Raw genomic sequence first — 113,500 nt, 5'->3', positions numbered from 1 at the left:
GCTTGCTGGCGTCAAACAGATGTCCCTGTTCGGGTGCCCAAGGGCCGTCGGCGCGAAAGCCGTAGCGCGCGCCTGCGCCGATGCCGGGGATAAAGCCGGTGAAATAATCGTCCGGGCCGTCAGTGAGATCCGCACGCTCGGTTTCCTGGTCGTCATCGTCAAACAGGCAGACACACACCGATGTCGCCCCTGGAGCACGCACGGCAAACCGCACGCCGTTTGCCGTCGGTTCCGCGCCAGGCCTTTTGGGCAGGTCCATTCCGTTGATGTCGTTCATCAGGTGATGACAGTCGGCGCTTCGCGTCCGGTCCGTTTGCGGATTTCGGCCAGCGTCTCGGCGGCTTCGATCACCGGGGCGAGGGCTGCCTGGGTTTCCTGGTCATGGCGGGACGGGTCGGGTTCATGACGTTCCATGTAGACCCGCAATGTTGCCCCTGAGGTCCCGGTGCCAGACAACCGGAACACCAGCCGCGAGCCGCCTTCGAAGAAGATCCGCAGGCCCTGATTGTGGCTGACCGAACCATCGACCGGATCGTGATAGGTGAAGCTGTCGGCGCGTTCGATGGTTAGCGATGCAACCTGCCTGCCGGCGAGGTCTGAAAGCCCGCTTTCGAGTGCCTGTATCAACTGGTTGGCGCGATCGATCTCGATCGCCTCGTAGTCATGGCGCGAATAATAGGTGCGTCCATAGCTGGCCCAGTGATCATGGACGATGTCGATCATGCTCTGCTTGCGGACGGCGAGAATGTTGAGCCACAGCAATACCGCCCAGAGCCCGTCCTTTTCGCGCACGTGATCGGAACCGGTGCCGGCGCTTTCCTCGCCGCAGATGGTGCATCGCCCGGCATCAAGCAGATTCCCGAAAAACTTCCAGCCGGTGGGCGTTTCGTGCATTTCGACGCCCAGCTTTTCGGCGACCCGGTCCGCGGCGCCGCTGGTCGGCATTGAACGGGCGATGCCCTTGAGGCCATCCTTGTAGCCCGGCGCCAGATGGGCGTTGGCGGCGAGCATTGCCAGCGAATCCGACGGGGTGACAAATACGCCTTTGCCGATGATCAGGTTGCGATCTCCATCGCCATCGGAAGCGGCGCCGAAATCGGGCGCATCGTCAGCCATCATCCAGTCGAACAGGGCCTTGGCGTGAACGAGGTTGGGGTCCGGGTGATGGCCGCCGAAATCTTCGAGCGGCGTTGCGTTGTAGATGAGTTCCGGATTGACGCCGAGGCGACGCACCAGAATCTCCTTCGCATAGGGGCCGGTGACCGCATGCATGGCGTCGAAGGTGACCTTGAAGCCACCGGCGATCATTGCCCGCATGGCGTCGAAATCAAACAAGGTCTCCATCAGGTCGGCGTAATCGGCGACCGGATCGATAACCTCGATGACCATGCCGCCGGCCTCGAATGTTCCTGTCTGATCGAGGTCGACATCATCGATTTCGGCGATCAGATAGCGGTCGATCTCCCCGGTCCGCGCGAAAATCGCGTCGGTGATCTTTTCCGGTGCAGGGCCGCCACTGGATGTGTTGTACTTGATGCCGAAATCCTCGGTCGGACCGCCGGGATTGTGACTGGCTGAGAGGATCAGGCCGCCGAAGGCACCTGATTTGCGGATCAGATGAGAGGCCGCAGGTGTCGACAGGATGCCGCCCTGCCCAACCAGCACCCGGCCAAAGCCGTTGGCCGCCGCCATCCGGATTGCGGTCTGGATGACGTGCCGGTTGTAATAGCGGCCATCGCCACCGATCACCAGTGTCTCGCCCTTGAAGCCATCAAGGCTGTCGAAAATCGACTGGATAAAGGCTTCGGTATAGCCCGGAGTCTGGAACACCGGAACCTTCTTGCGCAGCCCCGAGGTGCCGGGTTTCTGGTCGGGGAAGGGGCTGATTTTTACGGTCCGGATCATCAATTTCATCTCTGTATGGCAAGAAGTTCGCGGTAAAGCGTGGCGTAGCGGGTGGCGCTTCGGCCCCAGGAAACATCCGCCTTCATGCCCTGGTTTTGCAATCGTGCCCATACCTTGGGCTGGCCGAATGCGCGGATCGCCCGGCGGATGGCCTCGCGCAACGCATCCGGTGTTACCGGTGAAAACTGGAAACCGGTGGCGACACGGGCGGCGCTGGCTGCCTCGTTGGCGTCAATCACGGTGTCGGCGAGGCCGCCGGTGCGCGCCACAAGCGGAACGTTGCCGTAACGCAAGCCATAGAGCTGGGTCAGCCCGCATGGTTCGAACCGCGATGGCACCAGAATCACGTCACCACCAGCCTGCATCAGGTGCGACAGCGGCTCATCATAACCAATCTCCAGGCCGACATGGCCCGGATGACGGGCGGCGGCTGCAGTCAGCATTTCCTCGAGCGCCGCATCTCCGGACCCGAGCATCGCCAGCTTGCCGCCCATGGCGACAATGTCGTCGGTGATCTCGGCCAGCACATCGATGCCCTTCTGCCAGGTCAGGCGGCTGACGGCGGTGAAGACCGGGCCATCGGTATCGGCCAGTCCAAACCGCTCGGCAACGGCCTTGCGATTGGCCTGCCGCTTCTTCAGTTTCAAGGCAGCGTAATTGGCTTCGATCATTGGATCGGTTGCGGGATTCCAGATATCGGTGTCGATGCCGTTGACGATCCCGTGCAAATCCGCGGCGCGGGCGTTGATCAGGCCATCAAGCCCCATGCCGAATTCGGCCGTACGGATTTCCTGCGCATAGGTCGGGCTCACCGTGGTGATCGCCGAGGCCAGTTGCAGGCCACCCTTGAGGAAGCTGACGTCGCCGTAGTATTCGAGCCCCTCGACCGAGAAAGCCGATGCCGGCAAGCCAAGCTCGGAAAAGATTTCAGGGCCGAACTGGCCCTGAAAGGCGAGATTGTGAACCGTCATCACCGTGGGTGTGGCTGCGGCCCTGCTATGCTTGAGGTAGACCGGAACGAGCCCCGCCTGCCAGTCATGGGCATGGACCAGATCCGGTACCCAGCCGCCCACGCCGTTTTCGGCAATATCGGCGGCGGCCCGGCAAAGAGCGGCAAAGCGCCGCCAGTTATCCGGATGGTCAAGTCCCGTCGCATCCGCATAGGGCCCGCCGTCGCGATCGTAAAATGCCGGGGCGTCAAGCACCAGGCAATGCATCTCGTCGACCGTGCAGGCGAGCACCGAGGCAGTGGTGCCGAACAGGTCAGCGAACTCCATTACCGGGATCGGCTTGCGGATTTTCGCCATCACCGGTCTGTAGCCCGGCAACAGTACCCGCATGTCGATGCCATGGCCGGCAAGGGCCGCCGGAAGGGCGCCGACGACATCGGCTAGCCCTCCGGTCTTGATCAACGGGTAGACTTCGGATGCGACGGAAAGAATCTTCATTCGTAAATCAGCCCCGCGCGGTTGAGCATTTCCTGAGTGATCAGGCAGATACCCGATTCGGTGCGTGTAAAGCGGCTGGCGTCGAGCTCCTTATCTTCGCCAACGATCAGGCCTGCCGGAATCTTGACGCCGCGATCAAGCACCACTCGCGCCAGATGCGCGTCCCGACCGATCACGCATTCCGGCAATACCACCGCTTCATTGAGGGATGAATAGGACCGGCACAAAACGCCAGAGAAAAGCAGCGAGCGGTTCAGCTCGGCACCGGAGATGATGCAATCGCCCGAGACCAGCGATGACAACGCCATGCCGCGGCGGCCGTCTTCGTTATGCACAAATTTTGCCGGCGGGCGGATCTCTGCATAGGTCCAGATCGGCCAGGAGCGGTCGTAAAGATCGAGTTCCGGCAGGATGTCGGTGAGATCGATGTTGGCCTGCCAATAGGCATCAATGGTTCCAACATCACGCCAGTAGGCCTCGTGGCTGGGGGTTTCGCGGACACAGGAATCGGTAAACCGGTGCGCCACGGCTTTGCCGTTCTTGACGATATAGGGAATGATGTCCTTGCCGAAATCACGACTCGAACCGGGGGTTTCGGCATCGCGGCGTAATTCATCCATCAGGAAATCGGTGTTGAAGACATAGATGCCCATCGAGGCAAGCGCCATATCGGGCTTGTCGGGCATGGCCGGGGGGTCGGCGGGCTTTTCGACAAAGTCGATGATAGTGTCGCTGGCGTCGACATGCATGACGCCGAAGCCGGTGGCTTCCATGCGTGGCACTTCGAGGCAGCCAACGGTCACGTCGGCGCCGGAATTGACGTGCTGTTGCAGCATCAATTCATAGTCCATCTTGTAGATGTGGTCGCCCGCCAGAATGACCATGTATTTGGGCGCATAGCTTTCGATGATGTCGATATTCTGGAACACCGCGTCGGCGGTGCCGTCATACCATTGCGTTTCCGAAACGCGTTGGCTGGCGGGCAGAATGTCGAAGCTTTCATTGCGCTCTGGCCGCAGGAAGTTCCAGCCACGCTGCAGGTGGCGGATCAGCGAGTGGGCCTTGTATTGCGTGGCCACGCCGATACGCCGAATACCGGAATTGAGCGCGTTCGACAGGGCGAAATCGATGATCCGCGTCTTGCCGCCGAAATAGACCGCGGGTTTGGCGCGAACGTCGGTGAGTTCCTTGAGCCGACTGCCGCGGCCGCCCGCCAGTACATAGGCCATGGCGTCACGCGCCAGTGGCTGGACCCTTTTCTGCTCCATGTCTTCCTCCCGTTCGGTTTTCGCCGCGTCCGGTTCAGCCGGGCGTCAGCATCAATGTTGCCAATGGCGGCAGTGTCAGCTCGGCAACCGTGCGCCCATCCTCCAGACGCGTGGTCACTTCGCCCATGTTTCCCTTGCCGGAGCCGCCATAGATGGTGGCGTCGGAATTGAAGATCTCGCGCCAGGTTCCGCCTGCGGGCATCGGCACCAGGTAGCTTGTGTGAACGTTAGGTGTGAAATTCGAGATGACCACCACCGGCATTTCGCCGGGCGCGTGGCGGGCCCAGGCAAACACCGAATTGGCGCTGTCATCGGCGATCAGCCATTCAAAGCCTTCCGGCTCGCAATCGCGGGCGTGAAGCGCGGGTAGCCGGGCGTAAAGCTTGTTGAGATCGCGCACCAGGTTCTGCATGCCGTGATGGCGAGGGTCGTCGAGATGATCCCAGTCGAGTTGCCGGGCCTCGCTCCATTCGCCGCGCTGGGCAAATTCCTGGCCCATGAACAGCAGCTTCTTGCCAGGGTAGCCCCACATGAAGCCGTAATAGGCACGCAAATTGGCGAACTTCTGCCACTCGTCGCCGGGCATCTTGGTTAGCAGCGAGCCTTTGCCATGCACCACTTCGTCGTGGGAGAGCGGCAACACGAAATTCTCCGAAAAGGCATAGAGCAGGCCAAAGGTGAGGTCGTCATGATGGTGTTTGCGATGGATCGGATCGCGGCTCATGTAGGACAGGGTATCGTGCATGAAGCCCATGTTCCATTTGAACCCGAAGCCCAGCCCGCCCTCATGCACCGGCGCCGATACCTTGGGCCACGAAGTGGATTCCTCGGCAATGGTGACGATGCCGGGATGGGTGGCGTAGACCGCCTTGTTCATCTCGCGCAGGAAATTGACGGCTTCGAGATTTTCCCGGCCGCCATCCTTGTTGGGTATCCACTCGCCTTCCTTGCGGGAATAATCGAGATAGAGCATCGAGGCGACTGCATCGACCCGCAGGCCGTCGACATGATAGGCCTCGGCCCAGAACAGCGCGTTGTTGACCAGGAACGACACCACTTCCCGCCGGCCAAAATTGTAGATCGCCGTGTTCCAGTCCGGGTGAAAACCCTGACGTGGATCGGCGTGCTCGTAAAGCGCGGTGCCGTCGAAATTCGACAGGCCGTGGGCGTCAGTCGGAAAATGCGCAGGCACCCAGTCGAGAATGACGCCGACACCGACCTGATGGGCGCCATCGACAAGCCGGGCAAACCCCGCAGGCTCGCCAAAACGCGCTGATGGCGCATATAGCCCTGTGGTCTGATAGCCCCAAGACGGATCATAGGGGTGCTCGGAAACCGGCAGAAATTCGATATGGGTAAAGCCCATCTCCACACAATAGGGGATCAATTCGGCAGCCATCTGGTCCCAGGAGAAGAACGAGCCGTCATCGTGGCGGCGCCAGGAGCCGGGATGCACCTCGTATACCGACATCGGCTGACGGCGGGGATCAACCTTGCTCCAATGATCGCGGTGGGCCTGATCGCCCCATTCATGATCGAGGCCGGCAGCGACGATGGAAGCGGTAGCCGGACGAAACTCGGCGCGACGTGCATAGGGGTCGGCCTTGAGCGGCAGTTTCTGCCCGTCCGGCCCGATGATCTCGAACTTGTAGGCGGTGCCGGGTTTAACGTCGGGGGCAAAAATCTCCCAGATGCCAACATCGCTGCGCTTGCGCATGACATGGCGGCGCCCGTCCCAGTCGTTGAAATCGCCGACGACGGAGACGCGGCGGGCATTGGGCGCCCAGACGGCAAAATGCACGCCCTCCACGCCTTCATGCGTGATCGGATGCGCGCCGAGCTTGTCGAACAGCCGCAGATGCGAGCCCTCGGCGATGAAATAATCGTCCATCGGCCCCAGTACCGGCCCGAAGCTGTAGGGATCGCCGATCTGCCAGGCACCGGTCGCATTGGTGGCGGAATAGCGTAGCGGCTGGCGCTGCTTGAGGTTGACCCGGCCTTCGAACAGGCCTGCCACCGCACCTTGTTCAAGCTGACCGACGGGCTCGCCAACCAAGGTCAATACCTGGACCGCATCGGCACCGGGGATGAAGGCACGGGCAATCATGCCTTTCTGGTGATCTTGTAGTCCGAGAACAGAAAAAGGGTCCGCATGCGCTCCCGAAGCGATTGCTTCTGCCTCATCCACAGGCAGGCTGAAGCCCGTCTTGTCGGCGTCGCGCACGGTTCCCTTTTGTTTCATGGGCCGGCTTTCCAGATTTCTTTCGCATACTGGCGGATTGTGCGGTCTGATGAGAACCAGCCAACCCGCGCGGTATTGATGATAGTACGGCTATACCACGCCTCTTCGTCAACCCACAAAGCGTCAACCTGGCGCTGGGTCTTGGCGTAAGCGTCAAAATCGGCCGTGACCATGAACCAGTCATGGTCGTAAAGCCCGGCGACAAGATCGGTGAAACGGTCACGGTCGTCCTGGCTGAAAACGCCCGACGAAATAGCCGTCAGCGCTTGCGACAGTTCGCTTGACGCCTCGATGATGGCGCGGGGCTCATGGCCTTCGGCGCGGCGCGCGGCGACCTCGTCGGCGGTGAGCCCGAAGATGAAGATATTGTCCTCGCCCACACATTCGCGGATTTCGACGTTGGCGCCGTCAAGCGTACCGATGGTCAGCGCACCATTGAGGGCGAACTTCATGTTGCCGGTGCCCGAGGCTTCCATGCCTGCGGTCGAAATCTGCTCGGACAGATCCGCGGCCGGCACCATCACCTCGGCCAGCGAGACGTTGTAATTGGGGATGAAGGCGACCTTGAGCAGGCCGCGCACGGCGGGATCATTGTTGATCACCCGCGCCACGTCGTTGGCGAGTTTGATGATGAGCTTGGCATTGTGATAGCTCGGCGCCGCCTTGCCGGCGAAGAATTTCACACGCGGGACCCAGTCGAGTTCGGGGTGCGAGCGGATCTGGTCGTACAGCGCCACGGTCTCGATGATGTTGAGCAATTGCCGCTTGTATTCGTGAATTCGCTTGATCTGGATGTCGAACATCGCCGACGGATCGAGTTTGATACCCATCCGGCGAGCGACAAGATTTGACAGTTGCGCCTTGTTTTCGCGCTTGATGGCGGCAAAGCGGGCGCGGAATTCGGAATCGCCGGCAAAGGCATCGAGCGCGGAGAGCGCTTCGGCATCGTCCATGAACTCGTCGCCGATGGCCTCGCGGATGAGCGAGAACAGGCCGGGATTGCACTGCATCAGCCAGCGCCGCGGGGTGATGCCGTTGGTTTTGTTGTTGATGCGCTCCGGGTAGAGCCCGTGCAGATCGGAAAATACGGTCTGTTTCATCAGATCTGTGTGTAGCGCCGATACGCCGTTGATCGAATGCGAACCGACAAAGGCCAGATTGCCCATACGGACACGACGTTCGCCGCCTTCATCGATCAGCGAGACCGAGCGGGCCTGTTCATCGCCATAGCCGCGCACCTTGCGGGCGTGACGTAAAACGGTGGCGTTGATGGCGTAAACCAGTTGCATGTGACGGGGCAGCAGCCGTTCAAACAAGGGCACCGGCCAGCTTTCCAGCGCTTCGGGAAGCAGCGTGTGGTTGGTGTAGCTGAAGGTTTTGCGGGTGATGTCCCAGGCGGGGTCGAATTCCATACCGTGAACATCGATCAACAACCGCATCAATTCGGCTACCGAAACCGCTGGATGGGTGTCGTTGAGCTGGATCGCGACCTTGTCGGGCAGCGAACTCAGATCGTCATATTGCTGCAGGTGACGGCGCAGAATGTCCTGAAGCGAGGCGGAAGAGAAGAAATATTCCTGCCTGAGCCGCAATTCCTGGCCCGCCGGGGTCTGGTCAGCGGGGTAAAGCACGCGGGTGAGCGCCTCGGCCTTGTTACTGTCACGCAGGGCGCCGATGTGATCACCGGCGTTGAAGGCGTCGAGCAGTATCGGATCGATTGGCTGTGCGGTCCACAGCCTGAGCGTGTTGACACGCTTGGCCCGCCATCCGACCACAGGTGTGTCATAGGCAGCCGCGATCACGCGCTCCAGTGGTTTCCAGACGCAGCGCTGGGTCCCGGTGGTGCCGTCATCAACGCTGTCCACGGTGCCGCCGAAACCGATTTCGTAAGCGCACTCGTGACGTTGAAACTCCCACGGATTGCCGTGGGCCAGCCAGTTTTCCGGCAGTTCGACCTGCCAGCCATCGCTCATTTGCTGACGGAACAGGCCATGGACATACCGGATGCCGTAGCCATAGGCGGGAACATCGACCGTGGCCATGGATTCCATGAAGCAGGCCGCAAGTCTCCCCAGTCCGCCATTGCCGAGGGCCGCGTCGGGTTCCAGGGCGGCGACTGCGTCAAAATCCACGCCAAGCGCTTGCAGCGCTTCGCTGACCTCGTCGAGCATTTCGAGATTGGACACTGCGTCGCGGGTCAGCCTGCCGATCAGGAATTCCAGCGAAAGATAATAGACCCGCTTGCCGCCGCTCTCATAGGTTTGCCTTGTCGACGCCATCCACCGGTCGATCACCCTGTCGCGGATCACCAGGATGGTAGCAGTCATCCAGTCATGCGGTTTGGCGACCTTGGCGTCCTTGCCGATCGAATAGGTGAGCCGTTCGATGATCTCGGCTGCCAGCGCTGCCGGGTCGGCGCTGCGTGGGCTGGGCGAGGGAAGATCGGCGAGGGCAGATTTGGTGATCATCAATGGTTTCCAGATCATCGGTTGTCGGCTCCAAACGTGCGCAATGCGCGCCATCGCGCCAAGCGAGGAAACCAGCAATGAACGATTTCATCATCAATATCCAGCATTTAAATCCATTAGATTGGCCATTTTATGCGATTCCGTCACAAACGTTGTGAATTCAGACAGTGTTAGACAGGTGCGAAATTGTGCACCTGTGCTTGAAAATTCACATGAATTTCCCGGCGTTACTCGACCACAAGATACCCCGAGGCGATGCGTCGATTCAGATGCTGATCGACCGCAGTTCGGTCGGGGCAATAGAACAGTCGACCCTCACAGCGGTCCCTGAGCGCACCAAGATTGGCGTACATGGGTGATTCTTCCAGGCCTGCGGCTTCCAGCAGTGAGACGCCAAGATAACCGATATCCAGATTGGCGAACTGGAAGGGGCGCATGTCGACATCCACACCGTAGCCATGGACCGTGAAAAACGACTGGTAGGCCGAAGAGGTCAGGTTATCGATGGCAAAATCCGGGAACTGCTGGGTGATGACGTCGCGCGTTGCGAATGACTGGTGGTCACCGAATTCGAGAACGATGGAGGGGTGCCGCTTGCTGTCGGCCTCGGTCTGGCCGAGAAACCAGCGGAAATCCTGTTGTGCCTGGTCAACCCGCCGGATGTACTCGTCCAGTTCGGCGTTGCCGGTTTCGATATCGTCGGCTGGGGAGGAGGCGGCCAGCTGGGCAGAGTAGGGCGAATGCGCAAACATGGTCTGGACCTGGAGAAACAGCGGCCTGCCGTCGGTCTTGCGATGCTCCTCGATAAATGCCCGGGCGGCCTCGTAATAGAACCTGTCATGGTGGGCATATTCGCTGGCGCCAATGCGATCAAAGTCGAGGACTTCGTCAACGCCGATCGATTTCAGAAACGGGCCTTCATTGACGAAGGTGAACTTCATCGGCATCAGCACGGCCGTCCGGTAACCGCAGCGCTTGAGTTCTGTGGCGAGCGAATAATTGATCCGGCCCTCCATCGCCGTTGTCAGATACGGCGCCTGCCAGCCGAAATCGAGGCTGGACAGCCCGGTCAGAAACGAGAAATTGGAGATCCAGGTTCCACCACCAAAGGTTTCGACCCGTAGTCCGTGGGAGTTGCCGTCGGCGGATTTGAACTGCTTTGAAAAATGCTGGTCAATTCCGAACTCGTTCAGCCGGCTGAGGTCGCTCTGGCTTTCGCTGAGAACCACAAAAAGATCCGGCTTTGGCCCCGTTGCTCCGCAGGCCTCAGGTGCAGCAAAGGGTTCGGCAGCCGGCATTTTGGCAAATTTTTCGCCGATGCCGCGACCGAGAGCGGCGTCCTTGATGTCGAGGAACGAGACAAAAAAGGCAGAGGCGTTGAAACCGCCGAGATAATGGAAATATCGCGGTTCGTCGGCCTTGAGCGGATAACTCACCGGGATCAGCGCGAAGGTGGCCGCCATCAACCCGGCTCGCCATGGCGCCGTTATCCGGCTCTTGCGATCCCAGATGAAGACCAGCGCGAGCGCCAGTACTGCGCACAGCATCAACCCGGCAAACGGGACGATGTAAATGGTGAATTCATCGAGCAGAAAGGCAAACGCCTTGGGGTCGGTTCCGGTGAAGATCACATCGTAGGCATGAAGATCAAAACCCTTGGTGCGATATTTGAGCACCGAGGCGACGGAAATCAGTGTCGTGAGCGTAAGCGCTGTGTAGATTGAGAAATAGGCCTTGCGGCTGAGCAGGAAGATCACGGTCGCCATGCCCAGGACAGAAAGTATGACGAACGGCATGTGGTTGATTGCCCGTTCGAGCAAATAGAGAAACGCCGTGCATATTACCAGGGCAGCAACCGCGGCCACGGGATTGAGGATCAGTCTTTTGGTTATTGCTATCAGCTTCATGCCGGGCGCTCCTATGGAGGACGCTTAGAAAATGCACTGTTCCTGCTGGTAAGCAAACGCAATGAAAAGTTAACCCTAACGGCCGCGCAGGAGCTCAAATCAGGAGCCTGAGCCCTATATTGTGCACGGAGCCACCCGCCTCCTGGTGCGCAAGGTAGCGCCATTTCGAAGTTCATTGCGATGGATCAAACTGGGGTCTGCCAAGCCTGCTAGTCTAGCATTGCAGCGTTTTGGGAACCTTGATGGGCAAGCAGGAGATAACAATCGATATGTCGATGGATGTGGTGATGAGCCACTATCCGCAGACAATTGCCGTGTTGCTGGCACTGAAGATGCATTGCGTCGGGTGCGTGCTGAGTTCGTTTCACAGCGTTGGTGATGCGGCGCACGAACATTCGCGCGATGCCGAACCATTGCTCGATATGCTCAACTCCGCAATCGCGCCCGACGACAAGGGCTGAGCCGCCTTAACTGCGCGCGGTGGCCAGCATCATCAACTCGTGTCCCTCAATGATGGTGATCCGCTGGCGCCCACTCTTGATCCATCCCTTGGTTTCCCAGCTGCTGAGCAGGCGGGAAACGGTATGAAGCGTCGTCCCGGTCATCTCGGAAATGTCCTGGCGGGAAATCAGGAAGTCGATCAGGATCCCATCCTCGGTCTTGCGTCCGGTTTGCCTGGCGAGATTGAGAACCGCGTTGGCAACCCTTTGTTCGACCCGTTCGGTGGCAAGCTCGACAACACGGTCCTGGGTGCCGACAAGCCGTTCCCCGACCAGCGAATAGGTGTTGGTCGCAAACCCCGGATGGGTCGAAACGATGGCATCCCAGATGGAGGAACGCCATGAAAGCAGAACGCAATCAGCTGCGGCCACGGCGTTCGCCGGATAGGTTTCGCGGCCAAGTGCCTTGGCAATTCCCAATAATTCGCCGGCGGCAATATAGCGGATGATGACCTGTTCGCCATCCGGAGTCACCTTGACCACGCGGACAAATCCATCAAGAAGCAAAAAGAACGAATTTGCCTTTTCGGCTTCCCGGAAAATATGCGAATCTTTCGGATGACGGACGGAGACCGCCTTGGCGAGCATGCCCTCCAGAGATTGGCGATCCATTCCCGCGAAAGGCGGCAGATCGGCAATGAGGGAAGGATCAAGACGGCTCAAAGGTTTTCTCCAATTTGCGACAGTGCAAAGACCCTGTGAGCAAAACTGTTAGGGACATAGCCGCGCCAACGCAACCCAAAGGCGGCGGCGCGCGAAATTAATGAATGTGGATCTGATCATGGCAATTCCTCGAACCCGCGACTACGCCGGCCCGGCACTTCTGAGCTACGGTTTTCGCCCGTTTTTTCTGTTCGGCGCGCTCTATTCGGGGCTGTCGATTCTGCTCTGGCTACCGCAGTTCTATGGCGAGTTGAGCCTGTCGACACTGTTTGCGCCAACTGATTGGCACGTTCATGAACTCTATTTCGGTTTTCTGCCGGCGATTATCACCGGGTTCCTGTTCACCGCGGTTCCGAACTGGACCGGACGGATGCCGCTGCAGGGCAACGGCTTGCTGGTGCTGGTGATGATCTGGCTGGCCGGACGGCTGGCGGTGACATTTTCATCGTACATAGGCTGGCAGTCGGCACTGGCCATCGACGTGTCGTTTCTGATTGCCGTGGCGATGGTAATTGCCCGCGAAATCATTGCCGGCGCAAACTGGCGAAATCTGAAAGTGCTGTTGCCGCTGTTGGTGCTGACATTGGCCAACATCGCCTTTCACCTGGAAGCGCATTTTGAGGGCGTTTCCGATTACAGCCGTCGGCTGGCGGCACTGGCCGCAATCAGCCTGATCATGCTGATTGGCGGGCGGGTGATCCCAAGCTTTACCCGGAACTGGCTGGTGCGGGAAAACCCGGGGCGTTTACCGGCAGCGTTCACGCGTTTTGACGTTGTCTCGATTGCCGTCGGGGTCCTGGCCCTTGGGTTCTGGACGGCGTTGCCGGAATCGATGGTGACTGCGGTAACTATGGCGGTTGCGGCCCTGTTGCAATTGCTCCGGGTGGGGCGTTGGGCGGGCGAGCGCGCACTGCGTGATCCGCTGGTCTGGATCCTACATGTGGGCTACTTTTTCGTGCCGGTCGGCTTTGCCCTGATCGCAGCGGCCATTCTCTGGCCAGACCATGTTTCGCAAGTGGCTGGCGTGCACGCGCTCAGTGTCGGCGCGGTTGGCGTGATGACTTTGGCGATGATGGTGCGGTCTTCGCTGGGGCATACCGGACAGGCGCTGAAGGCGGGCCGCTCCGGTGTCTTCATCTTCGCATCGGTGCTGGTCGCAGCTGTTGCCCGCATCCTGGCGGCCACGACTGACAGCCAGACGCTGGCGCTGCATGTCGCGGCTTTTGCCTGGATGGCGGCGTTTGTCGGTTTCGGGGTGATCTTCGCTCCGGCGCTGCTGAGGCGGCGAAGATCAAAAGCCGAACGCTAATGCATGCGTTGGCTCAATCTACTGTAGCGCGTCAGAAAACCGCCAATGGTGAAACGCCGATCACCGCCGGGTGCAAGACAAGAAGCACGGCAAACAGAGCGACGCCGGCCAGGGTTCTGACAACGAACCGGTCGCGGGCGAAGCTTTGTAAAAGCGGCGCCTGACGCACGGCGATCGCCAGTGCGTTATACTCCGCCGCGCCGAGTAGCCGTTTGTTGCGGCGGTCCAGCAAGCGCATTCCGAGCAGCGAGAAGGAGGCAAACACTCCGAACAGGATAATGTGAGCGAGATCTCCGTTGGGCAGCATGTGTGAACCGGCCCACAACAGAAAACCCACCAGCAGCGGGTGCCGGTATACGCGGACGATACCGGCATGCGCAGGGTCGAAGCGGGACCCGGTCGTGCCGCCGAATGAAAACGGATTGGGCCGCCCGAGCGTGAAGGCGATGATGAGGCAGACTGCCAGCATGACGATCAATGTGACGCCGAACTGCCAGGGGGCCGGGCTCCAGAGCTCAACATAAGGTGCCCGTGCGGCGGCGTAAATCAACCAGCCCAGCGCAAATATCGACACACAGGAATACAGCACGGTAAAGGCGCGCCCGCCGATGCGTTTGACGATCTGTGCCTTAACCGGTGGCCGTACCGGCACGCTGTGCAGCACGAAGAATGCCAGGAAGGCGATTGCGAATTCATACCAGCTAGTCATCTGTTCCTCTATTCGGTAGGGTGACGCACCTGTTTCAACAGCTCGCCTGGCCGTTGCCTGCGCCCGAAAGCGATACGCCATAATATCCGGCGAGTTCCAGTACCCTTAGCCTTTCAAGTCCGTCGGTGACCGCCCGTTACCGTTGAAATGATTGATCCTGATGCCGTTTCGGCATTCGGGTGAGCGGTGATTCCACAATGTTCGTCTGCTGCTCCAGGGGATCATCCCAAAAATACAGATATATGCAATGCAACATTTTTTCGCAGGGGTTGAGCTAGATCAAAGAGCCACTGAGTGCGTCCCCCTAAGTTCCCTTTGTGAATAATCGGATGAACTGAAACATGATGAGCAAACCGGGCCGCGGCCATAGTTGGATTATTTCATTGTTCGCGTTGATCACCAGCCTGGTGCTTGGCGTGGGCGGCGCGCAGGCCGAGCCGCTGGTCATGAAATTCCTGGACGAAGTCAGTGTCGGGGAGATCGTCCCTGACGCTACCGAGTATGGCCCGCTTCGCAGCGATATTCCCGTGGTTGAGGCGCTGAAGGACGGTCAGGTTCTGGGCTATGTGTTCCTGACTTCGGACTTTGTGACGACCACCGGCTATTCGGGAAAGCCGATCCACACGCTGATGGGGGTTGATCCGAAAGCGCAGGTCACGGGTGTCCGCCTGGTCAAGCATTCCGAACCGATCGTGCTCGTCGGTATTCCCGAAGCGAAAATCAAAGCGGTCACGGAAAAATATGCCGGGCTCGACCTTATCGCAGAGGCGGAAGCCGGCGGTTCGGCGCATGATCTCGACATTGTCTCGGGCGCGACTGTGACCATCATCGTCATTGACGATTCGATTGTCCGCGCCGGCCTGAAAGTGGCGCGCGCGCTGGGGCTCGGTTCGCTCGAGCCGGAACTGGCAAGCAGCGGCCCGACCAAGGCACTGCTCATGCCGGCGGGTGACGATATACCGGTTTCCGATTGGCAGACACTCGCTGGCGACGGCTCCATCCGCAGCCTTCGGCTCGACGTCGGACAGGTCAATGCGGCGTTTGAAGAAACCGGCGATCCGCGCGCCATCAAGCGTGCCGAAAAGGGTGACCCGGACGCCACCTTCATCGACATGCAGATGGCGCTGGTCAGCGCGCCTGAAATCGGTCGCACGCTGCTTGGTGACAGCGAATACGCAAATCTGCTCGAGTGGCTCGACGAGGGCGACCAGGCCATTCTGGTGGTTGGCCGCGGCAAATACTCCTTCAAGGGCTCGGGCTATGTTCGCGGCGGAATCTTTGATCGCATGCATCTGATCCAGGGCGATACGGCCGTTCGGTTTCATGACAAGCAGCACAGACGGCTTGGCAAGCTGGCGCCCGAAGATGCGCCATCCTTCACCGAACTTGATATCTTCAAGGTCAAGGCCGAAAGTGGATTTGACCCGGCCGAGCCGTTCCGCCTGCAATTGCTGGTGCAGCGTGCTGTCGGCGCCATCGACAAGGCGTTCATCACCTTCGATCTGGGTTACCGGATTCCCGATCGCTACACCGAAAAGCTGGCTGCCGCCGCTCCGGAGGTCAACAACGCGCGGATCCAGAGCGATGTGGCCGTCTCCGACACCAGCGAACTGAGCCATTTGTGGAAGCGGATCTGGATTCAGAAACGCGTCGAAGTGGTTGTGCTGGTGGCCGCTCTCATCCTTCTGACCGGAGTGTTCTTCTTTCAGATGCAGGTGACAAAGTATGAGCGCTTTACCTACTGGTTTCGCATCGGCTTCCTGACTTTCACGCTTGTTGGCCTTGGCTGGTACGCCAATGGGCAATTGTCGGTGGTCAATGTGCTGGCGTTCTTCTCGGCGGTGACGACCGGCTTTTCGTGGAACGCCTTTCTGATGGACCCGCTGGTCTTCATCCTCTGGTTCTCGGTGGCGGCGTCGCTGCTGTTCTGGGGGCGCGGTGTGTACTGCGGCTGGCTCTGCCCGTTTGGTGCGTTGCAGGAACTGACCAACAAGATCGCCCGCTTTTTCAAAATCCCGCAATACACCCTTCCCTGGGGCCTGCATGAGCGGCTGTGGCCGATCAAGTACATGATCTTCCTCGGTCTGTTCGGCCTCTCTCTCTATTCGCTGGAAATGGCCGAGCGCTATGCGGAGATTGAACCCTTCAAGACGGCGATCATCCTGAAATTCCAGCGCGGCTGGCCCTACATCCTGTTCGTGGTGGTGCTGCTTGGCGCCGGCCTGTTCATCGAGCGGTTCTATTGCCGTTACCTGTGCCCGCTCGGTGCGGCACTGGCGATCCCGGCGCGGCTGAGGATGTTCGATTGGCTCAAGCGCTACAAGGAATGCGGTGATCCGTGCCAGCGCTGTGCCAAGGAGTGCATGGTCCAGGCGATCCATCCTGAAGGCAATATCAACCCCAACGAATGCCTGCAGTGCCTGCACTGCCAGGTGCTCTACCAGAGCGATACCAAGTGCCCGGTGTGCATCAAGAAAGCCACCAAACGCGAAAAATTCCTCAAGCAAAACAATATGAGTCCGACGTCGCCGAAATCCGGCGGATCAGGGCAGCCGCTTGTGGGGACGACCACGACGTCTCAGTCAACAACCTGAAAGGAACTAGCAAATGTCAGGTGAAGAAACAAAACGGAAAGGCCTTTCCCGGCGCAATCTCATGGCCGCCACGGCCGGCGGAGCTTTTGTCGCAGGATCGGGCATGGGCTCAAACCTGCTGAGCGGTGCGCTTGTCAGCAAGGCGCATGCAGCGACACCGAAATTGCACTTCGAACCCGGTGAGCTCGACCCCTATTACGGCTTCTGGTCTTCGGGCCAGACCGGCGAGATGCGCATTCTCGGTTTCCCTTCAATGCGCGAGTTGATGCGGGTTCCGGTGTTCAACCGTTGCTCGGCCACCGGCTGGGGTCAGACCAATGAGAGCCTGAAAGTGCTCACCGAAGGCCTGACTGAAGAAACCAAGGAGTTTCTCGCCGCCAAGGGCATGAAGACCTATGACAATGGTGACCTTCACCATCCGCATATGTCTTTCACCGACGGCACCTATGACGGTCGGTATCTGTTCATGCAGGACAAGGCCAACACCCGCGTCGCCCGCGTCCGCTGCGACGTGATGAAATGCGACAAGATCATCGAGATCCCGAATGCCCAGGACATCCACGGCATGCGGCCGCAGAAGTTCCCGCGGACCGGCTACGTCTTCGCCAATGGCGAGCATGAAGCACCGCTGGTCAATGACGGCACCATTCTGGACGACCCGTCGCAGTACGTGAATATCTTCACCGCCATTGACGGCGACGAGATGAAGGTATCCTGGCAGGTCATCGTGTCGGGCAACCTCGACAACACCGACTGCGACTATCAGGGCAAGTACGCCTTCTCGACCAGCTACAACTCGGAAATGGGCATGAACCTTGCCGAAATGACCGAGAGCGAACTCGACCATGTGGTGGTGTTCAACATCAAGGCCATTGAAGAAGGCGTTGCTGCCGGCGATGTGCAGGTGCTTAACGGCGTGCCGGTCATCGACGGCCGCAAGGGACAGAACAAGAAGTACACCCGCTACATTCCTATCCCCAACAGCCCGCATGGCGTCAACACCGCGCCTGATGGCGTTCACATCATGATCAACGGCAAATTGTCGCCGACGGTTTCGGTGATTGATGTGACCAAGGTCGATGCACTGTTCGAAGAAGACGCTGATCCGCGGTCTTGCATCGTTGCCGAACCGGAACTCGGACTTGGGCCGCTTCACACCGCGTTCGATGGCAAGGGCTTTGCCTACACGACGCTGTTCCTCGACAGCCAGATGGTGAAGTGGGATATCGCCAAGGCTATCCGCGCCTTCGCCGGTGAGGATGTCGATCCGATCGTCTCCAAGGTCGATGTGCATTATCAGCCGGGCCACAACCACACCACCATGGGTGAAACCAAGGAGGCGGACGGTGCGTGGCTGATCTCGCTCAACAAGTTCTCCAAGGACCGGTTCCTCAATGTTGGTCCGCTGAAGCCGGAAAACGAACAGATCATCGATATCTCGACCGATGAGATGAAGGTGGTACACGATGGACCGACCTTTGCCGAACCACATGACGTCTGTTTGGTGCGTGCGGACATCGTCAACCCGGTCAATGTCTGGTCGCGCGACGATACGATGTTTGCCGATGCCGTTGCCCAGGCGAAAGCCGATGGAGTCGACCTCGAATATGATGACGTTGTCATCGAGGACGGCGACAAGGTGCGCGTCTACATGACCTCGGTTGCCCCGCAGTTCGGCCTTGAGAAATTCACGGTCAAGCAGGGACAGGAAGTCACGGTATATGTGACCAACCTTGATGATGTGGATGACGTGACCCACGGGTTCTCCATATCCAACTACGGCGTTGCGATGGAAGTGGCGCCACAGGCGACCGCGTCGGTCACATTCACGGCGAACCGTCCAGGCGTTCACTGGTTCTACTGCCAGTGGTTCTGCCATGCCCTGCACATGGAAATGCGCGGACGCATGCTTGTCGAACCACGCAAGGCCTGAGGCTAACCGACCATGAACCTGACCGCCCGCACATTTGCAGTGCTGCTTGGAACCACGCTCCTCGCGGGGATGGCGCACGCCGCCGATCTCCGCGTCGAGCCGGGTCCGGATGCACTGGTGCGGGCGGTCGAACTGGCCCAGCCGGGCGACCGTCTGCTTTTGGAAGCAGGGACCTATCAGGGTGGCCTTGTCCTGACGAAGGCGCTTGAAATCGACGGCCAAGGCAAGGCGCATGTGGTTGGCACGGGCACCGGCTCGGTGATCACCATTGATGCACCGGACGTGATTATCGAAGGTTTGACCCTGACAAGCTCGGGTCGCTCGCACCAGACCATCGACAGCGGCGTGCAGATGACCAAGAAAGCTCTCCGTGCCATCGTTCGCAACAATCAGATCGAAGACAATCTCTATGGTGTCGACATCCATGGCGCACGCGATGCGCTTGTCGAAGGCAATACCATCATTGGCGGCGACGACAGGCTGATGAACCGGCGCGGCAACGGCGTCTATGTCTGGAACGCACCGGGCGCCAAGGTGACCGGCAACACGATCCGCCAGGGCAGGGATGGCATTTTCGTCAATACCAGCCGCAAGAATACCTTCACAAACAATCGCTTCGAAAAGCTACGTTTTGCCATTCACTACATGAATGCCGATGACAGCGACGTTTCCGGCAACGTCTCGATTGGCAACCATCTTGGTTACGCCATCATGTTTTCAAAGCGCGTGACCATGCGCGACAACATCTCGCTTGATGATCGTGATCACGGGATCATGCTCAACTATGCCAATAATGCGGTGATCGAGGGCAATGCCGTTGTCGGCGGCGGCGAAAAATGCCTGTTTGTCTACAACGCCAACAAGAACCTGATCAAAGACAACCGCATCGAAGGTTGCGAAATCGGCATTCACTTTACCGGTGGCTCGGCACGCAATGCGATTACAGGCAATGCCTTTGTCGGCAATCGCACCCAGATCAAGTTTGTCAGCACCAAGGATCACACCTGGTCGGGCAATTACTGGAGCGATCACGCTGCCTATGACGTCAACGGGGATGGCATCGCCGACCAGGCGTTCCGGCCCAATGATGCGATGGATCGGGTATTGTGGACCCAGCCTTCGGCCAAACTGCTGCTTGGCAGCCCCGCAGTACAGCTTGTGCGCTGGGCGCAGAGTGAATTTCCGGCGTTGCTGCCGGGCGGAATTGTCGACGACAAGCCGCTGATGAAACCGCATGACCTGCCGGAAACGGCACGCAACTGGAAGGCAGCCCGGCAATGAGCGAGGTCCTCAAGGCTCGTGATGTCTGCATGAAGTTCAAGGCTGTAACCGCCTTGACCAATGTCAGCATCGACGTGGCGCCCGGAGAACAAGTGGCGTTGCTGGGGCACAATGGCGCCGGCAAGACCACATTGTTCCGCATTGTGCTGGGGTTCATCAAACCCACCAGCGGTACGCTTTCGATCGCCGACCACGCCCCCGGTAGCGATGCCGCGCGGCGTGTGGTCTCCTATCTGCCGGAACAGGTGGCGTTTCCGAAAATGCTGACCGGCAGGGAAATCGTTCGCTTCTATGCGAGCCTCAAGGGCGCAGCATCGGATGCGGTGCAGGATGTGTTGAAGAAGGTCGATCTGGTTGAAGCAGCCGACCGGCGGGTGGAAACCTATTCGAAGGGCATGCGCCAGCGCCTCGGCCTGGCGCAGGCGCTGGTCGGGCGGCCTGGACTGTTGTTGCTTGACGAGCCGACCTCGGGTCTCGACCCGATTTCGCGGCAGCACTTCTATGAGCTGATCGCCGAGGTCGCCGGCAATGGTGGCTCGGTGCTGCTGTCGTCGCACGGCCTGAGCGAACTTGAAGCCAAAACCGACCGCGTCGCCATTCTGCGCAAGGGCGAGCTGGTGGCCAATGGGCCGCTGTCGACGCTGCAGGCGGAGGCGGATCTGCCGATCCGGATCCGGGTTCGCGCCGCCGCAAACGCGCTTGACGAAGTGTTTGAGCGGATTGGCGGCAAGCGCGTCAACGGTGCTTCGGTGGAGATCATGTGTCCGAGAAACGGCAAGATGGCCGCGCTGTCAAAGATCAATGACCTTGGAGCACGGGTGGAAGATGTGGATGTGACGCCGCCGTCGCTGGATGAGATCTATCGGTATTTCTCCAAATCCGACATTGGCCCCAACCAGGGAGTGCTGCGTGATGCACGGCATCTCGACTATTGCTGCGACCGAAATCCGGATTGGCCTGCGCAACCGCTGGATCATCCTGTCATCGCTGATCTTGCTAGTTTTTGCGCTTATTCTGGTGCTTATCGGCAGCGCCCCGACCGGCGAGATCAAGACCAATGCGGTTACCGTGGTGGTTGCCAGCCTGTCGACCTTGTCGGTCTATCTGGTGCCGCTGATCGCACTGTTGCTGTCGTTTGACGCCATTGCCGGCGAGATCGATCGCGGCACCTTGCAACTGGTGCTGGCGAGCCCGGTCTCGCGGGGCACGGTGCTGCTGGGTAAATTTATCGGCCATGTAACGGTGTTGAGCATTGCCGTGGTCATCGGCTATGGCATCGCCGGTCTTGTCGCTTTTTACGCAGGTGGCGGCGGCGATTGGAGCGCACTTGTCGATGTTGCCCGGCTTATCGCCAGCAGCATTGTGCTGGGTGCGACCTTTATTGCCATCGGCTACATCGCCAGCGCCAGTGTACGGCAAACCGGTACCGCCGCCGCACTGGCCGTCGCAATCTGGCTGTTTGCGGTGGTGCTGTATGATCTGGCACTGCTCGGCGGTCTTCTGGCGAGCCAGGACGGCGTTTTTGCGCGAACCCTGTTTCCCTGGCTGCTGGTACTCAACCCGGCCGATGCATTCAGGCTTTACAACATGAACGCGATCGATGCGGCCGCCATGGGCAGCAATCTGGGTGGCGACATGGGATCGGCCACGCCGCTTTCCGGCCTCGCGGTGATGATTAGCCCCGTGGCCTGGGCGATGCTGGCGCTGGGTCTCTCAACAATGGTGATGCACAGGATTCGGCCATGAAGATTGCTCTCAAACCGATCGCTCTTGTCATGGTGATGATCTCGATCTCCGCCTGCAGCGAAGAGCAGGCCGAGGTGGCGGTGCCGCAGCCGGTGGCGCTGTCGGAGGAAGCCGTCGGTCATTATTGCAACATGACCGTGCTGGAACACACCGGGCCCAAGGCGCAGATCTTTCTGGCCAACAACCCGCATCCGATCTGGTTCAGCCAGGTGCGTGACGGCATCGCCTATATCCGGTCGCCCGAAGAGCTTTCCGAGGCGGTCGTTGTCTATGTCAACGACATGGCTAAGGCGAAGAACTGGGCCTTTCCGGAAGAGGATACCTGGATTGATGCCAGCCAGGCCTGGTTCGTGATCGGTTCGCGCAAGACCGGCGGCATGGGAACACCGGAGGTGATTCCATTTGGCACCGAGGTTGCTGCCAACGTGTTTGCGGATGAAAACGGCGGCACGGTGGTTCAATTGGCCGAAATTCCCGACGCCTATGTGCTTGGTCCTACTGGGCTCGATGATGACCCAGCCAATCTGATTACAGGAGCAATCCAATGAGCCTGACCCGTCGTCGCTTCATTACCATCACTGCGGGCTGTCTGCTGACGGCGGGCACGGCAGGTGCTGCCAATATGGGCGCGCGCTGGCAAGGCGTTGCGCTCGGTGCTCACGCTGACCTTCGATTGGTCGGTTTGCCTGCGCAGGAGGCCGAGAGTCTTATTGTCTTGGCGCGGGCGGAGATCGAGCGTCTTGAGCAACTGTTCAGCCTTTATCGCGACGATAGCGCGCTGGTCCGGCTCAACGCGACAGGCATGCTCGATGGACCGAGCGCCGATCTGTTGGAACTGTGTTCGCATGTGTCATCCATCCACGCGGTTAGTGACGGGCTGTTTGATCCCACCATCCAGCCGCTGTGGTCAGCCTATGCACGCGGCGACGGTGTGGTTGACAAAAGCGCATTGAAGGCCGCCCGCGCTGTGGTCGGTTGGGACAAGGTGGAGGTCTCTGCGGGGCGGATCCGCCTCAGGCCGGGCGCAGCTCTGACCTTCAACGGCATCGCCCAGGGTTTTATTACCGATAAGGTCGTCGCCCTTCTCAAGTCTCAAGGCCTTGAGGCGGGGCTTGTCTCGGTGGGCGAGATTGCCGCGGTCGGTGCGTCTCCGTCAGGCGATGGCTGGGAAGTGGGGTTGGCCGAACATGAAGATGACGCCGCCCGCACATCGATCCGCTTGCGCGACCAGGCGGTTGCGACCTCGAGTCCCCGAGGGACACTGATCGGGGAAGGCCAGTCCGGCCATATTCTCAATCCCCGGACCGGTGAGCCGGCTGCCAGCAACTGGAGCCGTGTCAGCGTGGTACACCGACTGGCGGCTGTCGCCGACGGCCTTTCGACAGCCGCGGTGCTGATGAGCGAGGAAGAAGTGCGGCGTCTCGCAGGTGGGATTTCGGGCGCCGCGTTCACTGTCGCAACGCCTTCGGGGGCGAATTCTCAATTTAATCCTGGCGCGGTGCTTGGCAGCGTTGGCGCTAATCCTGTCATCGGGACGGCCTCATGTGGGCCAACTGGTGCAGCGCTTGAGGTTATGCCGATAGGGAAAGGCGATGAGACCGCATTGGCAATTTACCCAGCTGATCAATCAACATGAGTCCGAAATTTAGATAATTGTTACAGGTTTTCGGCCTAAGTTGCCCGCAATAACTCCGTTCGCAACCACTGGGCGCAGTGGTTTCGAGGAGTCTTCGTTCTGGCGGGAGTACCCATGATTGCAATTCCCAAGCTGAGCCTGAATAGCGGGCAAAAGTATTGGCGCCCGAGCTATCTCGCGGCGGGTATTGCACTTGTCGTTACACTTGTTGCCGGTATTTTTGCCGAAATCCAGAATAACGCCATGCACCACCAGCGCGCCCGTGCTGAAGTGGGCGAACAGCTCGGGATCATACGCGCCAAGCTCGAAGGTAACATCAACAGCAATATCCAGTTGGTACGCGGACTGGTCGCCGTGATTGCGACCGAACCTGATATCGACCAACAACATTTTGCGAAAATTGCCGGCAACTTGATGGGCACTCACTCGCAATTGCGCAGTATCGCCGCCGCGCCCGATCTGGTTATCAGTCTGATGTATCCCTTAAAGGGTAACGAGAAAGCCGTCGGGCTCGATTACCGTACCAATGATGCACAACGCGATGCGGCGCTCAGGGCTGTGGATTCCCGCGAAATGGTGCTGGCCGGCCCAGTCGATCTGTTGCAAGGCGGCAAGGGATTCATTGGCCGGTTCCCGGTATTCTACGAGATCCAGTCCGGCAGGGGGAGATTGTGGGGGCTGGTCTCCGCGGTTGTTGATGTGGACCGTTTATATGCGGATAGCGGGCTCAATAGTCCGGACCTGCCCCTCAACGTCGTAATCCGCGGTGTGGATGCGACTGGTGGCGACGGCGAGGCGTTCTTCGGAAACGCCGAGGCTCTCGACCATGATCCGGTGTTGGCCGAGGTTTCACTGCCGAGTGGCAGCTGGCAATTGGCCGCGACACCTCGGGGTGGATGGTCGGATACGCCGGCGAATGCCTGGCAAATCAGATATCTCATCCTGCTTGGCGGTCTGCTTGTCATTCTGCCAATCTCGATTGCCGGTTACCTGTATGATCAGCGGCGGGAGCATGTTCGTGAACTGAACCGGCGCGGCGCTGAGATGCAGAGACTGCAACAGCGGCTGAAACTTGCGCTGAACACATCGAGAATCGGTATCTGGGAGCTCAATGTCGATACCTGGGAGTTGTCTTGGGATGAGCGCATGCGGGAACTCTACGATATTGCCGATGATGTCGAGGTTTTGAATCTGGATCACTGGAAGGCCGCACTTCTCCCTGAGGACGTTACTCAGGCCGAGGCTGATTTCAAACAAGCCGTTGCAACCGGCGCAACGTACAAATCCGAGTTTCGAGTTCTCACCCGCAAGGGTGAGATACGCTGGATCCGGGCCATTGGCGCGGTTCATGAAGATGAGGGTCGCCAGCGCTATATTCTCGGCGTCAACTGGGACGTTTCAACGGACGTCCAGTTGAAGACGCATCTGCTGGCGGCGATGCAGAACGCGGAGGTTCGCAACAATGAGCTTGAGGATGCGCGGGCCCAGATGGAACGGAATTCGTTGCATGACAGCCTGACGGGACTGCCGAACCGGCGATATCTCGACGAGCAGCTTCTTGGCAAGGACGACGGGGCAAACGTTACCGCGCTGCTGCATATCGATCTCGACCGCTTCAAACAGATCAACGACACGCTCGGTCATGCAGCCGGTGACGCGATGTTGATCCATGCTGCGTCGATCCTGAAAGCCCACACACGCCAGGGTGATTTCATCGCCCGCATCGGCGGTGATGAATTCGTCATAGCCACCACTACGGATGCAGGTACGGCGCAACTGGAGGCGCTTGCAAGCCGGATCATTGAGCATATGCGCCAACCGGTTCCCTATGAAGGTCACGAGTGCCGGTTTGGTGTCAGCATCGGCATTGCCATTGCAAATTCAATGGAACCAGACAGCACCAAGCGGCTGCTGATTGACGCCGACATTGCGCTCTACCGCGCCAAGAGCAACGGCCGAAACCGATACGAGTTCTTCAATGATGCGTTGAAGGCCGAGGTTGTGCGCAACAAGCGGATCGCAGACGATATTCTGAACGGTCTCGAACGGAAGGAGTTCCTACCCTACTTCCAGCCGCAATTCGATGCCGTGACGCTTGATGTCATTGGAGTCGAGGCGCTGGCACGCTGGCAACATCCCCGCGAGGGAACACTGGCTCCCGACGCCTTCCTCAAGACCGCTGATGAACTCAATGTCGTGCCGCTGATAGATCGCTCGATTCTCGAGCAGACCCTTTGGCAGTCGACACGCTGGAAAGCGGCCGGCATTTCGATCCCGAAAATGTCGGTCAATGTATCGGCGGGCAGGCTCTATGAACCGGATTTGCTCGACAGCCTTGACGGGATGGTGATTGAAGAAGGCACGCTGTCGTTCGAACTTCTCGAATCGATTTTTCTTGATGAGAACAACGACACAATTGTCGCCAACATCGAAAAGCTCAAGCGGCGGGGTATCGAGATCGAGATCGATGATTTCGGCACCGGCTATGCTTCAATCGTCAGCCTCATCCATGTTCGTCCGACGCGGCTGAAGATCGACCGAAGCTTGATCCTGCCGATTGTCGAGTCCGAGAGCAGGCGGCGGCTGGTTGCCTCGATCATCGATATCGGACGCTCACTGGGCATCAAGATCATTGCTGAAGGCGTCGAGACCATGGAGCATGCAGCGATCTTGCGTGACCTCGGTTGCGATACACTGCAAGGCTACGCGCTGGCACGCCCGATGTCGTCTGAACAGCTGATGGAGTTTGTCCGCGAGGAATCCTGGCGGCGTGTGGCCTGAGCCGCGTGGCTCGATGTCCGGAAGTTTCGACCACCGCCAACACCGCTGATGACCTGGAGACCCGACCCCTGTTGCCCGTCTCTACGTTTCTGAGCGCAGTACCGGGTGCTTGCCATTACACCGTGAGTGTAGCGGTGCTCGCTATTGAACCCTGAGTGTAGCCTGCGTTCATGCTGACATGTCGAGGTGGATCGATCCCGATCCCGGGTCAGGCCGCAATAGCGGTCGCAGTTCATGCAACGATACCGAAATACCTCACCGGGTTACCGGCCAGACGAATGAATAACGAGAATGCTCACAGCGTATGCTCGACGAGCTTGCTGCCCGTGAGGCCATCACGTTAATGGCTGCATGACTGTGAAAGGATGGTGGGCGTAACAGGGATTGAACCTGTGACCCCTACAATGTCAATACGGTTGTCGCTTATTCTGTAGGGTGTCGGTTGACAGGGTTTCGCACAATCGTGGGGTTTTCTGTCTAGTTTGTAGGGTGTATGTGGTTTGTCGGGTGACAAAATGACTTGCAAAGTGGGCAGCGACTTGCAAGGAAGCTACCCACTTTTTCGTCTCATAAAACATCGATCACGATGCCATCTCCATAGCCACGCGCGGGCTACCGTTGACAGTTTCGACGCGCAGCGACTTAGGGTCGCCGCCGGCGCGAACCATGTCGAGCAGTTTCTGCTGCACCTTCGCGTAAGCGAAAGCGTACTTGGCGCTGTTGGCCTCGTCGGGGTCGACCCCTGCCTGCCGGTAAAATTCGTCAGTGACTTCGTCGCGTTCAACTGAGTGCGTCATGATGACATCTCCAAAACCCCGCCTGAGATCAGATCAACGGCCTCTCGCAAATCGTCGGGGCAGTGCTTTGCGTAGACCTTTTCCACCATTCGGATGGAATTTCCTAGAACCTTGGCGATCACCCAAAGCGGCACACCGCGCCGCGCCATGTGGGTGGCCGCCGTGTGGCGCAGAACGTGCGGCGAGATGCCGGTGGACTTGGGCTTCGTGCCCGGTGCCGGCTTCTGCTGCTTGCCCGCCAGGCCAGCTTCTATGACAACGCGCTGGATCGGCGCCCATACGGCCCCCTTGTTGTCCAGCACCAGGTTGTTCTGCCGCTCGGCAAAGGCGCGCTCCATGATCGGGCGCAGCGCTTTCGAGATCGGCACCGTGGCGCGCAGCTTCTTGGTCTTGCGGCGCCCCGGTACGTCGAGCACGATCACGTTCGTCTCGAAGTCAACCCGGTCCCATGTCAGATCGAGCAAGGCCTGCTTCCGACCTGCTGTCTCGAGCGCCAGCCACAAGAAGCGCTCGGGCCGGGTCAACCGATCGCCGCGGCGCAACCGTGCGGCAGCGTCGAGCAGCTTCTGGATCTCGTCAGTGCGCAGCCACCGGTCGCGGGGCTCGCCGGCTTCCGGCAGCGTCACCTTGCGAATGCAGGAAGGATCGATCAACCCGCGGCGCTGGTCAGCGCAAAAGCGCACGGCGGCCACCAGGTAAGACACCTCTTTCGTCACGGTCTGCGGCTTGACCTTACGCCCGAGTTTGCCGGAAATTCGCTTTTCGAGGTAATTGTCTATCGCGACTTGCGACAAACCCGACGCAGGCAATGCGCCGAAATGGGGCTGCATCTGCTTCCACGCCAGCTTCGCGTTGTACTGACCTGCGAGCTTCGGCAAGACGTGCTTGGCCTCGTAGACCGACCACACGTCCGCAAGGGTGAGGCCGACGCCGCGGGTGTCTTCCGGCGCGGCGTACTCCATCAGGAGCCATTGGCCGAAGAAAGCTTTCGCCTCAGCCAGATCCGACGTGCCCGTGCTGATGCGCTTTCCAACCCGGTTTTCTGTCCAGTGGACGTAGATTTTTCCGTTTTTGGCTTTCTTGAGGTAGGGGGCTGAGCCAGACATTTGGTCGTCTCCAGATAGGATTTGAGGTCGTCTTCGTCGATCGTCACGGGGCGGCCCCTGTGATAGGCCAGCTTGCCGGAGAGCCGAAGGCGTTTCACCTTCTCAACCGAGCACCGAAGCCGCTCTGCGACTTCGGCCTCAGTTAGAAGCATCGGTGTTCAGCAGCCCGGCGATCTTCGCCGCAACGTCGAAGCTGACTTCGCGGTCGACCGTCAGCCAGGCACGCTCCGGGTTGCCCGGGCTCGACTTGATCGCGAAGCTCGGCGCGTCCTCCCGGATCGCCCCGTGGTTGATATTCGGCAGTACCCGCTCCGGCTCCACGCCCAACGCTTCGGCCAGTTTCTTGACGCTCTGCGCTGTCGGGAACGACTGGCCTCGAATGTAGGTCGAGATAGAGTAGCGCGGCATGTCTGCGGCGCGGGCAAGATCGGACTGACGCCAGCCTTTCGCGATCATCATGCGGTAGAGACGACGCCCGAACTCTTCCTTGGTGAGGAACTTGGGTGTGGTCGTATCTTCGTCTTTAGCCCGGTCGTTCACTATGTGCGTCCGGTTATTTGATGCCATCAGATTTGTCTCCTTTCCGGAAAGTGTATGTCGGTTTACATTAATAGGCGACATACAATGCACTTGCAAGACATTTTGTCTTTTTTGTTGTTTTCGCCGCTTGACACCGGACAATCTGTCCTCTTATATACGACAAACAGGCGACAAACACTTTACAGACTGCGATCATGTTCGACACGAAGAAGTTCCTCATTGACGAATTTGGCGGCATACCCAAGGTTGAAAGCCTTCTGCATGCCTATGGTGCCAAGCCGGCCTCCGCGTCGGCAATTGCCAAGTGGTTCCAGCGTGGCAGCGTTGCAGGAGAGCGCCTGGCCGAACTGCTCTGCATCCTTGAGATGGAGCGTGGTGCGCCGATACGATTGACCAAGTACTGGGAGAAGAACTGATGCTATCGCTGAAATCGAACACCCTGGATTGTGGGATTGAAAGCGCCCATTTCTGGAAGCTCTCGCGTGACATTAAGCGCGTGCTGAGCAGCGCCCCGCGGCCCTTCGATCGTGGGCGTCTGGCAGAATTGGCTGATGAAGTCGAGGTCGTGGCGATGCATACCGACAGCGAGCAGATCAGCGAAAGGTGCGCAAAACTGCTCGCATCAATCCCGCCACATGCACGGGTTGCCCGGAAGGGTCTCCGATCATGCGCCTTACCGTAAATCTGGCCGGTGCGCCGCTGGCGAAAGGCAGGGTGCGGTTCGCCAAGGCAACCGGCCACACCTACACACCGGAGCGCACCGTCAACTACGAGAGCCGTCTGGCCCATGCTGCGCAAGTCGCGATGGCGGGCCGGCCGCTGCTGACCGGGCCGCTTGAAGTCCACGTCGAGATCCGCATGCCGATCCCGAAGAGCAAACCGAAGAAATGGAAGGCCGACGCGCTGGCGGGATTGATCCGCCCGACGAAGAAGCCCGACGCCGACAACTTCGCCAAGATGCTCGACGCGCTCAACCTCATCGTGTGGGAAGACGACAGCCAGATAGTCGACCTGCGGACCGTCAAATTTTACCACGAAGCTCCGGCCTTCATTGCGACGGTCTCGGAGCTGCAAACTGAAGGAGTATTCGGATGATACCTAGCCAAGTGGAAAGAGCGAAGATGCGGCATGCGGAAGCCCTCGCGCGTATTGTCGCAGGCGCCGAGCGCGTTACCGGCGAGACTGACGCCGAGTTCAAAGCCCGGCTGAGTGAGATGCGGAAGGGTGCGCACCCGGAGACGACTAAGGAGCCGGTGAAGCGCAAGATATATCTCAGCGGCCCCATGAAAGGCTACCCAGGCAGCAACTACGATCTGTTTACACGGGTGGCTGGTGAGCTGCGCGCAGCAGGCCACGAGGTCCACAACCCGGCTGAGTTCCCGCACGACGGGCCGCACGGGACGTTCCCGTTGCGCCAGGCCTTTGCGGCATACTGCGCCTATATCTGTAACGAAGCAGACACGATCGTGCTGCTGCCGGGCTGGCAGGTCTCGCTCGGAGTGAGCGCCGAACTGGCTCTCGCCAAGAATTGCGGGCTTGAAGTCGCCGAGTACGCAGACGCTTCGGTTGCGGAAGAATTTCGCTTGACCTTTTTGTAGCATTTGTAAACAGTGACGCTTGACAGAACCAGATGAAACAGCTTGGCCGGAGAGCCACCGTGACGACCATGACGCCATTTCAGCTACACCGTGGCGACTGCCTTGAGATCATGCCTACGCTCGCCGCGGGCGGCGTCGACATGGTGCTGTGCGACCCACCCTACGGCACGACCGCCTGCAAATGGGATACGGTAGTCCCTCTCGAGCCTATGTGGGCTCAGGTGGGCCGCTTATTGCGGAGGGGCGGCGTCGCGGTATTCACTGCTTCGCAGCCGTTCACGTCGGCGCTGGTTATGAGTAACCCGGCGGCGCATCACCAGACGCTAGTGTGGCGGAAGAACAAGCCTAGCGGCCATTTGAACGCAAAACGCAGGCACCTCACCAGCCACGAGGACATCGTTGTTTTCTGCGATGGCACACCTACCTACAATCCACAGATGTGGCAGTCCATCCCGTCCAATGGGGCTCGCCGAACCAAGTTCACGCCGGTCTATGGTGCGCAGGTTCCGACAGAGTACCCAAGCGGCAAGACGGACAGGTATCCGGTTTCCGTGCTGCCCTTCGACGTGGTGAATAACGACGGGACCAATGGTGGCAGGCACCATCCAACCCAAAAGCCGGTAGCCCTGATGGAATACCTGATCCGCACCTACACCAACGAGGGTAACACGGTTCTCGACTTCACCATGGGGAGTGGCACAACCGGCGTCGCCTGCCGCAACACAGGCCGAAATTTCATAGGCATCGAGAATGACCCGGGGTACTTCGCGATCGCCGAACACCGGCTCGGGAAAGTTGATCTGGGGGTCTTCGGATGATCCCATTTCCAACACAGCTTTCGGGCGCCCATTTTCTGGCTTCGCGCAATCACGCGCTGCTGGCAGACGAGCCCCGTTGTGGAAAAACCGGCACCGCCATCATGGCCGCCGATTACATCATGGCGACCTCGATCCTGGTCATCACGACGGCATCCGGTCGGGGCGTCTGGCTCAAGGGTTTCTCGGACTGGTCGGTGTTCGACCGCGACGTGCAAGCCATCATGAACACCAAGAAGCCGGTCACTGCCGATACGGTCATTGTCGGCTGGCCCTCGTTGGTCAACCCGCGCGTCATGGCTCAGTTACTGGCCCGCAAGTGGGATCTGGTGATTTCCGACGAAGACCACTTCGCCAAGAATTTCACGGCCAAGCGCACGCAGTCACTTTACGGCAAGCTCGTTGATGGCGGCGCGACCCTGGACCACGCCACTGCGCTTTACAGCAAAGCCGCCAGGGTGTGGCCGCTGACCGGGACGCCAATACCGCACAGCCCCGACGACATGTACCCCAGGCTGCGCGCGCTGGCGCCCGAGAGGCTTCTGAGCAATGCCGCCAAGGGGTGGCCCTGCGTCATGGAGCATGACGACTTCCTGCACCGCTATTGCGTGGTCCGGATGAAGAAGCTGTCGCAGTTCAACCGGATCAAGGTGGTCATCGGCGGCCAGAACCTGCCGGAGCTGCGCGAGCGGATCAAAGGCTTCATTCTGCTACGGACGCAAGCCGACGTTGGTATCCGGCCACCTTCTTACGACACACTGCCGCTGATCGTAAGCGAGACGCAACGGCGCGCTGCAGACGCCAACCTCGACCAGAAAGCCATCCTGGAAGCGGTCAAGGACGGCAAGACCAAAGAACTCGACATGCACCTTGGACCGCTGCGGCGGATCACCGGAGAGATCAAGGCCGCCGCCGTGATCGCTGCAGTGAAGGAAGAATTTGACTGCGGCCTCGACCGCATCGTTCTGGCCTACTGGCATCGGGACGTGGGCAAGATCCTGATGGAAGGGCTTTCGCAGTTCGGCGTTGTCGGAATTGACGGCGCAACGTCAGCCGACATGCGACAGAAAAACGTCGAAGCGTTCTCTGATCCGAAAGGCCCGCGCGTCTTTCTGGCGCAGATCGAAGCCGCCGGCGAAGCAATCGATTTATCCGCGGCTGCGGTGCTCTGGTTCGTCGAGGCGTCCTTCTCGCCCCGCTCCATGAAGCAGATGTCGCTGCGGATCACCAATCACGAGCAACGGCGCAATGCCGTCGTGAAAGTCTGCGTTCTTCAAGGGTCCATAGACGAGGCGTTGCAGGCTTCGCTGATGCGTCTGTGGACAGCAATACGAGAGGTTTTGACCAAATGAGCATTAATATTCACATCGAGGTTCCGGAGAAATCCGTGCAAACCGGAGACGCATCCGACTACCTGGCGCGGTCCATGGCTGCGCTCGGCTTCTACCGGGGCCGCACGTCGGATAAGGGTGAAGCACCAGTTACCGCAAAGGACGCTGACGAGACCCCGGAGCAGAAGGAAGACGGCGTCGTCGTTGATACTGGCTTCGAGGTTCCTGTAGCCGAGCCGGGCGGAAATGTTTTCGCAGACACGAAGCAAGAAGCCCCGACCCGCGAGCGCGGCAAGCCTTCTGAAGGCCGCAAGCGCAGGACCAAGGAAGAGATCGCGGAAGACGAAGCGGCTGATGCCGCCGACGCTGCTGCGGCTGCCAGCAAACCGGCCATCTCGACCGGCGAGAACCGGGTTGGCCCTGAAGACGACGCCGAGACCGAAGCAGCAGATGCTGCGGACGAGGCGGCTGAAACTGAAAGCACCGGTCTTGCACCGATTGACCAGCTTCGCCGCGCCATGGGCGCGTATCAGAAGAAGTTCGGCATGGCCGAAGCCGTCAAGCTGGTCGAAGAAGGCGGGCTGATCGGCCGCGGCATCACCGATATCGACGAAGCCGACATTCCGGCTGCTGTCGAGCGGGTCAACGCGGCGGTTGCCGGTGCCAAGACCGAAACCAAGGCTGCAGCGGAAACTCCGACTGCCACCAAGGAAGACGCTGTGGCGGCGATGAAGCGCTATGCGCTGGAGTTCGACGGGCAGAACACCGACCCGGCGAACATGCCGTTCACGATGGAAGACTGCCCCAAAATCTTCGGCATGCTGTTCGGCGCCGGCATCACCAAGATCAGCCACGTTCCGGCTGATGGCTACGGCAAGGTCGTCGCGGCCATCGACGAAGCCATCCAGAAAGACCCGTTCAAGCGCGGCGCTGAATAATGGTTGACCACGGAGAACGCGAACATGCTTCGTGGGCGGCATCGGCAACCGCGCGCAATGTCCACTGCCCGGGCGCTCTTGCCCTGGCGCTGGACGCCAACACACCGGACAAGGAGACAATCCATTCCGCCCGTGGAACGGCGGCCCACCAGATCTCGGAGAAGTGTCTGCGCTCCGGCGCTGATGCTGACAGCTTCATCGGCAAGATCGAGAAGACCAAGTCTCACGAGATCGAGATCGACGAAGAACTGGCCAACTCGGCGCAGGAATACATCGACTACTGCCGCGGCTGCCTCTCCGGGTACGAGGGTGAGTTCGGCGGCGACGCCATCTTCTGGATCGAAGAGAAGTTCTCACTCGCCGAGTTGGGCCCGCCATTCGATGCCGGGGGCACGGGTGACTTCGTCGTCTACTACCCTGTCTGCAAAGTGCTCGAAGTCGTCGATCTCAAGAACGGCATGGGCGTCGTCGATGTGAAGGACAACCCGCAGCTCCGGACCTACGGGCTCGGCGCAGTGTTGGCGCATCCGGAGCTGGACGTTGAAACGGTCACTGTGACGATCGCTCAGCCCCGCGCGCCACATAAGGATGGGCGCATACGTTCGGAGACGTTTCACGTCGCCGATCTGATCGCCTGGACGGCCGATCTCCTGAAATCCATGCACAAGTCAAAAGCTGCAATGGACGCCTACGAGACGGCCAAGGGCAACAGCGTGTTGATGGACGAGTGGGTGGCCGAATGGCTGCAGCCCGGCAAATGCACGTTCTGCCCCGTTGAAGGGACTTGCCCGGCGCTGCGCCGGGACGCTCTCAGCGTTGCATCGGTCTGGTTCGACGACATGAACCAGCCCCGCATCGGCAACATGCCAAACGAGATGTCACCGGAGAAGATCGCCGAGACGCTCGACATGCTGCCGATGCTCGAAGATTGGGTGAAGGCCGTCCGCGCCTACGCCCATACGCAGGCCGAGATGGGAACCACCATTCCCGGCTGGCAGCTATCCGAGAAGATCGGCAACCGCCGCTGGATCGACGCCGACGTGGCGCTTGTCGAGCTGATGGAGCAGGGCTTCTCGGAAGACCAGGTCTACGACCGCAAACCGATCAGCCCGGCCAAGGCCGACAAGCTGCTCGGAGCAAAACGGAAGGCTCTGATCGAGCCCTTTGTGGAACGACCCGTGACTGGAACAAATCTCGTTTCGGAAGCGAAAACATCGCGACCGCCGGCACCGTCGACGGCAGCAAAATACTTTGAACCAAACAGTGAGACAGGAGAATAATCATGGCTGCCAAGTTCGCACGCACTGAAGATTTCAAAACCCCACCCTGCATCGTCAGCTTCGCGCAGGATCTGTTCAAGCCCCGCCAACAGAAGGGCGGCAAGATCAAGTACGGCTGCACGCTGATCTTCAAAAACAAGGACCGGCCCGCGTTGGAAAAGAAGGTCGGCGCGCTGATCGTCGAGCAGTGGGGCGAGAAAGGGCTTGAACGCGCCAAGAAGGGCCTGATCAAGTCGCCGTTCCTCGCTGGCGACGGAAAGGAAGCCCGCAACAAGGAGACCGGCGAGCTGCACCCGGGCATGGGTGAAGGCGTATTCTTCATCCGTGTTTCCGCCAACGAAGACAGGCCTCCGGTTGTCCGTTACCTGGACCCGAATATTCCGGCTACTCCCGAAGAGGTCTATAGCGGCTGCGAAGGCTTCGCAGTGATCAACGGCTTCTGCTGGAACAATGTCGAGAACGGCGACGGTGTCTCGTTCGGTATCCAGTACTTCCAGAAGACCGGCGAGGGTGAACGCCTTGGCGGATCCGGCAGTATTGACCCCGAGAAGTGGTACGAAAAGATCGAAGACACTGGCGAAGCGCCCGAAGAAACGCAGGGCGGCGAGGGCGCGGGCGGACTTTTCGGTTAGGTTCTGTCTATAGTCAAGCTTGACACACGGCTTACAAATAGCCGTGTGTCATTTACCGGAGGTATTTTCCATGGCTGAAATTTGGCACCCAATTCCTTGCGCACCAACAGTGCACGTCAGCTCGCTTGGGCGGTTTCGAAATACGGAGACGGGTAATTTGCTGGCCCCTAGGCTCAGGAAGGACGGATACCTGCATTTGGCTATCCGCTACGGCGGTGAGCGGTTTCACAAGAAAGCACACCAGTACGTGGCGGCGGCGTTTTTAGGGCCTAAGCCCTTTGAAGGGGCGCAGGTCGCCCATGCTGATGGGACACGCACGAATAACACGCCTGAAAACCTTCGTTGGGTGACCTGCAAAGAAAACCACGCAGACCGAGAAAAGCACGGTCGGGCTCCGAAGGGCGCCCGAAACGGTAGATCCCGGCTCCGCGATAGCGAGGTTCTGCGCATACGAGAACTTTTGAGTGCGGGGCTGACCCAGAACGACATCGCTGACCAATTTAACGTCTGCGCTTCGACTATCTCCCACATCAACACTAGAAAGTATTGGAGCCACCTATGACCACTACCGAAGAGGCCGGCGTCGGCCACAACAGCGACGCGCACCGGGTCGCACGCGACCAGTTGAGATCCTTTGTCGAGCGCATCCAGCGCCTCGAAGAAGAGAAGCAAACCCTCGCTGACGACATCAAGGACGTGAAGGGTGAAGCCAAGGCTGCGGGCTACGACACGAAGACCCTCGCCGAGATGCTGAAGCTTCTCAAGATGGACAAGGACGAGCGATCCGAACGCGAAGCGCTCCGCGACACCTACGCCAGCGCGCTCGGAGTGTTCGGATGAAGCACATAATGCTCGACCTCGAAACGCTCGGGACCAAGCCTGGTTCCTCTGTCATCTCGATTGGTGCTGCTCAGTTTGATCTGAATGGCGCCATCGGGAAGACCTTCAAGCAAAACATCTCGGCGGCGAGCTGCCGGGAAATAGGCCTCATTGAAGACCCCGCCACGCATCAGTGGTGGGCAAAGCAATCGGAAGCCGCGCAGGCCAAGATCATGGCGGATCGCAAGCCGGTGACGGAAGCCGCGCAGATGTTCCACTCGTGGTTCATGCGCACGGGCGCCGAGTTCGTGTGGGGCAACGGCTCAACCTTCGACGTGACGTTGTGGGAGGCCGTCTGCCGGAAGCTGGAAGTCACCCCACCCTGGAAGTTTTGGAACGTGCGCGATCTGCGGACGGCTCTGCACCTGTTCGATCTGGACCCGCGCACGATGGGGCGAACCGGTACGCATCACGACGCACTGGATGACGCCAAATTCCAGATCACCTGTCTGGTTGCTGCCGTCAAGAAGGGGCGGGGCAGAGACATCGCGCCTCGCCAGACAGGGGTGTTCGGGTGAGCCTCGAGGCTGCAATCAACGAGGCCGTTTCGCGCGGCCTCGTTGATCTTCAACTGCGCGAAAGCATCGGTGGGTGGCAAGCCATAGCCAAGTACCGGGGCCGCGAGGGCGGTCCGTGGGGTGTCGGCTGCCACGCCGATCCGGTGGCCGCGTTAAACGTCGCTCTGGAGCCAGAGCGCAAATCCGAAATGGGAGTGTTTGACTGATGGAACGTTATTCCTATGAAACGCCTGACAGCCCCAGAGCGCTATTTCGCGTTTTCGACGCCAAGCGCGGAGCGGTAGGGTCTTATGAGAAACCGTCCGCCAGGGCGGTGGCCTTGTGCAGGGACCGCGACGACGCCGAGACGGTCACGGCTGCGCTTAACGCTTTTGTAAAGAGTGGCGCTTGACGATGGCCGCTTACTATTCAGAATTTGACCCGCACGCAGCACAGTGGCTGCGCAACCTGATTTCCGCCGGGCTGATTGCGCCGGGTGATGTTGACGAAAGGAGCCTGCTAGATGTCACGCCCTCCGAGCTTGAACGATACACCCAGGTCCATCTCTGCGCCGGTATCGGCGTCTGGAGCTACGGGCTGCGCCGCGCCGGATGGCCTGACGCCCGTCCAGTCTGGACCGCCAGTTTCCCTTGCCAGCCTTTCTCCGCGGCAGGCAAAGGAGGCGGGTTTGCTGACGAGCGGCACCTATGGCCCTTTGGGCTCCATCTCATCGCACAGTGCCAGCCTGCAATCCTCTTTGGCGAGCAGGTTGGAAGCAAGGACGGCCTTGGCTGGCTCGACCTTGTACAAGCTGACCTGGAAGGACTGGGCTACGCCTGCGGGGCGGCTGTTGCCCCTGCTGCGGGCTTCGGGGCGCCGCACGAAAGACACCGGCTCTGGTGGTGCGCGGAAAAGCTGGCCGACCCCCACAGCGAACAGCACGACCGGGCCGGGAAGCTCCGGGCGGGATGGCGGGCTGAACATTCAGACGGCAGCTCAACTGGCTGGTTGGGCGACGACGACGCGCGACTGGAAGGACACGCCGGGCATGGCGACGACCGGAGTGAACCCGGACGGGTCGGTGCGCTCGCGGCTGGACCAGTTGGGCAGACAAGCGGGTGTGGCGGGCTGGCCGACGCCGATGGCCGGGACGCCAGCGCAGAACGGCAACAATGCGGCAGGCAACAACGACAGCAGCAGGAAGACGGTGGCGCTGTCTGGTTGGCCGACAGCACGCAAGGGCACACCGCAGGACATGGCAGCAGCAGCGATGTCAGGGTGGCGCACACCAACAGCAGGCAGCCCGAACAGCTTGCGCGGGAACGGGCAAGACCCGGAGAAGCGGATAGCGGGTGGCCATGCGGTCAATCTGACGGACGAAGTGAACTGGCTCAAGGACAACCCACAACCGGCCCGGTTAACGGCTTCTGGCGAGATGCTGATTGGCTGTTCTGCCGGGATGGAAAGTGGCGGCCAGTTGAACCCGGCTCATTCCCGCTGGTTGATGGGGCTGCCTTCAAGTTGGGATCTGGCAGCGCCTACGAAGGCCGATCTCGCACCGGCATGCTCAAAGGCTATGGCAACGCCATCGTCGCGGACGCGGCGCAAGGCTTCATCGAAAGCTGGCTCGACGCCGAACGTGTTCGACTGAGCGAGACGGACCGGGGGTTTTCGGATGAAACACGCACACATCACAGACCACGCGCTGGTGCGCTGGCTCGAACGGGCCAAGGGGCTCGACATGGAAGCCTACCGGACCGAGCTGAAGGCGCTGGCGCAGCCGATGGCTTCGGTGTGCTCGACCGGCGCATGGATCGACGGCAACTGGTTCGTCATGAAGAAGGGCTCGCTGATCACGGTACTGGACGACAAGCCCGGCATCACCTCGGCGATCGTCAATGACCGCGGCGAGAGGCCGCCGAAGCCGGTGCCGATACCGTGGCAGGCGCTCAAGCGCAAGAGGTCGAGCAAGTGAAGGGCTTGGAAATCGACTTCGAAACGAGAAGCCCGGTCGATCTTCGCAAGCATGGATCGGCGAACTATTTCGATCACCCGCTCACGCAACCGCTGATGGCCTCCTATACCTTCGACGGCAAGACGGTGAAGCGGTGGCGCCCGCCCGAGCCATGCCCTGACGATATCCGCCATCACGTCGAAGCAGGCGGCACCGTGTCGGCGCACAACAACTCATTCGAGCGCGGACTGTGGCAGAAGATCCTGACGCCGCGCTATGGGTGGCCGGTGCTGCACCTGGAGCAATGCAGGTGCACGGCCGCCACGGCTGCGGCCATGTCCTTGCCGCGCGATCTGGAAGGTGTCGGGTCAGTGCTCGGCCTGCCGATCCAGAAGGACAAGGCCGGCGCAGCGCTGATCCGCAAATTCTCAATACCGCGCCGGGCGCGTAAAGGGGAAGACCCGAACGGCATCTATTTCAACGAGCCGCACGAGTTCCCCGAGGACTTCGAACGGTTTCATGATTATTGCGATGTCGACGTGTTGACCGAGGCCGCGGCTGACCGCCGCATGGTGCCGTTGTCCAGCGAAGAGCAAGCCTTGTGGGTGCTGGATCAGAAGATCAGCGATCGCGGCATCCGCATCGATAGGCGCTCGGCGCGGTCGGCCCTTGCGCTGGCGGAGAAGGCCAAGAAGCTGCTTGACCGCGAGTTGAGGCTGGTGACGGGCGGATACGTTCCGTCGACGACGCAACCGGGCAAGCTGGTGGAGTGGGTAAACTCCCAAGGCATCGCCATGGGGAGCGCCGCCATGCCCGAGATCGAGGACTTGCTGTCGACGAACGATCTACCCGAGCATGTACGCCGGGCGCTGGAGATCCGGCAGGAAGCGGCAAAGACTTCGGTCGCCAAGCTCCGAGCCATGCTGAACCGCGCCAGCTCTGACGGGCGGGTGCGGGGCTCGTTCCTGTTCGCTGCGACCGGGCCTGGGCGATGGGTGTCCGTAGGCGTGAACTTCACCAACATGCCGCGCCCGCGCCGGGAGTTCGACGACGCTCATCCTGATCTTCCGACCTTGTTCGAAGCAATCAGGCAGGAAGACCCGGATCTGCTGCGGTTCATGTATGGCGACGTACTAGGCAGGCCGCTGCACCTGATCTCAGACGCCATCCGCGGTTTCATCACGGCAGCACCCGGTCACGACCTTCTGCAGGCCGACTACTCCGGCATTCAAGGCGCGATCGCGGCGTGGTTACCTAACGAGGAATGGAAGCTCGCGGCGCTGCACGAGATCCTGACCGATCCGTCATTGCCGGATATGTATCGACGCACCGCCGCCGGCATCATGAACATGTCGACCGATGTCATCACCAAGAAGCACCCGCTGCGGCAGTCGGTCGGCAAGGTCGCCGAGTTGGCGCTCGGCTTCGGCGGTGGGGTTTCGGCCTTCCATACGATGGCGCAGGGCTACCACGTTGATCTCGGCTCGCTCTATGAGCCGGTGTGGGCGGCGGCGGAAGAGGACCGGCGGGAGAAGGCCGTCAAGCGATACGAGAAATGCGTGCTCACGGGAGACGCCAAGACCGACGTGCTGACGCGCGAGGCGTGGATAGCCTGTGAGATCATCAAGATCGGCTGGCGCGCCACGAACCCGGCCATTGCAGGCGCCTGGCACGCCATCGAAAGGGCGATCCGCGAAGCGGTCCAAAACCCCGGCACCGTCGTTCACGTCTTCAAGTGCGCCTACATCGTGCGCATGGGCTTCCTCTGGTGCCGGCTGCCAAGCGGCCGCTGCATTGCCTACGGATCGCCGAGGTTGAAAGATCAGGTTTGGGCTTGCGCCAAAGGACCGGGCGGCGAATGGTTGCCGTCTGAAGTCATGGATCGCGATCTGGCCGAGCGGGGCGCTGTCAAAGGCCTTATCAAGATCGAGGGCGAGACATCACCCAAGGCGACCGTGATCGGCGTCAACGCAACCACGCGAAAGCTGACACGGTTCGGGCTCTACGGCGGGCTCGCGTTCCAGAACACCGTCATGGGTATCGAGCGGGACTTCCTGGTCAACGGCATGTGGAAGGCCGAAGCAGCCGGGTACCCGATCATCGCCCATGTCTACGATGAAATGGTGTGCGAAGTGCCGCGGGGCTTCGGCGATCTGGCTTTCTTTGAAAAGCTGATCTGCGAGCTGCCGGAATGGGGTGCAGGCATGCCGCTCTCTGCGGGCGGGTGGCGGGGAAAGAGGTACAGGAAGGAGTGAAAATAATGTCGCATGTGGGGCTTGACGTAGCCTACCAACCGACATACATTTGTACTGTAAGAATGAGAAAGACGACCAGACACAGGAGGCTATCATGTAGACCGCAGCGCGTGCGCGCACCTCCCGCCAACCAAGACGATCAACAACAGGAGAGACAAAGATGAACCACCACCACCAAGCCGTTTCGCAGACCTCGATTGCGACCTCCAGGAGGCCGGACTTGAACCAGTCCACCGTTCCCAGGAGGCGAGGCTCCGATAACTTCACCGAACCGGAGACGCCATGCCCCGCAAGCCAAAGACCGAATACAAGCAGTACGGTGAAAAGACCGAGATGGTAGCCGTCCGCATACCGGCCAGCCTGCACTCCCAAATCAAGAGGCTGGCCGATCTCGACCAAATGCCGAAGAGCAGGAAGGTCGTGGAGCTGCTGGAGCGGGGCATGCCGAAAAGGCGTCCCGCGCAGCCGAAGAAACCCGAAAGTGTTTTCGAATGACCTTCGACGAGATCAGAGCCGCGCACCCGGCCATGGGTTTGACGCTTTACGCGATCGAACCGGGCCAGCCGGTGACGCTGGAAGTCATCGCCGACGGTGAGATATTCACCTTCCATGCCGAGACGGAAGCGGCGGTGCTGGCGCGGGCATTCCCGCCACCCGAACAAATCGCGGAGCCGGATCCACCGGAACCGCCGGAGAATGTTTTCGACTGATTGTCAATTGTGACGCATGACAACAACCTACAAGGATGACGACCGTGAAGACCACCCTCAACCCGCCCCTCGATAGTGACAAGCTGATCTTCGACGCGGTCAAGATGCGCTGGCAGGAGAAGGTGCTGATCTGGTCGCTGGTCATCATCGCGCTCGGCGCACTCGCCGCGGCGACGATCTGCACGCTGCAGGAAGGCGCGCATGAATACCGGCTCTCGGAGCGGGTGTGATGGATGAAGGCATTTGCCCCTGCTGCGGGCATAAAATGGGGAGGATGCTGGACGCTACACAGCTCCCGCTGATCCGCTTCTCCCCTGCTCAACGTGTCATTGTAAGGGCGCTTGTCGCGAGGCACCCGAACCCGGTCTCCATCGAAGCGCTTATCGGTGTGCTCTATGGCGGCAGGCTCGACGGCGGCCCTACTGATGCTTCGTCCACCGTGAAGGTGCTTATCAGCCAGATCAGGAAGCGGCTTGGCCCGCATAAATGGCGCATACCGCTGGAACCCGGCGGCCAAGGAAACACAGCACGCTACAGATTGAGGCAGGAGCCGAAAAATGACTGACAAGATCACACTGGAAGAAGTCGAGGCCGGCATCAGACATATCTGCGTCGAGATGGCGGCGAGGCTGGAGGTAGCCCGGAAGAAATACGACGCAGAGATTGCGGCCTTGCAAGCCCGTGTCGCCGAGCACCCGGAGATCGAGACGGAAGCCATGATGCGGATCGGCGCCCAGGTGCGCATGATGATGCAATCATTCAAGGACAAGGAGACGACCGATGACCCCGCTTGAAATCAAAATCCTTCTAGCCTGCTACTGCATACCCGTTCCGGAGCGAGACTTCGAACGAAATAACTGGCACAGCCCCGCCGCGAAGGAAGCTCGCGAGCGGTTTTACCAGGCCGGTGTCATCCGAGCCGACACGAACCAGATCACGGACGCAGGAAAGAATGTCATCAAACGGCTATGCGCTGTCACGCTGGCGTAGATTTTGACGCCTGACGACGCTGGACAGCGCCCGACACATCGGCCAAGGTAGGCGTTCCGCAAAAATAAAGCCGGCGCAACGGTGACACGCTGCGCCGGCTTCACAGATCAACGCTGTTTCGGAGCGCCAACCAATGACGACCGTACCCACTGACACGCCGGAAATCCAGCCCGAAGATGACCTCTTTCAGCGCGACACACGGCCAGACTTCGCTGACGCGCTGGCTTACATGCTTAGCACCCCCGGCCATCCCGAAGCCAAACGGCACTTCTTTGCCTTGGACTTTAGCGAAGACACCCGATGGAAGGGCCAGGCTCAGCAGGCTACGTCTGTGCTCAGCATGATCCACGCCATGATAGGCGAGCTGTTCGGACCTGTTGCCAGCATCGAAAGTGAAGAGGCCGTGTTGTTGCGGGGGCCGGAGGCGAAGCACACCGGAGAAGCCATTCTCGCGGCGCTGCAGAGAGTAAGCGACGCGCTGGCGGCCAAGGCATGACCGAGAACCCATTCAAGAAGTTGCTGGATCTCGGCTTCACCCGTCTCGTTCCAATCATCCCACCAAACGCCCCGATCTCTGAGCGATCCAATCTGTTCAAGCGCATCGAGAAGGGTGACGATGCAAGAGGCAAGGTGCCCGGCATCAGGTGGCCAGACGGATCGTGGAGCGGCTACGACTTCGTCTCTTCCGAAGAGATCCACGCTGACAAGTGGCACGAAATGGGCGCCAATGTCGGGATCAAGACGGGGCAGGGCCTCGTCGGCATCGACGCGGACACAAAGACGCTCGAGCACGCGAAGATCATCAAGGAACTGATCGAAGCCAAATTCGGCCATCTGCCGGTCCGGATCGGTGATTTCCCCAAGGCGCTTTATCTGGTCAAGACTGACACGGACTTCTCCTATGCGCGGATCGAGTTCGGCGAGCGCAACGACAAGGGGCTCTTGCAGGACCGTGTCGAGATCCTGGCGGAAGGCAAGCAGTTCGTCGCGATCGGCACACACCCGAAGACGATGAAGCCCTACAGGTGGCCGAAGGGCATTCCGAACCTCGACGGCGTTCCGTTCATCTCCGGCAAAGATTTGCTCAATCTGCTGGAGGAACTTCGGCCACTCCTACCCGCTGCGTCGAAGGTCAGCCAGGAAGGCTCCGGCGCCGACGTTGATCAGGAAAGCTTGCGCGGAAACATCGAGATCATCGCCAAGGCGGTCAAAGCCACGCCGAACACCTCGAACCATTTCCCCACAAGAGAAAGCTACAGGGACTTCGGTTACGCGATCAAGGCAGCCGCCGGGCCAGAGCACGAAGCAGAAGCGCTAGAGCTGTTCATGGACTGGTGCGACCGATGGGTGGATGGTCAAAACGAGCCCGAGATCGTCGTAGCAGACTGGAACAGAATGAAGCCGCCGTTCAGGCGTGGCGCATCGTTCATCTATGAACAAGCCACAAAATACGGTATGGACTTCGATGCGGGCGAGGCAGTCGCAGACAAGTGGTTTGAGAAAATTCAAGCCCCCTATTCCCCGAAGTCTTGCCAAAAGCTTTTGAGAAACCGCTCAAGAAATTCACCTTTCTGGATTTCAACACAGCCGCCAACAGCGCGCTCGAGAGCGGCACCGCGCCGCTGGTCAAGGGTTTGCTAGATCAAGGAGCCATGACGGTCCTTTACGGTCCATCAAATGTCGGCAAGACGTTCGTGGCCATGGATCTTGCCTTCCACATTGCCGCCGGGCTCGATTATGCCGGCATGCGGACAACGCAGGGCGCGGTGATCTATGTAGCAGCCGAAGGCGGTAGAGGTGCCAAACGGCGCGTCCTGGCGATGCGTGAGCGCTACAAGCCAGAAGGACCGGTGGAGTTGCTGTTGCTGGCGTCGCCTGTTGATCTGAGGCGGCCTGATGCTGATTTGAAACCTTTGATATCGGCCATTCAGGGCTTGGGCGTGCCGGTCATGTTGATCGTGATTGATACGCTTTCCCGGGCCATGGCCGGCGGTGATGAAAATTCGTCTGTTGATATGGGTTTTATTGTCAACCACTTTGACGTGCTGCGGACTGTTACGGCGGCCCATTTGATGGTTGTGCACCATAGCGGCAAGAATGCTGCAGCCGGTGCGCGCGGCCACAGTCTGTTGCGCGCTGCTACCGATACCGAAATTGAGGTGAGCGAGGGGCTTGTGTCTGTCACCAAGCAACGCGATTTAGAACGGTCATGGGGCTCGGGATTTGCGCTTGATACGATGACTTTAGGCGTCGACGGCGACGGTGATCCGATTACATCTTGCACGATACGGCTGACAGCTCGTGACAGCGTTAAGGTCGGGTCGGCGAGCCCGAAGGAGGCCGAAATATTGGAGGCCGGGACGGTTTTACAGTCGCTAAACGTGGACGGCGAGACGGGTTTTTCAGTGGCGGATATGGTCGAGTATTTCGGAGATCGGAAGGACAATCTGTCCGCTAATGCGGTCCGCCAATTGCTTAAAAAGTGCGTAGCGAAGGGACTTTTGACAAAATGTCTTCGTGGAAGGTGGAAAGTGGAAGTAGTCCAAAGTGGTCTTGATGTGGTCCAAAATATTTTCGATTGATTTCAATAGGTTAGCCGAAGTGGTCCAAAGTGGCCTAAAGTGGTCCAGCGCCGCGGCAAAAGTGGTCCAAGTGGTCCACCACACTATAGGTGGACCACTTGGACCAATGCCCCGTTCGGACCAGTTGAATTTATAAAAAAGAGGGCCAAACGAAACGACATACAAAAGGACGGAAGCGGCAATGCGAACCATGGAACAGAACGAACAACTCTACACCCTGGTCAGGCTAGACCCGTACACAAGGCAAGATGGGCGAGAGACAGTCGTAGCGATCTGGAAATCGGATTGCTCGATGTGCGGTGTTGAGTTTGAAGTCACCACGCCAGAGAGCGGAAACCAGAAAGTGGCGAGGCGGTGCATGGAGCATCGCAAGTCGACAACAAAGGCCAGAGCCAATGCAACCCGCGCCGCAAAGCGAAAGAGCCGAAAGAAAAACCCCGCTACATAGCGGGGCTTAATTCAGGGTCGGTGCAATTTGTCATACAGTTTTCGGAACAGGGCGCCGGTCATGTTTGAGACGATCGCCAACGGGATACAGATCAGCAAGAAAACAAGGCCGATGAAAAGGATCATGTGCGCGCCTCGGTGTATCGGCGTAAGTGCCCCGACCGGCGGCCTGCAGTGTGGCCTAGATCCCATTGGTAGGCTTCCACACTGCCGCTTTGGTTTGGGTTGTGCCACCAGGGCACGCCTGCACGTTGCGCGGCCAAGCCGGTTTCATAATCGGTCATGCGCTCACCCTCGCAGCTTCGCGTTTAGCGGTTTCTTCAGCACACCATTGCGCGAACCTGGCGTTGCGATCGGCAGCCGTTCCATTCTTGGCAATGGCCGCCGTTTCGCGTTCATCATCGAACGCGGATCCATCCAGCGCCATCAAGAGCTTTTGCTCCAGGTGCGACAACAAGCCATCCAGCCCATAGGCAACGGCTGTCAATTTGGAGAAGTGATGCGGATTGATGTCGCCGAAGCGATCGGCCAAGCATGTATCGACCTTGCTAGATATGTGCCAGCAAAGCACGTAAACATTCGGTTGGCAGCTTTCGCCGTCAATCTTAATTCCGAGATCCAGGCCGCGCGGTGCATTGACCGAAATGCGGTGCGCTTTCGGATACCCTTCAACAAAGCCTTCGCGGGTCCAAGCATGATCGATCTTCAGGCGATCGAGCAAATTGCAAACTTGCGTGGCGATCTTCAGGCGATCGGCTTTGCGTGTTTCGGTTAGTGCGGTCATGGTCTAGGTTCCTGTCTATGCGCATTCGGCCAAATTCATGCCATGGGCGCGCGTTGTGGGGTTGTCGGGTAGGTGGATACCGCCAATGCTTACAAAACGCGCTGGCGGTCAGTTGTGGCGGTTTTCAGTAATTGTGGAAAAGATAGGTCGTGCCGTCGTGCTCGTAAGACGAGTAATCCATGAGCCAATCACGCGAGACACCCTCCCAGTCGATGTAACAGTCAAGCCAGTCCGGGATTTCGCGCCCCATGTTTTCGGCTTGCTCTGCAGCCCAGTCGCCAGCGTCGGTGAACTCCCCGGCGTATTTGTCATCCAGATCCCGTTCAAGGTCGTCGCCATCGCTGCAGTATTCCTCGACGTAGGACATCAATACGGCAAGCGGGATGTTGCGGTCCTCAGCCAGTTCAGCAAGCTTCACACGCTTGGCCACCGCTTCCAGACCGGCGTATTCGCCGATATTGCCTAAACCCTCATGATCGTGGATTGCCCATTCTTCAGCATCCGGAATGGGGCTTTCACTCAGCATGGCGTCAACCTGTTCTTGCATTTCGTCGGCGTCGTTGGCCGCGTCGATCCAGCGGCCATGCAAGATGCCGTTGTTATAAGCTGCAAGGCATGCGGCATAAATTCTCTGAGCGGTCATGGTCGTTTTCCTTTGTCGGTTGATTAGTGGTTGGCAAGCGTCAGAATTGACGCGCTAGGCGTCAAGCGAAACAATCGCCAAAAAGCCGGTAGTGTCGACAGCGACGCCTTCAGGGACACGGTCAAGTCTGATGTATTCGCCAAGACGGTCGCGCTTTATGCGCGCCAGTATGTTGGGGAACATATCGGAGTTTGCAAAGCCGCCGAATTTAGGATGTTGGCGAAATGCGGGAATGTCGCAGTGCTTGCGGTCCAGCGTGGGTACTTTGACGCGGGTGTATGCTGGCGTCCCGTCCATTTCGTAGACAGTCTCGGTTTTCGCCTTGAATGATATTTTAGCCATTTGCTCGGTTCCTTGTGTCGGTTTGTATGGTGCAAAACAGTGTCAGGCTTCGGCTGCAGCATAGGCTTTGCCGTGCTTTGCCAGCGTGGCGACGAAAGCGTCGCGACGTTCGGCATTGTTGAACGACCATTCATCCAGATCGCCTGAAGCCCCGATGAATTGAACATTCAAGCCTTCAGCGCGGCGACGGTAGAAAACCCGGTCCATCATTGTGGCGGTTGCGGGGCTGAGATTGTCGCGGTTTGGCTTGTGAGTGTGGTCGAATTGCATGGTCGTTTCTCCGTGTTTGTATGGTGCAAATGTATGTCGGTTGATGGTGGTTGTCAAGCGACATAATTGACAAAAGCGACAGCTTGAGAATTAACCAGATTTAGGTTAACTTTGGTAACGCTGGACATATCATAACTTCTTGATAGGTTGATACGATCGGCAAGGCTCGGTTAAGTCGTTTCGCAACCGTTATGAATATGAGGGCGTTATGGCGCAAAAACAGAAACGGTTTTCAGGCCAGCAAAAGGCGTTTATTGGGCATATGGCACGCACACATAATAAAGAATACGCAGCGACGAAAGCCGGCTATGCGAGCCCGGCGATCGCCGGTTGGAAGCTTATGGAAAACCCGCTAATCGCCAACGCGGTGCGCTCGGAATGTCAGAAAGCCCTAGAAGAGAAGCTAGGCCCAGCCGCCGTCTATAACCTTGCAGAGATAGCGCTTGACACGAAAATGCCAGCCGGCGCGCGCGTCAAGGCGTCGGAGATCCTGATGAAGGCCAGCGGCTTAGGCGCCCAGGACGGCGGCGCCGGCAAGGAATTGCACGAGATGACAGGCGACGAATTGCGGCATGAGATCCAGCGGATGGAAGCCACACAAGCGGCCATGACACGCGCGCTATCGGATCAAGCAAAGCCTGTCATTGAGGGCGACGAACAACAGCCGATCGGCGACGCTTTCGAGTGAAAGCTTGCAAAGCGCTTGCAAGCGCATAGGCTAAGTCACTGATAAGACAGGCGCGGCCTCTACGTTGTCTAGGTAGTTCACCCGTCGCGACCCCGCCTCGGCCGGCCACCCGGCCCCCGGCATCAGTCCGGCGTCGGCCCCGTAGACCTCGCCGGAGGCGCATAGGAATTTACGCCCCAAAATCGAACCGGGACGATCTGTCCTACTCGACCGCACCGGCCCGAAACGGCCGAGCCGGGTCAATATCGGTATTCCGATGACGCACCGGGCCGAGACGGCCGCGACGCTTGACAACCTCACTCCATCCGACTTACAAATTGCCTTGTCCCTCCCAGGACTGATCGGTGATTTGGTCGTCACCTCCAGAAACCACCGCAGCGCCCACCCGCTGCGGTGGTTTTTCGTTTTGCGTTTGTAGCGTCTCGCTGGTATATGTCGTGCGACAAGCGACAAGGGGCCGACGAAATGGCAGATCCGACGAAGCCGACGATCGACTACTCCTACACAGGTTTTCAGCAGGAGCAGCAGGATAATCCGTTTCCCGGCACGCAGCTCGACAACGATCTGGCCAATCTCAAGCGAGGGATTGATGGCACGATCGACGCGCTGACCAGTGTCAGGCGCTCGGACGGGGCTGTTCAGAACAATTCGATCGGTTTCGACCAGCTTAAAGCCGAGCTGGACGGGTTCGGTTTCAACCCGCCGACCGAATGGGCGACCGAGACGAACTATATCGCACGGGATACGGTTTTTGAGGGCGCCGGCTTCTACCAGGCGCTGCTCAGCCACCGCTCCGGTGTGTTCGATGATGATCTGGCCGCCGGAAGCTGGGTTTTGGTGGCCGATTTCACGGCGGCTACCAGCGAAGCCGCAGGTTACGCTGAAGACGCTGCGGGCTCCGCTGAAGACGCTGCGGGCGCAGCTACGGCTGCCATTAGCGCGTGGATGGACGCCGAGACTACAGAAGCCGGCCGCACACTCCTTGCGGGGGCTGACGCAGCAGCACAACGCGCTTCGCTAGAACTGAAGACTGTGGCGACTTCCGGCAGTTACGACGATCTGAGCGACAAGCCGAACGCATTCCCACTGACACTTACAGCATTGAAGGCACTCGACACAACCACCATCACGTCAGCTTTTCTCATGGAGGCTGGGCGCGAGGGTCTGTTTATATGGAGGACCGGCGACTACGCTGCTCGGGTGGCGCTTGACCCGAATGAGGCTGTTTATGCCAAGGCCGACGCCATAGCGGCAACATTAGGCGCTTGGGTGCGGGTGCTTGGGCCTGCGATGTCTGTTCCGGTTACTTGGGGCGGCGCGCTTGGTGATGACGCAAACGATGACGGGGCAGTCGGTCAGGCTCTTGTCGCGCTTTGCTCTTATCTTGGTTTCGAGCTTTGGTATCCGGGCGGCAAGACTTACCGATTTGCAACGACTATATACCCGGCTGAAGGAATGCGTGTTCGGGTTGATGGTGCGATCAACATCGTATCTACGACAGTCTCCGCATTTGTCATGCAGAATGACAACACTCATCTGCACATTGACGGCAGTGTTACAGGCCCTGGCGCGACTGCCACGCAAACCGGCGTGCAGTGGCTTGGAACGTCCGCTGTGGCCGCGACGGCTCCTGTGTATGTCGAGAATGGTGCAGTCACGGGCATTGGCAAGATTTCAGGCTTCTACCAGGGTATCGAGACGCAGTTCGCAAAAAATGTGCAGATCGACATAAAGCTCATCCAGAATTGCCGGCATTCTCACGTCATAGCGTACTGCTCGGAAGACGTAGTTGTGCGCGGTTCGGTTTTGGACGGCATCATAGGCGTCGTTTTCGGAACGTCGCCCAGTCAAGAGATCAACGGCTACAACTTCACGGCGACGACAGCCAGCGGGACTAGTGACTATGTCCGGTATCCGCGCTCCAAGCGATGCGGGACCATCGGTTGCGTCATCAAGAACAACCCGACGTGGCACGGGTGGGACACACACGCCGGAGACGGCTGTTTCTCGAAAGGCGACATCTTCTGGAACTGTCGGTCAGCGGGCGTCATCACGGGGACCGGGCTCACGTCTCCCGGTCGTGGTGCTATCGACTGCACGATCTCCGGTTTCAAGATGTACAATTACCTCGATGGAACCAACACGCAGGCGACGCCGAACACGCTGCAGCAGGCCGAAGCCATCTGGATACTCGGACCGTCAGACACCTATGCGGTCAATTGCGTCGTCAGGGACGGTTCAATTTACAATCACGGGACGCCAGCGAGCGGGGCTTCGGGGGCGATCCTTGTCCTCAACGCCAAGGGCGGCGGCATATTCAACGTCACGTCCACCGACGCTTATTCCAACGCGGTCTACTGCGCAGGCAACAATATTGATTTTACGACCAAGGACGTGGTTGCCATAAACCCGCGGTCGCCGGGGTCTGGCAGCGGGGGCACCGATAACCCATGCGGGTTTCAGTGTGCCGGCGACGGCAACGAAGTTCTGTTCGAAGGATGCGTGACGCGGCGCACGGATACTTCCGTCGACACCCACGTCGCGCTGATAGGTATTGCGCTACCGAACACTGCAGACAAATCCATCCGCATCAAGGGCTGCGACTTCTCTGAGTGCCCGACGCCATACTTCACGAGCAATTACACCGGGATTTCTGGTGAGTGGGAAGAGACGTTCACGATGGCGTTGACGGGGTTTGGCTCGCCTCCATCCGGTTCAGCCAAGGCCAGGCTAGCCGAAGGGCGTGTTACGCTTACAATTCCAGCACTGTCAGATACGTCGAACACCACAGATATGACAGCCACCGGAATGCCAGCGCTGTTTGCGCCGACTGCGACTAGAAATGCCTATGGGGTAGCGCTCATCGACAACAATTTGTCGACCTTCGGTGTAGCATCAGTTGCTACAACAGGTGTCATCTCCTGGTTCAAGAACGCGGGAGCGGATGCGCTGACCGCAAGCAGCACTAAAGGTGTGTTTGCGCAGGAGATAGCCTGGAACCTGTAGCGCTGCGCAGTAGGTGAAGGGCCGGCTTTTCAAAAGCGTACCAAAGGACAATCCCCGCCGCGATCGTCAGCGCTACGGCAAAGGCGATTGCGGCAAATGGGTTGTCCAGCCCAAGGCCACGAAACAGCTTGAACGCGGCCGGCAGGGTGAAGACCTGCACAAGGTAAATCGCATAGGACGCATCGCCAAGAACCGAGCCTCCGAAGGCGCGTTTGGCGGTGACTATCAAGGCGACAAGGGCGGCGGCGGGAATGCCCCACGCGATCGCGCGGACAAACCCATCTTCCGGCGGCACGAACAGTGTTGCGGGGATGGCGCACAGAACCAGCAGCATAAGCGCAGGCCGGTAGGCTCGCAGCATTTCCGGCCTTGATTGAACCGTCCAGGCAACGGCCATCCCGAATAGAAACTCCACAGACATCGGGTAGCTCGGGACAATGACGATCAGCGCGGCCACCACGAACGGCAGTCCGTAGCGGATCGGTGCCAGCATTCCGGCGGCAAAGATCACATAGAAAATCGCTTCGTAGTTGAGCGTCCAGCCAACGCCCAGGACCGGGACCGTAAACCCATCCGGCGATGAGACCGGGATAAACAGCAGTGAACCAATCACCCATTCGGGGGTAAACGCGGCTGTGTTCCGAAACAGGAACGGGGCGAATATCCCGAGGGCAACTGCAAGCAGGGTCAGAAGCCAATACAGCGGCACGATCCGAATAGCGCGCTTGCGCAGGAAGCTTGCAGCATTGGCCTTGCTGCCGAATTGCTCGCGGTGGGCGAACATCATCACAAACCCGCTGATAGCGAAAAAGATATCGACCCCTATCTGCGGAGCATGGCGCGGGAACTCGAACGGCAGATCAGTGGCCCCATAGGCGTGCGCAAACACAACGCCGATTGCCGCAGCACCTCTCAGGCTGTGAAGGGGTTCGATCCGGTTCATTGAATCTGAGTAGTGCATATCTCGCAAGGATGCAATCGCCCCGAGCAGTCGTGGAGCACATGAGAACATCGACGCAACCGAAGCGAGCGCGAAATAATTTTCAAGCACAATCGAAAATGAAAATCACGAAGGACCAATGATGGCATGACCCAAATCGAAAACGACACGCCGAACCGTGGCTACCCGCTACCGGCGCCGACCAACTTCACGGCGTCTGATGTAAAGGTTGCGAGGTAAGCCATGGCTTTCGGTAAAAACTGGCGGCATGTGCTGCGCTACGCCTGGAGCACATGACAACCCTCGCGGTTTACACCCGCCGGTGGCTACTGTATAAACTGACGCACGACATAACTGGACACGCCCGACATGGCCGACCCGACACCCTACGTAGTCAGCTACAGCTTCTCGGGCTTCCAGGCCTCCAGCCCCGCGGCTCCTTTACCAGCGGCCAGCGTGGACAACGAGTTCACCAACATCGAGACGACACTATCCGAGACGATAGCGGCGGTTGCCGACGTTCGGCGGGCAGATGGCAATTTGAAGAACGGCAGCGTCGGCCCGGATCAGCTATCCCCGGCGCTGACGAACAACTGGAGGCCGCGCGGCGAGTGGTCAAATGACAGCGTCGAGTATTATGCCGGCGATGGCGTCTTCCACGACGGGTATTTCTACGTGTCGCGGCTGTTTCACACCTCATCCGGCGCTACAGAGCCGAGTATTGACCCGGTTACGTGGCTGGTGCAGTTCGCGCTGGCGACGGCGGTCGGCAACATGCTGGTGTCCGTCTACGATCCGAATTTCCGCGAGCTGGACGTTTTCGATACCGACAGCCACCAGGACGGCACCACCAACAAGGTCTTCACGGCGCTCGAAAAGACGAAGCTCGCCAACATGGAAGCCGGCGCCACTGCAACGCCGTATACACCCGCAGGTTCGATCCTCGCTTACGCCGGAGCCTCGGCCCCGTCCGGTTGGCTGCTTTGCTATGGCCAAGCCGTCAGCCGCACAACCTACGCAGACCTGTTCACTGCGCTGAGCACGACCTACGGGGTGGGCGACGGGTCCACCACGTTCAACCTCCCTGACCTACGTGGCCGCAGCCTCTCCGGCAAGGACAACATGGGCGGCTCGGCGGCCTCCCGTCTGACGACGGGCGGTTCCGGTGTCGACGGTGCGACGCTCGGCGCAGTCGGCGGTTCGGAGACGCACACGCTCACGACCGCGCAGCTTGCCAGCCACACCCACTCCTTTACCGGTGATGCAACAGGGGCCGGCGGTGCGCACACTCACCCGGTCGGTGGTGCGACAGACAGCGCGGGTAGCAACGCGACGCAAAGGTTCGTGTTCGGCGGCAGCGCCAACACCGACACCGTCAGCACGTCGGGGATCAGCGCGACGCACACGCACACCACCTCGGGTACGAACGCTCCGGCGGGCTCAGGAGCGGCGCACAACAACGTGCAGCCGACGCTGGTCTGCAATTACATCATCAAAACGTGAGGAAGTAAGATGGACCGCAATTTCGCCCGCGCCCTGCCTCTCGTGCTCAAGCATGAAGGCGGCTTCGTCAATAACGCCAAAGACCCCGGCGGTGCCACCAACAAAGGCGTCACGCTGGCCACCTTCCGCCGCTTCGTGAAGTCGAACGGCACGGTTGAAGATCTCAAGAGCATAACGGACGCTCAAGTCTCAACCGTCTACTACCGAGGCTATTGGGCCGCCGTTCAGGCGCACGCGCTACCCGCGGGCGTCGACTACGCAGTGTTCGACTTTGCGGTAAACAGCGGCCCAACCCGCGCGGCGAAGTACCTTCAACAGGTTGTCGGCGTGAAGGTTGACGGGCGGATCGGTCCGTTGACAGTGGCCGCCGTCGAGCGGCATGGGGTCGGCACCGTCATAGAAGATCTGTGCAATGCGCGGTTGGGTTTCCTGAAACGCGCCAAGAACCGGAAGACCGGCGCGCTGCTGTGGCCGACCTTCGGCAAGGGCTGGTCGCGGCGCGTGATCGAAGTGCGTAGTGCGGCGTGCGGGATGATCGGCGACCCGGCGGATATACAGGTCGTCCCGGTCGAGATCGAGGTTGAGAAACACGTTGTTCCCGACAGCGTCGAGCACCAAGTCAAGCGGAAAACAAATCTGTGGAGCTGGATCACCGGCATCTTCGGCACTGGTGGCGTCGGCCTTGGCGCACTTCTCGGCGCGGACTGGCAAGCTATTCTGGCGTTCGGGGGGTTGATGCTCGGCGGGCTGATCGTGATCCTGTTGCTGCGCCGGCAGATCGTCGCCGCCGTCAAGGACATTCAGGAGAGCTTCGCGTGAGCGCGCTTCTCGCTAGGCTGATACCGGGCTTCAACTGGCTGACGATTGGCGTCGGGGTGGTTGCCGGCGCGCTGCTCGCGGCGCTGCCGGTTTATACGATGGGCCGGATTGACGGCAAAGCGCTCTCCGAGCTGAAGCCGCTCAAGCAAGTCATTCAGGACATCCGAGACAGGAACACCGACGATGCGGAAACTCAGCGCCTTTCTGATTTTGATGTGTGCGTGCGTGACTTTGGCCGGGTGCCCGAGTGCGACGCTCTCAAATAGCTGCGCCCCGTTCGTGAAGAACAATCTGTCAGCGGCTGGTGGCGCGGCGCTGATCAGCGTGGACCGATCCGGGTACGACCGCGTGAGCGGCAACGACCGGGCAGGGGCGCGCAAGGGCTGCTGGAAATAACCGACGGGCCGACCCGAGCTGCGAACTTGGGCCGACCCTGACCACACCAACCTGAACAGAGGTCGATATGGGTTCTAACCAGATACGGATTAAACATGGACCGGACAAGACAGCCCGTGGCAGATAAACCAACAATCTTGCAGCTCATCGTCGATCTTCGCGAGCAGCTTGTGCTGCTCGGTTTCTCGGGTGTGTCCGGCGCGTGCATACGCGCAGTGATGGCCCCGGAAGGCGAGATCAAGCGACGGGTGATGCAGGGAGTGGCCGGGGCTTTCTCGGCTATCTTCCTCGGCGGTCTGCTCGCCACGGTGTTCGATAACACGTTTGGCGGCGGTCCTTACGCCTACCTGGCCTTCGGCTTCATCATGGGATCTGGCGGCGAAACCGCGGCCAAGGTGGCACAGGACAAGCTGCTGGGCAGCAAGAAATACTGATGCCACGCCCGAACGAGATCAACCCGAAGACAGGCAAGCGTTACAACTTCGTTGATCCGGAGAAGCAACTCGCGGCGATGAAGTCGCAGCTCAAAGCCGCCAAGCGGCTGGAAGCGGCTCTGAAAGCCCGCGACAGTTTGCTCGAATACACCAAGTTCACGATGCCCGATCCGCTCAACATGAACGACTTCACCAAGTCGCGCTACGAGCCGGAGTTGTTCCACGAAGCGGTCGCCAGCGACTTGACGAAGCTCATCGACGGCACGCTCGGGACCGACCAGATCATCTTCTGCATGCCGCCGCGGCACGGCAAAACGCAGCTCTCTACCAAGAGCATAACGGCGTGGGTGAGCGGGAAGTATCCAGAATGGGATATCGGCGTTGCGTCCTACTCCGACACCATGGCCAATGATATGGGCGCGGACACCCGGGCTATCCTGCAGTCGGCGCAGCACAAGACCGTATTCCCTGATTACAAGCTGCGGCGCGGCGGTAACGCCAAGGACAACATTCAGACCGATAAAGGCGGGCGCCTGGTCTTCGTTGGCCGCGGCGGGGCGCTGACCGGGCGCGGTATGAACCTCGGCATCGGGGATGACCTCTTCAAGGATCACGAGGAAGCCCGCTCGCAGACGATCAGGGACGCAGCCTGGAACTGGTTCACGAAAGTATTCATGACGCGGCGCATGGGGCGCAAGATCGTTATTCTGACCATGACGCGGTGGCACTCTGACGACATCATCGGGCGCCTGACAGACCCGGAAAATCCCTGCTACAACGCTATCGAAGCGAAGAAGTGGAAGATCATCCGTCTGCCGGCGATAGCCGAAGAAGACGACCCGCTCGGGCGTAAGGAGGGTGAGGCACTGTGGCCGGCCCGCTACGATCTCGACTTCCTGCAGTCACAGCAACGGCTCGATCCGCTCGGCTTCGCCGCGCTTTACCAGCAGCGCCCGACAGTGGCCGACGGCATCCTGTTCCGGCGCGAGACGTTACAATATTACACTCCTGCCGATCTGCCGGACGATCTGCGTTTCTATTGCGCGTCCGACCACGCGGTAGGGACCAAGCAGCGTAACGACCCGTCATGCTTCATCAAGGTCGGCGTCGACCGGCAGGACAACATCTATCTGATCGACTGTATCTGGCGCCGGATGGCGTCGGACGCCGCGGTCGAGGCGATGCTGGCGATGGGCAGCGGCAACATGAAGCCGCTACTGTGGTGGGCTGAACGTGGCCATATATCGAAGTCCATCGGCCCGTTTCTCTACAAGCGCATGCAGGAGACCGGCAAATACATCAACATCGTCGAGGTGACGCCGGCTGTCGACAAGGAGCAGCGTGCGCAGTCAATCGCCGCTCGCGTCGCCATGGGCAAGGTGTATTTCCCGAAAGTGTCCTGGTGGACTGAAAAGGCCGTCGACGAGATGCTGGCGTTTCCGAACGGAACGCGAGATGACTTTGTCGATGCTCTCGCGTATATTGGCCTCGGCTTGGGCAGCCAGTTTGGCCCCTCAAGCGGTAAATCGGGGCGGGCGGCGCCGAAAGAAGGCACCTTCGCCTGGGTCAAACGTAATGAAGAATGGCACGCGGCGCGTAAACGCGCGGCTTCGAACGGCGGTTTTTGATGGCTCTCGAACTTGACAACGAACTACAAACCGACAGCGAGGCTCCAGTAGCCGGGGGTGAAGTTGCCGCCGAGCCGAAGATTGCGGAGACCGAGCTGGCGCTGGTCCGGTCGATCCAGAAGCGCATCAAGGTTGACAAGGACCATCACGGCCCGGCGTTCACGCAGATGCGTGCGGATATGTACATGGCCCGGAACGGTTGCGCCAAGGACTACCCGTCAGAGCACTACAGGGCGAACCTTGCCGGCAGGCATGTGAAGCAGAAGACTTCGGCGCTCTACGCCAAGAACCCGAAGGCCACGGCGAGGCGGCGCGAGACGCTGGACTTCGCGGTGTGGGACGAAAACCCGCAGACATTGCAGACATCGATGCAGGCGCTGATGCAGGGCCAGCAGCTCCTTGGCTCGCTCCCGGTACACCCGGACACCGGGCAGCCGGTGGTCGACGAGAGCAACCCCGAGATCCAGCAGGCGCTGCAGGCATTCGAACAGGCGCAAGCCGTGGTCGAGGATTTCAAGCAGGGTATGGAGCGCCGCACCTTCATTCAGAAGATCGGCAAGACGCTCGAAATTCTCTATTCGCAGGCGCTGCGCGAGCAGTCGCCGCTCGATTTCAAGACCGCCATGAAGCAGCTTGTGCGCCGCGCCTGCACGACCGGCGTCGGCTACATCGAGATCGGCTTCCAGCGTGAATACGGACCACGCCCCGGCGTGACCGAACACATGGCCGATTTTCAGGCCCGGCTCGCGCACCTCAAGGCCTTGACCGAGCGCGTCACAGACGAGGATGAGCCGATCGATCCCGATGACCCGGAGATCGCCGAACTCGAAAAAGCATTGGCTGCGCTGCAAGCCGAAGAAGAAATCATCACCCGAGAGGGGCTGAGCCTAGATTACCCGCAGTCGACGCACGTTATCCCTGACAAGCTTTGCCAGTCGCTGGTGGGCTTCATCGGCTCTCGTCATCTCACGGTTGAATACATGTACACCCGCGACCAGGTCGAAGAGGTGTTCGGCGTCGATCTCGGCGACAACTTCACAGGCTACGGGCGGGACGGGAAAAACCCGGTCGATGTCGACACCAGCACCGCGGCCTTCACCGACGACGCCCGCGAGCTGAGCGACATGGCCACCTTCTCGCCGAAAAAGGATGGTGATCTGGTCTGCGTGTGGAAGCACTACGACAAGGTGTCGGGGCTCGTCTATTATGCGGCCGACGGCTACAGCAAGTTTCTGCGCGAGCCCGCCGGCCCTGACGTTTTCGTCGAGACATTCTGGCCTGTTTATGCCTTGACGTTCAACGAAGTCGAGGACGAAGCCACGCTGTTCCCCCCGTCCGATGTCTATCTGATGAAGGATCAGCAGCACAATTACAATCTCAGCCGTCAAGGCATGAAAGAGCACCGGAAGGCTGCGCGCCCACGGTGGACGTTCGCAAACGGGGCGATGGAGCAGCCGGACGCAGATCGGCTCGCTGGCGCGGCCCCTTTCACTGCGACCGGCATAAATTTGCCGCCCGGCACGAAGCTTGGCGATGTGCTTGACGTTATCCCGGTTCCCGGTGTCGACCCGAACCTCTACGAAACCGGTCAGCTTTTTACCGATATCCAGATGGTGGTCGGCTCGTCGGAAGCTCAATTCGGCGGCACGGCGCAAGCCACCGCCACGGAAAGCGCGATTGCAGCCAATTCGTCGGCTGCGTCTGACGGGTCGAGCGTCGACGATCTCGACAGCTTCCTGACCGTTGTGGCGCGAGCGTCCGGGCAGGTGTTGCTGCGCGAGATGTCGGAAGAGAAGGTCAAGGAGATCGTCGGCGTCGGCGCGGTGTGGCCGCATCAGACGCTCTCGCAGATCGCCGACGAGTTGTTTCTCGAAGTCGAAGCCGGATCGACCGGCAAACCCAACCAGGCGATCGAGATCAACAACTGGAACAAGATGCTGCCGTTCCTGCTGCAGATGCCGAACATCGACCCGTCATGGCTCGCCCGCGAAAGCTTGCGCCGCCTCGGCGATCGAATGGATCTCACCGAAGCGCTCACCGCCGGCATGCCGTCGATCCTGGCGCAGAACGGTCTGGCGCAGGCCTCAACCGGAGATCCGGCCAGCGATCCGAACGCGCAAGGGGCCGCCGGAGAGCAGAACGCACCAACCGAGAGCGGGGAGCAACAGGGCAGCACCGCAGCCTTCGGCTCGAACCAGGTGTAGCATTTGTCAATAGTCAAGCACGCAGCTTGCAGACAAAACCGACACAGTGTAATAAGGTAACAACCGAAAACAGGAGCCAGTTTTGACAACTGAACTCGAAAACGAACTCGAAGAGGCCGTTCCGGCAGCTTCGGAAACGGACGAAGCGGATGCCACACCGGCCGAACAATCCGCAGATGCGGAGCCGTCCACCGCAGAAGACGTAAGCAAACCCGAAGAAACGACCCTCTCCGTTGTCCGCGATGTCGTGGGCAAGAGGGAAGATGACGCGGCGGCCTCGTCAGCCAGCGAAGAGGAAACCGGTCAAGCTGCCGGTGAAGAAGCAACCCAGGAAGAACCGGACGCCGAAGACTACTCGGACGTGCCGTTTAACAAGCACCCTCGCTTCCAGGCGCTCCTGACTGAACGGGCCGCCCTGAAGCTTGACGCTGACCGCTACAAGAACGTCGAAACCTTCATCTCCGAGAACAATCTCAACGGTGATGAAGCGGCTGACATTCTGCGGATCGGCGGGCTGATGAAGACCGACCCGGCGAAAGCATGGGCCGAGATGAAGCCGATGGTGCAGAAGGTTCTGATTGCAGCGGGTGAAGTGCTGCCGGAAGACCTGACAAAGCGGGTGCAGGACGGCGAAATGAGCCGCGAAGCAGCCATGGAAGTCAGTCGCCTCCGCGCAGCGCAGCAGTCGACGCAGGCCAGGACGCAGTGGGAAAGCCAGCGCAACGAACAGCGCCAGCAGACCGATGCGGTAACAGCCATTCAGTCAACCGTCTCTTCGTGGGAAGCCGAACGCCAGGCTCGTGACCCGAACTTCTCCGCAAAGCTGCCCGCTCTTCAGAAGGAGATCGCGTGGCTTCAGGTTAGCGAAGGGAAGCCCAAGACCGCAGACGCGGTCAAGGCACAGCTCCAGAAAGCGTATGACGCGGTCTCGGCCAGTTACACGCCTCCGGCGGTTATTCCTGCTCAGCGTCAGAAGCCAGCGGTACGCCCTGTTGTCGGCGGGCAAGTCAACGGAAACACCCGGCCCAAAATCGAAAATACGCATGACGCGATCAATGCTGTCATCGCGCGAAGGGCCGGTTGATCGAGGATCACCGTAATGGCATTTACTGCTGACGAAATCGCAGACATCAACAACATGGCGCTTGAGACGAACCTGAACAAGGGGACGATCTTCAAGCAGGACGTTGCAAACAAGCCGATGCTGGCAGCTTTTCAGGCGTCGGCTGGCCAGTTCCCGGGCGGCAAGGAAAACGTCTCCTTCCTGGTCGGTTCCGGCTACGGCGGCGGCACTCTCTCCGGTTACACCGGGGATGACCAGCTCAGCCACTACAACCCGACCGGGTCGGTTCGCTTCCGCATGCCGTGGAAGGAACACTATCTCGGTATGCAGGTCACTATGACCGAGTTGAAGAACGACGGTATTGATGTCGTCGAAAGCGGCTCGGATCAGCGCACCCGCGAAATGAGTGGCCGTGAGGTTCAGGCTCTCGCCAATATTCTTGACGAGAAGCACGAGCGCATGGGCGCCGACTACAACTTCTCGCTCGATCGCCTCGTCCACGGCGACGGGTCCAGCGACGTGAAAGCACTCGCCGGCATCCAGGCCTTCATTCTTGACAATCCTTTCATCGGGTCGACAGGCGGCATCAGCCGTGTGGCGAACACCTGGTGGCGGAACGACGCCATGACAGCATCCGCGAACGGCTCCGGTGGCCTCAACAAGATCACCTCGTCAAAGGACAATGGCGGCGCGCTCATCGCAGCTTTGGATATCGCCGCCCGGCGCCGCTCGAAGTTCGCAACCGGGCAGACCAAGACCCGGTACTTCGCCGGCTCGGAGTTCATCGACGCCTACAAATCCGAGTTGCGCGCCAACGGCTCGTACACTCAGACTGGTTGGCGTGGTGCCTCGCCCGACGGCTCCATGGGCAACCCGAGCCACGGCGGTCTCAACCTCGAATGGGATCCGACGATGGACGACACGTCGCGCAGCAAGTTCTGCTACGCCATCGATATGGGCAAGCGCGGTCTGCGCCTGATGTACATGGATGGCCAGAAGTACAAGAAGCACAACCCGGCCCGTCCGTATGACCGCATGGTCATGTACAACGGCGTCTCCATGACAGGCCTGATGGTTGCGCGTCAGCTCAACACTTCCGGCGTCTACGAGATCAACTGATCGCAGCAGGGCGGGGCTTCGGCCCCGTTTCTCGCAACCCTTTCATGGAGAATAAAATGTCCTCTCTCGGTTACACTGTCCACACTCTCGCCACCGCAGTTGCGGATGACGGCACTGTGGCAATCGCCTACCCGACCGGCGCTACGCAGGCTTCTCTTGCCGGCTCGGCCGGCGGCGATCTCACCGTCAATGACGGCGCTTTCGGTAGCTACGAACAGGATGGCAGCGGCTTCTCGGCAAGCTTCGGCGCATCGAACATCACCATCACCAACCTGTCCGGTGTGACATGGCCAGCCGGCGCGGTGATCAACGTCTCGTTCGGCGATACGCCACGGCTCGGCTCCTACAACCTGACGATCGGCGGCGACGCCGGGCAGGCGTCAGAAGGCAAGCTGATCAGCCAGGAGCTGACGGCTTCCGGCGCAGTCAATCCCGGCACCCAGTTGGTCGAGCTGAACCACGCCTCGACCATCATCGAAGCGACCTACACCGTGATCCCGAATACGACCTTGATCATCAAGGATACGTCGGCAACCGGCACCGCCGCACACAAGATCACGGTATCGGGCGGCACGCTGAACGGCTCCGCAACCGTTGCCACGTTCAATCTTCGTGACGAGATGCTGGTGGTCGCGTTCGACAGTGCAGGGCGGGGGCAGGTTATCGCCAACGTCGGGTCTGTCGTCCTCTCGTAAGCCAAGATGGAGGCGGGGCTTCGGCCCCGTTTCTTCGACCAGATCATCAGGAGAAACCCATGCAAACTGCAAACATCATGCTCGCGCTCGGCGGTGACAGCGGGACCACTGTCCCGAAGTATGCCGTCACGGCTTCCGAGATCGCCGTTCTTCGCGCAATCCACGGCCTTGATGCCGTGACCGAAGTCGAACCGACAGCGGACCGAGAAATCAACAACCGCGAAGAGATCGCCCGGCTGCGCAACCTCTACGGCCACGCCAAGACGCAAGACGAAAGTGGCAACAATGTCTCGATCGTCGCGCAGATATTCCCCGGCGCCGCAGCCCGTGCCTTCCGCGACCTGGAAGAGCTGGAAATCCCGGCGCAGTATTTCAAGGCTGAGAAGCGCGTGACGCCCAAGCCCACAAAGCCCGCCGCGAAGAAGGCCAAAAAATCCGAAGAGCCCGGCGAAGAGGCGGCTGTTCCCGACGACAACGCCCTGTTCGACGACTAAGGAACAAGCTCTATGGCCCGCCGCGTCACTCTCGTAAAACTGCTGGATCTGCTGCGGGCCGAAGCGCGCCTGTCGATCAACCCCGCGCATAACGCACAGGCTCGATCTTCACAGGTGCAGTTGCTCCAGCGGCTGCAAGACTTCTATTGGGAAGATTTTGCATGGCCGCATCTTCGGGTGAAGCGGCAGGTTCCGGCGCAGATCGGGCAGCGGTATTACGATCTGCCCGCCGATCTGCCGATTGACCGGGTAGAGGGCGTCGAGGTCTTCACCAACGGCGCGTGGATACCACTCGATCCGGGCATCAGCTCCGTGCATTACAGCGCGCACAATTCAGATCTGGACGAGCGGAGCTGGCCGCCGCGGCGTTGGCAGATCAATGAAGATGAGGACATCGAGATATGGCCGGTGCCGGATCAGAACGGCGACGCCACGACACTCGAAGGCTATATCCGTTTTACCGGCATCCGGGCGTTGCGTCCGCTCGTTGATGACGCAGACCGCGCCGATCTGGATAGCCAGATGCTGTCGCTGTTCGCCGCAGCCGAGTTACTTGCAGCGTCGGGCGGGAAGGACGCGCAGGTCAAGCTCGACCGCGCGAACGCCCGCTACCTGAAGCTAAAGTCGGATCTCACGCCGCGCCGCACAATCAACATGTTCGGCGTTGGCGAGCAGCCGACGAAGCGACGGATGGCGATTACAAGCTACCGCGTTGCAGGTAGCTGATGGGTACGGTCTGGATCAAGGAATTTCGTGGCGGGCTGGACAGCCGGCGCATGGTCGAAACCGCCAGCGCCGGAGTGCTGATCGAGGGTCTGAACGGCCACATCACGCGCGGCGGCGAGTTCGAAAGCCGAGCGGCATTCGTCAAGGAATACGAGCTGCCGGAAGGCACGGTCGGGATGGGCTACACCCGGACCGGCATTGTCGTTTTCGGCAGTGTGGACGAGCCTGACGGCATACCGGACGGCATAACCTACCAGAAGCTCACGCCGCCCGGCGACGCGGTGCTGCTCGACGTTCCCAGCTTCGATCTTTATTCCGGCAAAATCTACGCGGTGGGCGTTTTCAGCGACGGCTCCCGGCTCCACTTTTACGACGGGGTTCAGGTCGAGGACTGGGCCGACGGTCGCGCCCGCGCCTCTTTCACGATCACGGGCGGCACGTCATCAGGCACGGCCTCTACAATCACCAGCATAACGGCCAACGGCGTCGAGATTTTGGGCTCCACCGTGACGTGGGATACCAGCCACGAGGTCACGGCGGCGGCGGTTGCCGCGCAGATCAACCTGACTAGCAGCACGCCGGAATACACCGCCGTCTCATCAGGCGCCACGGTCGTCATCCTTTACGCGACTTCGGGCACTACGATCAACGACGCACCGGTCCTTATGACCCTTGCAGACGGGTTTGCGGTGGCGCCATCGTCCGGGCTGGTGATGGCTGGCGGTGCTGACAGCGGGGATGGTTTCACGCCGGGCGGCTTCGTTCGCACGATCCGCTCGAAGATGTATTCGACTTCCGGGCCGAACATGCACTTCTCCGGCATTCAGGCACCGACGCAGTGGACCACGGAAGCGGCCGGCGCAGGCTTCGTCGACCTGTCCAGCTACTCTTCGGGTGCGGAAGAGCTGAAAGCGCTCGCCTCATATCAGGGGCAGGTGGCCGTATTCGCGGAAACCGGCATTCAGGTTTGGTACGTGGACCCCGATCCGTTGCTGAACCGGCAGACGCAGGAACTCGGCAACACCGGGACGGTGGCGGCGAACAGCGTCACACAGTTTGGTGATAACGATCTGTTCTATCTCGACACCAGCGGGTGCCGGTCGCTTCGCGCTCGCGATGCTTCGAACGCCGCTTCGACGACAGATATCGGCAGCGCGATCGACACGCTGATTTCGGCCAAGGTATCCGCCTTGAGCGCCGCAGAGCTTGAACAGGTCTCCGGCCTGATCGCGCCCGGCGATAGTCGTTTCTGGCTGGTCATGAAAGATGTCATCTACGTCTTCACATATTTCCCTTCGGCGAAAGTGAGCGCATGGACGCAATACAGCACGGTCGACGACAGCGGCGAAGCGTTCACCGCGGAGCAGGCTCTAGCCTACGGGCGGAAGGTCTATATCCGCGGCGGGAACTCGATCTACGTCTACGGCGGCCTTGGTTCGGGCACCACATACGACAGCACCGAAGCCGTGGCCCGAACGCCTTATCTCGATGCCGACTGGCCGACGCGAAAGAAGGGGTTCCAGGGCATCGACGCCGCGCTGCGCGGTCAGTGGTCTGTCTACGCCGGTCACGAGCCGGAAGACACCAACGCCAAGGACAAGATCGCGGTGCTTGACCACACCACGTTCACGCAGCAGCGCATCTCCTACAACCACTCCGCAACGCACATCAGCCTGACGTTTAAATCCAAAGGCGTAGGCCCGCACAAACTGGGTGCCTGCGTAATCCACCATGATCTCGACGATGCTGAAGATTGAGGCTCCCGCAGAAGCTGACGTTCGGTATGTGGCCGACCGCATGCGCGATGACGACGTGCGCGAGTTCATGTCCGTCTCGTTTGCCGAGCGCAAGATCGATCTGGTTGACGACATCGTGCGCCGCTTCGGTCTGCACCCCGGCGCAATCGGGTTCTACCTCGATGACGAACCGGTCGGCATCGGCGGGTTGATCGAAGGCAGGCCGCATGTCGGAACGCTACTTTTCTTCGCCACTGACAAGTTCGCATCAGTAGCGCTCGGCATCGCCAAGTTTACCCGGCAGCGGCTGTTTCCTCGCTACCGTGAAGCGGGCATGCACCGGATCGAAGCTATCTCGATCGACGGCCACGCCAGCGCGCACCGGTGGATCAAGATGATTGGGCTGAAACACGAAGCAGCACTTCGCGGCTTCGGTAAGGGCGGCGAGACCTATCATCAGTTTGCATGGGTGGCCGACGATGTTCATTAGGCTGGCGCTCAAGGAAGACGTATCAAGCATCGTTGATATGGCGAGAGCGAACTGCGATGAGACATGCGCGGACGAGGACTTCGACGCCGGCATGGTGCATGCCACTTTCGCCCGGTATCTGGAGACAGCAAACCCGACCTTCTTCGTGGTCGAAGACCACCGCCAGGTGATCGGGTTCTTGCAGTGCTACATGTTCGGGTATGACTACCGGGCTGGACTTTATACGGTCCAGAAGGTACTTTACGTGAAGCCGGAAAAACGCGGAACTCGGGCAGCCGTCCTTCTCATCAAGCATCTCATCCAGTGGAGCCAGCAACTTGGCGCGGACCGGATCGAAGGTGGTAATGATAATTCTTTCCAATCAGAGCGCACAGCCAAATTTCTGAGCCACTTCGGTTTCGAGACGGTTGGCTTCGCGATGCGGAAGAAGCTGGAAGAGCAGAGCCATGGGCGGTAAGAGCGGCGGCAACGAAGCGGCACTGGCCCGCGCAGACGAGCAGGCCCGGCAGGAGAAGATCCGCGAGGGTACGACGCGCGTCAATGATATCTTCGGCCAGAACTTCAACGACGATTTCTTTAAGGGTCGCCGGGACGCTTTTCTCGACTACAACACGCCGCAGCTTGAGAACCAGTACAACGACGCACAGAAGCAACTGACCTTCTCGCTGGCGCGTGGCGGCAATCTCAACAGCTCGGCCCGTGGTGAACAGCTCGGCAAGCTGCAGACGCTCTACGATACGAACAAGCAGTCAATCGCCGATCAGGCCTTGCAGCAGGAGAACCAGGCGCGCACCGCGGTTGAGGACGCCCGCTCCAATCTGGTCACGACGCTGAACGCGACCGGTGACGCAGAAGGAGCAGCAAACTCGGCGCTCACGCGCGCATCGGCGCTTTCGCAGCCCGGCACCTACAGCCCGCTCGGCCAGTTGTTCGTTGACTTCACCAGCGGGCTCGGCACGCAGGCGGCGGCTGAACGGTCTTATGCCGCGGGCGGCCCAAAACCGACTTACAACACCGGCCTCTTCGGCGGCGGTAAAGTCGTGACAAGGAGCTGACATGTGCGATCCGATCACCATCGCGGGCATTGCGCTCACCGCCGGCTCCGCGATCGCGAACACGATCGCACAAAGCAAGGTGCAGAAGGCCCGCGACAGCGCGCTTGCTGCCGAGCGCGTCCGGCAGAACACACTCGATCAGGAAGCTGCGGCTCTGAACGCCGCCTCACAGGATCGCTACCAGGACTTCGGCGCGCAGCAGGACGAGCGGGCTTCCGAGCTTGGCCAGTATTTCACAGACCAGAAGATCGAGAACGCATCGGGCAACGCAGCCGCCGCAGCAGAGCAAGCCACGCCGCAGTCCGGATCGGATATCGTGGTGCGTGAAGAAGCCAAGCAGCGCGGGAAAGCCGACGCATTCGCCAAAGGCCAAGGAGAAGCACTCGGCAATCTCCGGTCCTTCGGGGATCTCCTTGGTGGCATCGGCCGTGAACAGGCGCGCGACGCCGGGCGGATTGGCCAGATCGGCGGCTTCAAGCGCGGGTCGTCGAACATCGTTCCGCTCGAACTGGATGAAGCCAACTCGGCTGGCGACGGCATGAAACTGTTCGCGGACGTGCTCGGCCTCGGTGGCAGCCTGGCAACGAGCAAAGGTCTCGGCGGCGGCACCAAATCCGTGGACCCGTGGAAGGGTCTGCGGGCAGTAGGTACTAAACCGGCATCGTCCGGCCTTCTTTCTCTCTACGGGTGACACCATGCCAGTACGCAGCTCTGGATATTTCAACAACCCGGCCTTCGCACAGGCCGCCTCGAACCTGACGGCCTTGTTCGCCCCGCCTAGCGGAGCGGACGCCGCAGGATGGGCCAACGCCAACGCGAAGAAGGCCGAAGCTGCACGGCTGCAGATGCTGTTCGACAACCCGAACGATCCGAATTTCGACCGCCGCAACATCGCCGTGGGCAACTACAACCCGACGCAGTCCTTTTACGCACAGGACCAGAACAACGCGACCACGATGCGCGGGCAGGACGTGACAGCGGCTACCTCTCGCAGCAACAACGCCGCGGACAATGTGCGCGCGCTGACCGAGCGGCAGATGCAGGAGGCCGCCGCCATGGAGCGGCTTGGCATCACCAACGCTACCGACATGCGCGGGCAGGACATCACCGCCAACACCTCACTCACGAACAACGCTGCGGACAATGCGCGGGCGCTGCAGGCGAACCAGCAAGACAATCTGACAAAGTTGTTCGGCCCGCTTAACGAGGGGCAGGTGCGTCCTGATATCCCGCCGGAGATCGCGGCTGCGCTCGGGCTCGATCAAGGCCTTCCGGCTGTGCAGGGAAACGCCGCGCCGCTCACCGAAACGGAAGTAGTAGGGCAGAACCAGCAGCGGCTGATCGACAGCGGCCAGCTTACCGACCAGATGCTGCTCGACAACATCATGGGTAAGCAGTCGCCCGTCGAGGCGGTCGGCCCGAATGGCGAGCCGGTATTCATGAACCCCGGAGCTGCCGTGCGCACGGGGGCGGAAGCGTTCATCAACAAGGGTGCGGAAGCCGCGCTCACCAACGGGATGGCCGTCGTCAATGGGCGGAACGTCGCAGTTGTGCAGGACCGCGCCACCGGCAAATGGGTTGAGGCGCAGACCGGCACGCCGATCCCGGCAGGTATCGAAGTGCTCAAGCCGTCGCAGGTCACAGGCTCCGCAGATGAGGTCGGTCTCACCACCGGCACGAAGAGCGACGTGCAGAAGAATATTCTGGCGATCGACGAAACTGTGGCTACCGCTACAACGCTCCGCGACCTGATCGCCGCCAATCCTTCTTCGCAAGGTATTGTCGGGTCGGTGCGGAAGCTGGCGCAGAACCTGTTCCAGACCGCCAACGAGCTAGGCCAGAACGCCGGCCCCGGCGTGAAGCAGATCACCGACGCGGTGCAGCAAGGCCTTCTGGATCAGGACACTGCCGCGCAGTATTTTGACCCGGGCCTGGAAGCCATCGATCTGCTGACGAACTACCTCGCATGGCAGTACGCCAAGACGATGGGCGGCGATCGCGTGTCCAACGAGCAGTTGAAGCAGGCCCGCGACGCTATCGGGGGCTCCGGCCTTCTCGCCAACAACGCGGCGTCCGCCGTGCGGCTTAACCAGATCATCGAGCAGATGGGCGCGCAGCGCAACCGTCTCGGCGCTTACGCTCCGGACATGAAGGCTGCGCCGGTCGCGGGCGCGCGCCGAAGGTTCAACCCGGCCACAGGGCAGATTGAATGACAGAGATCGAAGCACCTGACGGCTCCATTGTCGAGTTTCCGGACGGCACCCCGGATGACGTGATCATCCGCGCCATGAAGCAGGCATACCCGGCACCGGCCGCCGCGCAGCCAGCGCCAGAAGATGCGCGCGGTGTTCCTGCCGCAGCGCCGGCACCGGCCACACCCGCAGCAGAGCCATCCATGGCTGACATGATCATGGATGGCGCCGGCGCTGTTGGCGGCGTGCTTGATCAGGGCGCTCGTGGCGTGGCCGAAGGTGTGACCAATATACTCGGCCTCCCCCGCATGCTGATGGAGGGCAAGAACTACCTCGTCGGTAGGGGCCTATCCGCTGTCGGCGTGCCGGAAGACACTGCTGATTTCATCGCCAATCTCGACCCGTCGCGCTTCCTTCTGCCGAGCGCGGAAGGCATGCAGCACGCGGGCGATAGCGTCAACAATGCGATCGCCGACACCGTCGGCGTCAACCGCCCGCAGACCGAGCCAGATAACGTGGCCGAGCGCTTCAGCAACCGGATCGGGCAGGAGATCGGGGCAGGCGGCCTTATGGCTGGCGGTGTGCTTGGCAAAGCCGCGAGTATGCGTGCAGCACTCGGCGAGGCTGCACCGGCTGCCGCGCGCTCGGGCGGCAAGTTGTCGCAGATGTTTATCGAGCCGGCGGTGGTCAACCCCGGCACCTATCTCGGCAAGGAGATGTCAGCGGCTACGGCAGCCGGCGCAGGCGCAGCGACGGCCAACGAGGTGTTCCCCGACAGCCCGTACGCTGATTTGGCCGGGGCTGTTCTAGGCGTCGGCGGTGCTTCGCTAGGCGGCAAGGCCGTGCGCAGCATCGGCGAGATGGGTAAGGCCGTCATGGGCTCGCCCGGCTATGTCGACGATGTGGTGCGCAACAGCGTAGCCGACCGGCTCGTGGAAGCAGCAGGTGTTCGTGCAGCACCGGGCCAAGCCCCGGACACAACCGATCTGGTCAATTCTATCATGGATGGCCCGCGCATCGATCAGCAGATCCCCGGCGCTCGCGAAAGCCTGGCAGACCGGACCCGCAATCCGGGCATCGGTTCGCTGGAGTATTCCCGGCAGTCCGGCCCGAACGCCGGAGAGTTCAACGCCCGGCGCCAGCAGAACGCCCGCGCGGTCGACACCGCCATCAGCGCCAACGCTCCGGATGGCAACCCGGCCAATCTGCGGAGTGAGCTGGCGCTTGAACGCGACCGGCAGATCACCGACGCCAGCACGCTCGCCACCAATGCGCAGGACGACGCCGCGCGAGCCGTCGAGCCGATCACGCCGAAGGGCACAGCCTCGATGCGCGGCAACACGGTCCGCGCCGCGCTGGAAGAAGCGCGCGATGCAGCCCGCGCTCGCACGTCGGCGGCCTACCAGAACGCAGACATCACGGGCCAGCCGATTGAAGCCGAAGGGCTTATCAACGCGATCGACAGCGTGACATCGCGCATGCCGCAGGCGGATCAAGCGAACCTGCCGGAAGCCCTGATCGGGCGGCTGCAGCGTCTCGGTGATGACCCGGCCACAATGGCCGAAGCCACGGCGCTGCGCTCCGAGCTGCAGCAGATGGGCGTCGCCGCCAGCAAGAAGCCGGGCGGGCGCAACGAAGCGCGCGTGCTCGGCCAGGTCGAAGCGGCCGTTGACGATTTCATCTTCGGAAATCTCCCGTCGGACCAGCAGGGCGCATTGCGTGAAGCGCGGGCGGCCCGTCATGCGGAAGGCAGCTCGTTCGATCGTGTCGGAGATCCGGTGCAGCGTGCGCTGGCTCAGAACGACGCCGGCTACAAGCTTGGCGACGAGAATGTAGCCAAAAGCTTCACCCGCACGCAGGCCATGGATCGGCTCTTTCAAGAGGCCGACACGCCGGAAACCCGCGCGGCGATCCGCGACGAGATGCTGACGAGCGCCGACACGTCTCGCGCTGACAAGCTGCAAAGCTTCATCGATACGAACAGCGAGCAGATCGAACGCTTCCCCGGCTTGCGCGACGAATTGTCGCAGGTTGCGAAAGCCCGCGGCGACGAGGCAACGGCTGCTGCTCGCAAGACCGATCTGGAGCGTACGCTCGGAACGGACGAGAAGCCGGGGCGCAGCACAGTCGGAAAGTATCTTCAATACAGCGACGCCAATTCAGACAAGGCGATCCGCGAAGTGCTGTCAGCCAAAGACCCGAAGGCCGCAGCGGACGAACTGCTGACTTTCGTTGGTGACGATCCGGCGGCCGTTCAAGGTGCGCGCAAAGCATTGTGGGAAAATATGTCCAAGGCAGCGCGGCGCACTGGCGAAACCACCAAGGACGTGACCGGCGCGCAGGAGTGGATGCCCGAGAAGCTGAAGAACTGGCTGGCCGATCCGCGCAACCGTGAGGTGGCCGAACGCTTCTACAAGGATGACCCCGAGCACATCACCAACCTGCAGAAGATCGCTGATGCGCTGCAGGGGCTTGATCTCCGGAACAGCGCCAAGGTGCCGAATAACTCCGGCACTGCGCAATCGGCGCTGCCATCGGTCGAGACGCTAGGCTCTATGGGGTTGGCCTATAAGCGCGGTCAAATCGGCCCCGCTTTCATCGTGACGCGGCTAGGTGCTGTGATCGCCCGCCGCAGTGTCAAGGCTGCTCGCGCCGGCGCGATCGAGAAGATGCTGGATGATGCGCTTCTCAACCCGGACGCCGCGGCGCTGCTGCTCAAGGAAAACAACCCGGCGAACCGGGCGGCCTTGGCGCGCCGGGCGAAGACGTGGTTCGGGGCTGAAGCCGCCAAGATCATGAACGCGCTCTCGGCTGACGATGAGACAGACATGGAGAAAGCAGTCAATGGCCGATAACCCGCTCTCCCGTTTTGCCGTTGGCGGCGCCACCCGACCGGACAGCTTCTCCGGCATGCAGCCGGAATTTGCGTCTGCGCTGCAACAGATGTTCGAAAGCGCCCCGCCAGATATCCAGCAGCAGCTTCGGGTCGGATCGGGCTTCCGGTCTCCGGAAAAACAGGCTGAATTGTGGCAGGGTGCGCTGCAGAAATACGGCTCGCCGGAAGCCGCCCGTAAATGGGTGGCACCGCCCGGGCGGTCGCAGCACAACCACGGCAACGCGGCGGATCTGAAATATCTGAACGATGCGGCGCGACAGTGGGCGCACTCGAATGCGGCCAATTACGGCCTTGCTTTCCCGTTGTCGAATGAGGATTGGCATGTGGAGCTGGCCGGCGCACGCGGCCGCGGCAGTCACGCGCCAGTTCAGGCGGTACAGGGCAGGGGTGCTGTGCCTGGCGCGCAGCCCCAAACAGGGCCGACCGCATTTGGTGATGCGGTTGCGCCGCGCGGCCCGGTTGACTTCGGTTCGGCCATCTCAGGGTATCTCGCGCAGCGCCAGCAGCGTGACGAAGAAGCTGCCGCCGAACAGCAGCGGCGGGCGCTTCTATTCGGCGGCATCGGGAGCATGTACGGGTAGCTCCTTAAGATGTTGCGGTTTCGAGGACGGCGCGACCGGCTTCGGTAACAACGCCAAATTGGTCGATCATACCGGCCCGAAACAGGGGCCACGCGCCAGCCAACCCCATCTTCTGATCCGGGTGGTCCGGATCGCGCACTTTGCGTCCATCGATCTCTTCCATAAGCACGTCACGGCCATCCTTCGACAGCGAAACAACCGCGCGTCCGGAAGCGATAAGTCTAAGCGCGCCAACCGGGGCTGGTTTCTTCATCGCGGCCTTGGCGTGGGCTATCTCTTCATCGGTAAAGTTCATCGGGCTTCCCTTTTATGCGGTGCGTGTTTCGCCGATTTTACCGCGCCCGACTTCGACGCAATCGGCATTTCGAACTTGCTTGAATTGAAATGTTGCTTCGCCCTGCTCGAGTGAACTTTTGCAGCCGTCACAAGCCTCTTGAACAGTGCCACACTCATCGCAATCGTAGAACGTTCCCTTCGTCTCGATGACATGGACATATTCAACGATGATGTCGCCCGGCTCGTCAGCCTCATAAACATCGCCCTGCGCTACCGCTTCTGCGATTGCATCCTCCTTGGTGCCGAATGGGCCGCAAGAAAAACACTCGTCATTGGAACCAGCCCACCAGCTCCATTCGTCCTGTAGATCTTTGGCCTGTACGGTCATCGGACTTCCCCTGAATTATACGGTTTCAAATTCGTCGTACTGCGCTTCACTCTTGCGCCGCGCTGCCGACCATTCCTGCTTGTCGTCAGGCCAGAAATGTTCGGCATCTGCGAGCAGTAGCGGCACCTCTGACGGGTTTGAATTGAACTGCCTTCCGCCGCGAGCGCCACGGCAGATTTTCAAGGCTTCGTCGCGGCTATAGCGTCCGGCTTCCGCCAATGCGGAGCGGTAGCCTTTACGGTCCGCGCCCCACCAGCACTTGTGTTCGTTTGACCAGACTACATAGGCTTGATCGGTCATTGGCTTGGTCCCTATTGTTTGAAATCTTGGTTGTCATCTTCTGCTATTTACATACGCTCAAAAATAGCGTAGGTCAAATGTAAATAATGGTGTAATCTATTGCCCACCAGGGTATTGTTGGAAAAGGGCCGGGAATGGCTAAATGGGAAGACGCATTGACAGACGCGGAGAGGCAGGAGCTTGCCGAAATGCGGGCGCTACACGCCAAATCCGGCGACGTTCTGCGGCGTCTGGTCAAGAGATTGAAGACACGCGCAGAGCAACGGCTGCGGCGTGAAGCCAAATAACAGGAGGCATGAGCGATGACGAACCAAACAGCGACCAGTGCAGCAATCGAGCAAGCCCGCGTAGAAGCCGGGCTTGGCCACCCGCCGCAAGGGATCGAGACTGAGGAGGATTATCTAAAATGGGCGCTTGCCGAGATCCAAAAGAAAGCGCGACGAGATGCAGAACCGTTCATGAAACGGTTGATGCAGCTAGAAAGCCGAAAGCCGCTAAAGCCGATCTTCATCCCGCTAGATCAATGGCCGGAACATCTCATCAAGCCATTGCGCGAAACATAATCGAAGGAATGATGACGACGTGATTGAAGCGAACCAAGAGGAATGACCATGGCCGGGGAACTCAGCTTAGCAACACCTGAAAACTCACGGCAGCCAAACTATGGGCGCAAGTGGGGGCCGTGGATTGATTGGGACGGCAAGTCCGAACATGGCCCTTCCATTGGATCGGATGAGCCGTTCATCCAAGTGCACCGACGCTCGCCAAATTCGCCGTGCTGGATTGTCGATGAGGCCCATCATTTTGATTGGCTGCACACCGGGTCCGGTGATGACATACTGGCGTATCGCGTAGAAATTAACTGAAAATCGAAGGAGTTCATGATGCCAGCCGATCAGTTGAAGCTTGAACGCCGCATCAGAAACCAGCGGGCTCGGATTAGGCAGTTTGAAGAACTTGGCGAGGCGCACATGAGCACATGGCGGCGTCACGCATTGGCCTATCGGAAACAGCTTCTCGATGCAGGCATTAAGCCTGGCGTGCCGTTCGCTGTCCTGCCGGGCTTGGCGAAACGTCAACAAAAATAACAGGAGACGACCATGGTGCTGCGAAAGATCAGCGAAGTCCAAGGTGAATGTGACCCGAATTGCGCTATCTGCGATGGCGAGGGGTGGGTCTGCGAGAACCACCATGACAGGCCGTGGGGTGGGATGAGTAGCCGCGAAGATGCCTGCCACTGTGGCGCTGGCGATCCGTGCGTCTGCAATCCACTGCACCATGACGGCAAGACTAAACACTAAATCGAAGGAGACCCTGTGGACCTACTCCATAGGCCACTCCACAGATTCACGTAAAAGGAGTTTGAAATGGGCCTGTCATTGAAGCGAGTGGTTTGGAAACGCCAGCCGGAAGAACAGGAAGTCGAGTATATGAAGCTCTGCACATTGTTTGGCCCGTCATGTTTCCAGCGCGGGAATGAATGGCTCTTTCTTAGAGGCGAAGACCCGATGTGCCATGCCGCCACGCCGGACGGATACGAGCGGATCAACTGAAAATCGAAGGAGCAGACCGTGAAGCTGAAAGACGAATGCTGGTACTGGGTCCAGCTTACCGACGATGACCCGGACTATAAGCAGCAGTGGCAAGTCGGCCAATATTACAGAGGCGGATTTGCGGTCATCGGAAGTGATAAGGCGTTCCGCAAATCCGATTTTCAAGCAATCGGCCCGTTGATCGAGCCGCCAACATCTTAGGAGTTTCCGATGGCCATGTCTCACAGCAAATTTGCAATGCAGGCCGCGTACCTGGCGAGCCGATCCGCATCATGGGCTGGCGAGTGCGCTGACAATCTTGGTGAGCCAGAGCAACCAATGCGGGATGATAGCGTAGAGCGTTATTTGATAATGTTGCGAGAGACGGCAGACCGCATCGAACAGATGCACAACGAAAAATCTTAGGAGTTTCCGATGGCGGAGAATATGACGGCAATCGCGATGATGAAGGACCAGAAGCGCACAGCGTTGGAAGCGGCGATGCACCACATACTGCATAGAATGCGCCGCTTTATGCGGGCATATCCGGCGCGGCAGGAAGACAAGATGCCGGAGCACGATCTCGTTTGGGTGTCAGAAATAAACGGCGAAGGCCCGGCTCTCGAAATTCTGGAAGCAAATAAATGCAATCCGGCTTTGTGGCTTGATGCCATTCCTGCTGGTGTCTGCATCGTGCCAAAGTCCGCACTGAAAAGCGCCGGCCTGTCGGACGAAATGGTCGAATACTTCGCTTTGATGGGCAGCGCTACAGTCGCAAACCATGCCGCATACCGCAAGCAGCAGCAACAGCAGGACCGGGCAGAGTACGAAGCGAAATATCAGCCGTAAATCGAAGGAGCCCTCGCAGGCTTCGACGTAGAAAAGCCCCGCAGCGGTTCAACGCTGCGGGGCTTTTGACTTGCAAAATGACTACCAAATTGTCGATGTAGGCTGACCGTAGCCTGTCGGATGAGGGCTAGAAATCTTTTATCTTTCAAGGGGTTCGGATGGTGGGCGTAACAGGGATTGAACCTGTGACCCCTACAATGTCAATGTAGTGCTCTCCCGCTGAGCTATACGCCCATCCGATGTCGCGCATACACCACAGAAAGCCCTGTGCCGTCAACATCAAAAGAGCGTGATTTTCACGGGCGGCGGAGTTGCGCTGTGCGAAGCTGCGGGTGACGGCGCGGGAGACCGCCAAAAGCCGTCACAATGGCCATGGCGCTGCAAGCATCCGCAACGATTCAATGGTGAGATTCTGGTTCAGGCGGCCAGGATCATCTTGTTGACTTCATCGACGAGGTCACGCAGGTGGAAAGGCTTGGAAAGCACCTTGGCGTCGCGCGGCGCTTTCGAATCAGGGTTGAGCGCAACGGCTGCAAATCCGGTGATGAACATGACCTTGAGATCAGGATCAAGTTCCGTGGCCCGGCGTGCCAACTCGATCCCATCCATCTCCGGCATGACGATATCGGTCAGTAGCAGTGTGAAGGGCTCTTCACGGAGGCGATCATAGGCGCTTGCGCCATTGTCGAAGGACCGGACATCGTAGCCGGCTTTTTCCAATGCCTTGACCAGAAACCGGCGCATGTCGTTGTCGTCTTCCGCGAGGAGAATTTTCGGCGTCATCTTGTTTCCAAACCTGTCATCATGCTCATGGAGCTTTGCCTGCTCCATCTATCGGCCATTCCAGTAAACATCCGGTGAATGATGGCATTTTTACGATGCTGTTTGTCCCGCACTGGACAGGTAGGAGGGTAACTGGCAAGGTGATTCAAGCGGTTACACGGACAAAGGGACGGATATGCGCGAAGCCGACGGGCCCGGTGGGAAAAGTGACGCAAATATGATTTCGCAGGCGGTCGCTCCCTTTGAGATACGGCGTCCGATGCAGCAAACCGAGCCCTTTGTTTTCAATTCCCCGCATTCGGGACGGGTCTATCCGGACGCGTTTCTGGACATATCGCGTCTTGACCGGAACGCCATACGTCGCTCGGAAGATTATTACGTCGACGAATTATTCGCCAGCGCTGTGCAATTGGGCGCGCCGATGCTGGCGGCCCAGTTCCCGCGCGCCTGGCTCGATGTCAACCGAGAGCCCTACGAACTTGATCCGCGGATGTTTGACGGGCCGCTGCCGTCCTTTGCCAATGTCGGGTCGATGCGGGTGGCCGGCGGTCTCGGCACGATACCGCGGCTGGTCGCCGAAAACATGGATATCTACCGGGGTCGACTCAGCGTCGCGGAGGGGCTTTCGCGGATTGACCACGTGTACAGGCCTTATCACGCCAACCTGCGCAAGATGATTGCCCAAACCCATGTCCAGTTCGGCAAGGCGATTTTGATCGATTGCCATTCGATGCCCGCCAATGTCCGGTTGGCCGGCGGCAGCGCCAGGCCTGATATCATCATTGGCGATCGCTATGGGGCCAGTGCCGCCCATGATTTGTCGTTCGCGGCGGTGTCTGTGCTTTCGGAGCTTGGCTATTACGTGGTGCGCAACAAGCCCTATGCGGGCGGCTTTATTACCGAGCATTACGGCCGACCCGGTCGCGGGCTGCACGCGCTGCAGATCGAGATCAATCGCGGGCTCTATGTAGACGAGGTGACACTTGAAAAGACCGCCGGATTTGAATTGCTGAAGGCTGATCTGTGGGAGTTCTCGGCCCGGATGATGGCGCATGTACGTGATGACCTGGTCGGCCAGCGCCTGGCTGCGGAATAGCGCCGTGGCGTTTCCGGCGTCATTCTGATCCAAACCAGTTGGGCCGCAGATCCGGATGAGAAATTCCCAGCGGTGGAAAGCAGGCAAAAAAACCGCGCTCAGGGCGCGGCAAAGTCTTGGGAGGAAACGCCCAGGAAGGGCATTCACAGTCTAAGACTGTAATGCAAATCTAATGCTGCAGTGCACAAATGTCAATATGGCTGCCCTTGGACTTTGGGCTAAAGGGCGCATTGGCGTGGTGGGACGTCTGTCGGCTTGCATTTTGCCGGCACTCGGGCGAGGACGGTGACCAAGGCGCATTGCATTCGCAAACAGCGATGCCCGCAGATCCAACGGAGTTTTTCATGCTTCCCGACTTCGCATTTTTTGACGCCATCGCCGAAGCCGCAGCCGCTGAGACATTGCCTCGGTTTCGGATGCAAACGGCAGTCGACAACAAGCAGGCAGCTGGATTTGATCCGGTTACCGAAGCGGACCGGGAGGCGGAGCGGGCAATCCGCCAAATCATCACCGCGCATTATCCGGACCATGGCATCCTTGGCGAAGAGCATGGCGATGTGGGGCTCGACCGGGACTATGTCTGGGTGATTGACCCGATCGACGGAACTCGCGCCTTCATTTCGGGGCTGCCGGTCTGGGGCACGTTGGTGGGGCTTTATCACAAGGGTCGGGCGGTGATGGGGATGATGGACCAGCCGTTCACCGGCGAACGCTTTATCGCCGAGCCGGGAAATGCCGTCATCCGGCGCCATGGGGAGATTGCGCCGATGCGCACCCGTACCGGGGTAGGTCTGGAGCAGGCGATCATGATGACGACATCGCCCTTCATCTTCCCCGAGGCGCTGCGCAGCCCTTACCATCGGCTTGAAAGCACGGTGAAGCTCGCCCGCTACGGCTGCGATTGCTATGCCTATGCCATGGTGGCATCGGGGAACATCGACCTGGTCGTGGAATCCGATCTCAAGCCGTATGACGTAGGCGGCCTGATTCCGCTGGTCGAACAGGCCGGTGGCGTGATGACGACCTGGGATGGCGGCCGCCCCGAACGTGGCGGCAATATTGTTGCTGCGGGGTCGGCGACGCTGCACGCAGCAGCGCTGGAGATGCTCAACCGGTCCGGCTGACCGTCACGGCCTCGGTTATATGGGGTGTCTCCGTGTCCTGATCCGGCGGGATGAAGGCGTCAATCGCTGCCAGCGCCGACAGCCGGTAACGGTCGGCTTCCTGCAGCAATTCGTGACGCGCGCCGTCGATGATGATCGCCCTTCCGGCGCGAAAGCGGTTGCCGAGACTCTCGATTGCCTGTGGTGCGACGATCCGGTCGTTGCCGGCGCCGATCAGCAAGGTCGGCACCTTGATCTGATCAAGATGCTCGAACTGCGTGACACGGCTCATCGCCGCCAACATTTCGTTGACCCAGCGAGCGCTCGGCGGGCCGAGCCGCAGTTCCGGATGATTGAGGTACAGATCAATGTTGCGGGTGTAGCGGGCCCGGTCAGAGGTGACAGTGTTGCCTTCGAAAGGAGGAGGAAATCGGTCCCTGCCGGTGCCGACCCAGCCAAGGCCCAACATTCTGGTCAATCGGGTGAGGGCGCGGATGGTCCACTTGGACAGCGGCTGATTGGACAATTCCACAAACGGCCCCAGCAAGACCATCCGCTCGATCCGGTTGGCAAGCCGGGGCGCTGCCGCCAGCGCCACCAGTGCACCCATCGAATGCGCAACCATGCAGAAGGGCAGGCGGGTTTCCGGCAGAACGATGGTTTCGAGAAATTTCGCCAGATCCTTCTCCAGATCTTGGAATCGGCGGAGATGCCCGCGCAGCGGATTCTTCAAAAGCCGGTCGGAGAGGCCTTGTCCGCGCCAGTCAAATGTCGCGACCCAAAGTCCACGTGCGGTGAAATGGCGAATGGTCTCGTAATATTTCTCGATGCATTCATTGCGGCCTTGCAGCAACACAACGGTGCCGCGCGCCACCGGAATGTCGGACTTGAAGATCGCGTAACGCAGGCGCTTGCCGGCGCAACCGTCAAACCAGCCCACGACGTTGTTGCCGGGAATCCGGTTCAGGTCGGTTTCGATCAACAGGGCAGCATCATCTCTCATCGTGCATCCGGATTAGGGCTTCGCCGGGCCAAGGTCAAAAGGAAAAAGGCCGGAACCACGATTGACGCGGGTCCGGCCAGGTGACCGGAACAGAAGGGACAGGATGTCCCGGTCGGTCCAGGCAGTGTTGCCCGATGCAACCGATCATCGCCGATCTGACCTGAACCGGCGCCGAACAGGTCATTCATCGCCGGTTCACCGTTTCGATACCGCCCGGCGATGCCGGATATCAGGGATCTTGAACCCGCGGCGCAGAGTTCCCACATTGTTTGTGCAGGCGCCACAAACCGGGCCTGCTGGCCGGTATGCCGCCCGTTGCGGGGCAGACCAGAGGCCAGAACGCAAACTTGTAGTCGCTCTGAAGGAGGACCCCCTATGCGTCACGTAGATTTTGCACCGCTGTATCGTTCCACTGTTGGCTTTGACCGGCTCCTGACCATGCTTGACAGCTTGGCTCAGCCCGATCAGGCGCAATCCTATCCGCCTTACAACATCGAACGCACCGGCGAGACCACATACAGGATCACCATGGCGGTGGCCGGTTTCGAAGAATCCGAGATTTCGATCGAGGCACGCGAGCATGCGCTTACCGTCAAGGGTGAGAAGGCCGAGGAAAAAGACGTCGAAGGCGTCGAGTTCCTGTATCGCGGAATTGCAAAGCGCGCGTTCGAACGCCGCTTTCAGCTCGCCGAACATGTAGAAGTAACCGGCGCTTCACTGCGCAACGGTTTGCTCCACATTGATCTGAATCGGGAGATTCCGGAAGCCATGAAGCCGCGCCGGATTCCGCTGAGCAGCGATGCCGGCGAGAACCCGAAGCAGATCGAAGCCAAAACGGCCTGATCCAATTCCCCAAGCGGAGCAGGCTGTGTGACGCTCAGGAGACTGAGCGTCACTTCAGATAAGCAAGCACCGCTCGAAGGGCAGCCTTCGGGCGGTGTTTACGTTGAGGCAATGCGTGGAACAGTTTGTGTGCGGTGCCGGTAAAAGCCAATCGCTTTGAGATGCGCTTATGCCGGAGCATAACGGCCGGGTTGCGGGCGCGCCCTGGCGAGTATGGCGTCGACTGAGAGCAGTCCCGGTCCCTTGAGGACAATTACCAGCAACGGCACCAGCCAAAGCAGGCGCTGATCGGCGATCAACCCGTCGGGAAAACGGTCAAAAAGGGTGCCAATGGTTTCGGCGCCAACCTTGTGCACGGTGATATCAACGAACGACTGCACGGCAATGAACACCATCATGCCGAGGGCCGCCACGCGCGAAAACAGGCCGATGATGATCATCAATGGCAGGATGAATTCGGCATAGGTGCCGAGTAGCACGATCAAGCCCCACGGGAAAAATGATACCGCGTCGACATCGCCGCCTGCGGCTTCCACTGCCGGCAGGACGATCTGGTAATAGGCGCCCGGCTGGATGGAAAAGAAGCCCAGAAACCCGTCTCCGACCTTGGTACCGGCCGAATTGAGGAAGTAGCCCCACAGCACTGATGCGAAGGTGAAACGGGCGACCAGCCCCAGCAGCCAGCCGTCGCCGAGTTTTTCGATGAAGCCGAAGACCCGGTGGTGCAGATAGGCGAGAAGATCAATTGCGGAACGCATGGCCGTTACTCCGTTGATGTCGCATCGGTCGAGCAAGCGGTAAACACGCCGGCATCGAGCATGGCTGAGATGGCGGAAGGCAGATCGAATTCGGGGTGCTGTTCAACGGTTTGCGCCGCCGCTGTGCCAAGCGTCGCGCCTCCGATCAGATGGGTGAAGAAACCGGCGGCTCCGGGAGGCAATGTGCGGATTTGAACATCGTAATGCGGACGAGTGATCAATCCGTCTTCTGGAACGAGCGGGCGAATGCCGTCGAGTGGGCGTTTTTCACGGTTGGCAGAAAATATCGATACCGCGGCAAACGGGCTACTGACTACCCGCGTCGCCGGGTGAGCGGTGAAGCTGATATCACCAAGCCTTTCGGGGGCAATGGCTCCGAGGCTCGCAGGCGACAAGGGCTCGGCGTCGGCGGCATGAAAGGCATCGAGCCAGGCCCGTTCCAGCCGCGCCACATCCGGCAGATAAGGCAGTTTGGCAACCGGCTCGAACCGTTCGAGGAACGCCGCAAATCCGCTGCCATACTCAAAAATGAGCGCAGAGCGTGGTGGCTCCTGGGCCAGATAGACTCGCGCCATGTCACGAAAAAAACCTTCGCCTACCAGACGCTGAACTGCGGGGAATATATCGGCGAGAGCGTTGATCAGGCTCATGGTCACATTGTTGCGGTAGACCGCAAAGCGCCTATTTGCGCCCTTGCCGCGCGGTCCGATCACACCATCAGGCACCGGCAGATCAGAATCCAGCAGGGCGGCGCCAAATGCTGTTTGTGAAGCCGCACGGGCGTGATCATCCTGTTGCATGGCGGGATCCGAGCAGGGCAGAGGGGCCGAGACGTTTGAGCACGGCATCCGCCAGCATCGCTTCGCGGCGCAGCACCGGCCATTCGGGGACGTCATTGTCCCATTCAACCAGCGTTGGCATCGCGCCGACCTGGCAGATGACCATTTCGTAGAGTTTCCAGACAGCCTCGGCGACGGGGCGATCATGGGCGTCGATCAAAAGCTTCTCGCCTTCATCATCGACATCCTCGGCATGACCGGCGAGGTGGATTTCCTGAACCAGCTCAAGTGGAAAATTGCGCAGATACTGGATAGGTTTCCAGCCGTGATTGGTGGCGGAGATGAAGACATTGTTGATATCGAGCAGCAGCCCGCATCCGGATTTTTGAGCAACCTCGCGGATGAAATCGGTCTCGCTCATAGTGGATTGTTCGAAGGCCACATAGGTGGAAGGGTTTTCCAGCAGGATCTGGCGTTTAAGCCGATCCTGGATCTGTCCGATATGTGTGGCGACGCGATCAAGTGTTTCGGCATTATAGGGAACGGGCAGCAGATCGTTGAAATAGCCGGCGTCATGGCTCGACCAGGCCAGATGTTCGGAAACCATGCCGGGTTCGTAGCGCTCGACCACTTTCGCCAAACGTTCAAGATGAGCCGGGTCAATGCCCCCTTCCGAGCCAATGGAGAGCCCGACGCCGTGAACAGAAAGCGGAAATTCGGTGCGAATGGCTGAAAGTGCGCGATGCGCGGCTCCGCCGTCGCCCATGTAGTTTTCGGCATGGACTTCGAGAAAGCCGATGCGGTAATCATCGGCAAGAATGGCGTCGATGTGGTCAGCCTTCAACCCCGCGCCCGCACGCGGCGGAAGCGGGGCATTCGGGAAACGGGGAGTCCCGACAATCGGGGTATTAGGGGCGGAATGCGCCATGTCAGGACTCCCGTTCAAATAATACCGATCAGGCCGGAATGTCGCGGGTGAGCGGCTCCAGCGAACCCATGCGGTCGCCGTCCAGGCTCATCGTTGCGCAGGTGCCTGCATCGACATACTTCCATGAATTGCCCTGAAAATCGACCTTTGAGGTTCCGGCGCAGGTGGTGCCGGGGCCTGCAGCGCAATCATTCTTGCCAACCAAGGCGACGCCATAGCACTTTTCGGTGGCGGCTGCGGCATTGTCGGTGGAGGCTACGAAGCTTGCACCGGAAATCGCCATGGCTACGGCGCCGGCGAGTGCTGAGGCACCAATAATAGATTTCTTCGACATGCTGTTCTCCTTTAGGATCATTGAACCGATATCCGGGTGGTTTTTGTCCCGGCAGGAGAAACATGACAAATCGCCACATCACTTGGAAATCAAGCGCGCGTTATCCGCCATCACTTGACCGTGAGGGTTTTGTGAACAGTCCGTCAAGCATGTGCGTGTTCAGCCGAGCAGATCGACGAAACGGTCGATATGCTCCTCGGTGGTGGCGAAGCTGGTCACCAGCCTGAGAAGCGTTTCATCCTCGCCTACCAGGTTTGGGTGGGAGCGAGGCGCGGACCATTCATAAAACAATGCGCCTTTGGCGGTTAGGTCTTTTGCCAGCGTCTTTGGAATGATCGGGAAGGTTTCGTTGGCCGCACTCAGCCAGGCGAGGCGGGCATTAGTCGACGCATCGATGCCGCGTTGCAGGCGTGCCGCCATTCCATTGGCGTGTCGGGCCAGATCGAGCCACAAATCGGATTCGAAGTAGGCGTCGAATTGGGCGGCGATGAAACGGCTCTTGGAGTAAAGCTGTGCCGCACGCTTTTGCAGGAATGCTGCCTGGCCTGCCATCGACGAATCGAGAAAGACCAGTGCCTCGGCGCACCAGCAACCGTTCTTGGTGCCGCCGAATGACAGGATATCAACGCCGAGATCAAGCGTCATCTGTGCGGGCGTGAGGTCAAGTGCGACGAGCGCATTGGCAAAACGGGCGCCATCCATGTGCAATGGCAGGCCGTGCGCCTTGGCAATCTTCGAGATCGCGCGGATTTCATCGGGCTGGTAGACGGTTCCGGCCTCGGTCGCCTGGGTCAGGGTGATGGCCACAGGCTGACCGGCATGGACAAAGCCCTGAGGAAAACGGGCAATCTCGGCTTCAAGATTCGTCGGATCGATCTTGCCTTCTTTCCCGTCCACCGGCACCAGACGCGAGCCTTGGCTGAAAAACTCAGGTGCACCGCATTCATCGGCGATCACATGGGCGTCACGATGGCAGAAACTGACGCCTCCAGGACGGCTCACAGCCGACAGAGCCAGCGAGTTGGCCGCGGTTCCTGTGCCGACGAAAAACACCGCGACCTCGCGGCCGAATATGCGGTTGAAGGTTTGTGCCACTTTTTGATCGAGATCGCCGGCACCATAGGCCGGGGTGAAGCCCGCAGAATGGGCCGTGAGCGACGCGGCAATCGCCGGATGGGCGCCGGCCCAATTGTCCGAGGTGAAGATCATGAAAAGAGTGTCTCCGGAACTTGAATTGGTTCGGCTATGGCATGATTTGATGGAAAATTCAAAGTGGCGCCCGTTTTCCCTCAGGAGCCGGTCGTCATCGGTGTTGGGTTCCTGCGAGGGTCTGCACTCGGGATCCTCCGCATGGTCAATTCGGCGCGTTATTGCTGGATTACAGGGCGATCCGCCGTATCAGGATCAGCGCGTCTGGTCGTTCCAGCGGACACTGCCAAAGGGTGCGGCGAATGGCGCGGTAACAGCAAAAGGCCGGGAAAGTGCGATGTTGCGCATCAATGTTGCTCGAATTGATGCTGTTCGGTTATTTACGGTCGTTATGCTGTTGTTTTTTGGGTTTGGTATCTTGCGCTGAAAGGTACATTCTGTCATAGAACGTACGAAATAGGACAGCCTTACTGTCCTATTTGTGTCTGCTCTGGTCATCTGGCTGAGACCAAGGCAGACGCAAGGGGATCAGGGCGCGGCGTGCGCCACTGACGATGTTGCGGCTGAAAATTGCCGCACCGCCCCCTTCTTGATGCATATGCAAACCGCGATCCGACGTTTTCGGACATGCTCAGAAACGGTGCGCAAGGCCAGGCGATAGATGTATCGAAAACGCAAGCGTCAGCCGTGAGTGGCGGCGAGATGAGATGCGCTGGAAACGACTGCGGCTGCGGTCCTGAAGGAGGAATGAAGATGGCTGACCAATCACCATCCAGAATGGACGTCAACGCTTGCGGGGCAAGTGCTCCGACCAAGCCTGCGACCACTCGCCCCTTTGGGTTGCCAGCCAAACAGGGTCTTTACGATCCGCGCAACGAGCACGATGCCTGCGGCGTTGGTTTTGTCGCTCATATGAAGGGCGTTAAATCGCATCAGATCGTTCGTGACGGTCTGTTCATGCTCGACAATCTGACCCACCGCGGCGCTGTTGGCGCCGATCCGCTGATGGGCGATGGTGCCGGGATTCTGGTCCAGATTCCGGATCGTTTCTTCCGCGAAGAGATGGCTGAGCAGGGCATTGATCTTCCCGAAGCCGGCGACTACGCGGTCGGCTTTCTTTTCATGCCGCAGGATGAAGCGCTGCGCGATCATCTCAAGGGCATTATCGCCGAAGTCGTCGAGCAGGAAGGTCAGAAGCTGCTCGGCTTTCGTGACGTGCCGGTCGACAATTCATCGCTGTCCAAAGCGCCGGAAATTGCCGCGACGGAACCGCATCACGTTCAGGTCTTCATCGGTCGTGGCGAAGGTGTCGAGGATCATGACGAGCTCAAGCGGCGGCTTTTCGTGCTGAGAAAAGTTATCTCCAACCGGGTTTATGGTGAGACAGACGGACGCGACAACGGCTTTTACTTTGTTTCGCTGTCGACGCAGACGGTGGTCTACAAGGGCATGTTTCTCGCCTACCAGGTCGACGCCTACTACAAGGACTTGAAGGATCCGCGTTTTGAATCTGCCGTGGCGCTGGTTCACCAGCGGTTTTCGACCAACACCTTCCCGTCCTGGAAGCTGGCGCATCCCTACCGGATGGTGGCGCATAATGGTGAGATCAACACCCTGCGGGGCAACGTCAACTGGATGGCGGCGCGGCAGGCTTCGGTCTCGTCACCGCTGTTTGGTGACGACATCTCGAAACTCTGGCCAATCTCCTATGAGGGGCAGTCAGACACCGCCTGCTTCGACAATGCGCTCGAATTCCTGATCCGCGGCGGCTATTCAATGGCCCATGCGGTGATGATGCTGATCCCCGAAGCCTGGGCCGGCAACACGCAGATGAGCGCCGAGCGCAAGGCGTATTACGAATACCACGCAGCATTGATGGAGCCATGGGACGGCCCCGCCGCTGTCGCGTTTACCGACGGCCGCCAGATTGGCGCCACGCTCGACCGCAACGGCCTGCGCCCGGCGCGCTATATCGTGACCAATGACGATCGGGTGATCATGGCGTCGGAAGCCGGCGTGTTGCCGGTCGATGAAAGTACCATTGTCTCCAAATGGCGGTTGCAGCCGGGCAAGATGCTGCTGATCGACATGGAAGAAGGCCGGATCATTTCCGATGAGGAAGTCAAATCGGGACTGGCAGCGAAGCACCCCTACCGGGAATGGCTTGAACGCACCCAGTTGATCCTTGAGGATCTCAAGCCGGTGGAACCGCGCGCGTTGCGCCGTGACGTGTCGTTGCTCGATCGTCAGCAGGCCTTCGGTTATACGCAGGAAGACACCAAGATCCTGATGGCGCCGATGGCGACCACCGGACAGGAAGCCATTGGTTCGATGGGCACAGATACGCCGATTTCGGCGATGTCCGACAAATCGAAGCTGCTTTTCACCTATTTCAAGCAGAATTTTGCACAGGTCACCAACCCGCCGATCGATCCGATCCGCGAAGAACTGGTGATGAGCCTTGTCTCCTTCATCGGCCCGCGCCCGAACATTCTCGATCACAAGGGAGCGGCGAAGAAAAAGCGGCTCGAAGTGCGGCAACCGATCCTGACCAATGGCGATCTGGAAAAGATCCGCTCGATTGGCCACACCGAAGACCGGTTTGACACCAAGACGCTGGACTTTACCTATGCGAGCGAGAAAGGCTCGGAGGGCATGAAGGCGGCGCTCGAGCGGTTGTGCAACCGGGCAGAAGAAGCGGTTGTTGGCGGCTATAACATCATCATCCTGTCCGATCGCCAGATCGGGCCGGACCGCATTGCCATCCCGGCGCTGCTGGCGACGGCGGCTGTGCATCATCATCTGATCCGCAAGGGTTTGCGCACCTCGGTCGGCCTGGTGGTGGAATCGGGCGAACCGCGCGAGATCCATCATTTCTGCTGCCTGGCGGGCTATGGCGCCGAGGCGATCAACCCGTATCTCGCATTTGACACGCTGCTCGACATGCATGCGCGTGGCAATTTCCCGCCGGAAGTCGACCCTCACGAAGTGGTCTCGCGCTACATGAAGGCGATCGGCAAGGGCATCCTCAAGGTCATGTCGAAGATGGGGATTTCCACCTATCAGTCCTATTGCGGCGCGCAAATCTTTGATGCGATCGGCCTGTCGAGTGATTTCGTCGATACTTACTTCACTGGTACTGCGACGACGATCGAGGGCGTTGGGCTGGATGAAGTGGCGAGAGAAACCGCCGAACGCCACGCGGGTGCGTTCTCCAATGACCCGGTGCTGGCGACTTCGCTGGATGTGGGCGGCGAGTACATGTTCCGGATGCGTGGTGAAGACCATGCCTGGACACCTGATGCGGTGGCGACGCTGCAGCACGCCGTGCGCGGCAATGCCGAGGATCGTTTCCGTGAGTTCTCCGGGATGGTCGACAAATCGACAACCGGAATGAAAGCCATTCGCGGCCTGTTCAAGATCCGCAAGGCTGAAGATGCCGGGCGCAAGCCGGTTCCGCTTGATGAAGTGGAACCTGCGGTCAACATCGTCCGGCGGTTTTCGACCGGAGCGATGTCGTTCGGCTCTATTAGCCGCGAGGCTCACACGACGCTGGCGATTGCTATGAACAAGATCGGCGGCAAGTCCAATACGGGTGAGGGCGGAGAAGAACCGGATCGCTATCTTCCATTGCTTGACGGCGCCCGGAATCCGGAACGCTCGGCCATCAAGCAAGTGGCCTCTGGCCGCTTCGGGGTGACGGCCGAGTATCTGGTCAATGCAGACATGATACAAATCAAGGTCGCTCAGGGTGCCAAGCCCGGTGAAGGCGGACAGTTGCCGGGCCACAAGGTGGATGCGACGATTGCCAAGACCCGGCATTCGACCCCCGGGGTCGGCCTGATCTCGCCGCCACCGCACCATGATATCTACTCGATCGAAGACCTTGCACAGCTGATTTTCGATCTCAAGAACGTCAATACCGAAGCCGATATCTCGGTCAAGCTGGTGTCGGAAGTGGGTGTCGGAACCGTGGCCGCCGGCGTTGCCAAGGCGCGCGCCGACCACATCACCATTTCCGGCTATGATGGCGGTACCGGCGCTTCACCGCTGACCTCGCTCAAGCATGCCGGTAGCCCCTGGGAAATCGGTCTGGCCGAAACCCATCAGACGTTGGTTCTCAACGGCCTGCGCTCGCGCATCGCGTTGCAGGTTGATGGCGGGCTGAAGACTGGCCGCGATGTAGTTGTCGGGGCCTTGCTGGGTGCCGACGAGTTCGGCTTTTCCACCGCGCCTCTGATCGCGGCGGGCTGCGTCATGATGCGCAAATGCCACCTCAATACCTGCCCGGTGGGCGTGGCGACACAGGATCCGGTGCTGCGCAAGCGCTTCAAGGGTACGCCCGAGCACGTCATCAACTACTTCTTCTTCGTCGCCGAAGAGGTGCGCGAATGGCTCGCAGCAATGGGCTACCGCAATCTCAACGAGATCATCGGCCAGTCCGAACTGCTTGCAAAGGACGACATGCTTGCCCACTGGAAGGCCCGTGGGCTGGATTTCAGCCGCATCTTTTACAAGCCTGATGCGCCCAAGGCCAAGACTTACTGGACCGAACGACAAGTCCATCCGATCGCCAACGTGCTCGACCGGAAGCTGATCGAAAAGGCGATGCCGGCGCTTGAAAACCGGGAAAAGGTCGAGTTCGACGTCGATATCCGGAATGTCGATCGCTCCACCGGCGCCATGCTGTCGGGTGAGGTGGCCAAGCGTTTCGGTCACAAGGGACTTCCCGAAGATACGATCAGCGTCAAGCTCAAGGGTACGGCCGGGCAATCGTTCGGAGCGTTCTTGGCCCATGGCGTGACCTTCGATCTGGCCGGCGACGCGAACGATTATGTTGGCAAGGGCCTTTCGGGCGGGTGCATCATCGTTCGGCCGCCGGAGAATTCGCCGATCGCCGCCGAGCAGTCGATCATTGTCGGTAACACGGTGCTCTATGGCGCCATTGAAGGCGAATGCTATTTCCGGGGCGTCGCCGGCGAACGTTTTGCCGTGCGCAATTCGGGTGCCATCGCGGTAGTTGAAGGCGTCGGTGATCACGGCTGCGAATACATGACCGGCGGACTTGTCGTCGTCATCGGCGAGACCGGTCGCAACTTTGCCGCCGGCATGTCCGGCGGGGTCGCATATGTGCTTGATGAAGCCGGTGATTTCGCGAGCCGCTGCAATATGGCGATGGTCGAGCTCGAGCCGGTGCCAGAGGAAGACGACATTCTCGAAGAGCTGCACCATCATGGCGGCGATCTGGCCCACAAGGGCAGGGTCGACGTGTCGGGCGACATGACCCGGCATGATGAGGAACGGCTGTTCCAGCTGATTTCCAACCACATGCATTTCACCGGTTCGACCCGTGCCAAGGATATTCTCGACAATTGGGCCGACTATCGTCCCAAGTTCCGCAAGGTGATGCCGGTCGAGTACCGCCGGGCACTGGAAGACATGGAACGCATGCGCATGGGTGTGGCGGCGGAATGAATCGTGGGGCAGTCATCCACCGGCTGCTCTCGACGACCATTGCAACCGCCGTACCGGTGGTCAGCTACGTCGCAAATGACAGGTTCAACATAGAATTTATCGTACCTGGGGGCGGTCATTGGCCTGGCCTATTGGTACTGGGGGCCTTCGTGGCCGCCACTCTGATGTGAGGAAGAAAGCATGGGCAAGGTAACGGGTTTTCTCGAAATCGACCGGCAAACGGCGAAGTTTCAACCGGCGTCTGATCGCATTCGCCATTTCCGCGAGTTCACCATACGGATGAGCGACGAGGAAGTGCAAAAACAGGCTGCGCGCTGCATGGATTGCGGCGTTCCCTATTGCCACGGGCCGATGGGCTGTCCGGTGCACAACCAGATCCCCGACTGGAACGATCTGGTTTACAACAACAACTGGGAAGAGGCGATCCGCAACCTGCATTCGACCAACAACTTCCCCGAGTTTACCGGCCGCATCTGCCCGGCGCCGTGCGAGGAAGCCTGTACACTCAATCTCGAAGACGCGCCGGTCACCATCAAGACGGTGGAGCAGGCGCTGGCCGACAAGGCCTATGAAATGGGCTTTATCGTGCCGCAGCCGGTGACCAACAAAACCGGCAAAAAAGTCGCGATCATCGGCTCGGGCCCGGCCGGCATGGCCGCTGCACAACAGCTTGGTCGCGCCGGTCACGACGTGCATGTCTATGAGCGTGAGAGCAAACCCGGTGGGTTGCTGCGCTTCGGCATCCCCGATTTCAAGATGGAGAAACACTTCATCGACCGTCGCATCGAGCAGATGGAAGGCGAGGGCGTAACGTTCTTCTGCAACGTCAATGTCGGCGTCGACAAACCCGTTGAGGAACTGCTCGGCGCCTATGATGCGGTGCTTTACTGCGGTGGTTCGGAAAGCCCACGCGATGTCGGCATTCCTGGTGGGGATCTGATGGGTGTATATGACGCGATGCCCTATCTTGTTCAGCAGAACAAGCGGGTGGCACGCGAGAGCATCGACAGTGCCGGCTGGCCTTGCGAACCGATTCTGGCTGGCGGCAAACGCGTTGTCGTCATCGGTGGCGGCGATACGGCTTCCGACTGTGTTGGCACAGCCTTCCGTCAGGGCGCGGTTCGGGTCACGCAACTCGACATCCGGCCGCAGCCACCGGAAAAGGAAGACAAGCTTGCCGTCTGGCCCTATTGGGCCACGAAAATGCGAACCTCCTCCTCGCAGGCCGAAGGCGCGGTGCGCGAATTCCAGGTGGGGACGCTTGAGCTGATCGGTGAAAATGGCGTGTTGATCGGTGTCAAATGCTGCGAGGTCGACGAGAAGCGCAAGCCGATCGCCGGCAGCGAGTTCCTGATCAAGGCCGATCTGGTGTTTGTCGCCATCGGTTTTCGCGGCGTGTTCACTACCGGCGTGGTCAGCGAACTTGGCGAGCGACTGGCGCTCGACTCGGACAAGCGCGGCTCGACCAATATTGCCGCCGATGAAAAGGTCTACCGAACTTCTGTGGACAAGCTCTGGGCGGCTGGCGATGTCCGCCGCGGACAAAGCCTGGTGGTGTGGGCGATCCGCGAAGGCCGTCAGGCGGCGCGCGACATCGATCTTAGCCTGATGGGGGCGACCGTTCTGCCGCGCTAAGGCGCAGCACGGTCGCACTCCGGAAGGTTCTGCAAACAGAGATCAGCGATTGGCGCGTGGCCAGGCAAAATTGTCGGCGCGCCCTTCAGGCGCTTCTGTCAGCTCTCCATCCAGGACCAGCCTGTCGCGCGGTGATTTGACCAGGCTTGCGGCAGCCGGCATCTGGCCGAGCAACGCCGAGCCACCGTCGAGATCCGGATCTGTCATGGTGACGGGAAGGGTGCGCATGACGGCAGCGGGGGCCTCGCCGGGCGGTGGCGGCATGAAGATCTCGGGAAGGTTCATGGCGTTCAGCGAAGCGACACTGGTTGCCGCGGCGTCGCCGAGCAGCCGCCGGGCCGACTTTTCGACATAGAAAGCGACCTTGCGCTTGCCGGCATTGGTGATGTTGATCCCATCGGACCCGCGTAGTCGCACCTGACGGCCGTAGATATCCGAACCGGTGAAGATGAACTTGCCCTCCTCATCGACAAACCCGTCCCAGATGTCGATGAACTCGCCGCCGGCCATCTCCACGAGTTTGCGGTAGATTCCGTTCAGTGCCACAATGTCGGTCGTCATGTTGGATGATTTGAAGGCGGGCAACCCGACCCACAACAAGGGTGTTTTGCGGGCTCTGAGCAGCTCGATGAGTTTTCGCGTTCGGCGCTCATATTCGGCCAGCCAGTTGACCGAACGGACGGACTCCCGTTCGCCGTTGACGACAAGCTGCTGGCGATCGTTGGAGCCGATCTGGACAACGATGATGGAAGGTTGAACTTCCTCGATGATACCGGGTGCCTGCTCAATCCAGTTGTAATAATCATCGCGAACCAGCCCCGACGAGCCGTTGGTGCGGTCAACCACGACGACTCCTGGCGCGTCGGCAAAGGCTTCGCGTAATCCATCAGCGGCGCCATTGGCCAGAAAATCGCCAAGCACCAGAATGTTGCGGGCATTGTCGAGCTTTTCGATCACCGGTTCGGGCGCGGCCACGGTTGCCGCCACGCTGCGGGTGGCCTTCTTGACCCGGCTGGAGCGTGCCGGCTTTCTCTCTGTCGCCTTGGGCGGCGCGGTTTTCTTGCCGCTGCCAAACAGCAATTGCAGGATGGATTTCCGTTCCACACGCTCCTGCGCCGCAACAGGTATAGCCAACTGGGCAACAAACAGACCCGCCATCACGCTGATCAGGGTGATGGCAAGAAAGCGCAGTGCCGTGCGATGGACATACACGAGAGGCGAGCTCCAATTTGACCCTCAGGCCGATAAAGACCCGCCGCATATGGCCTGCCGCATGGCCCTTGTTGGCCGGGCGGAAGGCCGTTCAGTGGCGACGGATCGCTTCCAGTACCTTCTGCGACGGAAGCGCCTCACCGGTCAAGCCGGCGCGCGATTGGAACGCGGTGATTGCTGCCCGCGATCCTGATCCGAAATTGCCGTCGATTTCTCCATCGTAATAGCCAAGCGCCTTGAGCCGGGTCTGGAGTTCGAATTTTTCCTTGACGTCTAGCGTTCCGGCCGGTCGTGGCCAACGTTGGTCGACGCCGCCATAACCGGCGATTTCATCGGCCAGAACGCCGACACCGAGCGCATAGCTGTCGGAATTGTTGTAGCGCTTGATGACAAAGAAATTCTTGGTCATCAGGAATGCCGGGCCATTGGCACCGCCAGGCATTTTGAGCTCGGCGCGTCGGTCGCCAACACTGAAGCCTTTGCCGCCGGGGCGGGTAAAGCCAAGTGCGGCCCATTGTGCCAGGGTTTTGGTCTGGCCGTTGTATTTGGCGCCGCCTCGGGGGGCGATGGCTTCATATCCCCAGGTCTCGCCGGGCCGCCAGCCGTTCTTCTTGAGCAGGTTGGCCGCTGTTGCCAAAGCGTCGGGGATCGAATTCCAGATATCGCGATGGCCATTGCCGTCAGCATCGACGGCAAAGGCAAGATAGCTGGTGGGAATGAACTGGGTGTGGCCCATGGCACCGGCCCAGGAACCAGTCATTTCACGCGCGGAAATATCACCCGATTGCAGGATCTTGAGTGCGGCAACCAGTTGCTGGCGGGCGAATTTCGCCCGTTTCTGGTCAGCATAGGCAAGTGTCGCCAGAGCTTGCGGCACGTAATGGAGACGGTCCTGCTTGCCGAGGATTTCACCGTAATTGGATTCCATCGACCAGATCGCCAGCAGCACTGTGGCGTCGACGCCGAACTTGCGCTCGATCGCTGATAGCGTCCGGGCGTGACGCGCACCCATCTCGCGGCCCTTGGCAATGGTGTAGGGATTAACCCGTGAATCGAGATAATCCCAGACCTTGGTGGTAAATTCGGGTTGGTAACGGGCTTTTTCCAGAACATCCGGATCAGGCGCGGTGACGCCGCGAAACGCTTCGTTGTAGGTCGAACGGGATATGCCCGACTTAGCGGCGGTGCCGTAGAAATTGGCGACCCACTTTTGGAATCCGGCATCGGCCTGTGCCGCTGCCGGAGCGGCGAAGCTGGCTGCAAGGCTGAGCATGACGGTGCATGCAATTTTTCTGGGTGATCGGAGCATGTTCCAAACATCCTGTCGGTTGGGGCTGTAATGAGTGTCTGACCGGAAAACATAGACCACAGCCGTCAACAAATCCTTTACCATATTTATCACCCGCATGCCGGCTTTGTCAGTTTCTAACGATTGCCGGTTAAGACCAAGGCCGCCCACCGGGTTCGACCGGTTTTGAGTATTCATGATGAATGGGGAAAATACATGACGAAGATGCGGAAAATCAGAAAAGCTGTTTTGCCGGTTGCCGGCCTGGGGACGCGGTTTCTGCCAGCCACCAAAGCGGTGCCAAAGGAAATGTTGACGATCGTCGACAAGCCGGTGGTGCAGTATGTCGTGGAAGAGGCGATGGCCGCAGGTATCGAGCACTTCGTCTTTGTCACCGGCCGAAACAAGGCAGTCATCGAAGATCATTTTGATATTCAGGTCGAACTTCAGACGACGCTGCGCGAGCGCGGCAAGACCGTTGAACTGAGGACGCTCGAGGATATGTTGCCGATGGCGGGGGCGACCAGTTTTACCCGCCAGCAGGAGCCGCTCGGACTTGGCCATGCCGTCTGGTGCGCCCGCGACATCGTCGGTAACGAGCCGTTTGCCTTGCTTCTCCCCGACATGATCATGCGCGACGAGATCGGGTGTCTGTCGGGCATGGTTGAACTTTATGGCAAGGTCGGCGGCAATATTGTCGCTGTTGGCGAATGCGATCCGTCCCAGAGCCATAAATACGGGATTGTCGGCAAGGGCGAAGAACTGGACGGCGGATTCCGGATAACCTCGATGGTGGAAAAACCTGCCCCGGGGACCGCGCCATCAAACTACTTCATCAACGGTCGCTACATACTGCAGCCCGAGATATTTGACATTCTGTCGAGCCAGGAGCGCGGGGCCGGCAATGAAATCCAGGTGACCGACGCGATGCTCAAACTTGCCGACACGCAATCGTTTTCCGGCTACCGGTTCGGCGGCCAGACGTTTGACTGCGGCTCCAAGGAAGGGTTCATTCTCGCCAATGTGGCCTATGCACTTGATCGCGCCGATATCAGACCGCTGGTGGCTGATGAACTGAAACGAATGGTGTCAAAACTCTGATCAGACTTGGGGTCTGGATTTCGGTGCATTGGCCTGCGCATGCCGCGTGTAATTTCATGCGCGGCAGGGCGCTTGGTTGAAGCCGTTGGTCAGCGCCGCAGCGTCAGACCCAGCGAGAACCGCGTGGTTTGTTCGTCGGTGCGGCCCGATTCCGAGGTCCGCTCGTAGCTCGCATCCGCATCCAGATCCAGATAGCGGTTGATGCTCCAGGTCAAACCGGTCGAGGCGCCGTAGCTGTGCTGATTGCGGCGACTGCTGCCGGCGTCGAAGTCCTGATACTCAAGCGTGGCGCCAAGGCGTGCTACCACGGCGCTGTGAATTTCGTGGGTCAGGGTTGAATCCAGCTCGTAGACGATTGCTCCGGCTTCACCTGCCGAGGTCGACGATTCCACGGTGGTGGCGAGGCCGACATTGAGGGTTGTGCCGCGCATGGGCGACCAGTTGAGTTCGCCATCCAGCGTCAGCCCGGAGATGTCATTGAGATTGGCGTCATCCAGGCTCTGTCGCAGATAGCCGAGGGCGATTTCGCCGTTGAGTTTTTCACCGAGGTCGATCTCGGCGCCGGCGCGGATGCCGTAAGATGTCGACGAGCGCTCCGACCCGGTTGAATCGATTTTCTGATCATAGTTTTCCCGGCCCACCGAAGCTTCCAGGAACGGCACCAGCGCAGGCGAGATCGCATAGCCGAGGCGGGTGGTGAACTCACCACCAAGTGTATCGCGGTCATCGACCAGCACGGTTCCACCGTTTGCCAGCGTGGCATCGCCATACAAGGTGCGTGTGAGTTCAAAGGTTGTTGTTCCGCGCAGGATCCCGAGGCTTTTCTGCAAGCCTATGCTGGCGCGCGTTTCATGAATGCCCGATTGAGTGCTGGCGCCGGAAATCGCGTTCGGGTCGGTGCGGCTTTCCTGCGAATAGCTGTAGCCGGCGCCGAGTGTCGCGGTAATGTCGTTGACCATGTCGAGGCGCAGGGTTGTGTCGATATTGGCGCTCGGAGATTCCGTGCCGGTGCCTGACAGGTTCTCTTGCCAGGTGCCCGAGCCGTTGATGGAAAGCTGATGGCGTGCCCAGTTGGAATCAAGCGTGCCGGAAACAGTGGTCTCGCTGTAGGTCCGGCTGGTACTTGAGAACAAATCGCGGATAGATTCATGAACAACCCGCTGGTTCAGCGTTGGCCGCAGTGTCAATGTTCCAAGCACGAAGCCCGGAACGCTGTCGGGGTCGGTTGCGGGGTTGGCGTCCAATCCGTCAAGGCTCTCGGTACGACCGTTTTGACGCGCCAGACTGTCGGCAAAATCTTGATCCGCCTGGCTGATATCCGGATCCATGCCGATAGACCCAGTGGTGATTTCGGTCCCCGTGGCAACACTTTCTGCTGCGACGGTGGCGCTCGACCCCGCTTCGACATCGGCTAGATCTGGAGAGCCAGCCGAAGCGGCGGGGATGGCCGGCAGCGCGCCATAGAGCGTTGCAGCAGCCTGTGTCTGGGCCGCTGTTTGTGTGGTTTCGGTCGTGGTGCCCCGCAAACCGTAGGTTTCGGTGCGGCTATCTTGCTCTGTCGATGCTGATTGAGCCTGCGCCATCGCTATTGTGGTCAACAAGCAAATGCCGGACACGCCAAGACCGCAACCCATGCGTCGGGCCGCCTTCATCGTCGGTCTTTGGGTGGTGCGATTGCGCATGCGTCTTCCGGTCAGGACTCATCGAAGTCCTTTCAAACCGTAAACACTTGTGGTTAACGCAAAGTTTCGATCCGTGCCCTGTCAAGCGGGATGTGTGATTGATGGACAGCGCCGCGCCAACGCGATATTGCCACATCATGAAGAAGATACTGCCTGATTATCCGATTGAAGATATTTTGCGTTCGGCCGGGCGCACGATCCAGACCGAGAAATGTGGCCTGGATGCACTTGCCGCGGCGCTCGAAAACGGACTTTCCGAGCCGTTTGCGCGCGCAGTCACCACGCTTGGCTCGATTTCCGGCAGGGTGGTTGTTACCGGTGTCGGCAAGAGCGGGCATATCGGCGCGAAGATCGCCTCGACGCTGGCGTCGACCGGGACGCCGTCGCAATTTGTGCATCCTGCGGAAGCCAATCATGGTGACCTCGGCATGATTACCAATGATGACGCCATCATCGTCTTGTCCTGGTCAGGCGAGACCGCCGAGCTCAAGGGCATTGTTGCCTATTCCCGGCGGTTTCAGATTCCGCTGGTGGCATTTACAGCCGGCACGACCTCGATCCTGGCGCGGGAAGCCGATATCGTGCTGACGTTGCCGCGCGAACAGGAGGCGTGCCCGCACGGGTTGGCGCCGACCACCTCGACGCTGATGCAACTGGCGCTTGGTGATGCCCTGGCAGTGGCGCTCCTGGAAGCCAGGGGATTTACCGCCAGCGATTTTCATACTTTTCACCCGGGCGGACAACTTGGCGCCAATCTCGCCCATGTTTCCGATGTCATGCATAGCGGCGACGCCATGCCATTGGTGCCATCAGGTACTCTGGCGCCGGCGGCGATCATGACGCTGTCGCAGAAGAAATTCGGCTGTGTCGGCGTGATCAATCCGGACGGGAAATTGATCGGCATCGTAACCGATGGCGATGTGGCGCGCAGCCTGGGAAAAAATCTGGTCGATCAACCGATCGATGCGATCATGACCAGCAATCCGAAAACCATTGCGCCGACAGCGCTTGCCAGCACCGCGATGGGAATTCTCAACCAGAACTCGATCGGTGCGTTGATGGTGACCGACCCGGATCGGGCACCAATCGGTATCGTGCATTTCCACGATCTGCTCAGAATCGGCGTCGCCTGACAGCTGCTGACAATGTCTTGCATGAATTGATGAGGAGATTCGGCCTGATGGCCGAATCTCATGAAGCTTCGACCGACAGGCCTCCGGCCTGGGCCGCGACGATGCGTACCCGTGTCCCGGCAGGCAGATCGGGGCCCTGGACAATCCATGTCGTGTCATCGAGCCGGATCCGGCCATTGCCATTGATAATTGGTTCTTCCAGCGTCGCGGTGCGGCCGACAAGGCCTTCAACGCGGCGGTTGAGCATGGGCTGATCGCTTTCAGCGTTCGAACTCGAAATGCGGCGGCCGATGATTGCGAAAACCACAGAGAGAATGGCGAACAGCAAGAGCTGGATTTGCCACGACCAGGCGGCGAAATCCCAGAGGGCGAAAGAAACCGCGCCGATTGCCAGAGCGGCGAGGCCGACCCAGAGCAAAAATACGCCGGGAACCATGATTTCCAGTGCCAGGAAGACCAGCCCGATGATCCACCAGGTCCACGGGCCGAGCTCAGCTGCCAGGCTGGCGATCATGCGCCTGGCTCTGCATCAGGGCCTGACGAGGGCAGGCCTGGTGTTGCACTGCGCGACTGGCGCGGCGGCTGACCGGGGGCGCGGTTGCGGGCGGGTGCGGACGAACCGCCGTCCTTGCCGAAGACTTCCTGGGCAATGGCGCCGATGCCGCCCAGCGATCCGATCAGCGAGGAGGCTTCCAGCGGCATCAGAATGACCTTCTGGTTCGGTGCGGAGGCAATTTGTCCGAGCGCTTCGGTGTATTTTTGCGCCACGAAGTAATTGATCGCGGTGACGTCTCCTTCGGAGATGGCGACCGACATCATCGTCGTTGCCTTGGCTTCGGCTTCGGCAAGCCGTTCGCGAGCCTCGGCGTCGCGGAAGGCGGCGTCCCGGCGGCCTTCTGCTTCAAGGATAGCGGACTGTTTGGCACCCTCTGCGCGCAAGATCTGTGAATTGCGTGAGCCTTCGGCTTCAAGGATATCCGCGCGCTTTTCACGCTCGGCCTTCATCTGCCGGCCCATCGCTTCAACCAGATCAACGGGCGGGGCGATGTCCTTGATTTCGACGCGGGTGATCTTGATGCCCCAGGGGGCCGCGGCCTGGTCGACCACCTTGAGCAAGCGGTCGTTGATGGCGTCGCGGTTGGACAGAAGTTCGTCCAGATCCATCGATCCCATCACCGAGCGGATGTTGGTCATCGTCAGGTTGAGCAACGCCTGCTCCAGATTGGAGACCTGGTAGGCGGCTTCGGCGGCGTTAAGCACCTGGTAGAACGACACCGCATCGGCCGACACGGAAGCGTTGTCGCGGGTGATTACCTCCTGGGTCGGGATATCGAGCACCTGTTCCATGATGTTTATCCTGCGGCCAATGCGGTCGACAAACGGCACGATCAGGTTGAGCCCGGGCGTCAGGGTTTTGGTGTAGCGACCAAACCGCTCTACCGTGAAGGCAAAGCCTTGGGGGACGGTCTTGATGCCGGAAATGAGCACCAGAAACGCAATGACGGCGATAACGACAACAGTAATGTCCAGTCCAAGCATGGGCAAACCCTCCTTCGGTCGGCTTCGGGCTCGATGCTCCGTGCGCGACCCTGTTAAGGAGTTAATTGTTCCCGTCCGGGCATGCAATGACAACTTGGATTATCTTGCCCGAACGGCGACCTGTTTGCCCCGCTCCGGAACCGCCACCACAATGGGCCGCGTTGAGCGTGTTGTTCCCTTGCGGAGGCGGCTGGTCTGCTGCGGTCAGATCCAGCCTTGCAGTTCACGGCGAACGACGGCCTCGATCACCTTCATGCCCGGCTCGCTGTCATTGAGGCAGGGAATGTGGGTGAAATGTTCGCCGCCATTGTGAAGGAAAATTTCGCCCGCTTCGACGGCGATCTCTTCGAGTGTTTCCAGACAGTCGGAGACAAAGCCCGGATTGATCACGGCGATCCGCCTAACGCCGTCCTTGGCCAGCTTTTCCACGGTCTTGTCGGTATAGGGCTGCAGCCATTCCTCGGGACCGAAGCGGGACTGGAAGGTCGGCATCAACCGTTCCGCCGGCCATCCGAGCCGTTCGCGCACCAGCCGCGCGGTCTTCAGGCACTGGCAATGGTAGGGGTCTCCCTTGAGGAAATAGGATTGCGGAATGCCGTGGAACGAAGTCAGTACGATTTCCGGTTCCCAGTCGAGGCCGGCAAGATGAGTTTCGATAGATTGGGCGATGGCGTCGATATAAACCGGATCGTCGTGATAGGGCGGCACGGTTCTCAGCGCCGGCTGCCAGCGCATCTTCATCAGCGACTGGAAGGCCTTGTCATTGACGGTCGCGGTGGTGGCGGCGGCATATTGAGGATAGAGCGGAAACAGCACGATCTTGTCGCAGCCGGCATCCTTGAGCGCCTTTATCTTGTCGGGGATTGAGGGCTGACCGTAACGCATTGCCCAGTCGACCATGATCGACGGGTGCTCGGCCAAGGCCTGACCCAGTTTATCAGCCTGGTTGCGGGTGTATGTCCGCAAATAGCTTTCATCGAGATCGTTGTTCCAGATCGTCGCGTAGGCCTTGCCGACGCGTCCCGGCCGTGTGTTGAGAACAATGCCAAAGAGGATCGGGTACCAAAACAAACGCGACCATTCGATCACTCGCCGGTCGGTCAGGAACTCCTTGAGATAGCGCCGCATCGATGTGTAGTCGGTGCCATCGGGAGTGCCGAGATTGACCAGCAGAACGCCGATTTTCTGAATTTTTACCGGCGGGTGATCCGGCGGAAGCTGCCCTACTGCGCGGCTGGCCTCGTCAGTCGGGGGCACATGGGTGTTCACAATAGCTTCCATTTCTTTTCTCTGGCGCGATGCCATCAGGATGGCCGATCGCATGGTCGCGGATTGCCGACATGAGATAGGGCCGGGGCGCCCGAACCGGGTTTTTCCGCGTGCGCGCTCCGCATGTCTGCAGTTGAGCGGAAACATAGTGGCATCAGGCGACAAATCAATCATTGGCCGGTGCGGCATTTGGCAAAGGCCAAAACACGAAGGGCCCGGCGAACCGGGCCCCATATCGTTTTCGTGGCGGCGATTATTGCGCCGGGATGTTCAGCGTGTCGCCAACCGTAAGGTTGTTGGACATGGCTGCCGGGTTCGCCTCGGCGATCTTCTTCCACATCGTGGCATCTTCAAGGTAGGTCTTGGCCAGATCCCAAAGGGTATCGCCGGCGGCGATGACGTGCTGCTTGCCGGCCATCGCGGCATCCGTATCCTTGGCCATTGTTGTGTCGTTGGCAGCGGGCGCCTCTGAAGCCACCGTTGGCGCGGTGGTGCTGAGTTCAGCAGAGCCAGCAAGCGGCTCGGGCACCTTGACCACGGGTTCTGCTGCTGCGGCCGGGGCCTCGGTGGCAATGGTCGGGGCGGTGGTGCTCAGGTCCGTGGAGCCGGAAAGGGGTTCAGGCACCTTGACCATGGGTTCAGCGGCAGGGGCTGCTTCTTCAGTCTTGGCCTCGTCAGCCATAGGCGCTGACGCTGCGGCGATCACACGACCTTCGATGGTGGGCGTGTAAGGCATGTTCTTGGCGAGATAATCGGCAACCACCTGTTCCAGGCCGGGGCCGAAATCATAGGCGTTCATGCCGGCTGAAGCGAAGACGGCATAGCCATCACCGCCGCCGCGCATGTAGTTGTTGGTCGCCACCGAATAGGTCGCGTTCGGGTCGATCGGCTGGAAACCATCGCCATCCTTGACTTCCACCGAAACAATCCGCGATCCGGACTCGGCGTTCTTGTCGAAGGTATAGCGCAGGCCAGCGACCTGGGCGAAGCGGCCGGCGCCTTCCTCGATTTGGCTGGCGCCATTCTCAAGGGCGGCGATCACGTCGGCGCCCTTGAGTTGGAATGTAGCCAGCGTATTCTGGAACGGCAGCACCGAGAGTACTTCGCCCATGGTGATTTCGCCCGCGTCGATGGAGGCGCGCAAGCCGCCACCATTCTGGATGGCGATGGTGACACCCTGATCGGCCACCCGGTCGAGCATGGCGTCAGTGACCAGGTTGCCCATTTCGCATTCACCGGCGCGGCAGGTATCGCGGCTACCGTCAATTGCCTTGGTGCTCTCGGAAACCTTCCTGGTTTTCAGTTCCTCAATCGGCGCGCCGAGTTCCTTGATCCGCGCCAGTACGCCCTCATCGGGTGTCACCGAGCTGTCGAGCAAAATCGGATCGCCCTTGGCTTCCTTGACCACGCCATTGTCGTCGAAGGTCACCGTGAACTCGCCCAGGTACTTCGAATAGGACGCTGCCTGGGTGACCGGCACCTTGTAGCCGTCGGGGTTGTCGATCATCGTCGGGTAGGGGCCTTCGGCCTTGTCGTCGGTATTTGACAGCAGCGAATGTGAGTGGCCGCCGACAACAACGTCAATGCCGGGGATCTGGGCGATCATTTCCTTGTCGCGGACATAGCCGACATGGGTCAGCGCGATGATCTTGTTGATGCCTTGGGCCTTGAGCTTTTCGACTTCGGCGGTGATCGTCTTGATGTCATCTTCGATGGTGATGTTGGGGCCGGGAGAGGCGATCTCCGGCGTGTCGGTGGTCACGGCGCCAATGATACCGATTTTCTCTCCGCCAACTTCAAGAACCAGCGAAGGCTGGATCCGGTCGCCCACCTTGGAGGCGGCGCTGGCCGTGACATTGGCGGAGAGCACCGGAAACTTGATCACGTCGAGGAAGGGGGCCAGCGCATCCTCGCCATCGTCAAATTCATGGTTGCCGACGGTCATGGCGTCGAATTCCATCTGGTTGAGGAATTCGGCTTCTGCGGCGCCCTTGTAGGTGGTGTAGAACAGCGACCCCTGGAAATTGTCGCCGCCGTTGAGAAGCAGCACGTTGTCGCCTTCATGGGCTGAGCGTCGAGCGGCAATGGCGGTCACCAGCCGTGCAGCGCCACCGAAGCATTTGTCTTCCGTTTCATCTTCGGCCGAACAGGTGGATTCATACTTGTTGTTGGATTCGATCCGGCTGTGCCAGTCGTTGATGTGCAGAATGGTCAAGCTGAAGTCAGCCAACGCCACGCCTGAACTTAGTCCCAGGACCGAGGCGGACAATAAAGCGCGTTTGATGAATGTGTTCATGGAATAACTCCCTGTTTCGCAGCTCTCGGCGTGCCTGGTTTGTGTGTCTGCGGACACTTGCGGCAAGCTTTGCTGGATGGTTTCACTATCGGCTGTGGACTTCAAGAGCGGAGCCACACCGGCATGATTTTTTCGTTCCGTTTCAAGCAGAATAGTCGCGCTCGTCGGCAATTACTTTGCCATCATTGGGAAGGCTGGCGGGCGCCGCTATCTCGACCTTGCCGCGCAATTTTGCGATGGCGGTCAATGTTGCCGCGATCTTTTCAGGCTGAGGCGATGCGCCAGCGGCTGGTTCGACCAGCAGCGTCATCAGATCGGCATCGCCGGAGCGGCTGACAACCAGGCGCGCCCGGGCTAGTTCAGGGTGGGCCTTGAGGATTTCGGCGATCTGCTTTGGATCGACGAACATTCCCTTGACCTTGGTGCGCTGATCAGCGCGGCCCATCCATCCCTTGATCCGCGGGCCGGTGCGGCCGCAAGGCGAGGCTCCAGGAAGAACCGCCGACAGGTCGCCGGTGCCGAAACGGATCAGCGGGTAGCCGGGATTGAGGGTCGTCACCACCAGTTCGCCGACCTCGCCATCGGGCACCGGATCATTGGTGCCGGGGCGGACGATTTCGACTATCATTTCTTCATTGACAATCATGCCGGGATGCGGCGCGCCAAACGTATCGGCGCTCTCATAGGCGATGACGCCGAGATCGGCGGTGGCGTAGCATTGAAGTACGCTGATTGCGCGGTCGATGTAATATTGCCGCAGCGAGGGAAACAGGGCTCCGCCCGAAACCAGCGCGTGGCGGATCGAGGACAGATCCCGGTCCATTTCATCGGCTTTTTCAAGGATCGTCTTCAGGTAATCCGGAGTGCCGGTAAAGCCCGTTGGCTTGAGCCTGGCAGCAGCGTCAACCTGCGCTTCGGTATTGCCGATGCCCGCCGGAAAGACCAGACAGCCGAGTGCACGTGCGCCCTCGTCAAGAATGAACCCGCCCGGGGTCATGTGGTAGGCCAAGTTGTTGTGCACCAGGTCGCCGGCACGAAAACCGGCCGCAAACAGGGCCCGTGCCGAGGCCCATGGATCAACACCCAGGCCCTGAGGTTCCCAGACCGGCCCGGGCGACATGAACACGCGATTGCCCTTGAGCGCATCGGGGTCGGCGAGCCCGCCAAACGGCGGGTTGGCCGACTGCATTTCCATCAGATCGGGTTTGCGCAACACTGGCAAATTGGCCAGGGCGCGGCGATCGCAGATGGCGGCAGGAGCCGGGTCGCCGAGCCAGTCTCGCAAAGCCGGCAGGCGTTCGAAGCTCCGTGCCAGCAATGCGGAGAGGCGTTCGAAGGTTTGCTTTTCACGTACCTCCGGCGGCCGTGTCTCACGCTCGTCGAAATGCTCGCCCATTTGCCTCAGCCCCCCTCCAGCAATCCGGTTCAGATGCGGCGCACCAAGGTGAACTGCGCTCCGGTGGAGGAAGTGCAATTGAGTTGGGACTGGCCTGCGAGCGCGCAATTGACCCGCGACGTGGTCTTGCGCAGCAGCGATGTCAGTTCGATCTCAACCATCTGGTTCGAGATATATTGGTAGGAGCCTTCGGCCAGCAGCGAATTGGTGTCTGTGGTGCGCGTTTCAAAGCGACCGCTTTGGAAGCTTGAGACGATACCGTTGGGATCGACCCATTGGCCGTCAATTCCCTGCGGTTGCTGGGCCACCCGCGGAAGCGGGCGATAATTGGCGGATTGGCAGCCTGCCAGCAAGGCAGCGACCGCACCGATGGCGATGATGTTGAACCGGGTTTTCATGGCGCGGTATTCCCCTCGTGCCGTCATCAATAAGAATCCGTCACCCAACAATGCCGCGCGTGTGCGGCGAAAGCAAGGTGGACTAAAGTGGTCTGGGCAACGCCCATGGTGGAGCAGAGCTACGCTGCTCAGTGCACCAGAATGTTGCGGAACTGCCATGGATCGTTTTCATCGAGATCCTCCGGAAACAGGCCGGGGCGTCCATCCAGCGGGGTCCAGTCGGTATAATGACCTTCAACCGGGCCGAGATAGGGCTTTTGCACTTCCAGGCAGCGCTTGTAGTCCATCTCGTCAGTTTCGACGATACCGGCGTTGGGGTTTTCCAGCGCCCAGACCATTCCGGCGAGCACCGCGGAAGTAACTTGCAGACCGGTTGCGTTCTGATAAGGCGCAATCTGGCGGGTCTCTTCGAGCGAAAGCCGCGAGCCGAACCAGTAGGCGTTCTTGGCGTGGCCATACAGCAGCACGCCGAGTTCATCGACGCCATCGACCAGTTCGTTTTCATCGAGAACGTGGAGCGTGGGCTGGGCGGTTCCGCCATTGCCGAACATCTCGTGCAGCGACAAGACCGCATCATTGGCCGGGTGATAGGCGTAATGGCAGGTGGGCCGGTAGCTCAGCTTGCCCTTCTTGTCGTGTGTAGTGAAGAAATCGGCGATCGAGATCGCTTCATTATGGGTAACCAGAAAGCCATATTGCGGGCCAGGGGTCGGGCACCAACTGCGCACCCGGGTGTTGCCGCCGGGTTGCTCAAGATAGATCGCCGCCTTGTTGCCATGCTTGTGCTTCTTGGCGTTTTTCGGCTTCCACTCTTCGTGAGTGCCCCAGCCGAGTTCTGCCGGTTGCAGGCCCTCGGAAATGAAGCCTTCCACCGACCATGTGTTCCAGAACACATCCATTGGCTTGGGCATTTTGGCGCGCTGTGTGTCGCGTTCGGCAATGTGGATGCCCTTGACGCCGACCTTCTTCATCAGCTTGGCCCAGCCTTCGCGGTCGTCCTGGGCAGGTTCCTTGAAGCTGGTGTCTGTGTCGTTGGCGAGGTTGACCAGTGCCTGTTTGACAAACCAGGAAACCATGCCCGGATTTGCGCCGCAACAGGAGACTGCGGTGGTGCCGCCGGGATGCTTGCGCTTTTCCTTGCGGACGGTTTCGCGCAGCGCATAGTTGGTGCGTGAGGCGTTGGAGGCTTCGGTGTCGAAATAGAAACCGAGCCACGGCTCAACCACGGTGTCGATATAGGGAACGCCGATCTCCCGGCAAAGCCGAATGAGATCGAGCGATCCGGTGTCGACGGAAAGATTGACGCAAAATCCCTGGCCTTCGCCTTCGGTGAGCAGCGGTGTCAGCAATTCGCGGTAATTGTCGATGGTCACGGCTTGCTGGATGAAGCGGACGCCGTGATTGTTGAGAATTTCGGCTTCGGTGTCCCGCGGGTCGATAACAACCATGCGGCTCTTGTCGAATTTGAAGTGGCGCTCGATCAGCGGCAGCGTACCGCGTCCGATTGACCCGAATCCGATCATGACAATCGGCCCGGTGATTTCGCCGTGGACCGGATAAGTTTGTTCAGCCATGTAATTCGCTCCGTTAACTTACCTCGCAGCCATCTGCGCCAGTAACGGCGGCTAAATCACATTTCGTTGTTACAATAAAGCGAAAACGCTGGTGCTCAGTCGTCCATGGCTTCCAGTTCGTCGATCAGTCCTTCGATCATCGACAGGCCCTGATTCCAGAATCCCGGGTCCGATGCGTCAAGTCCGAACGGCGCCAGAAGTTCCGAATGATGCTTGCTACCGCCGGCTTTGAGCATGTCGAAATAGCGTTCCTGAAAGCCTTCGGGGCTTTTCTCGTAGACCGCGTAGAGCGAGTTGACCAGGCAATCGCCGAATGCGTAGGCATAGACATAGAACGGCGAATGGATGAAATGCGGGATATAGGCCCAGAAGGTCTCGTAGCCCTCGGAAAGCTCGACGGCGGAGCCGAGGCTTTCCGACTGCACGTCAAGCCAGAGCCTACCCAATTGTTCTGAGGTGAGTTCGCCCTCGCGGCGTGCGGTGTGCACCCGGCGCTCGAATTCATAGAATGCAACCTGGCGCACCACCGTATTGATCATGTCCTCGACCTTCTGCGCCAGCATGGCCTTGCGTTCGCGCCGGTCAGTGGTGCGTTCGAGCAATGCGCGAAAGGTCAGCATTTCGCCGAATACCGAGGCGGTTTCCGCCAGCGTCAGCGGTGTCGACGCCATCAATGAGCCCTGCGCCCCGGCCAGAACCTGATGCACGCCATGGCCCAGTTCATGCGCCAGCGTCATCACATCACGCGGTTTGCCGAGATAATTGAGCAGCACGTAAGGATGGACGGAAGGGACGGTGGGGTGTGCGAATGCGCCTGACATCTTGCCAGGCCGGCTCGGTGCATCGATCCAGCGGTGGTCAAAGAAGCGCTGGGCGATATCGGCCATCTCCGACGCAAAGCCGTGATAGGCTGAGAGCACCGTGTTCTTGGCGTCGTCCCAGGGAATCGTCGCGCGCGGGGTTTCCGGCAATGGTGCGTTGCGATCCCAGAATTCCAGTTTCTCCAGGCCCAGCCAGCGGGCTTTCATGGCGTAGTAGCGATGCGACAAGCGCGGGCAGGCTTCGCGAACGGCCTGCGCCAGCGCGTCAACCACCGGCCGTTCGACCCGGTTGGCCAGATGCCTGCTGTCAGCGATATCCTCGAACCCGCGCCAGCGGTCGGAAATTTCCTTGTCCTTGGCCAGCGTGTTGGTGATCAGCGTAAAGGTGCGCAGATTGGCCTTCAGCGTGGTTGCCAGCGCCTGACCGGCCTTCTTGCGTTTGGCGCCGTCGGAATCCTGCATCAGGGACAAGGTGGCCTCAAGCGGCAGTTCCTTGCCGTCGATGTCGAATTTCAGGCCGGCCATGGTTTCATCGAACAGTCGGTTCCAGGCCGCGCGGCCGGTCATCGACTTTTCATGGAACAATTGCTCGATGCGGTCATCGAGTTGATAGGGCTTGTCCAGTCTGAGATCGCGCAGCCAGGGCGCATAACGGGCGGCGCGATCGTCGCGGCTGAGGCTGGCTTCGATCACCGTGTCGTCAATTCGGTTAAGTTCCAGCGCGAAAAACAACAAATGTGCGCTGGTGTCGGTCATCGCGCTTTGTACATCACCGTAAAACTTGGCCTTCGCGGGATCCGACGTATCAGTGAAATAGGCAAGACCCGCATAGGAGATGATCCTGCCCATCAACTCGTCGAGGCGTTCATAGGCCTCGATCGCTGCGCCCAGCCCGTCATCGCCAGTCAGGCCGGTGGCTTGTTCAAGGCGGCCCTTCCACTGATTCTCGAACTGCTCGGCAAGGCTTCGGGTGGCGGCGAGATCGGATTTGAACTCGGGCGCCTCTGGCCCTGGATAAAGGTCTGCGAGATTCCATCCCGGCAATTGGCCCAGTTCGGAATCGGTGCCGGTGCCGTTCGCCGCCTCGGGCGCTCGAATTGGCGCAAAATCCAGAATCGATGTCGGCATGAAGGCACTCACTTTCAAAAACGGTCTCTGCCAATCGTCGCCCCGGTTTTACTGGCACAGACCCTTAAAATGCAACCGTTTCCCGAAATCCCATTTTCAGGCTTTGCTGGCACTGTTGCCGGATGGCGATAGCCGCTTGTTCACCTTCCCGGAAACGAGGAATCTATATCTGTGTCCAGTCGAATTCTCATCGTTGACGATGACCCGGTGCAGCGCCGCCTGCTCAAGGCAGCGGCCGAACGCGCCGGCTATGAAACCGAGTTGTTCCAGGATGGCGCCGCCGCGCTTGATCGGCTGACGTCACCAGGCGCTTCGGTGGATGCCGTGGTGCTTGACCTGATGATGCCGGAAATGAGCGGACTGGAAGTGCTTGAGCGGTTGGCCGGTGCGGAAATCGCTGTCCCCGTTATTGTCCAGACCGGGCATGGCGGGATCGAGACCGTGGTTCAGGCGATGCGTGCGGGTGCCTTCGATTTTGTTGTCAAACCGGTTTCACCGGAAAGGCTGGCGCTGTCGCTGCGTAACGCATTGAAGGCGATGAGCAGCCCGGTCGCCCCAAGGTTGAAGGGCAATGGCAGCGGGTTTGCCAGCATCGTTGCGGCGAGCCCGGCAATGGATCGCGTGGTTTCGCTCGCGCAGCGGGCAGCCGCATCGGGCATTCCGGTGGTGCTCGAGGGCGAATCCGGCGTCGGCAAGGAGATGGTCGCGCGCGCCATCCAGGTCGAAAGCGCCCGGCGCGGCAAACCGTTTGTAACGGTCAATTGTGGTGCCATTCCCGAAAACCTGGTTGAAAGCATTCTGTTCGGACACGAGAAGGGTGCCTTTACCGGCGCTTCTGAACGTCATGCCGGAAAGTTCAAGGAGGCTGATGGCGGCACGCTGTTCCTCGATGAAGTGGGCGAATTGCCGCCAGACATACAGGTCAAGCTGTTGCGCGCGGTGCAGACCGGCGAGATCGAAACCGTCGGCGCACGGCTGCCGAAGAAGGTCGATATTCGTTTGATCTCGGCTACCAACAAGGATCTGATCGCAGAGGTGAAGGCGGGACGTTTTCGCGAAGACCTCTATTACCGGCTCAATGTGTTTCCGATCCACATTCCAGCACTGCGCAAGCGCAAGGAAGATATTCCGCAGCTGGTAAGGCATTTCATTTCACGCTTTTCAAGCGCAATCGGCAGCCATCGGATCAGCGGTATCGCACCCGAAGCGATGGCCCTGCTGACAGCGCATGATTGGCCGGGAAACATCCGCGAGTTGGAAAATGCGATCCACCGGGCAATCGTGTTGAGCGACGGCAAGCGGCTGACCTGCGATCTGTTCCCGCAGATCGCTGCGCAACTGCCCGGCTACAAGCTCGGCGCGGCTGACGCTTCCGGCGAAGCTGGCCTGGTGGCGATCGATACGAACGGCCCGGTTCAGCGGTCGTACCGGGATGTAAGCCGCGACGAAGCCGACGCGCAAGCCCATGCAGATGTGACCGCCCCCCAACCGGCGCCACCGATGGAGCCTTCTTATCCGTCGGTCAGCGCGATCACGCCCGATGGCGAGGTAAGGCGGATTGCCGAGTTGGAAGAGGAGCTGATCCGTTTCGCGCTACTGTTCTATGGGGGACAAATGAGTGAAGTGGCCCGGCGGCTGGGAATCGGACGCTCAACCCTCTACCGCAAGCTCAAGGATTACGCGATCGATCCCGACCATCCGAACCGGGAGGCTGCCTGACACCCGGCGAACAAAGTTGCTGAAAACCGTGACCGGCTTGATCTGCTTCATTCCTTGTTAAGTGATCATTCACTATAACGGATCTTGCAGCGTCCAATGGCGGTGATTGCCATTGTGTCACCGCATTTGGGCACCAAAGGGTGGTCAATCACGGTTTTTCCGGCGTCCGGGGACAGCATTGGCAACAGTGACATCAGTTTCAGGTCAGATAGTGACCGCGGGTTCACCGCTGGCGCGTGGACTACGCGGCAAGTTCGGTGGAGTGCTGTCGACGTTGCTGCGGCTGTTGCTGCTCGCGCTTATTGCTGTTTCCGCCGGATTGGCGACGACGCTTTCTGCCTCGGCCGAGACCCGATCGCTCAAGCTCTATTACATACATACCAAGGAAAAAGCCGAGATCGTCTTCAAGCGCAACGGACGTTATGACCAGGCGGGGCTTAACAAGCTCAACCGGTTTCTGCGCGATTGGCGCCGCAATGAGCCGACCAAGATGGACCCGCGCCTGTTCGATCTGGTTTGGGAAGTCTACCATCAGGCCAATGCCAGCGGTTATATCAATGTTGTATCCGCCTACCGTTCGCCGGCCACCAACGACATGCTGCGCCGGACCCGTGGCGGTCAGGCCAAGAAAAGCCAGCACATGGTCGGCAAGGCAATGGATTTCTTCATCCCGGGGGTGAAGTTGTCCAAACTTCGCGGCATCGCGATGAAACTGCAGGGCGGCGGTGTCGGCTATTATCCGAAGTCTGGGTCGCCATTCGTGCATCTTGATGTCGCCAGCGTGCGGGCCTGGCCGCGCATGAGCCGGCAGGAACTGGTTCAACTGTTCCCCAATGGCAAGACGCTGCATCTTCCGCCTGACGGAAAGCCGCTGCCGGGTTACCAGGTGGCGCTGGCCGACTACAAGAAACGTGGCGGCGCTATCGTATCGTCGTCGTCGGGTGGCAACAATTCCAGCCGTTCGGGTGGTGGATTGCTCGCGGCGCTGTTTGGCGGCGGCGACGAGGATGAAGAACCAGAAGCAATCGCAGCTGCGCCAAAACCCGCACCGGCGCCCGCACGCACCGAAGTGGCAGCCTTGCCCGGCGTTCCTGAATCGGCAGCGGTCGTGACGCCGCCTGCGCCGGTTGTTGCAGCCTTGCCGAGCCTGCCTGCCAGTGCGCCCATTCCGATGGCCCGACCCGTTTTGGAGCAACCGACGGTTGTTGCGGCGCTTGTGCCACCGGCTCCGGTATTGCCCGCCCAGGATGAGGTCAACGCTTTCGCTGCAGCGGCAAATGCGGACGTGATCGCGCCGCCGGAGGCGATTGTGGATTATTCCAAGATCCGTGCGCCGGTTCCGCAATTGCTGGCCGAACGTGCATTCAAGCCCGAGCCGGCGCAGCCTGCAGCTGCTGTCGAGATTGCGGCGCTGTCTCAACCCGACCCGATCCAGGCACGAATGCTTGCGGCGGCAACGTTGCCGGTAGAGAAGCCGCAGGTCGCATTGCCGGCTGCGAAGGTTCCCTCGACAACTGATGTTCCTGTGCCAGTTCCCCCGGTCGCCGTTGCTCCAGCGCTGGCACCGGCGTCGACAACCGAAATTGCCGCATTGCCGTCGGGTGAAGATTTCGTGCCCTTGCCAATCAGGCGGCCGGGCGACCGCCCGAACGACCGTGTCATGGCGCCGGCGGCGATCGAACTTGCGTCCTTGGCGCCGGTTCCCGGCAAGCGCGGCGGCCGTCCGTCTCCGGCGCATAGCGTGACCACCGCCAAGGGTGACCGTCCGACCGCGGCCAGCGCCGCCGAACAGCCGCAGCGCACGGCGATCAGGACCGAGCCAAAGCTGACGGAAACTATTATCTCGAGCTGGGCGCTGGCGCAGGAGCGGGTGCAGACCATGCCGACGTCGCCGGGAAAGGCGCGCCACTTCGTGGCGCAGCAGCTTCGTGCCGCACCTACAGTTGTCTATGCCAACGGCTTTGCACCGGGGGGCGGAGAGCTGCCGCACAACCAGTTCACCGGGTCAGCGGTCAACTTCATCTCCGTAGCCCGGTTCGGTAACTGACCGGTTGATGCCGCGCGTCCGGGGTCGGGGCGGCAGCATCGACGGATGTCGGTGCTGCAATACCGGCACTTTCAATTCTTACATGGATATTGATGGCAAAAAGGCCACCGTACGAGACGGCGGCCTTTGCATCGATCTGACGTGTGTCGTCAGCCGGAAAGCCCGATCAGCTGGCGCCTTCCGGCTCGGGCGCCATGCCCAGTGCATGCAAATAGGTGTCGAGAATCGCTTCCTGCTCGGCCCGGTCGTTTGCATCCTGCTTGCGGATGGCTACGACCTTGCGCAGCACCTTGGCGTCAAAGCCGGTCGACTTGGCTTCGCCATAGACGTCCTTGATGTCGTCAGAGATGGTTTTCTTCTCTTCTTCCAAGCGTTCGATGCGTTCAACAAAAGAACGAAGTTGGTCGCGGGCCACGGCGCCGGAATCAGACATGGGTCACTCCTAATACGGACAGGTGAGGGATTATTGGTGTATGCGCTTCAAGTGCCCAAACGACGCCTTCGGGTCAAGGGTGTTTGCAGCTTTCCCGCTGATTAATCGAACCAGGGCAGACAGCACTCAATCCAGGCTGGAGCCGTGGTGGCGGATTTCATGCATTTCCGGGCGACTGTTGGTCGACGTCAGGATCGGCGCCAGACGCTCGACCCAGGCATTGATGCCTGCCTGATCGGAAATCAGATCCTGGCGGATTTCGATCAACGCGTGGGCCAGGCCCTTGGTCGTGCAATGCTGGTGCATTGTGTCGCCGATCAGCGCTCCCTCATAGGGCTCGTTTTCGCCCACTACCAGGGCCGGGTCCGCGCTCAGAAGGTCCATCAGTACCCGCAGGGCACGGGGATCAGCATCCCAAAGGACTCCTGCGTGCCAGGGTCGCGCCGCGCCTTTCCAAACAGGTGTGAAGGAATGCATGGAGATGACCAGCGGGGCCTTGCCGGACGTGCGCGCGGTATTTGAAATCACCGCGGAAACCGCTTCGTGGTATGGCCGGTGGTAAAGGCTGAGCCGGCGTGCTCGCTCTTTTGCAGAGAGCGGGTGATTGGCGGGGATCACCATGCCATCCGACAGTTTCATGATCAGCGTCGGGTCGTCCTCGCCGCGGTTCGGATCGATCAGCAACCGTGAAAAGCAGGCCATAACTGCGGGAACCCCGAGCCGGGCGCACAGGCCGCGGGTTACGCCCTCGATACCGATGTCATAGGCGATGTGTCGGGAAAAGGCGT

General features: G+C 59.8%; 110 protein-coding genes, 1 tRNA gene and 3 pseudogenes (2 of these 114 running past the window's edge). 71 read left to right on the top strand and 43 right to left on the bottom strand.

From position 1 onward, the window contains the following. From glgX to OEG84_RS11750, 7 genes are all read right to left on the bottom strand, one after another. Window positions 1-277: the 5' portion of a glycogen debranching protein GlgX gene (gene glgX, locus OEG84_RS11780; RefSeq protein WP_267653939.1), read on the bottom strand. It extends 1,709 nt beyond the left edge of the window; only the first 277 of its 1,986 coding nucleotides appear in the window; it begins with the start codon at window positions 275-277; its stop codon lies beyond the left edge, outside the window. Further along, window positions 277-1,908 (bottom strand): alpha-D-glucose phosphate-specific phosphoglucomutase, encoded by a 1,632-nt coding sequence (locus OEG84_RS11775; RefSeq protein WP_267656167.1) that lies wholly within the window; start codon window positions 1,906-1,908, stop codon window positions 277-279. The genes glgX and OEG84_RS11775 overlap by 1 nt, the downstream gene beginning before the upstream one ends. Before the next feature lie 2 nt (window positions 1,909-1,910). Further along, window positions 1,911-3,353 carry a glycogen synthase GlgA gene (gene glgA / locus OEG84_RS11770; protein ID WP_267653938.1) on the bottom strand — a complete coding sequence of 481 codons (1,443 nt, stop codon included), beginning with the start codon at window positions 3,351-3,353 and terminating at the stop codon, window positions 1,911-1,913. Then, entirely contained in the window at window positions 3,350-4,621 is a 1,272-nt protein-coding gene (gene glgC, locus OEG84_RS11765; RefSeq protein ID WP_267653937.1) for a glucose-1-phosphate adenylyltransferase, read from the bottom strand. Before glgC ends, glgA begins: the two co-directional genes overlap by 4 nt. Window positions 4,622-4,655: 34 nt before the next feature. Further along, a complete protein-coding gene (glgB, locus tag OEG84_RS11760) occupies window positions 4,656-6,863 on the bottom strand; it encodes a 1,4-alpha-glucan branching protein GlgB (RefSeq protein WP_267653936.1) in 2,208 nt (735 codons plus the stop codon). Then, window positions 6,860-9,331 (bottom strand): glycogen/starch/alpha-glucan phosphorylase, encoded by a 2,472-nt coding sequence (locus OEG84_RS11755; RefSeq protein WP_267653935.1) that lies wholly within the window; start codon window positions 9,329-9,331, stop codon window positions 6,860-6,862. The genes glgB and OEG84_RS11755 overlap by 4 nt, the downstream gene beginning before the upstream one ends. A gap of 227 nt (window positions 9,332-9,558) precedes the next feature. Then, window positions 9,559-11,238, bottom strand: coding sequence for a sulfatase-like hydrolase/transferase (locus tag OEG84_RS11750; protein WP_267653934.1), 1,680 nt, complete (start codon window positions 11,236-11,238; stop codon window positions 9,559-9,561). A gap of 242 nt (window positions 11,239-11,480) precedes the next feature. On the opposite strand from OEG84_RS11750, the gene OEG84_RS11745 reads away from it, so the two are divergent. Then, window positions 11,481-11,699: a DUF1858 domain-containing protein gene (locus OEG84_RS11745; protein ID WP_267653933.1), complete on the top strand. Its 219-nt coding sequence runs from the start codon at window positions 11,481-11,483 to the stop codon at window positions 11,697-11,699. Between the two features lie 6 nt (window positions 11,700-11,705). Here OEG84_RS11745 and OEG84_RS11740 read toward each other — a convergent pair whose 3' ends face one another. After that, complete coding sequence (locus OEG84_RS11740) at window positions 11,706-12,401, bottom strand: Crp/Fnr family transcriptional regulator (protein ID WP_267653932.1); 696 nt, start codon at window positions 12,399-12,401, stop codon at window positions 11,706-11,708. 118 nt (window positions 12,402-12,519) lie between these two features. Between OEG84_RS11740 and OEG84_RS11735 the strand changes: the two genes are divergently transcribed. Beyond that, window positions 12,520-13,710 carry an NnrS family protein gene (locus OEG84_RS11735; RefSeq protein WP_267653931.1) on the top strand — a complete coding sequence of 397 codons (1,191 nt, stop codon included), beginning with the start codon at window positions 12,520-12,522 and terminating at the stop codon, window positions 13,708-13,710. Between the two features lie 31 nt (window positions 13,711-13,741). Here the strand turns inward: OEG84_RS11735 and OEG84_RS11730 are convergent, their stop codons facing one another. Beyond that, a complete protein-coding gene (locus OEG84_RS11730; protein WP_267653930.1) occupies window positions 13,742-14,419 on the bottom strand; it encodes an NnrU family protein in 678 nt (225 codons plus the stop codon). A 341-nt stretch (window positions 14,420-14,760) separates the two neighbouring features. Here OEG84_RS11730 and OEG84_RS11725 point away from each other — a divergent pair, with 341 nt between their 5' ends. The 8 genes and pseudogenes from OEG84_RS11725 to OEG84_RS11690 all read left to right on the top strand — a co-directional run bounded on the left by OEG84_RS11725 (window position 14,761) and on the right by OEG84_RS11690 (window position 26,390). Further along, window positions 14,761-17,013: a NosR/NirI family protein gene (locus OEG84_RS11725; RefSeq protein ID WP_267653929.1), complete on the top strand. Its 2,253-nt coding sequence runs from the start codon at window positions 14,761-14,763 to the stop codon at window positions 17,011-17,013. 13 nt (window positions 17,014-17,026) lie between these two features. Further along, complete coding sequence (nosZ, locus tag OEG84_RS11720; protein WP_267653928.1) at window positions 17,027-18,946, top strand: TAT-dependent nitrous-oxide reductase; 1,920 nt, start codon at window positions 17,027-17,029, stop codon at window positions 18,944-18,946. 12 nt (window positions 18,947-18,958) lie between these two features. Then, window positions 18,959-20,227, top strand: coding sequence for a nitrous oxide reductase family maturation protein NosD (locus tag OEG84_RS11715; RefSeq protein ID WP_267653927.1), 1,269 nt, complete (start codon window positions 18,959-18,961; stop codon window positions 20,225-20,227). After that, window positions 20,224-20,772, top strand: a pseudogene (locus OEG84_RS11710) (ABC transporter ATP-binding protein); the annotation flags it as partial. The gene OEG84_RS11715 and the pseudogene OEG84_RS11710, both read left to right, overlap by 4 nt. Before the next feature lie 307 nt (window positions 20,773-21,079). Further along, window positions 21,080-21,973 carry an ABC transporter permease gene (locus tag OEG84_RS11705; protein ID WP_267653926.1) on the top strand — a complete coding sequence of 298 codons (894 nt, stop codon included), beginning with the start codon at window positions 21,080-21,082 and terminating at the stop codon, window positions 21,971-21,973. Beyond that, window positions 21,970-22,521 carry a nitrous oxide reductase accessory protein NosL gene (locus OEG84_RS11700; RefSeq protein WP_267653925.1) on the top strand — a complete coding sequence of 184 codons (552 nt, stop codon included), beginning with the start codon at window positions 21,970-21,972 and terminating at the stop codon, window positions 22,519-22,521. The genes OEG84_RS11705 and OEG84_RS11700 overlap by 4 nt, the downstream gene beginning before the upstream one ends. Continuing rightward, window positions 22,518-23,609: an FAD:protein FMN transferase gene (locus tag OEG84_RS11695; RefSeq protein ID WP_267653924.1), complete on the top strand. Its 1,092-nt coding sequence runs from the start codon at window positions 22,518-22,520 to the stop codon at window positions 23,607-23,609. The genes OEG84_RS11700 and OEG84_RS11695 overlap by 4 nt, the downstream gene beginning before the upstream one ends. 114 nt (window positions 23,610-23,723) lie before the next feature. Then, entirely contained in the window at window positions 23,724-26,390 is a 2,667-nt protein-coding gene (locus OEG84_RS11690; protein ID WP_267653923.1) for a bifunctional diguanylate cyclase/phosphodiesterase, read from the top strand. A gap of 581 nt (window positions 26,391-26,971) precedes the next feature. Here OEG84_RS11690 and OEG84_RS11685 read toward each other — a convergent pair. The 4 genes and pseudogenes from OEG84_RS11685 to OEG84_RS11670 all read right to left on the bottom strand — a co-directional run bounded on the left by OEG84_RS11685 (window position 26,972) and on the right by OEG84_RS11670 (window position 28,860). Beyond that, entirely contained in the window at window positions 26,972-27,187 is a 216-nt protein-coding gene (locus tag OEG84_RS11685) for a hypothetical protein (protein ID WP_267653922.1), read from the bottom strand. Further along, entirely contained in the window at window positions 27,184-28,293 is a 1,110-nt protein-coding gene (locus OEG84_RS11680) for a tyrosine-type recombinase/integrase (RefSeq protein ID WP_267653921.1), read from the bottom strand. The genes OEG84_RS11685 and OEG84_RS11680 overlap by 4 nt, the downstream gene beginning before the upstream one ends. Before the next feature lie 65 nt (window positions 28,294-28,358). Beyond that, window positions 28,359-28,445: pseudogene (locus tag OEG84_RS11675) on the bottom strand (helix-turn-helix domain-containing protein); the annotation flags it as partial. Then, complete coding sequence (locus OEG84_RS11670; RefSeq protein ID WP_267653920.1) at window positions 28,432-28,860, bottom strand: helix-turn-helix domain-containing protein; 429 nt, start codon at window positions 28,858-28,860, stop codon at window positions 28,432-28,434. The gene OEG84_RS11670 and the pseudogene OEG84_RS11675, both read right to left, overlap by 14 nt. Before the next feature lie 167 nt (window positions 28,861-29,027). Here OEG84_RS11670 and OEG84_RS11665 point away from each other — a divergent pair, with 167 nt between their 5' ends. The 25 genes and pseudogenes from OEG84_RS11665 (at window position 29,028) to OEG84_RS11550 (ending at window position 45,294) form a co-directional block, all read left to right on the top strand. Then, window positions 29,028-29,249 (top strand): hypothetical protein, encoded by a 222-nt coding sequence (locus OEG84_RS11665; protein ID WP_267653919.1) that lies wholly within the window; start codon window positions 29,028-29,030, stop codon window positions 29,247-29,249. 250 nt (window positions 29,250-29,499) lie between these two features. Then, window positions 29,500-29,928 carry a RusA family crossover junction endodeoxyribonuclease gene (locus OEG84_RS11660; RefSeq protein WP_267653918.1) on the top strand — a complete coding sequence of 143 codons (429 nt, stop codon included), beginning with the start codon at window positions 29,500-29,502 and terminating at the stop codon, window positions 29,926-29,928. Continuing rightward, window positions 29,925-30,431 carry a DUF4406 domain-containing protein gene (locus OEG84_RS11655; RefSeq protein WP_267653917.1) on the top strand — a complete coding sequence of 169 codons (507 nt, stop codon included), beginning with the start codon at window positions 29,925-29,927 and terminating at the stop codon, window positions 30,429-30,431. The genes OEG84_RS11660 and OEG84_RS11655 overlap by 4 nt, the downstream gene beginning before the upstream one ends. Before the next feature lie 32 nt (window positions 30,432-30,463). Further along, complete coding sequence (locus OEG84_RS11650) at window positions 30,464-31,249, top strand: DNA-methyltransferase (protein ID WP_267653916.1); 786 nt, start codon at window positions 30,464-30,466, stop codon at window positions 31,247-31,249. After that, entirely contained in the window at window positions 31,246-32,598 is a 1,353-nt protein-coding gene (locus tag OEG84_RS11645) for an SNF2-related protein (RefSeq protein WP_267653915.1), read from the top strand. Before OEG84_RS11650 ends, OEG84_RS11645 begins: the two co-directional genes overlap by 4 nt. Further along, a complete protein-coding gene (locus tag OEG84_RS11640; protein WP_267653914.1) occupies window positions 32,595-33,515 on the top strand; it encodes a hypothetical protein in 921 nt (306 codons plus the stop codon). Before OEG84_RS11645 ends, OEG84_RS11640 begins: the two co-directional genes overlap by 4 nt. After that, window positions 33,515-34,795 (top strand): DUF2800 domain-containing protein, encoded by a 1,281-nt coding sequence (locus OEG84_RS11635; RefSeq protein WP_267653913.1) that lies wholly within the window; start codon window positions 33,515-33,517, stop codon window positions 34,793-34,795. The genes OEG84_RS11640 and OEG84_RS11635 overlap by 1 nt, the downstream gene beginning before the upstream one ends. A gap of 2 nt (window positions 34,796-34,797) precedes the next feature. Next, window positions 34,798-35,427: an ssDNA-binding protein gene (locus tag OEG84_RS11630; protein WP_267653912.1), complete on the top strand. Its 630-nt coding sequence runs from the start codon at window positions 34,798-34,800 to the stop codon at window positions 35,425-35,427. Between the two features lie 70 nt (window positions 35,428-35,497). Continuing rightward, window positions 35,498-35,989, top strand: coding sequence for an HNH endonuclease (locus OEG84_RS25515; protein WP_425602843.1), 492 nt, complete (start codon window positions 35,498-35,500; stop codon window positions 35,987-35,989). Continuing rightward, window positions 35,986-36,267: a DUF2312 domain-containing protein gene (locus tag OEG84_RS11625; protein ID WP_267653911.1), complete on the top strand. Its 282-nt coding sequence runs from the start codon at window positions 35,986-35,988 to the stop codon at window positions 36,265-36,267. Before OEG84_RS25515 ends, OEG84_RS11625 begins: the two co-directional genes overlap by 4 nt. An 8-nt stretch (window positions 36,268-36,275) precedes the next feature. Beyond that, window positions 36,276-36,824 (top strand): 3'-5' exonuclease, encoded by a 549-nt coding sequence (locus OEG84_RS11620; RefSeq protein WP_267653910.1) that lies wholly within the window; start codon window positions 36,276-36,278, stop codon window positions 36,822-36,824. Beyond that, window positions 36,821-37,030, top strand: a complete 210-nt coding sequence (locus OEG84_RS11615; RefSeq protein ID WP_267653909.1) for a hypothetical protein — start codon at window positions 36,821-36,823, stop codon at window positions 37,028-37,030. The genes OEG84_RS11620 and OEG84_RS11615 overlap by 4 nt, the downstream gene beginning before the upstream one ends. A gap of 187 nt (window positions 37,031-37,217) precedes the next feature. Next, a pseudogene (locus tag OEG84_RS11610) lies at window positions 37,218-37,649 on the top strand (DNA cytosine methyltransferase); the annotation flags it as partial. After that, a complete protein-coding gene (locus tag OEG84_RS11605) occupies window positions 37,606-38,454 on the top strand; it encodes a hypothetical protein (protein WP_267656314.1) in 849 nt (282 codons plus the stop codon). The pseudogene OEG84_RS11610 and the gene OEG84_RS11605, both read left to right, overlap by 44 nt. Before the next feature lie 24 nt (window positions 38,455-38,478). Then, the gene (locus tag OEG84_RS11600) at window positions 38,479-38,778 is read left to right on the top strand and encodes a hypothetical protein (RefSeq protein ID WP_267656313.1); all 300 of its coding nucleotides are present in this window, start codon (window positions 38,479-38,481) and stop codon (window positions 38,776-38,778) included. Then, on the top strand, window positions 38,742-41,012 hold the full coding sequence (locus OEG84_RS11595) for a DNA polymerase family A protein (protein WP_267653908.1): 2,271 nt from the start codon (window positions 38,742-38,744) through the stop codon (window positions 41,010-41,012). Before OEG84_RS11600 ends, OEG84_RS11595 begins: the two co-directional genes overlap by 37 nt. 282 nt (window positions 41,013-41,294) lie before the next feature. Then, complete coding sequence (locus OEG84_RS11590) at window positions 41,295-41,507, top strand: hypothetical protein (protein WP_267653907.1); 213 nt, start codon at window positions 41,295-41,297, stop codon at window positions 41,505-41,507. Next, window positions 41,504-41,722: a hypothetical protein gene (locus tag OEG84_RS11585; RefSeq protein ID WP_267653906.1), complete on the top strand. Its 219-nt coding sequence runs from the start codon at window positions 41,504-41,506 to the stop codon at window positions 41,720-41,722. The genes OEG84_RS11590 and OEG84_RS11585 overlap by 4 nt, the downstream gene beginning before the upstream one ends. Before the next feature lie 44 nt (window positions 41,723-41,766). Further along, the gene (locus tag OEG84_RS11580; RefSeq protein WP_267653905.1) at window positions 41,767-41,952 is read left to right on the top strand and encodes a hypothetical protein; all 186 of its coding nucleotides are present in this window, start codon (window positions 41,767-41,769) and stop codon (window positions 41,950-41,952) included. Continuing rightward, entirely contained in the window at window positions 41,952-42,287 is a 336-nt protein-coding gene (locus tag OEG84_RS11575) for an AfsR/SARP family transcriptional regulator (RefSeq protein WP_267653904.1), read from the top strand. The genes OEG84_RS11580 and OEG84_RS11575 overlap by 1 nt, the downstream gene beginning before the upstream one ends. Further along, complete coding sequence (locus OEG84_RS11570) at window positions 42,280-42,516, top strand: hypothetical protein (protein WP_267653903.1); 237 nt, start codon at window positions 42,280-42,282, stop codon at window positions 42,514-42,516. Before OEG84_RS11575 ends, OEG84_RS11570 begins: the two co-directional genes overlap by 8 nt. Beyond that, entirely contained in the window at window positions 42,503-42,712 is a 210-nt protein-coding gene (locus OEG84_RS11565) for a hypothetical protein (RefSeq protein ID WP_267653902.1), read from the top strand. The genes OEG84_RS11570 and OEG84_RS11565 overlap by 14 nt, the downstream gene beginning before the upstream one ends. A 133-nt stretch (window positions 42,713-42,845) precedes the next feature. Then, the gene (locus OEG84_RS11560; RefSeq protein ID WP_267653901.1) at window positions 42,846-43,208 is read left to right on the top strand and encodes a hypothetical protein; all 363 of its coding nucleotides are present in this window, start codon (window positions 42,846-42,848) and stop codon (window positions 43,206-43,208) included. Further along, entirely contained in the window at window positions 43,205-44,353 is a 1,149-nt protein-coding gene (locus tag OEG84_RS11555; RefSeq protein ID WP_267653900.1) for a bifunctional DNA primase/polymerase, read from the top strand. Before OEG84_RS11560 ends, OEG84_RS11555 begins: the two co-directional genes overlap by 4 nt. Next, entirely contained in the window at window positions 44,242-45,294 is a 1,053-nt protein-coding gene (locus tag OEG84_RS11550) for a helicase RepA family protein (RefSeq protein WP_267653899.1), read from the top strand. Before OEG84_RS11555 ends, OEG84_RS11550 begins: the two co-directional genes overlap by 112 nt. A gap of 727 nt (window positions 45,295-46,021) precedes the next feature. Here the strand turns inward: OEG84_RS11550 and OEG84_RS11545 are convergent. From OEG84_RS11545 to OEG84_RS11530, 4 genes are all read right to left on the bottom strand, one after another. Further along, window positions 46,022-46,525 (bottom strand): hypothetical protein, encoded by a 504-nt coding sequence (locus tag OEG84_RS11545; protein WP_267653898.1) that lies wholly within the window; start codon window positions 46,523-46,525, stop codon window positions 46,022-46,024. 124 nt (window positions 46,526-46,649) lie between these two features. After that, complete coding sequence (locus OEG84_RS11540; protein WP_267653897.1) at window positions 46,650-47,168, bottom strand: antirestriction protein ArdA; 519 nt, start codon at window positions 47,166-47,168, stop codon at window positions 46,650-46,652. Between the two features lie 54 nt (window positions 47,169-47,222). After that, window positions 47,223-47,510 carry a hypothetical protein gene (locus OEG84_RS11535; RefSeq protein WP_267653896.1) on the bottom strand — a complete coding sequence of 96 codons (288 nt, stop codon included), beginning with the start codon at window positions 47,508-47,510 and terminating at the stop codon, window positions 47,223-47,225. Window positions 47,511-47,552: 42 nt separating this feature from the next. Next, the gene (locus tag OEG84_RS11530; protein ID WP_267653895.1) at window positions 47,553-47,780 is read right to left on the bottom strand and encodes a hypothetical protein; all 228 of its coding nucleotides are present in this window, start codon (window positions 47,778-47,780) and stop codon (window positions 47,553-47,555) included. Window positions 47,781-47,988: 208 nt separating this feature from the next. Here OEG84_RS11530 and OEG84_RS11525 point away from each other — a divergent pair, with 208 nt between their 5' ends. Continuing rightward, window positions 47,989-48,468, top strand: coding sequence for a hypothetical protein (locus OEG84_RS11525; protein WP_267653894.1), 480 nt, complete (start codon window positions 47,989-47,991; stop codon window positions 48,466-48,468). A 465-nt stretch (window positions 48,469-48,933) separates the two neighbouring features. Beyond that, a complete protein-coding gene (locus OEG84_RS11520) occupies window positions 48,934-51,474 on the top strand; it encodes a hypothetical protein (RefSeq protein ID WP_267653893.1) in 2,541 nt (846 codons plus the stop codon). Here the strand turns inward: OEG84_RS11520 and OEG84_RS11515 are convergent. Further along, complete coding sequence (locus tag OEG84_RS11515; RefSeq protein ID WP_267653892.1) at window positions 51,434-52,417, bottom strand: acyltransferase family protein; 984 nt, start codon at window positions 52,415-52,417, stop codon at window positions 51,434-51,436. The two genes, OEG84_RS11520 and OEG84_RS11515, sit on opposite strands and share 41 nt — an antisense overlap. Window positions 52,418-52,783: 366 nt before the next feature. Between OEG84_RS11515 and OEG84_RS11510 the strand changes: the two genes are divergently transcribed. The 19 genes from OEG84_RS11510 to OEG84_RS11420 all read left to right on the top strand — a co-directional run bounded on the left by OEG84_RS11510 (window position 52,784) and on the right by OEG84_RS11420 (window position 72,445). After that, window positions 52,784-53,917 carry a phage tail protein gene (locus OEG84_RS11510; RefSeq protein ID WP_267653891.1) on the top strand — a complete coding sequence of 378 codons (1,134 nt, stop codon included), beginning with the start codon at window positions 52,784-52,786 and terminating at the stop codon, window positions 53,915-53,917. Between the two features lie 9 nt (window positions 53,918-53,926). Then, window positions 53,927-54,736 carry a glycoside hydrolase family 108 protein gene (locus OEG84_RS11505; protein ID WP_267653890.1) on the top strand — a complete coding sequence of 270 codons (810 nt, stop codon included), beginning with the start codon at window positions 53,927-53,929 and terminating at the stop codon, window positions 54,734-54,736. Then, window positions 54,733-55,002: a hypothetical protein gene (locus OEG84_RS11500; RefSeq protein WP_267653889.1), complete on the top strand. Its 270-nt coding sequence runs from the start codon at window positions 54,733-54,735 to the stop codon at window positions 55,000-55,002. The genes OEG84_RS11505 and OEG84_RS11500 overlap by 4 nt, the downstream gene beginning before the upstream one ends. Window positions 55,003-55,248: 246 nt before the next feature. Continuing rightward, a complete protein-coding gene (locus tag OEG84_RS11495; protein WP_267653888.1) occupies window positions 55,249-55,566 on the top strand; it encodes a hypothetical protein in 318 nt (105 codons plus the stop codon). Continuing rightward, on the top strand, window positions 55,566-57,194 hold the full coding sequence (gene terL / locus OEG84_RS11490; RefSeq protein ID WP_267653887.1) for a phage terminase large subunit: 1,629 nt from the start codon (window positions 55,566-55,568) through the stop codon (window positions 57,192-57,194). Before OEG84_RS11495 ends, terL begins: the two co-directional genes overlap by 1 nt. Further along, a complete protein-coding gene (locus OEG84_RS11485; protein ID WP_267653886.1) occupies window positions 57,194-59,398 on the top strand; it encodes a hypothetical protein in 2,205 nt (734 codons plus the stop codon). The genes terL and OEG84_RS11485 overlap by 1 nt, the downstream gene beginning before the upstream one ends. 82 nt (window positions 59,399-59,480) lie before the next feature. After that, window positions 59,481-60,482 carry a hypothetical protein gene (locus OEG84_RS11480; protein WP_267653885.1) on the top strand — a complete coding sequence of 334 codons (1,002 nt, stop codon included), beginning with the start codon at window positions 59,481-59,483 and terminating at the stop codon, window positions 60,480-60,482. A 15-nt stretch (window positions 60,483-60,497) separates the two neighbouring features. Continuing rightward, entirely contained in the window at window positions 60,498-61,580 is a 1,083-nt protein-coding gene (locus OEG84_RS11475; protein ID WP_267653884.1) for a phage major capsid protein, read from the top strand. A gap of 56 nt (window positions 61,581-61,636) precedes the next feature. Beyond that, on the top strand, window positions 61,637-62,275 hold the full coding sequence (locus OEG84_RS11470) for a hypothetical protein (RefSeq protein WP_267653883.1): 639 nt from the start codon (window positions 61,637-61,639) through the stop codon (window positions 62,273-62,275). A gap of 59 nt (window positions 62,276-62,334) precedes the next feature. Further along, window positions 62,335-62,769: a hypothetical protein gene (locus OEG84_RS11465; protein ID WP_267653882.1), complete on the top strand. Its 435-nt coding sequence runs from the start codon at window positions 62,335-62,337 to the stop codon at window positions 62,767-62,769. Window positions 62,770-62,781: 12 nt separating this feature from the next. Then, window positions 62,782-63,495, top strand: a complete 714-nt coding sequence (locus OEG84_RS11460) for a phage adaptor protein (RefSeq protein WP_267653881.1) — start codon at window positions 62,782-62,784, stop codon at window positions 63,493-63,495. Then, window positions 63,495-65,252: a hypothetical protein gene (locus OEG84_RS11455; RefSeq protein ID WP_267653880.1), complete on the top strand. Its 1,758-nt coding sequence runs from the start codon at window positions 63,495-63,497 to the stop codon at window positions 65,250-65,252. The genes OEG84_RS11460 and OEG84_RS11455 overlap by 1 nt, the downstream gene beginning before the upstream one ends. Next, entirely contained in the window at window positions 65,239-65,721 is a 483-nt protein-coding gene (locus OEG84_RS11450) for a hypothetical protein (protein ID WP_267653879.1), read from the top strand. Before OEG84_RS11455 ends, OEG84_RS11450 begins: the two co-directional genes overlap by 14 nt. Further along, window positions 65,711-66,178: a GNAT family N-acetyltransferase gene (locus OEG84_RS11445; RefSeq protein ID WP_267653878.1), complete on the top strand. Its 468-nt coding sequence runs from the start codon at window positions 65,711-65,713 to the stop codon at window positions 66,176-66,178. Before OEG84_RS11450 ends, OEG84_RS11445 begins: the two co-directional genes overlap by 11 nt. Next, window positions 66,168-66,776, top strand: coding sequence for a hypothetical protein (locus tag OEG84_RS11440; protein ID WP_267653877.1), 609 nt, complete (start codon window positions 66,168-66,170; stop codon window positions 66,774-66,776). The genes OEG84_RS11445 and OEG84_RS11440 overlap by 11 nt, the downstream gene beginning before the upstream one ends. 1 nt (window position 66,777) lies before the next feature. Continuing rightward, window positions 66,778-67,467 (top strand): hypothetical protein, encoded by a 690-nt coding sequence (locus tag OEG84_RS11435; RefSeq protein ID WP_267653876.1) that lies wholly within the window; start codon window positions 66,778-66,780, stop codon window positions 67,465-67,467. Window positions 67,468-67,471: 4 nt separating this feature from the next. Further along, window positions 67,472-68,989 (top strand): hypothetical protein, encoded by a 1,518-nt coding sequence (locus tag OEG84_RS11430; protein ID WP_267653875.1) that lies wholly within the window; start codon window positions 67,472-67,474, stop codon window positions 68,987-68,989. Continuing rightward, the gene (locus OEG84_RS11425; RefSeq protein ID WP_267653874.1) at window positions 68,986-71,823 is read left to right on the top strand and encodes a hypothetical protein; all 2,838 of its coding nucleotides are present in this window, start codon (window positions 68,986-68,988) and stop codon (window positions 71,821-71,823) included. The genes OEG84_RS11430 and OEG84_RS11425 overlap by 4 nt, the downstream gene beginning before the upstream one ends. After that, the gene (locus OEG84_RS11420; RefSeq protein WP_267653873.1) at window positions 71,813-72,445 is read left to right on the top strand and encodes a M15 family metallopeptidase; all 633 of its coding nucleotides are present in this window, start codon (window positions 71,813-71,815) and stop codon (window positions 72,443-72,445) included. Before OEG84_RS11425 ends, OEG84_RS11420 begins: the two co-directional genes overlap by 11 nt. A 4-nt stretch (window positions 72,446-72,449) precedes the next feature. On the opposite strand, the gene OEG84_RS11415 is transcribed toward OEG84_RS11420, so the two are convergent. The 3 genes from OEG84_RS11415 to OEG84_RS11405 are packed head-to-tail and all read right to left on the bottom strand — an operon-like array spanning window position 72,450 to window position 73,409. Then, window positions 72,450-72,740, bottom strand: coding sequence for a hypothetical protein (locus OEG84_RS11415; RefSeq protein WP_267653872.1), 291 nt, complete (start codon window positions 72,738-72,740; stop codon window positions 72,450-72,452). A 12-nt stretch (window positions 72,741-72,752) separates the two neighbouring features. Next, entirely contained in the window at window positions 72,753-73,109 is a 357-nt protein-coding gene (locus OEG84_RS11410) for an ETC complex I subunit (RefSeq protein ID WP_267653871.1), read from the bottom strand. A 15-nt stretch (window positions 73,110-73,124) separates the two neighbouring features. Then, window positions 73,125-73,409: a hypothetical protein gene (locus tag OEG84_RS11405; protein ID WP_267653870.1), complete on the bottom strand. Its 285-nt coding sequence runs from the start codon at window positions 73,407-73,409 to the stop codon at window positions 73,125-73,127. Between the two features lie 134 nt (window positions 73,410-73,543). Between OEG84_RS11405 and OEG84_RS11400 the strand changes: the two genes are divergently transcribed. Beyond that, entirely contained in the window at window positions 73,544-73,696 is a 153-nt protein-coding gene (locus tag OEG84_RS11400) for a hypothetical protein (RefSeq protein WP_267653869.1), read from the top strand. A gap of 15 nt (window positions 73,697-73,711) precedes the next feature. Further along, window positions 73,712-73,972 (top strand): hypothetical protein, encoded by a 261-nt coding sequence (locus OEG84_RS11395; RefSeq protein ID WP_267653868.1) that lies wholly within the window; start codon window positions 73,712-73,714, stop codon window positions 73,970-73,972. An 84-nt stretch (window positions 73,973-74,056) separates the two neighbouring features. Here OEG84_RS11395 and OEG84_RS11390 read toward each other — a convergent pair whose 3' ends face one another. Next, window positions 74,057-74,707 carry a hypothetical protein gene (locus OEG84_RS11390; RefSeq protein ID WP_267653867.1) on the bottom strand — a complete coding sequence of 217 codons (651 nt, stop codon included), beginning with the start codon at window positions 74,705-74,707 and terminating at the stop codon, window positions 74,057-74,059. Between the two features lie 69 nt (window positions 74,708-74,776). Between OEG84_RS11390 and OEG84_RS11385 the strand changes: the two genes are divergently transcribed. From OEG84_RS11385 to OEG84_RS11375, 3 genes are all read left to right on the top strand, one after another. Continuing rightward, window positions 74,777-74,962, top strand: a complete 186-nt coding sequence (locus OEG84_RS11385) for a hypothetical protein (protein WP_267653866.1) — start codon at window positions 74,777-74,779, stop codon at window positions 74,960-74,962. 18 nt (window positions 74,963-74,980) lie between these two features. Then, entirely contained in the window at window positions 74,981-75,163 is a 183-nt protein-coding gene (locus OEG84_RS11380) for a hypothetical protein (RefSeq protein WP_267653865.1), read from the top strand. 213 nt (window positions 75,164-75,376) lie between these two features. Next, entirely contained in the window at window positions 75,377-75,790 is a 414-nt protein-coding gene (locus tag OEG84_RS11375; RefSeq protein ID WP_267653864.1) for a hypothetical protein, read from the top strand. 159 nt (window positions 75,791-75,949) lie between these two features. On the opposite strand, the gene OEG84_RS11370 is transcribed toward OEG84_RS11375, so the two are convergent. Continuing rightward, window positions 75,950-76,024, bottom strand: a tRNA-Val gene (locus tag OEG84_RS11370). 183 nt (window positions 76,025-76,207) lie between these two features. Next, window positions 76,208-76,573: a cell cycle two-component system response regulator CpdR gene (gene cpdR / locus OEG84_RS11365; protein ID WP_267653863.1), complete on the bottom strand. Its 366-nt coding sequence runs from the start codon at window positions 76,571-76,573 to the stop codon at window positions 76,208-76,210. A gap of 217 nt (window positions 76,574-76,790) precedes the next feature. On the opposite strand from cpdR, the gene OEG84_RS11360 reads away from it, so the two are divergent. Continuing rightward, a complete protein-coding gene (locus OEG84_RS11360; RefSeq protein ID WP_267653862.1) occupies window positions 76,791-77,669 on the top strand; it encodes an N-formylglutamate amidohydrolase in 879 nt (292 codons plus the stop codon). Between the two features lie 344 nt (window positions 77,670-78,013). Continuing rightward, window positions 78,014-78,793: a histidinol-phosphatase gene (hisN, locus tag OEG84_RS11355; protein WP_267653861.1), complete on the top strand. Its 780-nt coding sequence runs from the start codon at window positions 78,014-78,016 to the stop codon at window positions 78,791-78,793. Here hisN and OEG84_RS11350 read toward each other — a convergent pair. Further along, on the bottom strand, window positions 78,777-79,775 hold the full coding sequence (locus tag OEG84_RS11350; protein WP_267653860.1) for an alpha/beta hydrolase: 999 nt from the start codon (window positions 79,773-79,775) through the stop codon (window positions 78,777-78,779). The two genes, hisN and OEG84_RS11350, sit on opposite strands and share 17 nt — an antisense overlap. A 375-nt stretch (window positions 79,776-80,150) precedes the next feature. Here OEG84_RS11350 and OEG84_RS11345 point away from each other — a divergent pair, with 375 nt between their 5' ends. After that, a complete protein-coding gene (locus OEG84_RS11345; protein ID WP_267653859.1) occupies window positions 80,151-80,618 on the top strand; it encodes an Hsp20 family protein in 468 nt (155 codons plus the stop codon). A 167-nt stretch (window positions 80,619-80,785) separates the two neighbouring features. Here the strand turns inward: OEG84_RS11345 and OEG84_RS11340 are convergent, their stop codons facing one another. From OEG84_RS11340 to OEG84_RS11320, 5 genes are all read right to left on the bottom strand, one after another. Beyond that, the gene (locus tag OEG84_RS11340; protein ID WP_267653858.1) at window positions 80,786-81,376 is read right to left on the bottom strand and encodes a DoxX family protein; all 591 of its coding nucleotides are present in this window, start codon (window positions 81,374-81,376) and stop codon (window positions 80,786-80,788) included. A gap of 5 nt (window positions 81,377-81,381) precedes the next feature. After that, window positions 81,382-82,176 carry an HvfC/BufC N-terminal domain-containing protein gene (locus tag OEG84_RS11335; RefSeq protein ID WP_267653857.1) on the bottom strand — a complete coding sequence of 265 codons (795 nt, stop codon included), beginning with the start codon at window positions 82,174-82,176 and terminating at the stop codon, window positions 81,382-81,384. Then, entirely contained in the window at window positions 82,163-83,083 is a 921-nt protein-coding gene (bufB, locus tag OEG84_RS11330; protein WP_267653856.1) for an MNIO family bufferin maturase, read from the bottom strand. Before bufB ends, OEG84_RS11335 begins: the two co-directional genes overlap by 14 nt. A gap of 28 nt (window positions 83,084-83,111) precedes the next feature. Then, on the bottom strand, window positions 83,112-83,417 hold the full coding sequence (locus OEG84_RS11325) for a BufA1 family periplasmic bufferin-type metallophore (protein WP_267653855.1): 306 nt from the start codon (window positions 83,415-83,417) through the stop codon (window positions 83,112-83,114). A 159-nt stretch (window positions 83,418-83,576) separates the two neighbouring features. After that, the gene (locus OEG84_RS11320; RefSeq protein ID WP_267653854.1) at window positions 83,577-84,626 is read right to left on the bottom strand and encodes a threonine aldolase family protein; all 1,050 of its coding nucleotides are present in this window, start codon (window positions 84,624-84,626) and stop codon (window positions 83,577-83,579) included. On the opposite strand from OEG84_RS11320, the gene OEG84_RS11315 reads away from it, so the two are divergent. From OEG84_RS11315 to OEG84_RS11305, 3 genes are all read left to right on the top strand, one after another. Beyond that, a complete protein-coding gene (locus tag OEG84_RS11315) occupies window positions 84,625-84,993 on the top strand; it encodes a hypothetical protein (protein WP_267653853.1) in 369 nt (122 codons plus the stop codon). The two genes, OEG84_RS11320 and OEG84_RS11315, sit on opposite strands and share 2 nt — an antisense overlap. 326 nt (window positions 84,994-85,319) lie before the next feature. Beyond that, window positions 85,320-90,041, top strand: coding sequence for a glutamate synthase large subunit (gene gltB / locus OEG84_RS11310; RefSeq protein ID WP_267653852.1), 4,722 nt, complete (start codon window positions 85,320-85,322; stop codon window positions 90,039-90,041). Window positions 90,042-90,221: 180 nt separating this feature from the next. Then, a complete protein-coding gene (locus OEG84_RS11305; RefSeq protein ID WP_267653851.1) occupies window positions 90,222-91,676 on the top strand; it encodes a glutamate synthase subunit beta in 1,455 nt (484 codons plus the stop codon). 42 nt (window positions 91,677-91,718) lie between these two features. Here OEG84_RS11305 and OEG84_RS11300 read toward each other — a convergent pair whose 3' ends face one another. Next, a complete protein-coding gene (locus OEG84_RS11300; RefSeq protein WP_425602842.1) occupies window positions 91,719-92,888 on the bottom strand; it encodes an SGNH/GDSL hydrolase family protein in 1,170 nt (389 codons plus the stop codon). A 91-nt stretch (window positions 92,889-92,979) separates the two neighbouring features. After that, on the bottom strand, window positions 92,980-94,161 hold the full coding sequence (locus OEG84_RS11295; protein WP_425602841.1) for a lytic murein transglycosylase: 1,182 nt from the start codon (window positions 94,159-94,161) through the stop codon (window positions 92,980-92,982). A 231-nt stretch (window positions 94,162-94,392) separates the two neighbouring features. On the opposite strand from OEG84_RS11295, the gene galU reads away from it, so the two are divergent. After that, window positions 94,393-95,277, top strand: coding sequence for a UTP--glucose-1-phosphate uridylyltransferase GalU (gene galU / locus OEG84_RS11290; protein WP_267653849.1), 885 nt, complete (start codon window positions 94,393-94,395; stop codon window positions 95,275-95,277). Between the two features lie 89 nt (window positions 95,278-95,366). On the opposite strand, the gene OEG84_RS11285 is transcribed toward galU, so the two are convergent. Next, complete coding sequence (locus OEG84_RS11285; protein WP_267653848.1) at window positions 95,367-96,959, bottom strand: outer membrane beta-barrel protein; 1,593 nt, start codon at window positions 96,957-96,959, stop codon at window positions 95,367-95,369. A 137-nt stretch (window positions 96,960-97,096) separates the two neighbouring features. On the opposite strand from OEG84_RS11285, the gene OEG84_RS11280 reads away from it, so the two are divergent. Then, complete coding sequence (locus OEG84_RS11280; protein WP_267653847.1) at window positions 97,097-98,092, top strand: KpsF/GutQ family sugar-phosphate isomerase; 996 nt, start codon at window positions 97,097-97,099, stop codon at window positions 98,090-98,092. Window positions 98,093-98,150: 58 nt separating this feature from the next. Here OEG84_RS11280 and OEG84_RS11275 read toward each other — a convergent pair whose 3' ends face one another. The 8 genes from OEG84_RS11275 to OEG84_RS11240 all read right to left on the bottom strand — a co-directional run bounded on the left by OEG84_RS11275 (window position 98,151) and on the right by OEG84_RS11240 (window position 108,513). Then, window positions 98,151-98,606 carry an NfeD family protein gene (locus OEG84_RS11275; RefSeq protein WP_267653846.1) on the bottom strand — a complete coding sequence of 152 codons (456 nt, stop codon included), beginning with the start codon at window positions 98,604-98,606 and terminating at the stop codon, window positions 98,151-98,153. Beyond that, window positions 98,603-99,631 (bottom strand): SPFH domain-containing protein, encoded by a 1,029-nt coding sequence (locus tag OEG84_RS11270; RefSeq protein ID WP_267653845.1) that lies wholly within the window; start codon window positions 99,629-99,631, stop codon window positions 98,603-98,605. The genes OEG84_RS11275 and OEG84_RS11270 overlap by 4 nt, the downstream gene beginning before the upstream one ends. A gap of 204 nt (window positions 99,632-99,835) precedes the next feature. Further along, window positions 99,836-100,912 carry a ferrochelatase gene (gene hemH / locus OEG84_RS11265; RefSeq protein WP_267653844.1) on the bottom strand — a complete coding sequence of 359 codons (1,077 nt, stop codon included), beginning with the start codon at window positions 100,910-100,912 and terminating at the stop codon, window positions 99,836-99,838. A gap of 241 nt (window positions 100,913-101,153) precedes the next feature. Continuing rightward, window positions 101,154-103,196: a 5'-nucleotidase C-terminal domain-containing protein gene (locus tag OEG84_RS11260; RefSeq protein ID WP_267653843.1), complete on the bottom strand. Its 2,043-nt coding sequence runs from the start codon at window positions 103,194-103,196 to the stop codon at window positions 101,154-101,156. Between the two features lie 142 nt (window positions 103,197-103,338). Continuing rightward, window positions 103,339-104,592 (bottom strand): phenylacetate--CoA ligase family protein, encoded by a 1,254-nt coding sequence (locus OEG84_RS11255; RefSeq protein ID WP_267653842.1) that lies wholly within the window; start codon window positions 104,590-104,592, stop codon window positions 103,339-103,341. Window positions 104,593-104,621: 29 nt separating this feature from the next. Next, window positions 104,622-104,990, bottom strand: a complete 369-nt coding sequence (gene omp10, locus OEG84_RS11250; protein ID WP_267656165.1) for an outer membrane lipoprotein Omp10 — start codon at window positions 104,988-104,990, stop codon at window positions 104,622-104,624. 128 nt (window positions 104,991-105,118) lie between these two features. Then, the gene (locus OEG84_RS11245; protein ID WP_267653841.1) at window positions 105,119-106,564 is read right to left on the bottom strand and encodes a homospermidine synthase; all 1,446 of its coding nucleotides are present in this window, start codon (window positions 106,562-106,564) and stop codon (window positions 105,119-105,121) included. Between the two features lie 95 nt (window positions 106,565-106,659). Beyond that, window positions 106,660-108,513: a M3 family oligoendopeptidase gene (locus tag OEG84_RS11240; protein ID WP_267653840.1), complete on the bottom strand. Its 1,854-nt coding sequence runs from the start codon at window positions 108,511-108,513 to the stop codon at window positions 106,660-106,662. A 171-nt stretch (window positions 108,514-108,684) separates the two neighbouring features. On the opposite strand from OEG84_RS11240, the gene OEG84_RS11235 reads away from it, so the two are divergent. Both OEG84_RS11235 and OEG84_RS11230 read left to right on the top strand, forming a co-directional pair. Beyond that, the gene (locus tag OEG84_RS11235) at window positions 108,685-110,232 is read left to right on the top strand and encodes a sigma-54-dependent transcriptional regulator (RefSeq protein WP_267653839.1); all 1,548 of its coding nucleotides are present in this window, start codon (window positions 108,685-108,687) and stop codon (window positions 110,230-110,232) included. 211 nt (window positions 110,233-110,443) lie between these two features. Next, window positions 110,444-112,279 (top strand): peptidoglycan L,D-endopeptidase MepK, encoded by a 1,836-nt coding sequence (locus tag OEG84_RS11230; protein ID WP_267653838.1) that lies wholly within the window; start codon window positions 110,444-110,446, stop codon window positions 112,277-112,279. Between the two features lie 166 nt (window positions 112,280-112,445). On the opposite strand, the gene OEG84_RS11225 is transcribed toward OEG84_RS11230, so the two are convergent. Together OEG84_RS11225 and OEG84_RS11220 are read right to left on the bottom strand one after the other, a co-directional pair. Then, window positions 112,446-112,712 carry a DUF2312 domain-containing protein gene (locus OEG84_RS11225; protein ID WP_267653837.1) on the bottom strand — a complete coding sequence of 89 codons (267 nt, stop codon included), beginning with the start codon at window positions 112,710-112,712 and terminating at the stop codon, window positions 112,446-112,448. Between the two features lie 126 nt (window positions 112,713-112,838). Further along, a protein-coding gene (locus OEG84_RS11220) for an N-formylglutamate amidohydrolase (RefSeq protein WP_267653836.1) crosses the window boundary here: on the bottom strand, window positions 112,839-113,500 show its 3' portion. The gene runs 121 nt beyond the window's last position; only the last 662 of its 783 coding nucleotides appear in the window; its start codon lies beyond the right edge, outside the window; it ends in the stop codon at window positions 112,839-112,841.

Source organism: Hoeflea algicola (assembly GCF_026619415.1).
Classification (GTDB): Bacteria; Pseudomonadota; Alphaproteobacteria; order Rhizobiales; family Rhizobiaceae; genus Hoeflea; species Hoeflea algicola.
This window is presented reverse-complemented; position numbering and strand designations above follow the sequence as displayed.

Excerpts from the sequence above, each read along its gene's own strand:
- glgA (WP_267653938.1), bottom strand. The coding sequence starts at position 3,353 with ATGAAGATTCTTTCCGTCGCATCCGAAGTCTACCCGTTGATCAAGACC.
- glgC (WP_267653937.1), bottom strand. The coding sequence starts at position 4,621 with ATGGAGCAGAAAAGGGTCCAGCCACTGGCGCGTGACGCCATGGCCTAT.
- glgB (WP_267653936.1), bottom strand. The coding sequence starts at position 6,863 with ATGAAACAAAAGGGAACCGTGCGCGACGCCGACAAGACGGGCTTCAGC.
- OEG84_RS11755 (WP_267653935.1), bottom strand. The coding sequence starts at position 9,331 with ATGATCACCAAATCTGCCCTCGCCGATCTTCCCTCGCCCAGCCCACGC.
- OEG84_RS11750 (WP_267653934.1), bottom strand. The coding sequence starts at position 11,238 with ATGAAGCTGATAGCAATAACCAAAAGACTGATCCTCAATCCCGTGGCC.
- OEG84_RS11745 (WP_267653933.1), top strand. The coding sequence starts at position 11,481 with ATGGGCAAGCAGGAGATAACAATCGATATGTCGATGGATGTGGTGATG.
- OEG84_RS11735 (WP_267653931.1), top strand. The coding sequence starts at position 12,520 with ATGGCAATTCCTCGAACCCGCGACTACGCCGGCCCGGCACTTCTGAGC.
- OEG84_RS11730 (WP_267653930.1), bottom strand. The coding sequence starts at position 14,419 with ATGACTAGCTGGTATGAATTCGCAATCGCCTTCCTGGCATTCTTCGTG.
- OEG84_RS11725 (WP_267653929.1), top strand. The coding sequence starts at position 14,761 with ATGATGAGCAAACCGGGCCGCGGCCATAGTTGGATTATTTCATTGTTC.
- nosZ (WP_267653928.1), top strand. The coding sequence starts at position 17,027 with ATGTCAGGTGAAGAAACAAAACGGAAAGGCCTTTCCCGGCGCAATCTC.
- OEG84_RS11715 (WP_267653927.1), top strand. The coding sequence starts at position 18,959 with ATGAACCTGACCGCCCGCACATTTGCAGTGCTGCTTGGAACCACGCTC.
- OEG84_RS11705 (WP_267653926.1), top strand. The coding sequence starts at position 21,080 with ATGAGATCTATCGGTATTTCTCCAAATCCGACATTGGCCCCAACCAGG.
- OEG84_RS11700 (WP_267653925.1), top strand. The coding sequence starts at position 21,970 with ATGAAGATTGCTCTCAAACCGATCGCTCTTGTCATGGTGATGATCTCG.
- OEG84_RS11695 (WP_267653924.1), top strand. The coding sequence starts at position 22,518 with ATGAGCCTGACCCGTCGTCGCTTCATTACCATCACTGCGGGCTGTCTG.
- OEG84_RS11690 (WP_267653923.1), top strand. The coding sequence starts at position 23,724 with ATGATTGCAATTCCCAAGCTGAGCCTGAATAGCGGGCAAAAGTATTGG.
- OEG84_RS11685 (WP_267653922.1), bottom strand. The coding sequence starts at position 27,187 with ATGACGCACTCAGTTGAACGCGACGAAGTCACTGACGAATTTTACCGG.
- OEG84_RS11680 (WP_267653921.1), bottom strand. The coding sequence starts at position 28,293 with ATGTCTGGCTCAGCCCCCTACCTCAAGAAAGCCAAAAACGGAAAAATC.
- OEG84_RS11670 (WP_267653920.1), bottom strand. The coding sequence starts at position 28,860 with ATGGCATCAAATAACCGGACGCACATAGTGAACGACCGGGCTAAAGAC.
- OEG84_RS11665 (WP_267653919.1), top strand. The coding sequence starts at position 29,028 with ATGTTCGACACGAAGAAGTTCCTCATTGACGAATTTGGCGGCATACCC.
- OEG84_RS11660 (WP_267653918.1), top strand. The coding sequence starts at position 29,500 with ATGCGCCTTACCGTAAATCTGGCCGGTGCGCCGCTGGCGAAAGGCAGG.
- OEG84_RS11655 (WP_267653917.1), top strand. The coding sequence starts at position 29,925 with ATGATACCTAGCCAAGTGGAAAGAGCGAAGATGCGGCATGCGGAAGCC.
- OEG84_RS11650 (WP_267653916.1), top strand. The coding sequence starts at position 30,464 with ATGAAACAGCTTGGCCGGAGAGCCACCGTGACGACCATGACGCCATTT.
- OEG84_RS11645 (WP_267653915.1), top strand. The coding sequence starts at position 31,246 with ATGATCCCATTTCCAACACAGCTTTCGGGCGCCCATTTTCTGGCTTCG.
- OEG84_RS11640 (WP_267653914.1), top strand. The coding sequence starts at position 32,595 with ATGAGCATTAATATTCACATCGAGGTTCCGGAGAAATCCGTGCAAACC.
- OEG84_RS11635 (WP_267653913.1), top strand. The coding sequence starts at position 33,515 with ATGGTTGACCACGGAGAACGCGAACATGCTTCGTGGGCGGCATCGGCA.
- OEG84_RS11630 (WP_267653912.1), top strand. The coding sequence starts at position 34,798 with ATGGCTGCCAAGTTCGCACGCACTGAAGATTTCAAAACCCCACCCTGC.
- OEG84_RS25515 (WP_425602843.1), top strand. The coding sequence starts at position 35,498 with ATGGCTGAAATTTGGCACCCAATTCCTTGCGCACCAACAGTGCACGTC.
- OEG84_RS11625 (WP_267653911.1), top strand. The coding sequence starts at position 35,986 with ATGACCACTACCGAAGAGGCCGGCGTCGGCCACAACAGCGACGCGCAC.
- OEG84_RS11620 (WP_267653910.1), top strand. The coding sequence starts at position 36,276 with ATGCTCGACCTCGAAACGCTCGGGACCAAGCCTGGTTCCTCTGTCATC.
- OEG84_RS11600 (WP_267656313.1), top strand. The coding sequence starts at position 38,479 with ATGAAACACGCACACATCACAGACCACGCGCTGGTGCGCTGGCTCGAA.
- OEG84_RS11590 (WP_267653907.1), top strand. The coding sequence starts at position 41,295 with ATGCCCCGCAAGCCAAAGACCGAATACAAGCAGTACGGTGAAAAGACC.
- OEG84_RS11585 (WP_267653906.1), top strand. The coding sequence starts at position 41,504 with ATGACCTTCGACGAGATCAGAGCCGCGCACCCGGCCATGGGTTTGACG.
- OEG84_RS11575 (WP_267653904.1), top strand. The coding sequence starts at position 41,952 with ATGGATGAAGGCATTTGCCCCTGCTGCGGGCATAAAATGGGGAGGATG.
- OEG84_RS11570 (WP_267653903.1), top strand. The coding sequence starts at position 42,280 with ATGACTGACAAGATCACACTGGAAGAAGTCGAGGCCGGCATCAGACAT.
- OEG84_RS11565 (WP_267653902.1), top strand. The coding sequence starts at position 42,503 with ATGACCCCGCTTGAAATCAAAATCCTTCTAGCCTGCTACTGCATACCC.
- OEG84_RS11560 (WP_267653901.1), top strand. The coding sequence starts at position 42,846 with ATGACGACCGTACCCACTGACACGCCGGAAATCCAGCCCGAAGATGAC.
- OEG84_RS11555 (WP_267653900.1), top strand. The coding sequence starts at position 43,205 with ATGACCGAGAACCCATTCAAGAAGTTGCTGGATCTCGGCTTCACCCGT.
- OEG84_RS11545 (WP_267653898.1), bottom strand. The coding sequence starts at position 46,525 with ATGACCGCACTAACCGAAACACGCAAAGCCGATCGCCTGAAGATCGCC.
- OEG84_RS11540 (WP_267653897.1), bottom strand. The coding sequence starts at position 47,168 with ATGACCGCTCAGAGAATTTATGCCGCATGCCTTGCAGCTTATAACAAC.
- OEG84_RS11535 (WP_267653896.1), bottom strand. The coding sequence starts at position 47,510 with ATGGCTAAAATATCATTCAAGGCGAAAACCGAGACTGTCTACGAAATG.
- OEG84_RS11530 (WP_267653895.1), bottom strand. The coding sequence starts at position 47,780 with ATGCAATTCGACCACACTCACAAGCCAAACCGCGACAATCTCAGCCCC.
- OEG84_RS11525 (WP_267653894.1), top strand. The coding sequence starts at position 47,989 with ATGGCGCAAAAACAGAAACGGTTTTCAGGCCAGCAAAAGGCGTTTATT.
- OEG84_RS11520 (WP_267653893.1), top strand. The coding sequence starts at position 48,934 with ATGGCAGATCCGACGAAGCCGACGATCGACTACTCCTACACAGGTTTT.
- OEG84_RS11515 (WP_267653892.1), bottom strand. The coding sequence starts at position 52,417 with ATGAACCGGATCGAACCCCTTCACAGCCTGAGAGGTGCTGCGGCAATC.
- OEG84_RS11510 (WP_267653891.1), top strand. The coding sequence starts at position 52,784 with ATGGCCGACCCGACACCCTACGTAGTCAGCTACAGCTTCTCGGGCTTC.
- OEG84_RS11505 (WP_267653890.1), top strand. The coding sequence starts at position 53,927 with ATGGACCGCAATTTCGCCCGCGCCCTGCCTCTCGTGCTCAAGCATGAA.
- terL (WP_267653887.1), top strand. The coding sequence starts at position 55,566 with ATGCCACGCCCGAACGAGATCAACCCGAAGACAGGCAAGCGTTACAAC.
- OEG84_RS11485 (WP_267653886.1), top strand. The coding sequence starts at position 57,194 with ATGGCTCTCGAACTTGACAACGAACTACAAACCGACAGCGAGGCTCCA.
- OEG84_RS11475 (WP_267653884.1), top strand. The coding sequence starts at position 60,498 with ATGGCATTTACTGCTGACGAAATCGCAGACATCAACAACATGGCGCTT.
- OEG84_RS11470 (WP_267653883.1), top strand. The coding sequence starts at position 61,637 with ATGTCCTCTCTCGGTTACACTGTCCACACTCTCGCCACCGCAGTTGCG.
- OEG84_RS11465 (WP_267653882.1), top strand. The coding sequence starts at position 62,335 with ATGCAAACTGCAAACATCATGCTCGCGCTCGGCGGTGACAGCGGGACC.
- OEG84_RS11460 (WP_267653881.1), top strand. The coding sequence starts at position 62,782 with ATGGCCCGCCGCGTCACTCTCGTAAAACTGCTGGATCTGCTGCGGGCC.
- OEG84_RS11455 (WP_267653880.1), top strand. The coding sequence starts at position 63,495 with ATGGGTACGGTCTGGATCAAGGAATTTCGTGGCGGGCTGGACAGCCGG.
- OEG84_RS11450 (WP_267653879.1), top strand. The coding sequence starts at position 65,239 with ATGCTGAAGATTGAGGCTCCCGCAGAAGCTGACGTTCGGTATGTGGCC.
- OEG84_RS11445 (WP_267653878.1), top strand. The coding sequence starts at position 65,711 with ATGTTCATTAGGCTGGCGCTCAAGGAAGACGTATCAAGCATCGTTGAT.
- OEG84_RS11440 (WP_267653877.1), top strand. The coding sequence starts at position 66,168 with ATGGGCGGTAAGAGCGGCGGCAACGAAGCGGCACTGGCCCGCGCAGAC.
- OEG84_RS11435 (WP_267653876.1), top strand. The coding sequence starts at position 66,778 with ATGTGCGATCCGATCACCATCGCGGGCATTGCGCTCACCGCCGGCTCC.
- OEG84_RS11430 (WP_267653875.1), top strand. The coding sequence starts at position 67,472 with ATGCCAGTACGCAGCTCTGGATATTTCAACAACCCGGCCTTCGCACAG.
- OEG84_RS11425 (WP_267653874.1), top strand. The coding sequence starts at position 68,986 with ATGACAGAGATCGAAGCACCTGACGGCTCCATTGTCGAGTTTCCGGAC.
- OEG84_RS11420 (WP_267653873.1), top strand. The coding sequence starts at position 71,813 with ATGGCCGATAACCCGCTCTCCCGTTTTGCCGTTGGCGGCGCCACCCGA.
- OEG84_RS11415 (WP_267653872.1), bottom strand. The coding sequence starts at position 72,740 with ATGAACTTTACCGATGAAGAGATAGCCCACGCCAAGGCCGCGATGAAG.
- OEG84_RS11410 (WP_267653871.1), bottom strand. The coding sequence starts at position 73,109 with ATGACCGTACAGGCCAAAGATCTACAGGACGAATGGAGCTGGTGGGCT.
- OEG84_RS11405 (WP_267653870.1), bottom strand. The coding sequence starts at position 73,409 with ATGACCGATCAAGCCTATGTAGTCTGGTCAAACGAACACAAGTGCTGG.
- OEG84_RS11400 (WP_267653869.1), top strand. The coding sequence starts at position 73,544 with ATGGCTAAATGGGAAGACGCATTGACAGACGCGGAGAGGCAGGAGCTT.
- OEG84_RS11395 (WP_267653868.1), top strand. The coding sequence starts at position 73,712 with ATGACGAACCAAACAGCGACCAGTGCAGCAATCGAGCAAGCCCGCGTA.
- OEG84_RS11385 (WP_267653866.1), top strand. The coding sequence starts at position 74,777 with ATGGGCCTGTCATTGAAGCGAGTGGTTTGGAAACGCCAGCCGGAAGAA.
- OEG84_RS11375 (WP_267653864.1), top strand. The coding sequence starts at position 75,377 with ATGGCGGAGAATATGACGGCAATCGCGATGATGAAGGACCAGAAGCGC.
- cpdR (WP_267653863.1), bottom strand. The coding sequence starts at position 76,573 with ATGACGCCGAAAATTCTCCTCGCGGAAGACGACAACGACATGCGCCGG.
- OEG84_RS11360 (WP_267653862.1), top strand. The coding sequence starts at position 76,791 with ATGATTTCGCAGGCGGTCGCTCCCTTTGAGATACGGCGTCCGATGCAG.
- hisN (WP_267653861.1), top strand. The coding sequence starts at position 78,014 with ATGCTTCCCGACTTCGCATTTTTTGACGCCATCGCCGAAGCCGCAGCC.
- OEG84_RS11350 (WP_267653860.1), bottom strand. The coding sequence starts at position 79,775 with ATGAGAGATGATGCTGCCCTGTTGATCGAAACCGACCTGAACCGGATT.
- OEG84_RS11345 (WP_267653859.1), top strand. The coding sequence starts at position 80,151 with ATGCGTCACGTAGATTTTGCACCGCTGTATCGTTCCACTGTTGGCTTT.
- OEG84_RS11340 (WP_267653858.1), bottom strand. The coding sequence starts at position 81,376 with ATGCGTTCCGCAATTGATCTTCTCGCCTATCTGCACCACCGGGTCTTC.
- OEG84_RS11335 (WP_267653857.1), bottom strand. The coding sequence starts at position 82,176 with ATGCAACAGGATGATCACGCCCGTGCGGCTTCACAAACAGCATTTGGC.
- bufB (WP_267653856.1), bottom strand. The coding sequence starts at position 83,083 with ATGGCGCATTCCGCCCCTAATACCCCGATTGTCGGGACTCCCCGTTTC.
- OEG84_RS11325 (WP_267653855.1), bottom strand. The coding sequence starts at position 83,417 with ATGTCGAAGAAATCTATTATTGGTGCCTCAGCACTCGCCGGCGCCGTA.
- OEG84_RS11315 (WP_267653853.1), top strand. The coding sequence starts at position 84,625 with ATGAAAAGAGTGTCTCCGGAACTTGAATTGGTTCGGCTATGGCATGAT.
- OEG84_RS11320 (WP_267653854.1), bottom strand. The coding sequence starts at position 84,626 with ATGATCTTCACCTCGGACAATTGGGCCGGCGCCCATCCGGCGATTGCC.
- gltB (WP_267653852.1), top strand. The coding sequence starts at position 85,320 with ATGGCTGACCAATCACCATCCAGAATGGACGTCAACGCTTGCGGGGCA.
- OEG84_RS11305 (WP_267653851.1), top strand. The coding sequence starts at position 90,222 with ATGGGCAAGGTAACGGGTTTTCTCGAAATCGACCGGCAAACGGCGAAG.
- OEG84_RS11295 (WP_425602841.1), bottom strand. The coding sequence starts at position 94,161 with ATGCTCAGCCTTGCAGCCAGCTTCGCCGCTCCGGCAGCGGCACAGGCC.
- galU (WP_267653849.1), top strand. The coding sequence starts at position 94,393 with ATGACGAAGATGCGGAAAATCAGAAAAGCTGTTTTGCCGGTTGCCGGC.
- OEG84_RS11285 (WP_267653848.1), bottom strand. The coding sequence starts at position 96,959 with ATGCGCAATCGCACCACCCAAAGACCGACGATGAAGGCGGCCCGACGC.
- OEG84_RS11280 (WP_267653847.1), top strand. The coding sequence starts at position 97,097 with ATGAAGAAGATACTGCCTGATTATCCGATTGAAGATATTTTGCGTTCG.
- OEG84_RS11275 (WP_267653846.1), bottom strand. The coding sequence starts at position 98,606 with ATGATCGCCAGCCTGGCAGCTGAGCTCGGCCCGTGGACCTGGTGGATC.
- OEG84_RS11270 (WP_267653845.1), bottom strand. The coding sequence starts at position 99,631 with ATGCTTGGACTGGACATTACTGTTGTCGTTATCGCCGTCATTGCGTTT.
- hemH (WP_267653844.1), bottom strand. The coding sequence starts at position 100,912 with ATGGAAGCTATTGTGAACACCCATGTGCCCCCGACTGACGAGGCCAGC.
- OEG84_RS11260 (WP_267653843.1), bottom strand. The coding sequence starts at position 103,196 with ATGAACACATTCATCAAACGCGCTTTATTGTCCGCCTCGGTCCTGGGA.
- OEG84_RS11255 (WP_267653842.1), bottom strand. The coding sequence starts at position 104,592 with ATGGGCGAGCATTTCGACGAGCGTGAGACACGGCCGCCGGAGGTACGT.
- omp10 (WP_267656165.1), bottom strand. The coding sequence starts at position 104,990 with ATGAAAACCCGGTTCAACATCATCGCCATCGGTGCGGTCGCTGCCTTG.
- OEG84_RS11245 (WP_267653841.1), bottom strand. The coding sequence starts at position 106,564 with ATGGCTGAACAAACTTATCCGGTCCACGGCGAAATCACCGGGCCGATT.
- OEG84_RS11240 (WP_267653840.1), bottom strand. The coding sequence starts at position 108,513 with ATGCCGACATCGATTCTGGATTTTGCGCCAATTCGAGCGCCCGAGGCG.
- OEG84_RS11225 (WP_267653837.1), bottom strand. The coding sequence starts at position 112,712 with ATGTCTGATTCCGGCGCCGTGGCCCGCGACCAACTTCGTTCTTTTGTT.